Origin of the sequence: Thiobacter sp. AK1 (genome assembly GCF_039822265.1) — a bacterium.
Lineage (GTDB): Bacteria > Pseudomonadota > Gammaproteobacteria > Burkholderiales > Thiobacteraceae > Thiobacter > Thiobacter aerophilum.
Genome location: NZ_JBAJEX010000006.1, coordinates 1 through 111,340, shown reverse-complemented (window position 1 = coordinate 111,340; position 111,340 = coordinate 1). Strand labels below are relative to the sequence as shown.

The window sequence follows — 111,340 nt, the reverse complement described above, 5'->3', positions numbered from 1 at the left end:
GTTCAGGCCGCGGGCGTCGAGTTCTTTGTCAAAGTTCATGGTGAGCCTCCAGAAGGGTTTATGAAAAAATTCGCAACAACGAATATGCGTGAAACGGCTATTTATAATCCACTTGCCCGCGCCTGGCAACTCCCGCAGGGGATGCACGCAATGCCCCCGCAGCGTGCCCCCGGTCATGCGCGGCGGGCGGAACGGGTACGGGCCGGCCCGCTAAAGACGCATCAGGCCGCAGCCAAAGCCAGCCCCGCGCGCGCCCAGTTGATGATGCCGCCGGCTAGGTTGTACACCTGGTCATAGCCCTTGTTGGCCATGAAGAGGCAGGCCTGGGCGGAACGGGCACCACTGCGGCAGTAGAACACCACGGGCTTGTCTTTGGGCAACTGCTCGCCTGCCAAGGGCAGCAGGTGCAAGGGCATGAACTTCGCCCCCGGAATCGCGCCGGCGGCGAACTCCGCCTCGGTGCGCACATCCACCAAGACCACCTCGCCTTCTGCCTGCATGCGCTGCACCGTGTGCGGGTCCACTTCCTTGATGCTAGGCATTCCAAACATGAAAAACCTCCGAAGCTATATTAGGCTGCGCTAATATACAGGCATCTCATTGGATTTCAAGACACTCAGCAACGCTGCGCGCCATGGTAGAGATTGACCACATGGCGCGCCTCGGCAAAGAACAACCAACGCTCGGCCAGCACGCCCAGCAGGGCGATGAGGGCAACGACGGCACCCCCACTTACCTCGGGCCCGGCTTGCACCAGCCAGACAAACGGGATCACGAAGCCGGCCAAGAACACGAAAATGCGCAGTGCCAGCGCCCAGCGCCGCGCGATCTGGAAACCGAATTCCTGGGTGAGGAAGGTGCCGTGGGTATGGCCGGCGTCGAACAGCTTGACCTGGGCGCGGGTGAAGCCGGTGGCGGTGTGGATGGTGGATGCCGCCACGGGGCTGCCGATCCAGAAGTAATAGAGTCCCTTCAGGAAGGCCGCAGCCACCAGGAAAGCAAGCACGAGGAAGTAATAGGGCGCGCGGTCCACCTCGCCCTGATTGGCGATCAGCATGAGAATCAGCGCGCCCGTGTAATGGCCCAGCGCCAGATAGTTGGCGGGCACCAGGGGCGTGTTCCACTGGCGAATGGTCTTCAAGCACGCATAGATCATGCTGGTGGAGAAGACGGTGACCCACGCCAGCAGGGTGGCGAGCGCGCCCAGGGTCAGAAGCAGTCCTTCCAGCCCGAGATCGAGGAAGGACAGGCCCACGTAACCGAAGGCGAAGGGGAAGAAGGTCACGGCGAACACGCCTTCCCGCGACAGCCAGGAGGTGCGCCAGCGGCTGAAGGCACGCCAGGCATTCTTGGGATTGGCCAGGTGGCCTACCGATGAGAGGAGGCCCGCGATGATGAGCACGAGGGCGATAGCGCCACCGACCGAGACTTGTTGGCGCGACAGCCCGCCACCCAGTTGGAGCAGGTCGGCGAGATACAACAGGGCGAACAGGCCGAAGCCGGCACCAGAGGCGACGGTGAAAAAAATGACGCTGAATGCGGGATGCATGTGTCTCTCCGTGAGGCGTGGGGCATCAGACGCGATGGGCAAACCGATGGCTTGGGCTCGCCCGGCGCGCCTGACGCGTTAGCGTTTGACCAGTTTGTTGGCGAACGTCTTCAGCCGCTCCTTGAAGCCGGGCTGGCCCAGATTCTCGGTGGGAATCGGCGGTGCCTTGCGCGGCGGCAGGTAGTGGTTGGTGGGGTTGTAGCCCAGCTCTGGCAGGAGTTGATAGCCCTCCCGCTCGCGCACCGCGCGCGACACCGCGGAGTCCGGATCGTCGAAGTCGCCAAACATGCGCGCATGGGCGGGACAGGTGAGGACACAGGCGGGCTGGCGCTCCTCGATGGGAATGGTCTCGTCGTAGATGCGGTCCACGCATAGCGTGCACTTCTTCATGGTGCCGGATGCGCGGTCCAGCTCCCGGGCGCCGTAGGGGCAGGCCCAGGAGCAGTAGTTGCAGCCCATGCACTTGTCCTGGTCCACCAACACGATGCCGTCTTCGGCGCGCTTGTAGGAGGCGCCGGTGGGACACACCGTGACGCAGGCCGCGTCCTCGCAGTGCATGCAGGACATGGGAAAGTTGATGGTCTTGTTGTGGGGATACTCGCCCACCTCGAAATGACGGATGCGGTTGAACCACACGCCCGATGGCTCTGCGCCATAGGGTTGATAGTCCGATAATGGCCCCGTCGTCCCAGAGGCGTTCCATTGCTTGCAGGCGATGGCGCAGGCATGGCAGCCCACGCACACGTCCAGATCGATGACCAGTCCAAGTCGCATTTTCTTAAACCTCGCTCATTGCCAAAGGAGGGCGGGCAACAATCAGGAATCGCTGCGCGCCGTGTAACGCAGCACGTCTGGACGCTTGCCGTCATCCCAGGGCAAGGGCTTGACCTCGGGGAACTGGGGTTGGCTGCCCACTTCGCCCGGCTCGGCCTTGTAGATTTTCACGCGCAGATCGAACCAGGCGGCCTGGCCGGTCACGGGATCCGAGTTGGTGATGCGCCGCTCGCCGGGCTTTTCCGGCAGGAGCTCGGAGATCAGGTGGTTGAGCAGGAAGCCCTTTCTTGCCTCCGAGGCATCGGGCGCAAGACCCCAAGTACCGGCCTGCTTGCCAATGGCGTTCCAGGTCCAGACTGTGTTTTCCTCGCAGCCTTCCATGGTCTTGATCTGGCAACGGATGCGGCCATTGTGGGATTCCACCCACACCCAGTCGTAGTCCTTGAGCCCCAGCTCCGCGGCCTTCTTCGCGTTCATGTGCAGATAGTTCTGAGCCATGATCTGGCGCAGCCAGGCATTCTGGGAATCCCAAGAGTGATACATGAACATGGGGCGCTGAGTGAGCGCGTAGAAGGGATATTCCTCGGCATTGACGCGCTGCTGTTCCAGGGGCTGATACCACAGGGGCAGCGGGTCGAAATACTTCGTGAGGCGCTCCCGGTCGGCCGGATTGGTGGGTTGCGGACCGTCATACAGCCCCATACCGGCAAGCCGGAATTTCTGCAGCGGCTCGGAATAGATCTGCATGATGATGGGCTCGACCTTGCCGACGAAACCTGCTTCCGCCGCCACTTCTAGATACGCCTTATTGGCGAAGCGATTGTATTTCTGACTGTCGGGCCAATGGTGGGCGAAGAAGGACTGGTTCTCGATGTACTTCTCCCACTGGTTGGGATTGGGCTCGCCCTTGAGGGACTTGCTACCGTCCTTGCCACGCCAGCCAGCAAGGAAGCCCACGCCAGGACTGCGTTCGAAATTGACGATGAAGTCCTTGTAGTCCTTGAATTTGCGGGTGCCGTCCTTGTTGGTGAAGGCAGGGAATTTCAGGCGAGACGCGAGCTCCACCAGCACCTCCTGCCAGGGGCGCACGTCCCGGTCCGGCGTGACTACGGGATGACGAATGGCATCCGCGGCCGCATCCGGCTCGGAGATGGGACGGTCCAGCAGGGAAATGCAGTCGTGACGCTCCAGGTAGGTGGTGTCCGGCAGCACCAGGTCGGCGAAGTTCACCATCTCAGAGTGGAAGGCATCGACCACCACCAGGAAGGGGATCTTGTATTGTCCGTACTCTTCCGGATCCTCCTGCACCAGCATCTCCTGGATGCTCTTGGTGTTCATGGTGGAGTTCCACGCCATGTTGGCCATGAACAGGATCAGTGTGTCGATGGCGTAAGGATCGTGGTTGGTGGCGTTGGTGATCACCATGTGCATGAGACCATGGGAGGCCAGCGGCGACTCCCAGGAATAGGCCTTGTCGATGCGCACCGGATGGCCTTCCGGGTCGATCACCAGATCCTCGGGACGGGTGGGGAAGCCCAGGGGCGGCCGCGCCAGGGGCGTGTTGGGCGCATGGATGATGTCCAGGTTGTTCTCCGGCAGCTGGTGCGGCGGAATGGGCTTGGGATAGGGCGCGCGCGCGCGGAAGTTGCCGGGACCGTCGAGCGCGCCCAGCAGGATCTGGATCAGATGGATAGCGCGGCAGGCGTGGAAGCCATTGGAGTGCGCGGATATGCCGCGCATGGCATACATGGCCACGGGTCGTCCCACCACCTTGTCGTGGCTGCGGCCCCAGACGTCGGTCCACTGGATGGGAAGCTCGATCTGCTCCTTGAAAGCGACATGGGCCATTTCCAGCGCCAGACGCTCGATTTGCTCCGCAGGCACGCCGCATTCATGCGCCACGTTCTGCGGCGCATAGCGCTCGTCCAGGTAGCGTTCGGCCACCAGCGTCATGACCGTCTTCACCGGCCGACCATCCGGTGCCACGAACTCGCCGAACAGCGCAGGCGCAATGTCCGCCTCCAGTGCGGAGACGAAGGCCTGTTTTTCCAGATCCCACACCAGGGGATGGCCCGCCTCGTCGCGCAGGAACAACCCATCCCCTTTCTGTCCCGGCGTTTGCACCACGAGCCACGGCGCGTTGGTATAGCGCACCAGGAATTCCCAGTCGAACAGCTCCCGCGAGAGCAACACATGCACGATGGACAGTGCAAGCAAGCCATCCATGCCGGGTCGAATGGGCACCCACTCGTCGGCGATGGCGGAATAGCCGGTGCGCACCGGGTTGACCGACACGAACTTGCCGCCGTGGCGTTTGAGTTTCTCCAGCCCGATCTTGATGGGGTTGGAGGAATGGTCCTCCGCCACGCCCCACAGGATGAAGTACTTGGCGTAATCCCAGTCTGGCGCGCCGAACTCCCAGAAAGAAAAACCGATGGTGTACAAGCCCGCCGCCGCCATGTTCACGGAACAGAAGCCGCCATGAGCCGCCCAGTTGGGCGTGCCGAACTGCTGCGCCCAGAGGCCCGTCAGAGCCTGCATCTGGTCGCGACCGGTGAAGAAGGCAAGCTTGGAGGGATCGGTGGAGCGGATCAGATCGAGCCGATCGGTGAGCAGGTCCAGGGCCTGTTCCCACTCGATCTCCACGAACTCGCCCGCGCCGCGGGGCGCGCCGGGCTTGCGCATGAGCGGCTTCTTCAGCTTGGCCGGGGAATACTGCTTCATGATCCCGGCGTTGCCCTTGGCACACAGCACACCCTGGTTGGTGGGATGGTTGCGGTTGCCCTGGATGAAGCGAACCTTGCCGTCTTCCAGGGTCACCTTGATGCCACACCGGCAGGCACACATGTAGCAGGTCGTGTATTTGACTTGTTGCCGTTCGTGGTTTTCGGTCTTGATCACTGCACTCATGAATCCGTCCTCGTCGATGGCAAGACGCGACGCCCATCAAAGCGGCGCACCGTTTCGCCCGTACTGCCCTTAAGCGTCACAGACTGGCCGACTGGCCACCCCATTCCTTCTTCATTTTGCACGCCCCCGCTCCCTGGATTGCGGAGCGTCTATGGCGCGCGGTATGACGGATGGCGTAGCCATCTGCACCCGGACGCCAGGGGCGCAACGTGCGCCGCGATCAGGCTAACCTCGCCCAAACCCGCGGGACTGCGTCGCATCGACGCAACCCTCCATACCATAGCCCATGCAGCGGAAGGTCTGACCTTAAGCAGCACGGCCTAAGCGGCTTTTGAAAAGGCACAGCGCCCGGGTCAATGGCGCGATGGCCACGGGGGACGCAAGCAGCCGCGCCGCCCATGCGCAAAGGCGCGGACTCTACATAAGAATCCCCTAATTTAGCAATACAGAAATTTTGATTGCACAGATAAGTGCTTCTGATACGGGACTTTCTTGTCTGGTTTGTGGATTTTTAGGGGCAGCTCGGACAACCTTCGCCCCGACGGGGCCAAAAATCAAGGTTTGCTCTGCAGCGCCTGGGACGGGCCTGGGGATGCAAGGGCGGGCATGGAGCCGGCGCCGGCGAAAATCTGGGATAATGGGCGCTTCGCCGGCATAGCTCAGCTGGTAGAGCAGCTGATTTGTAATCAGAAGGTCGTGGGTTCGAATCCTACTGTCGGCACCCCATCGCACAGGTCCTGGCATGGGACTTGCACGTAGGCGGCCACCCAAACCGCACGGTGACCGGGGCGGTCCGATCTATTCAAGCGAGAAAGGCTACGGATTCGAGATCCCCAGCCCGCCAGGCGACTGGGTGGTACGCGACGCCGCCGTGGGCCTCCACCACGATTCGGGCGCATGGGAAATTGGGCTTCAGCGCGCGCCGGCCACATCCAGCCGGACGCCCACGCTACGCCACTCCTCTTCTTCCTTGTGCAGCAGCATCTCGGTCAAGGGGTTGTCCGCCAGCCACTGTCTATCGACCCGCAGGCGAAAGCCCCGCGCCCGCCACTCGAGCGCCAACGCGGGTAGCGGCAGGTCACTGCGGCTCCGGTTGAACAGCACCGCCAGCCGCAGCACGCCGATCAACAGCCAATCCTCGGGCGCGCTCACCATGGGCGCGACCTTGGCCAAGCTGCCCCGATGCGCGCGCGCAAGCAAAGCGAGACGTTCCTGCTCCTTACGCGAGAAGCCGGGCATGTCGGCATTGGCCAGGATATAGGCGGAGTGCCGGTGATAGCCTGAGTGGGCGATGGAAATGCCGATCTCGTGTAGGCGCGCCGCCCATTCCAGGTATTTGGCCGCCTCGGGTTCCAGGTGGAAGCACGCCGCCACCCCCGCCAGCAGGCGTTCGGCTGTACTTGCCACGCGCTCCGCCTGGTGCCGGTCCACGTGATAGCGGCGGAGGAATTCCTCCACTGTGAGCTCGCGAGCGTCGTGATGATGGAAGCGCCCCAGCATGTCGTAGAGAATGCCCTCGCGCAAGGCGCCGCTTGCCGCCTCCATGCGCGCAATGCCCAGCTCGCGGAACACCGCCGCAAGGATGGCGAAGCCGCCGGCGATCACGGCGACGCGGTCGGCGGAAAGACCGCGTAGCTTGAGCTTTTTCACCTCACGCGCCTCGATCAGCATGGCGCGGATGGCATCCAGCGCCTCGGCGGTGATGGCGCCGTCGGTGAGACCATTTTCGCGGCAGATGTCGGCTAGCGCGCGCACGGTGCCCGAAGAGCCCACCGCCTGCTGCCAGTGAGCGGCGCCGAAATCCGCGGCAATGGCCTGCACTTCCGCGCGGGCGGCAAGCTCCGCTGCCTTCATCGCCGCTTTGCTCAAGCGACCGTCGGCAAAAAAGCGACGACTGAAGCTCACGCAGCCCATGTACAGGCTTTCCATCTGCTTCGGCTCATATCCTTCGCCGATGATGCACTCGGTGGAGCCCCCGCCGATGTCCACCACCAGCCGCACAGCACTCGAAGGCGGCAAGCTGTGGGAAACCCCGAGATAGATGAGACGCGCCTCTTCCTTTCCCGCCACCACCTCGATGGGGAAACCCAGGGCTTGTTCAGCAGCGGATAGGAAAGCCTTGGCGTTCTTGGCGACCCGGAAGGTGTTTGTGCCCACCGCGCGGACGGCTTCTGGTGAAAGCCCACGCAGGCGTTCGTTGAAACGCTTGAGACAGGCCAGTGCCCGCGCCTGGGCGGCCTCGTCCAGGGTCTTGTCCTCGCGCAGGCCCGCGGCCAGACGCACGGTTTCCTTCAGCGTGTCGAGGGGATAGATCTGGTCACCGAGGACACGCGCGATCTCCAGACGAAAGCTATTGGAGCCGAGATCGACGGCAGCGATGACAGTGTGTTGGCTCACGGTAAGGCGACCCGTGTTAGCCCGGATTGTGCATTATTGAGCACTACGTAAGTAGGTGACACCTTTGTGTCGTCCCCGCGCAAGCGCTGACCCAGGACAATGGCCAAGAATACTTTGGATGCCCGCTTTCGCGGAAATGACAGTTTGCTTACGCAGCCTGGCAACGACTTTCGTAAAGCCCAATAGGACAGAGGCCCGCGCGCCGCCCATCATCGAGGCAGTTTGCGCGCGACGTTCGCAGGCCAAGTCGAACACCTGGCGGAGAATTCGAGCCCGTGCCGGGCCGCAAACGGCCCTCCAACCCCGCGCCCGCCCGGGTGGCCGGCCAAAAAGCGGTGGTGAATGTCCGTTGCGATGCGGTTCATTGGGGAGCCGCCAATCCAATGCTGGGTAATCCAGGATTATTCCAGCACCTCGCGTTCCATCTCTTCCACGCTGGTGTGGCGCACGTCCTTGCCCTTGACCATGTACACCACGTATTCCGACATGTTCTTGGCGTGATCGCCGATGCGTTCGATGGCCTTGGCCGCGAACAGGATATCGATGAACATGCTGATGGTGCGCGGGTCTTCCATCATGTATGTGATGAGATGGCGCAGCTCGCTGCGGAACTGCTCGTCCACCTGCATGTCCTGGCGGGCGATCTGGGTGGCGGCGGTGGGATCCAGCCGGGCGAAGGCATCCAGTGCGCGGCGCAGCATGTCCACCACCAACTCGCTCATGAATTTGATTTGGGAAAAGCGCGGCTGGGCAATGCGGTCGGACTCGTAGACGAGCTTGGTCATGCGCGCGATCTTCGCGGCCTCGTCGCCGATGCGCTCCAGATCGGTGATGGTCTTGATGATCATCATCAGCATGCGCAGATCGCCGGCAGTGGGCTGGCGGCGGGCGATGATGTGGCTCACATCCTCGTCCAGCGAGACTTCCATCGCGTTGACGCGGTGATCATTCTGGATCACCGCCTGAGCCAGCTCCAGATCGCCATTGATCAGCCCGTCCACCGCGTGGATGATCTGTTCCTCCACCAGGCCGCCCATCTGAAGCACGCGCGAACGCACCGACTCCAGCTCGGCATCGAATTGTTTGGAAGTATGTTCAGCCATGGTTCATCTCCCGGACCAACAGGTCATCCTACGGTGGAATTGTGAAAAATTCGCGAAAGCTCAGCGCTTGAGGGCAGTCACACCCTGCGGCGTGCCGATCAGCGCCAGATCCGCGGGCCGCCGCGCGAACAGACCATTGGTCACCACGCCCACGATCTGGTTCAACGTGCTTTCCAGCTCCACCGGGTTCATGATGGTGAGGTTGTGCACATCGAGGATCACATTGCCGTTGTCGGTGACGAAGCCCTCGCGCAGCTTGGGCTGCCCCCCCAGCTTGACCAGCTCGCGCGCCACGTAGCTACGCGCCATGGGAATCACCTCGATGGGCAGAGGAAACTTGCCTAGCACGTCCACCAGCTTGGTGTGATCGGCAATGCAGATGAACTTGTCACTGGCGGCCGCCACGATCTTTTCCCGCGTCAGCGCCCCGCCGCCGCCCTTGATCATGGTGAGGTGCTCGGTGATCTCATCGGCTCCGTCCACGTAGAGGGGCAGCTGACCCGCCTGGTTGAGGTCGATCACGCGAATACCGCGCGCCATGAGTCGCTGGGCGGTGGCCTCGGAGCTCGCCACCGCGGCGTCGATCTTGTGCTTGATCTTGGCCAGCTCATCGATGAAATAGTTGGCGGTGGAGCCAGTGCCCACGCCAATCAACCCCGGCTCGACGAAGTTCACCGCTTCTCTTGCCACCGCCTGCTTGAGTTCGTCCTGCGTCATGCTGTGCTTCCCAGATCACCAGTAAAGCGCACAAGCATAGCGCTGGGGCATAATTTTCTCAATTATCGAGCGCGACAGCCGGACGCCGGGAAACGGCAATGACTGTGGCGACATGGGGCTGGATTTCCGCTTGCGCGAAAATGACGGTGATTGCTGCGACCGGTGGTTTGAGCGCTATTGAAGCGCGGCTAAAGCCGCTCCCACGAAACCACCCCAGGGCTGTGGGAGGCGTTTTTGGCAGCGAGCTTGGGACACAACTTGTTACCTATTGAGGATTACGTCAATGCGTGACGCCTTTGTGTCGTCCCCGCGCAAGCGGGGACCCAGGAACATGGCGAGGCATACCCTGGATTCCCGCTTGCGCGGGAATGACGTTTGACTTACGCAGCCTGTCAACGACTTACGTAACGCTCGATAGTTCCCCAACTCTCAGTAAAATGCCGTTTTCCACACGGTTTCCCTTGCATGACCGCGACTTCTGATTACCTGCGCAGAATCCTGACCAGCCGCGTCTATGACGTCGCTATCGAAAGCCCGCTCGAGCTCGCACCCGGCTTGTCGCGCCGTACCGGCAACCGCCTTCTGCTCAAGCGCGAGGACATGCAAAGCGTGTTCTCCTTCAAGCTGCGGGGTGCCTACAACAAGATGGCGCACCTGCCAGCGGGCGCCTTGAAGCGGGGCGTGATCTGCGCCTCGGCCGGCAACCACGCGCAGGGCGTGGCTCTGGCCGCGCAGCGGCTGGCCTGCCACGCCACCATCGTCATGCCCGCCACCACACCCCAGATCAAGGTGCAGGCAGTGATGAACCGCGGTGCCAAGGTGGTGCTGCACGGCGACTCTTATGACGAGGCAAGCGCGCACGCGCGGCGTCTGGAAAAGGAGCACCGGCTCACCTTCGTCCACCCCTACGACGATCCGGACGTGATCGCGGGGCAGGGCACCATCGGCATGGAAATCCTGCGCCAGCACGCCGAACCCATCCACGCGATTTTCGTGCCCGTGGGCGGCGGTGGCCTGATCGCCGGGGTCGCGGCCTACGTCAAGGCCCTACGCCCGGAGATCCGCATCATCGGCGTGGAGCCCGTGGACGCGGATGCCATGTACCGCTCCCTCAAGGCAGGCCGGCGGGTGGAGCTAGCGCAGGTAGGCTTGTTCGCCGACGGCGTGGCGGTGAAGCAAGTGGGCGAAGAGACCTTCCGCCTGTGCCAAGCGTTGGTGGACGAAATCGTGCTGTGCGACACGGACGCCATCTGCGCCGCCATCAAGGACGTGTTCGAGGATACCCGTTCCATTCTCGAGCCAGCCGGCGCGCTGGCCATCGCCGGCGCCAAGGCCTATGCCGCCCGCCATCGGCTCAAGGACAAGACCCTGATCGCCATCGCCAGCGGCGCCAACATGAACTTCGATCGGCTCCGGCACGTGGCGGAGCGGGCGGAATTGGGCGAGCAGCGGGAAGGCATCCTGGCCGTCACCATCCCCGAGACGCCCGGCAGCTTCAAGCGCTTCTGTGCCCTGCTCGGGCCGCGCAACATCACCGAGTTCAATTACCGCTACGCCGATCCGCACGAGGCCCACGTGTTCGTCGGCGTCCAAGTGCAAGACCGGCGCGAGGTGGCAGACATCATCGGCCAGCTCAAGGCGGCCGGACTCAAGGCGCTCGATCTCACGGACAACGAGATGGCCAAACTACACGTGCGCCACCTGGTGGGCGGGCACGCACCCCAGGCCCGAGACGAGCGCCTGTTCCGTTTCGAATTTCCGGAGCGACCCGGCGCGCTGATGAAATTCCTGGACAGCATGTCCCATGGCTGGAACATCAGCCTGTTTCATTACCGGAATCACGGCACGGATTACGGGCGGGTGCTGGTGGGCATCCAGGTGCCCGATGCCGACCAGACGGCGTTCGAAAACTTTCTTGCGCGGCTGGGCTATCCCTATTGGGATGAGTCACACAACCCCGCCTATCGCTTGTTCCTGGGCTAGGCGCGCGCGGCTCGCCGCACTGGACGTTCCCACACCGTCTTCACATTCACGAACTCGCGGATGCCGTGGTAGGACAACTCCCGGCCGAAGCCGGAGGCCTTCACCCCGCCAAAGGGTAGCCGGGGATCGGACTTGACCATGCCGTTGATGAACACGGAGCCCGCCGCAAGGCGCGGCACCAGTTGCTCGGCACGGGCGAGATCGCGCGTCCAGAGGGAAGCGCCCAGACCAAAGCGCGTGTCGTTGGCGATGCCAATGGCGTCCTCCTCGCTTGCCGCGCGAATGACGATCGCCACCGGCCCGAACAGTTCCTCGTGATAGGCACGGCAGCGGGGCGTGACCTCATCCAGGATGGAAGGCGCGTAATACACCCCTTCACGCTCCAGGGGATGACAGCCGATACGAGCGCGAGCACCCTGGGCGATGGAGTCGGTGACCTGGCGATGCAAAGTCTCGCGCAAATCCAAGCGGGCCATGGGGCCGATCTGCGTCCCTTCTGCCATGGGATCGCCCACCACCAACGCCTCCACCCGTGCCTGGAAGCGGGCGAGAAACTCTTCCGCGATCTCCGGCACCAGGATGAAACGCTTGGCGGCGATGCAGGATTGGCCGCAGTTGAGGAAGCGCGAGGCGACCGCCTGCTCCACGGTGAAGTCCAGATCGGCATCGGCGAGCACGATGAAGGCATCGGAGCCGCCCAACTCCAACACGCATTTCTTCAGGTGCTGACCGGCGGCCGCCGCAACGCGCCGCCCCGCCTCCTCCGACCCAGTCAGGGTGACCGCCTGCACGTGGTGGCTGGCAATGGCATCGGCCACGTCGCCTGCTTCGATCAGCAGGGTGGTGAACACGCCCTCGGGCAGGCCGCTTTCACGCCAGATGTCCTGCAGCGCGAGGGCACACTGGGGGACATTGGAGGCGTGCTTGAGCACCACGCCATTGCCTGCCATGAGGGCCGGCGCGGCGGCACGGAATACCTGCCAGAAGGGAAAATTCCACGGCATCACCGCCAGCACCACGCCCAGGGGCGCATAGGCCACGAAGCTCTTGCCGGCATCCGTCTCCACCGGTTCGTCCTGTAGGAATAGCCCGCCATGCTGGGCATAGTACTCGCAGGCGGTAGCGCATTTCTCCACCTCGGCGCGTGCTTCACGCAGGAGCTTTCCCATCTCACGGGTGATGAGCTCGGCATAGCGGTCCCGGTTCAGGCGCAGGTGGATCGCCGCCTGGCGCAGCACTGCCGCGCGTTCGGCGAAGCTCTGGCGCGCCCATTCCTTCTGCGCCGCCGCGGCACGCTCGAGGGTATCGGCCAGGCGGTGGGTATCCCAGCTCGGGTAACTGGCGAGCACCTGGTTGGACGCGGGGTTAAGACTCACGTAGGGCATGGTGTATGATCCCCGTTCAATCGGTCGCAGGCCTTCGACCGTTGGTTTTTCCGGTCTTTCCTCCATGACGCGCGACTCCACGTGCCACGGCGTTCTCACTATAGCAACTCGAAAGGCGGCATGGTTCATGCATAGTACAGGTCGGAAGAGGCACTGCGTTCTGGCGTTGCTTTTCATGCTCCTGCTGCCGCCAGCGGCACGGGCCGCGCCCGAAGACGACATCCTCGCCGCGCGCGATGCCTATACCGCGCGCAACGCGACCCGGCTCGCCCAGGCCGCGCAACGGCTGGAAGGCCACCCCCTCGCCGCGCTCGCCCGTTATTGGCAGCTCGCGCTGGAACTGGACAAGGCCTCCGCCAGTGACGTGCGCGCATTTTTTGCAGCCTATCCGGATTCCTTCCTTGCTGACCGTCTGCGTGGCGAATGGCTCAAGTTGTTGGGCGCGCGTCAGGATTGGGCGCTGTTCTCCGCCGAATATCCCCTGCTCGTAACCGAAGACCGGACGATCACCTGTTATGCCCTGCAGGCACGGCTTGCCCTGCTGCCTGGCGATTTGAGCCCCCTTAACGAGGCCAAACGCCTGTGGTTTACCGGTGCCCCTTTGCCCGCAAGCTGCGAGCCCCTGTTCGAGCGTCTGGCGCAGGAAGCTCGTCTGACCGTGGACGACGTGTTCGCGCGCTTGCGGCTCGCACTCGAGGCTGGCAACGTCAGCGTGGCGCGCCACATCACGCGCTATCTGCCGGAACGTTACCAGCCGGGGCTCAAGGCCCTGGAATCGATCGCGGACAACCCCCAGCGCTTTCTCGATCGCGGCGGATTCACCCTGGCCGACCGTTCAAAGCGGGAAATGGTCATGTTCGCCGTCCAGCGCATCGCGCGCAGTGATCCCCAACAGGGTGCCGCGCGCTGGGAGCGGCTGGAAGAGCGCTTCTCCCCCGAGGAGCGCGCCTATTGTTGGGGACAGATCGCCACCCAGGGCGCGCGGCGACACGACCCTTCGAGCCTGGCGTGGTTTGCGCGCGCGCAGGGATCGCCCCTGACGGACGCGCAGCTTGCCTGGGAGGTGCGCGCAGCCTTGCGCGCAGGGCAGTGGCAAACCGTGCTCACCGCCATCGAGGCCATGAGTGCGGAAGAGGCACGGCAAGCCGGCTGGCGCTATTGGAAGGCGCGTGCTCTCAAGGCGCTGGGGAAACCCGTGGCAGCCAATGAAATCCTGGTGCCTCTATCGCGGGAGCATTCCTACTACGGCCAGCTTGCGCTGGAAGAGCTAGGAATCGTGATGGCTCCGCCTGCTACCAACTACAAGGCCAGCGAAGAGGAAATCCGCGCCATCGCCACGCGCCCTGGCATCGAGCGTGCGCTTGCCTTCTACCGGGCCGGACTACGCAGCGAAGGGACGCGGGAATGGCAATGGAACATTCGTGGCATGGACGACCGGCAGTTGCTCGCCGCCGCCGAACTCGCCCGCCGCAACGATCTAATCGACCGCGCCATCGCCGCCGCCGAGCGCACCGAGAAGCTTTACGACTTCGAGCTGCGTTTCCCCACGCCCCACCGGGACGTGATGCAAAGCTACACGCGCAAGCTGGGATTGGACGACGCCTGGGTTTACGGGTTGATCCGCCAGGAAAGCCGCTTCGTGCAGGTGGCGAAATCCGCCGTCGGCGCCTCGGGGCTCATGCAGCTCATGCCCGCCACCGCCAAATGGGTTGCCAAGCGCTTGGGCCTCGACCGCTTCCACCTTGGCCTGGTCAACGAATTGGAAACCAATCTCAGTCTCGGCACCTACTATCTGCGCCACGTCTATGACCGCCTCGACGGCAGTCCCGTGCTGGCCACTGCCGCCTACAACGCGGGTCCCGGCCGCGCGCGACGCTGGCAAGCGGTGCGACCGCTGGAAGGGGCGGTGTACGTGGAATCCATCCCCTTCAACGAAACCCGCGACTACGTGAAGAAAGTCATGTCCAACGCCGCCTATTATGCTGCCCGTCTCGGCGAGCGCCTCACCTCCCTGCGTGAGCGGCTGGGCGTCGTGCCGGGCAAAGGCGACCGCACCGAAGCCGATTTCGCCAAGGAGCCGTAGGCTGGCATCCAGGACACCGGCAAACGCCTCCCACAAGCGCTTGCTGCTCTGTGGGAGGCGCTTTTAGCGGCAACCTCTGGCGCGGGCAGGGAATCGGGCGGCCTCTGAATGGGGCGCCCGCAGAACCCTTCATGGCCGGCTGCGTAAGCGGCCCAGGCTTTGCTCCGCGAAGGCGCGCAAGTCCGGGCTCAAGCCTGGCAAGCTGCGGGCGCGCTCGAACGCCTGGATGGCCTGCTCGGCGCGACCTTCGGCTTCCAGGGAGAGGGCTAGCCCCAACCACCACTGCGCCCGCTGAGGGTCCCCTTGCAGGGCCGCCTGGAAGCGGGCGATGGCCTCGGCGTGGCGATCGAGCCGCTGCAGGAGTGCGGCCTCAAAAGCGGCATATTGGGCATTGCCGACCGCTTCGGGCGCATAGCGGTCCAGGGTGGCAAGCGCGGCGGACGCGCCCGCGCGCTCAAGCTGCAGCCGCGCCAGGGCCATGGCCAGGGCCGCGGCGGTCTCGCCCTTCGCCAGCGTGGGTTCGGCAAGCCCCGCCTTGAGCAAGGCTTCTGCCTCGTCCAAGCGCCTTGCGTTCACCCATTGCGCCAGCAGGGCCTGGCGCGCGCCGAGATGACGCGGATCGAGGCGTAGCGCCTCCTTAAGCAAGGCCTCCGCTTGCTCGCCCCGACCGCTGGCAAGCTGCGCCAGCGCCTCACGATAGTGCTGATCGGCGCGCTGGGCTGGCGAGATCTGCTTGACGACGCCGGCATCACGTGGTTGCGCTGGCGCCGCGGGGCTGGCCGCAAGCCCCGTTGGCGAGGGTGTACGCAGCGCGGGCGTGGCCTGCTTGCCCACTGCGCTCGGTTGGTCTTGGGCGGCCGCGGCGAGGGTCTGGCGCGGGAGGGACTGCTCGGCCAAGGCGTGGCTGGCCTCTGGCGCAGGCGACGGGGTCGCTGCGGCTGCGGCAGACGCCGTCCGGGCAGGCGCGGGTAACGGCTTTTCGACTGCGGCGGGCGCGGGTAACGGCTTTTCGACTGCGGCGGGCGCGGGCACGACGGCGGCGCGGGGTGGTTGGGCGCGACCCCATTCACGCCACGCAAACCCTCCCCCAAGCGCGAGCAGAACGACGAGGACGCCCGTCACAACTAACCAACGCAACCGGTTGGGCGCGGGGGGTGGCGCTGGGCGCACCGTGCCCGGCAGCGCGCCAGTCTGCTCATGGCGCGCATCCAATTCCTGGAGCATGCGGTTGATCACACTCATCGCAGTGCCACCCATGCCCCTGCCAGCAAGCCCAGTCCCAGCCCTGCCGCCACGGACCACAGCCATCCGGGCTCAACGCGCACGGGCCGCGCCGCTGGCGTATCCCGCGCGGCAAGCACCACGTGACGGGCCTCTACCCGCCTGCGACCCTCGCCGAATACCAGCATCAGGGCCTTGTGGGCCAGCACATTGATCAAGCGCGGCGTGCCGCCGCTGGCACGATGCAAAAGCGCCAGCGCCCGTCGGCTGAACAGGGGCGCGCCGCCATAGCCCGCCACCGACAACCGATGCGCCACGTAGTATTCGGTCTCCTGCCGGGACAGGGGCGCGAGCCGATAGGCGAAGGTAATGCGGCTTTTGAGCTGGCGCAGGTGGTGCGCGGACAAACGTTCGTCCAGCTCGGGCTGGCCAAACAACACCACCTGGATGAGCTTGCGTTTCTCCGTTTCCAGGTTGGACAGGAGGCGCAGCGCCTCCAGGGATTCTGCGGGCATGGCCTGCACCTCGTCCAAGCAGAGCACCACTTTCTTGCCGCCCCGTGCGTAATCCAGCAGGGCACGGGTGATGGCCTTCAAGGCCTGATGCTGATCGGCCTGCTGCGGCAGGGGCAAGCCCAATTCCTCGGCCAGGGCGAACAACAGGGTGCGCGGTTCCAGATAAGGGTTGGGCAGATAGGCGCTCACATAGCCTGAGTCGAGACTGGCGAGAAACTTGCGGCACAAATGGGTTTTGCCCGTGCCCACCTCACCGGTGATCGCGATGAAGCCCTCGCCGTTTTGCACCGCCACCAGCAAGGTATTGAGGGCTTCTTGGAAGCTGCGGGAGGCAAAGGAAAAGGCGGTATCGGGCGTGATGCCGAAGGGTGCTTCGCGCAATCCAAAATAGTGCTTATACATGACTCGAACGCGGCAGGGGTCGCGCGCGGCGGCTCATTGCGTCATGCGCTGGATGTTGCGCCGGCTCTCGAGGATGTCCTCGGCCCAGCTCTCGCCACCCTTCACCACGGTGGCCTTGAGCAGGATTACCAGCTCCGACTTCTCTTGCCTGCGGTTGCGGTTCTTGAACAATTCCCCCAGCACGGGCACCTCGCCCACCCCCGGCACTTGCACCCGTCCGTCCTCGGAGGAAGACTTCATCAACCCGCCAATGGCCACCACCTGGCCATCGCGGGTGCGGATGATGCTGTCGGTCTCGCTCACCGTGCTGGAAGCGAGCGGAAGCTTGAGTTGACCCGCCGTGCCCAGGTTGATCTCCTTTTCGTTGGTGGTGACCTTGCTCACCGCCGGGTGGATGTGGAGCGTGATGTTTTCCTCGTCGTCGATCTGGGGCGTGACATCGAGCACGATGCCGGAGAAGAAGGGCTGCAGGGTGACATTGGGCGTTGTGGGGGTGGAGGCGGCTGTGCCCGTGGTGATCGTGGTGCTCACGTTGGTGACGAAAAAGTCGTCGGTGCCCACCTTGAGCACGGCCTTTTGGTTGTTGAGGGTGGCGATGCGGGGACTGGAGAGCACGTGGACGGCGCCCTGGGTTTGCAAAAACTGCATGAGGGCGGCAAAGCTGCCGGTCTGAAAGGCGATGCCAAACAGTCCGGCGGCGCTGCGGCCGGTCGCTTGCAAGCCGACGCCCAGCGTGTTGCCCAGGGTCGCCGCAGTAACGCCCGCCGGAGGCACCGGCGAGCCCGGTGGAATCGGCAGATTGCCCGCGTCGGCACCCACCGAGAAGCGGTGGCGCCCGAGGCTATCGAAGGCCGCCCAGTTGATGCCAGACTGGAATTCGTCATTGAGCCTCACTTCGATGATCTTGGCCTCCAGGATCACCTGGCGGTCCACCGCGCCCTGGGTCGCGCGCAAATACTGCTCCACCGCGCGCAACTCGTTGGGCAGCGCACGCACCACGATCACGCCCGACTGAGGGCTCACCACCACGCTGCGGCCGCCTTCGCTACCTACGATGGCCCTCACTGCACTGGTGAGCTCCGTCCAGAAGTTGGTGTCGGATTGGGTGGACACACGCGTGCTTTGGATGGTTTCCGTGGTGGCGCCGGGTTGGGTGACTGGCGCGCCCACCACCCCCGGGCTGGCACCCCGCGGCGCATCGCTCACCGAGCCGGATACCACGCGCAGATCGGAAGTGCCCTTGCGCGTCGCCGTCAAATAGTTCACCTGGAAGACGCGCGTTTGCATGGTGAGGGGCTGCACGAAGATGCGATTTCCCTCGATGCGGTAGTCATAGCCGTAGAGCTCGCGGATGGCGTCCAACGCTTCCTTGACGGTCACATCCTTGAGATTGACGGAGATGCTGCCGCTCACCTCAGGATGCACCAGCATGCTGTAGCGTGTGCCATGCACGATGCCCATGAACACCTGATTGGCCGGGGCATTGTTGACCACCAGATCGAAGCGCGGCTCCGCGCTCGTAGGCGGTGGCACCTCGAGCTTCAAGGGCGGGATCAGCGCCTCGGTCACCTGGGTTGGGGTCGCCGGCTTGGCCGCGGACTGGGCGCCTTGTGCAAGCGCCGCGTCGATCTGCTCCAGGGTCGTGGGTTTGCGCTCCGGTAGCGTGGCACAGCCGACCAAGAGCAAGGAAACCAGGCCGTAGAGGATTTTCTTCATGGTTGCGCCTTCCTCGATGCCGGAGCATCGCTTTTCTTTCGTGCAACGGGCGCAGCTTTACCTGCGACCGGCCGCTTGTCCACCTCTGCGAACAACTTGAGCACCTCCGTACCCTCGGGTCCTTTGAGCACCACTTCTCCTTCCGTAATGCGCACCACCCGCTGCTCGCCTAGGCGGCTGCCCACCGTGACCTCCCGACCGTCCACCAGGGCGCTCGCGCGACCCGGCGCGAGTCGGATCATTTGCACGCGCGGGTTAAACGCCGTGGGCAGGCTGCCTGCTGGCGCGCCTTCTGGCGCGAGTGCCGGGCGCGTGGGGTCGGGCAGATCCGCAGCGCCGGCGGGCACAGCCACGAGCATGAGCCAGACCATCAGACGGAAAGCCATGGTTTCTCCGGACTGAGGGTGTACAAGGTGAGAACGAGCCGGGAGACGGGATAGGTCTGAACGGTGAGCTTGGCGCCACCCCAAAGCAGGCGCCAAGAAGATGCCTCGATCGCCTCGGTGTAGGCCAGCAGATCGGCGTAGCGCCCTTCCACCGTGAGCTCAATGCCGTGGCGATAAACGATTGCCGGCTGCCTGGCTTCGGCGCCGCTGACCACCTTGCCGTCAGCCGCCACACCCTGCGCCGGCAGGCTCTTCAAGGCGACCAGCCGCACGCCCGGGTGACGCGTGAGCAACTCACGCAACAGGTCCGCCATCCGGTCGGCGCTCACCAACCCTTGCTGCAAGCCAGCCAGGCGGTCATCGGTCTGCGCCAGGTTCGCCCGCAGAGCCTGGACGCGCGCGCGTAGCGGCGCATCCGGGTCGGCCGATAGGCTTTGGGCGAGCGCCTGCGCTTGCACACGCGCCGCATCCAAGCGCGTTTGATGTGTTTGCAAAGCTTCGAGAAGGGCTTTGCGCCGCGCCGTCAAGGGATCCAGGACAAGCTGGGTGACCGTCATCACCAGGGCGAATGCCGCGGCAAGGAAGATGAGCAAACGCTCCCGCAGCGTCATGCCATCGATCCGTTCGGCCAGACGTTCCCAGCTCTGTTTCATGGTTGCTCCTTGGGCGGGGTGGTGCGCAGCACAAACTCTACGTAGGGAGGATCGGTCTGATCGTCCCCTTTGGGTCGCGTGATCACCAAGCTTGCGAATTCGCGTCCGCGCAGCACCTCTTCCCGTCCCAGCCGGCGTAGATAGTCCGGCACCGCCTCCGGGCGCAGGGCACGTCCAACCAAGGCCAAGTCGCGACCAGTCAGTTCCACGGCGGTAAGCCACAGCCCTTCTTGGTGCTGGCGGGCCATGGCACGAAGAAAGCTGGCCAACCCCACGGTCTCCCCAAGGGCACCCTTTTCCAACAGGGCCGCCAGCGTCTGACGGCGCTCGAGTTCGCCCTCGAGCCGTTTGATTTCATCCGCAAGTTGGTCGCTGGATCGACGCGCCGTCAACGCCTTTTTCGCTTGGGCAAGACGCAGCTCCTCCGCTTGCAGGCGCTTTTCGCTGCGCTCCACCTCCGCCTTAAGCGCATTCACTTGCCAAAAGGCGAAAGTCGTGACCCCCATCAGACCCAAGGCGATGACGCCAAGCGCCTGTAGCATGGTGCGTGCAGAAAAAAGCTTCTTCTGCTTGAGGAAGATGGGGTTGAATAGGTTGATCTGCTGGCTCATAAGGCAGTGACCTCATGCCGCAGACTGCCTCCGAGGGGCAAAAAGAACCGCGTCTGGGCTTCAAGCCCAGCCAGCTCAGGAACCCGCGAAAAATCCAGGATCTCGCCAAGATCGAGGACACTCACCGGCAGATAGAGATTCCCCGCCAGGTGCTCACGCAGGGCCTGCGCGACAGGATTGGGCGCCAGCCACAGGTGCGCCACGGCGACGAAACCAAACTGACGCTCCACGTAATCCAGGGAGCGTTGCACCTCCAGGGTAATGCGCTCGAAATGGGCCTCGCGCACGCCGCCGTTGGCCAAGTCATCAAGCGTCACCTCCAGGTGGCGGGCGAGATAGAGCTCGCCTTCGTGGCTCACCGTGAAAAGCCCGCCCTCGTTGCTAAAGGCGAGCATGGCCACGCCTCGCCCCGGTTGCGCGACGAGACTGGCGAGGTTGCGGCTGGCCATCTCCGGGATGTCGATCACCGACAGGGGGATACCCGCTTGCTGGCACCGGGTGATGTAGCCGGCGATCACCTCGTTGCGTGCGGCCACCACGTACAGGGATTGCGCACGCGTTCCGCCGCTCGGCCCTGGCGGAATCGTGAGGATGTCCAAGGTCGCATCGTCGATGTGATAGTCGAGCATGTCCTTCACCCGCCAGCGCACCGCAACCTTCAACTCCTCCGGCGGCACGCCAGGGGCTTCGACGACCATCATCTGGTATTGGTCGAGACCCAGCAACACACTGACCCGATACTCGGCAAGCCGCATCTCCCGCGCCAAGCGCGCCAGCGCGGCCACGTCGTCCCGTGGCGCAGGCAGGCTGCCACATACCGTCACCAAGGGCTTGGCGCCATTGCGCGGCTCGCAGTGGGCGAGCAGCACCTCGTCGCCACTGAACGCGAGGGTCATCCAGCCTGACCGGTTCTTTTTACCCCACGGAAACGCCACGCCCGCCCGATCCTTTGAAATGACTCGAAATTAACGAAATAAGTGATTGTTGTCAAACTGATTTTGTCGGCCTGGATCCCGCCTCCCCAGGCCACGCGATGGGAAGGTCGATCCTGCCCCCGCGCCATTGGTGCGCATGCGGGTGGGCGCGGCGCTCACCGCGATTGCCGGCGCGACCCCCAGGGCAGATGGCCCATCTGGGTTCAATACCGCTCCCGCCAGTAAATCATGTTTTGACCGCCGCGATAGATGCCGAAAGTGGCGCGCGCCTGAGGGTCCAGCGGACCCGCGCCGGCCCAGGGAAATTCCAGCCAGGTGGGGACATCCAAGGTCACGGTCACGGCGCCGCTGTTGCCAACGCCCGGCGCGGAAAGATCGATGCTGCCTTGTCCGTTGGCGAAATTGACCGCCGTCACGGTTGTCTCACCGGGGTTCAGGTTGCGCAACCAGTTGGAAAAACTCACCTGGCTTGGGGTAAAGCTTGAGCAGTTGTCGTCTGTGTTGGCGCGAAACACCGTGCCGTCGAACCATTCCGCATTCATCGGCACCTTAAGCGGCAACCGTTCCGAACCGTGCGCGTTGCTAAGGCGCAGGCGGCCATAACGGAAGGCGTTGCCAGAATCGAAGGCGATGCCGCTGCCGCCGCCATTGAAGATCGCCGGCGCGGTGGTGGTAATGATGCCCTGCCCCGTGCCGTTCTCGCTCGCATCCTGGACGCTTACGCTGAGGGTGATGTTGGCGTTGAAGGGCGCAGGCCAAGGCGCGCTCGGCGGCCGCGTGTAGGCCAGCGTGTCGCTGGAATTCACACTGATGGTGCCAGTGCCATCGTTGTTGGAGGCCACGGTGGGCGCGCCCAGGACCGTCGTGAGCGCGGGCGTGGCCGGAATCGAGATGTAGGTCTGGCTCACGCTGCTGGCCGTGAGTTTCCACAACGAGCCGGCGTAATTCATCGTGGTCTGCCCAGCGGCATTTTTCGCATAAACAGTTGCAACGGGCACCGTCGAGTAGCCAAAGGGTTGGCCGATGTATGTGAAGCTGCGTGGCGAGCACGCCGTGGTGCCGAAGGTCTTGAAGACGGGAACGTTGGCGGCTGATAGCTCGAAATGATCCGGCACGAACCGCCCCACTGTTTGGCTCGCGCTGGGAATGGTGCGCTCGGCCGCGGTGGAACCGTCGGCTGCATCCACCGCGGCAAAGGTCGCATCCGCAAGTTGCGCCGAGATCACCCCCACCTCGGAATAGGTGGCGGTGTTGGAAACCACCGTGCCGCCACTCGCAGTCCAAGTGCCTGGACTCACGGTACCGGCGCTACAGCCCGTGGGCAACGCGCAGCTCACCGCCACCACGCTGGGTGCGCCGTCGTAGTTTGCAGTCACATTGCCCGCCGCGTTCTTCGCCGTGGCCGTCAGGGTAAAGGGCTGGCCGGCCTTGTGCACCACGCCGCCGTTGGCAAGGCCATTGTTCAGGACGCGTGTCGTGCCTGCCGTCTGCCAGTCGCTATCTGTGGCGGACCAGACGAGTGTGGCCGGCCGGATGGCGAAGTTGTCGGTGGAGCAACCCACCACTGTGGGCGTGCCCGTGGCGGGGTAACTCACGCGCACGCGCACGTCTTTCCAGGCATTGTTTTCCTGGAAGCTCACCGTCTTGCGGCCCTGGTCGGCTGCTGCGAACACCGGGTTGGGACTGAGCGTCTGGATCGTCGTCCAGGTGTTGCGGCAGCCGTTGGCATCGAGCGCACCGCTGTTGTTGCTGGCGTTAAGCAGCTCCACTTTCACCGCCCCGACGAAGCCCGTTTCGATTGCCGTCTTGGTGGCGTTCAGCGCGATGAGGTCGAGATTGAAGGGTTGACCTGCGATTTTGGTCTTGATGAAGCCGGTGATGCTGCCTAGCGCCGTGGTCGTGTCGTAGGCGTTGAAGCCGCCGGGCGTGACGACCCTGGTAGAGGGTGTGCCCAGGGTGGCGGCGACGACACTCCATTCCACGTCATCGATGTGATACCAGGAACGATACTCAAAATAGCTCCGTGCCATGATTTCCAGCGTGATGGTTTGGCCCGCATAGGCGGCAAGCGGAGCGGTGACGGTGAACCACGGTTCACTTCCCCGCGCGAGCGTCATACCGGCGTGGTGAATCCCTCGTGTGTCGGTGTCCCAACCGTTGTATTGACCCCAACCAGAGCGCGCATTGCTCGCCTGGTTCAATCCCTTGTTGGGGCTGAATGGATAGCTGGTGTAATTGTTTGCACCGGGGCCCACCAAGGTCGTGGTGGTCGAACCGATCAGGCGAACGCGCAGGTAGTCGAAATCGCTCGCGCCGTTGTCCGACGCATCCCAGCCCTCCACACGATAGCGAAACACCAGGTTGCCTGGGTTGGTGGCCGGCACAGCGATGCTTCGTGTCAGCGTAACGGCCTGACCCACAAAGCCATTGGGTTCATTGTTCGTACGCGCGCCGAGCAGGTAGGAGTAAAAGCCGGTGTAGGGCGTGCCGTCTGTGAGTTTGGGGGGCGTACCGTTGCCAACGGTGGCTCCATCGGTAGTGACGGACACTATGTCGGGCGGGCGCACCTGCGCATCAAAGAGAGGGTTCGCTTTGGTTGCGCTCCACCCGGGCGGGCTTTGCGTTCCCGTTCCGCCCACTTCGAAATTGCCATTGATAGGTGGCTGCGGGTTGGCAGGTTTGGGCCCGCTCGCAAGAACATCGAAATACAAATAGTAGGTCGTCGGACCGGCGTCCTGCAGAATGAAACGCAGCTCGCCCCGGCTGTTGCCAGGAGGATCCGACGCACCCCCATATACCATATCGGTCCATTCCTGCGTCGCCGCAAGCGTAGTGTCATCCGCGCGGACCACGCGCCAGGAAGCGGGATCGAACGTCCCCACCGCCCCGACAGCGGTGAGCAAAGCTGCGAAGTCAACATCCACTTTCACGGTGCTGTTCACCGAAGCGCCGGCGGGCACGTTGATGGGAACACGGTAAGCCCACCCCGTGTTCCACCACGCAAACACTGGCTGCGACACCGTGAGGGCCGTTAACGCGCACGCGACGATCACTAGCCACCGCTTGGTCAACATGCCCCACCCCCCGCCGCCGTGCACACCGCTACCTGCGCCGACACTTCCCGCTTGACGAAGTAGAGCGTGCCCGGCGTGCCCGCGGTGGCGGTGCTCAGAATGTCGTACACCCGCACCGTGTTGCCCGCCTCGTCGTAGGCGGTGGAAGTGCAGGTGATCGTGGTCGTGAAATCGGCCAGGTCGCCGGTGAAGTTGAGGGTGTCGGTATGACTGCCACTCGTGCAACCGTAACCAGCCGTGTTCTTTGCAGCCTGATACGCGGCCCACTCCACGCCGGACCGCGCCGCGGCAAGCGCCCGCACGCCTTGCAAATCCAGCGTCACCGCCGCATGCTGGGTGGTGGACAAGCTGACCATGAAAGCGCCCAGGGCGGCGAGCACCACCACCAGAAAAATCGCCGCCACCGTGGAGAAGCCCTGCTGTCTCATGGTTCGTTGTCCACGTGCACGGTGTGATAGAGCGTGACGTTTTCCCCGCCATCGCTCAAAGTGAGCGACAGTTCCAGCACGCCGGAGCGTTCGGTCACGCCCTCGAGATAGCGGAAGCTGCACCCCGTCACCAAAGTGGCGAGGCGGGCGGCCTGAACGCCAGCAAGGCTGGGCAGGCTGGCGGCATTGGGCTGTGTGGCCTGGATGGCATAGCCCCAATAGCGCCAAAGCGTGCCGCTGGTGAGATCACAGGCGTAGCTCACCGGTCCTTCCACCACCTGGAAGCGGCTGGCGGGAGAGGCCAGGGGAAACTGCTTGGCGGCAATGCTGACGTGACTTTGCGCGCCCGGCGGGCCGGTATAGGCGCTCAACGTGTCGCCGACGTAGGCGTTTGCGCCGGGGATGTTGGGTCCCAGGTTGTACACCGCGATGCGGTCTCCATTCTGGAAGGTAATCGGCGGGCCGAGGATGTCGAAGCCGGTGTCGAGCGTGCTGATGTCCAGTGGGTCACCCGTACCATCGCTTCGCGGTTGGGCACGGTAGCGGGCGCCGGTGCGGGTGAGCAGAAATTCCACCGTGCGGTCCCCATCCGTCACGCGCAGGGTGTTGGGGAGCGCAAGCCGCACATCGCGCGCCATGCGGCGCAGGGCGGTGTCGGCGATGTCCGATAGTTGCGCCCGGCGCGCCGTGTCGAAATAGCCTTCCACCGGCTTGCGCAGGAAGACCGCCACCATGGCGGCAATGATGCCGGTGATGACGATCACCACGATCATCTCTATGAGCGTAAAGCCGCGCGCGCGGTTCATGGCTTCAAGACCCGGTATCCATGCGGAAGCCGGAGAGGGTAATGGTTTCGCCGCCGGGTGCGGTAACCGTGACCGTCACCCGCTTGGCTGCCGCCGCCGGCACGCCGCCCACAGCCTGGTTGGCCACCGTGACCGAGACGCCATAGCCAGACAGCGCAGGAATCGGCGTGCCGGTGAGGTCGTAGATGCCGGTCGTGGTGTAGCCAGCGTAGTCCGAGACATCGTCGAACAACGCCCGGTTGGCAGGCGTGGCTGCACCGGTAAAGCCGCCCGGCGGATTGGAAAAGTCCTTGAGGAGGATTTCCTCCAGCATACCCTCGGCGATGGCGATGGCCTGCTTGCGCACCATGGGGTCGGCGCTCTTCGCCGTGGTGAGATTCATCACCGAAAGCACCCCCGCCACCGCCACGCCCACGATGACCATGAACACGATGAGCTCCACCAAAGAGAGTCCCCGTTCAAAAGTGCGCATAGCCCGTCTCGGCCTCCACCGTCAGCGTCCGGTTGACGCCCCCGCCGCTCACGTTGTAGCTCGCCCCGCTGGACGGACGTCCAAGGGCATCGAAACTGAGCGCCGCCGGGCCACTCACACTCACGCCGGTGGGAATCACGCGCGTGAGCGCCCCGCCCGCGGGGCTGGGCGCGGGTTGGCTACAGGCCACATCCCAACACACTCGCACCTGCCCGCCGCCGGTCAGCACATGAATCGTTCCATGCTGGGCCACGGCCAGTTTCTGGGCGAAGCGCACGGTCTGGGCAAGCTCGTCGGAAAAGCCGCGGGCATCGAACGTAGCGCGGTCGAAAAAACGGGGCGCCACCACCACGGCCAGGATGCCGAGGATGACAATGACGACCACGAGTTCCACCAGGGTGAAGCCACGCATGGCCAGGGCCCTCGAGCAAAAACGGGGCGAGGCTTGCGCCCGCCCCGCTCCAGCGTGGATAAGGCGATCAGCAGCCGGTGGTGACCACCGTGATCGTCGGCGAACCGCCGGCAACGTTGGGGGAGATGTAGCTGACCCGGCAGTTCGCGGGCGTGGCGGCGCCATTGACCTGGACATTGAGGGTGGAGCCCCCTGCCGCACCGCCACCCGTATAGGTGAGCTGATCCGCCCCATCATCCAACTGCGCCGCCACCAGGATGCCGCGGTTCCCCGCTGCCGGGATCGGGTTGTTGTCGCCGGTCGTGGCCACGGGATAGCCGTTGATCAAGTCGATCACCTGGCCTTCCATGGTCACCGTCGCCGTCCCGCTGGTCGAAGTGTTGGTCACCAGCGCCTGGGCGTGGGCGAGCGCCGCCGCGGAGCGGATCGCCCCGTAGATGCCCTGTGCCTTGGCCACGCGCGCCTGCTGCTGGGCGTTGATGTAGCGCGGCAGGGCGGTGGCGGCCAGGATGCCCAGGATGGCGATGACCACGATGAGTTCGATGAGGGTGAAACCGCGCTGCATGGGGCGCATGATGGGCCTCCTCAAGCTTTAGTTGGTGCAGGGCACGTAGGCGGTTGCGGTCTTGCCGCCCTTGCTGGTGATCTGGCAGTCGATGGTTTTACCGGCGGCACAGACCGCGTCCGTGCCGGCAGCGATTTTGTACTGGTCGGTTGTCGTGGGCGACGCCGTGACGAGGGTGACACTGCCGGAGAGCAAGGTCCCCTGGCCCGCGAGGACACTGTTGGCGGTACCCGCGCAAGCATCAGTGCCATCGGTGATGTTGACACCGGTGCCGCCCGCCTTGACCTTGCCGTAGTTGATGGCGCCAGCCGAAGAGATCGCCCCGGCCACGCCCTTGACCGCGGCCTGCTCGGCTTCGCCCGAAAAGTCGACGAACTTGGGCAGGGCAGTCGCCGCCAAAATCCCCAGAATGACGATCACCACCACCAATTCGATGAGGGTGAAACCGGTTTGCGCCTTGTGCATGATGCGTTCTCCTTCGTTGGTGATTGACGTAACAGCTTCAAAGCAAATTTGATGCCACGATAGCCGCGGTCGCGCGCTGGGGTGGGCCGCTGCTCGCCGAAGATCAGCCGCCGAACCAGCGGTAAGGGGCGACCCTCAGGCGGGCAGAGGGCACGGACGTTACTACGGCTTCGCCTGGCATTTCTTGAGGTCGTTCTACCTCGACGCGCGCCCGAATGCGCTTCTCGCCCGCGGCGTCCGGCTGAAAATGCTCGCCCCGGTCCAGGACATAGACGACCTCCCGCCGCCCCCTGTCGAAATACCAACAGGCTCGACAGTTGGGCTGCGTTTCGGACTCAAACTCGCCCCGATAACCCGGCAGGGGCTCTTCCAGCCAGCGGGCGGGATTGGCGCCATCTAGAGCGGCAATTTCTGCCGTCCGATTGGCGGCAAAAAGTCCGGCCACCTGCAGCCGCACCGCTGCTTTCAGCATCTGCAGGTTTTGTTCCACCATCGCCTTTTCTGCCTGCTCCCGTAGGTAGAGGAGCCGGTCGATGGCCGCAAGCCCCAACAGGGCGACGATGCACACGACCATTACCAGCTCCAGCAGGGTAAATCCCCGACCACCCGTCATTGACATCTTCCCCGGCAATCCCGGCTCGAGCCGTTCGAACAAGTTGCTTGCCGTTTTGAGGCAGGCGCTTTGGCGGCAAGCGGCCGGGGTCACATCGACTTGCCCAGCGCTGCTCGCCCCAGGTCCCAGATGGGGAGGAACACCCCCAAGGCGAGGATGAGCACGAGAACGCCCATCCCCACGATCAGGATCGGCTCGATCTGGGCAGAGAGGTTTTTCACTTCGTATTCCACCTCGCGGTCGTACATGTCGGCGATTTCCTGCATGAGCTCGTCCACCGCGCCGGTTTCTTCGCCCACGGCGATCATCTGCAGCACCACGGGCGTAAACACGCCGCTCGCCACCGCAGTGCGCAGAATCGTCTCGCCGCGTTCCACACCGTCGCGCATCTGCTCGATGCGCGCAGCGATGTAATCGTTGTCCACCACCTTGGCCACCACGGACAAGCCCTGCACGATGGGTACGCCGCTTCTCACTGCGAGTGCAAGGGAGCGGGCAAATCGGGCCAAGGTGGCCTTGCGCACGATGGATCCCACCACTGGCAACCCAAGCTTCATCCGATCCCACTGGTAGCGGCCCCGCGGCGTCTGAATCCAAAGCCGCACCCCCGTGGTGGCGAATAGCAATAGCGCAAGCTGCAACGGCCAGGTGGCCACCATGAAATTGGAGAAGCCGATCAAAAGCCGCGTGACATAGGGCAGTTGAGCGCCAAATCCGGCATACACCTTGGCGAAAGCGGGGATGACCAACAGATTGATGATGACGATGGCCAGGCCCATAGCGATCAGCACGAAGGCAGGGTAGCGCAGCGCAGCCTTGATCTGCTCCCGCGTGCGGCGCTCGAAATCGAGATGGTGGAACAGCCGCAGGAAGATTTCGTCCAGCCGCCCCGTCATCTCCCCCACGCGCACCATGGCCACGTAAAACGGCGAGAAGATGCCTTCGCGCCGCATGGCCACGGAAAGCTCTCGGCCCGAATCCAAGCTCTGGCGCAAGTTACGCAGCACCTGGGCGAAGCTGCGGTTGGAGGTGGATTCCTGAAGCCCCGCGAGCGCGCGCAGGATGGGCACCCCCGCTTTGAGCAGGGTGTGCATCTGGCGGGAAAACAGCAGCACATCCAGCGGCCCGATTCGCGGTTCCGAAAGCCGCTTGAGCCATTCTGGCCTGGGCTTCGCCGCGGTCGGCGGCGCCGGTCGAATCTCGATGGGCGTGACGCTGATGGTGATGAGTTGGTCGGCCACGGCGGCGGCGCTGGCGGCGTCCAGCGTGCCTTCCACCAGCTCCCCGCGGGGGTTTCGACCTTTGTAGGCAAAAAGCGCCATAAACCGTTCGTCTTCCGTCTCAGTCGCCAGTCATTGCGGCTAAAGGCCCTCCCACAGCCCAGTCCCATAGCTCGCTTCCTAGGGCTTTGGGGGCCAGAGGCTCATGCCATGGATTATTCTAGGCCTCGCAGACGACCCAGGACCCAAACAACCCCGGTGCCCCCCCACGGCTGTCTCGCCGTTGGCGGCGCAAGGCCGGCGCCGTGGGAAATCAATCGAGCCCGATTATCCCCCTCAATTGTCTTCGAGCGCGCTGGTCACGCGCATGGCCTCGGCGACGCTGGTGCGGCCCGCGACAGCCAAATCCACCGCGGCCCGACGCAAGGTACGACCCGCCAGCTGTTGCCGCGCAAGGCGCACGAACGCTTGGGTATCCTGACGGTTCAGCGCCTCCACCAAGGGGGCCGTCATTTCCAGCATTTCGTACACGCCCACGCGGCCGCGGTAGCCGGTGCCGTTGCAATGGCTGCAGCCACGCCCCTGCACCCAAGGTCGCTGCGCCGCCTCGGGGCCCAACTCCAGTTCCAGCCAGGCAAGCTCGTGGGGTAGCGGCATGTAGGCGGCCATACAGCTGTCGCACACCAGCCGCAGCAGCCGCTGGGCAAGCACGGCGTGCACGGACATGGCCACCATGTATGGGGGCACGCCCATATCCAGCAGGCGGATGGGGGTCGAGACAGCATCATTGGTATGCAGGGTGGAAAGCACCATGTGCCCGGTCATGGCCGCACGCATGCCCATCTGCGCCGTTTCCTGATCGCGCATCTCGCCCACCAGCACGATGTCCGGATCCTGGCGCAGGACGGTGCGCAGCACGCGGGAGAAGGTAAGATCGATCTTCTCGTTGACCTGCACCTGGTTGATGCCGGGCAGCCGATACTCCACCGGGTCTTCCACGGTGATGATCTTGCGCTCCACGGCGTTTAGTTCGGCGAGCACCGAATAGAGCGTGGTCGTCTTGCCGGAACCGGTGGGACCCGTCACCAGCACCATGCCCTGAGCGCGGTGGAAGATTTCCCGGAAGCGTCCCAGCATCGTCGCCGGAAAGCCCAGTTGCTCAAGAGGGGGCGCGCCTTCGTCCTGGTTGAGTAGGCGCATCACCACGGACTCCCCATACTGGGTGGGGAGCGTGGAGATACGCACGTCCACCGTGCGGTTCTTCACCCGCACGTGGAAACGGCCGTCCTGGGGCAGCCGTTTTTCCGCGATGTCCAAACCCGACATGAGCTTGAGGCGCAACGCCAGCGCGGTGGCAATCTTCGGGTCCACCTCGGTTTGCAAATGCAACACGCCGTCGATGCGGAAACGGATACGCAGCGTCTTCTCCTGGGGCTCGATGTGGATGTCTGAGGCGCGCACCTGGGTGGCGTCTTCGAACACCGTCTGCAGCAGGCGCACGATGGGCGCGTCCTCCAGACTGGGCGTGGCGCCCAACAGGCCGAAGTCCACGGCGGTATCACCCAGCGCCACCTCCAGTTCATGGGCCAAGTCGGTGATTTCATCGGTGCGCCGGTAGAGGCGATCGATGGCCTCCATGAGCTGGCCTTCGTTGACCACGGCCAGGCTCAGATCCCGCTTGAGGATGCGCGCGATCTCGTCATAGGCGAACAGGTCTGTGGGATCGGCCATGCCCACCAGGGCGGTGTTGTCCTTCACTTCCATGACGATGGCGCGGAAGCGCCGCGCCTGGGTCTCCGGCAGCAGCCGCACCACCTCGGGCCGCAGTTGGTAAAACTTGAGATTGATGTAGGGAATGTTGAGCTGACGGGCGAGTGCCTCGGAAATCTGCTCCTCGGTGACGAAGCCTTGCTCGACGAAAATTCGCCCCAGCTTACGCCCGGTACGCTTCTGCTCTTCCAACGCCAGGGCCAACTGCTCTTGGGAGATGAGCTTCTGGTTGACCAGGATCTCCCCCAGGCGGACTTTCTCAGGTCTGGCCACGGCGCCCCCGACGGCAGTTCATGTCATACCTCATATTTATTGAGCATATCGTTGATTCGGCTACACTAACTGTTTTTAGTGGCAGGCGCAAGGCAATGTTTCACCTGGTCCTCTTCCAGCCGGAGATCCCACCCAATACGGGCAATATCATCCGCCTGTGCGCCAATAGCGGCACCACCTTGCACCTGGTTGAGCCCCTGGGCTTCCGGCTAGACGACAAACAGCTGCGGCGTGCTGGGCTCGATTATCACGAGTTCGCCCGCCTCCTCGTGCACCCGGACTGGCGCCACTGCCAGGAAGCGCTGGCGGGCAGCCGCCTGTTTGCCCTTTCCACCCGCGGCAGACGGCGCTACGACCAGGTGGACTACCGACCGGGAGACGTCTTCGTCCTGGGTCCAGAAACCCGCGGCCTACCGGAGGACGTGCTATTGGGTTTTCCAACTGAGCGGCGCCTGCGTCTGCCCATGCTGCCCCACTCCCGCAGTCTCAACCTCGCCAACGCTGCCGCCATCGTCGTCTATGAGGCCTGGCGCCAGAACGGGTTTGCCGGCGCCGCCGATTGAGATCGCCCGAGTACGCCACCGCCTTGGCATGGCCCGTCGCCGGCGCACCGGTGATTCCCCTCTGGGGATAGAGCATCCCAGTCGCTTCCGCAAAAAGGGAAATCCACTTCCCCTTCCCGCGCAGCCACCGCTTCCTTGATCCCGGCCCCGCACGCCCGCACCGCCCGATGGCATAAGCCCCTGGCTCGGTTAACCCAGTGGGAGAGGTTTGAGCGCGCTTCTGGCAGCGGCCCGTGAGAGCAATCGTGGCAGCGGCTTGTGGGAGGGGCTTTAGCCGCGATGGCTGACATGGTGGTGGCCAGATCGCGGCTCGAGCGCCCCCAGGAGCGCGCCCCTTGACGGCCGGCGGCGCGTCTTTCATAATGCGAATCACTCGCATTTGCATTGACAGGCCATGACGACCGAAATCCCCACAGCCGCCCCGAAAGACTCCCGCTACCTGGTCCTGGATCGGCAGCGTCCCATCCCCAGCGAACGGTTGTTCCGCCAGGAAAACGAGGTGCGCATCCTGCATCAGGGCCAGGAATACCGCCTGCGCATCACCCGCGCCGGCAAGCTGATTTTGACGAAGTAATCACTGACTTAGCCAGCCAGTTCCGGCGTCCGTGGGACGCCTGAGCCAGCCAGCCAGACTTTTTGACTGCTCAGAAAGGAACTGCCATGTCACTGACCCGCCACCACCTTACTGGCCTGTTGCTGGCCGCCGCCGTGAGTCTGCCCGCCCAAGCAGACGAGAACCTGCTCGGCTACACCATGGGTGCCGAAACCTTGCCCCAGGGTGCGGCCGAGGCCTACCTCTGGCTCACCGACCACCGTGGGAAGCGCCAGGGACACTACGAGGCCCAGTATGTGCGCCTCGAATATGAATACGGCCTCACCGACACTTTGTCCGGCTCGGTCTATCTCAATGGCTACCGCCACGATTACAGCGGCAACCCCGTACCTGGGCAGATCGACGGCGAGTTGAAACAGGCGCGTTGGAGCGGCGCCTCCGCCGAGGTGAAGAAAATGCTCGCCTCGCCCTACAAGGCCGGGCTGGGCGTCGCCCTTTACGGCGAGGTGACCTACGACAGCATCGACTCCGTCACCGGAGAGAAGGTGGATGCCTGGGAGCTGGAAGGGAAGCTCATCTTCCAGAAGCCTTTCCTGGATGACCAGTTGCAATGGGTCACCAATCTGGAGCTGGAGGCCGAAACCAACCGGGCACGGGCGGGCGGCGAGCGAGAGAATGCCATCGCGCCACGCCTGCGCACGGGGGTGTCCTACCGCTTTGCGCCCAACTGGTTCGTGGGTTTCGAGGGTTGGGCCGACGTGGAATATCGCAAGACACCGGGCGGCCCCTGGGGCCGCGACCACTGGGACATGTTCGCTGGGCCCAGCTTGCACTATGGCGCGAAACAATGGTGGGCAACGCTCACCTACGTCCGACAGCTCGCCGGCTCCGACGAGCAGGACATGCACACGGGGTTGCATCTGGCGGATCACGAGAAACAGGAAATCCGCCTCAAACTCGGTTACAACTTCTGAGGCTCACCATGCGTCATGATCTGCTTTGGCTGTCCGTCCCCGCCCTCGCCGCGGCCGCGCTGCCCGCCCACGCGGTGCAATATCTCACGCTGGAACAGGCGCAGCACGCGTTGTTTCCCGAGGCAAGCGGCTTCCGGGACGCCAAGCTGCTGCTGAGCGCCGAGCAGCGGGAGGCCATCGAGAAGGCGTCCAAGGTGCGCGTGCGCAGCCCCGAGCTCCATGCCTGGCGGGCGGAAGCCGGCGGCAAGCTCGCCGGCTGGCTGCTGGTGGACGAGGTGTATGGCAAGCACGAGTTCATCACCTATGCCCTCGCCCTCGATGCCACGGGCGCTGTGCGCGGCATCGAGATCATGGACTACCGCGAAACCCACGGCGCCCAGGTCCGCAACGCTGCCTGGCGCGCGCAGTTCATCGGCAAACGTGCCGGGGCGCCGCTGGAACTGGATAAGGACATACAGAACATCAGCGGCGCCACCCTGTCCTGCAAGCACATGGCGGAAGGGGTGCGGCGTCTGCTGGCCACCTACGAGGTGGCGTTGAAATGAGCGCAGGGATACGCCGCGCCCAGCCCTGGCTGGGCACCCTGGTGGACATCGCCGCGTCAGGCGAGTCGGTCGCGCAGGCGGTGAACCAGGCCTTCGAGGCCGTGGCCATGGTGCACCGTCTGATGAGCTATCACGATCCGGACTCCGATGTCTCACGCATCAACCGGGAAGCGGCCCTCGCGCCGGTGACGGTCCACCCCTGGACCTGGCAGGTGCTGGCGGCAGCACGGGAATTCTCGGCGCAAAGCGGCGGACTGTTCGACATCACGGTCGCACCCCTTTTGGCGCGGCTGGGATATCTGCCGCGGCATGCCGACTTTCCCCGCGCCTCCGGCCAAGGGGACTGGCGACATGTGGAATTACTCTCGGCACATCGGGTGCGGCTCGCCCGGCGCGTGCGCATCGACCTGGGCGGCATCGCCAAAGGCTTCGCGGTGGACCGGGCGCTGGATGTGCTACGGGAACACGGGGTAAGTAGTGCGCGCGTGAATGCCGGTGGCGACCTGCGCCTATTCGGACCCAATTGGCAGCCGCTGAACGTGCGCCATCCCGCGGCGCCCACACGACTTCTGCATGTGACGGACTTGCGTGCGGGTGCCGCCGCCACCTCCGCAGGCTATTTCGCCGCGCAACGCGTGCATGGCCGGTGTGTCACGCCCCACATCCATCCCCTACGCCGGCAGGCCCTGGCCCCCGGTTCCAGTGTCACCGTGCTGGCACCCGATTGCATCACTGCCGACGCCCTCACCAAGATCGTGCTCGCCGACCGCGAGGCCGCGCGCAGGCTGTTGCCCCGCTTTGAGGCGCGTGCCCTCTTGCTGGAGCGAGACGACCACAGCGGCGCCTGGCAGCTATACGAACTCGGTTGTCAAGAGGCCTGCCGTGTCTAGCGTACCCCTCCCCATCCGCCTTCCCCGCAATCACCGCCGTGCGCTAAACCTGGTCTTCTTTGGCGTCTGGCTATCGGGTGGGCTATGGTTATTGTTTCACCATTTCCTGGCCGTCCCGAGCCCGTTCGGACCCACCCCGCATCCGCTGGAAAAGTGGTGGCTGCGCCTGCATGGGGGCTTCGCCTTCGCCACACTCGTGGTCATGGGATCGGTGCTACCGGTGCACGCGCGTGGGGCGTGGCAGCGGCAGCGCAACCGCATCACGGGATTGATGATGCAGGCTTGGCTTGTTTGGCTCGCGGCAACCGGCTATGCCCTCTATTACTTCAGCAGCGAAGCGAATGAAGCGTGGTTACCGCTTCTACACTGGATCGCCGGCCTGGCTCTCCCCCTTATGCTCACCCTGCACGTGAAGCGGGGACGCGCGCGGGCGGCTGCCCGCGTGGCAAATGCCGCGCCGCCGGCATCCGCGCGTGCTGCTGCCGAAACGCCCTGACTCATCGCAACCGCTCAAGCGGGCGCAGGCAAGCTTGAGCGCGGCCCGAGCGCTCGCCGAGCGCTTGCCAGGCGAGCAGCTAGATGCGCGTGCAACACACTGCGCGGCCTTCGGCTTGGGCGCGTCACTCCCGCACGACTTCGCCACGGAAGCCGATGGCCACGGCCAGGCCGGCGAGCACAAGCCCCAGCAGGATCATGATCGGCCCAAGGCCGGTGCCCAGGATCTGACCGGCCCACGCCTGGTTGAACACCGTCACCAGGTAGAGCATGCCGGAATGCAGCAGCGTGCCTAGGATGAACAGCCAGCCGATCACCTGCTTCATCCATGCCCGCTTGCAGGAAACGAACATCAGCACGACACCCACCACGATGTTGAGCAAGGCTTCCAGGTTGCCGTGCACATGGGGACCGGAGCGCACCGCGTCGATGGGCGCACGCGCGTTGATTTCACGATTGATGGCAAGCACCGCATCGGTGGTGAGGTGCCCCAGCTTATCGGCGGTGATGGGGGCAAGCGTCTCGGGATCGTCATAGTTGGCGCCCGCCACCTCGGCCAGTTTGCCGGTGGTCGCGACCCGACCTTCCTGGGCTTGCTGGGCGGTGGGGTGCAGCTTGAGCAGCATATAAGGGCCCAGCGCGGCAGATAGGGCAAGGAAGAAAAAGCCAAAGGCGATGTTGAGTCTGCTCATGACGGTCTCCTCTCGTGGTTGAATCAGGGCTCGAAAGTCACGTGATACACCACCCGCGCCTTCACCGCTCGGCCCTGGCGCATGGCGGGTTTGAAGCGGGCATCCCGCAGCCAGGCAATCACCGCTTCCTCGAAGCCCTGGCCCGGGGGCCGGGCCTCGACGATGCTCACCTCGTCCGCGCGGCCATGCTCGTTTAGCAACATGAGCACGATCACCTCGCCGCGCACGTTGTGGCTGGCAGCTTCCTCAGGATAGACGGGCCTGGTGTCGCTGAGAAGTACCGGATGCTCGTCCACCTGGCGCGCCGGGTAATAGGTGGGATCGGGCGGCAGGGGCAAATCAACCGTGTTACGACCTGCAGCAGCCTCGGGCATGCCAGGACGTGGGAGCGCGCCGTCTTGGTCCGCGGCGGCGGGCGACGCGCTGGTTTCCGCCGCTTTACGCGCAGCGGCGGGTGGTGCTTCCGCTGGCGACGCCAACGGCTGCGCCGCCTGGGCCTCACTGCCTGCGTCACGGATCGGGGGCGCATCCATGCCGGGTGCGGCGCGGGTGTCTGGCTTGAAAGGCGGCTTTACCTGGTCCAGATGCACTTCCAACCGTTGGGTCGCCGCGCCTAGGCGCTCGACCTGACCCACGCGCACCCCCAGAAGCAGCGCCGCATGGAGCAGGGCAGACAGCCCGAGCGCCACAGCCAAGGGCAGATCACGCACTCGCCGCGCAGGTGGGTTCGCCAGAGTCATGGCTTCCGTTCGCAAGTCCTACAAGCAGGAACCCAGGCTGATGTGCCGCTGGCGACAGCGGTATTCTGGATTCCGGCTCGCGCTTCGCTCGGCGGGAATGACGACTGCGGCGCCAGCAATCGCGGCGAACGCCGCGCCCACAAGCCGCCACACAAGCCCTTCTCACAGGTCTGCTGCCACCTGGGCGGACCGCCTCAGCCGCGGCTGCGCGCCACCATGTCGATGAGCGCTGACCTGCCGTAATGCTTGGTGCCTTCGGCGATGAAGTCTTCGTGTTCCCGCAAATGCAGGATGTCCATGTCGGCGAAGGCTTCGCGCAGCAGGGCCTCGGTGTACATGTTTTCGGCCGCGGACGGGCCACCGGTCTTGTAGGTGAGTTGCTTGGGTGTATAGCCCTGGAGGATGAGGTGGCCGCCGACCTTGAGGGCATCCTTGATGCGCTGGAACAAAACGGCCCGCTCCCGCGGGGGCGCGAACTGGATGAAAATCGCGGCGACGATGTCGAAGGCCTCGCGCGGCCAGTCCCACTCCAGCACGTCGGCCACGTGAAATTCCACCTGCACGCCACGCTCTCTAGCGAGGCTACGGGCCTTTTCTACCGCGACTGGGGAAAAGTCCACCGACACCACCTGCAAGCCCTGCTGGGCGAGCCACACGCCATTGCGCCCTTCGCCGTCGGCCACCGCAAGGGCCCGCTGGCCGGGCTTAAGCAATGCCTTCTGGGAAGCGAGAAAGGCATTGGGCTCGGTGCCGAAGATGTAATGGGGCTCGGCATAGTGCCCGTCCCACATTTCCCGACTCATTTGCCGCTGCCTCCTTTCGCCGCCTTCCCCTCGTTTAGCAGCGCCTCGATCTTGTCCCGCGGGATGGCCCCCGGCACCAAACGTCCGCTCTCGAAGATGAGCGCGGGCGTGCCCTCGATGTTGAGCTCCTGGGCAAGCTGCGCGGTGCGCGCCACCGGGTTGGGACAGTCGCCCTTGTTGTCGGGCAGCTTGCCGTGATTCATGACGGCCAGCCACGCCTGCGCCCGATCCGGGGCACACCAAACCTTGCGTGCCTTGAGCCCTGCTTCTGGATGCAGCTGGTCCAAGGGTAAGAGGAAGATGTAGAGGGTGACATCATCGATCTTGGCGAGCTCCGCTTCCAAGCGGCGGCAGTAGGGGCAGTCGGGATCCTCGAACACGGCGAGCTTGCGGCTGCCCGTGCCTTTGACAATGGTGATGGCATCATCGAAGGGCAAGCTGGCGAAATCCACGCGCAGCAGGGCGTCGCGGCGCTCGGCGGTGAGGTTGCGCTTGCTGCGGCTATCGATGATGTTGCCCAGGATCACGTGATCCACATTCTCGTCCACGTAGAACACTTGCTGACCCGCGGTGACTTCATAAAGCCCTTTGACCGGCGCCTTTTTCACGCTGGAAACGACAATGTCTGGAAAACGGCTGGCCAGTTCCTTGCGCACGCTGTTTTCGTCGGCGCAGGCCGCGCTGGAGACGGCGAGCGCCAAGAGGAGCAAACGGGAAAAAAGTCTCGAGATCATGGATACCTTTCGTTGTGGCGGATGAATGAAAAAAGCGCTTGGCCAGAACCCCTAGCCGGCCCCGCCCAGGGCATGCCGCACCAAAAGCTGCTTGATGGGTCCCAGCCGGCCGGTCAAGGACAGGCCCAGATTGCGCAGGACGCCGAGCAGGGGATTGGGATGGCCGAATAGCGCCTTGAGCCCATCTGTCACCGCCTGCATCGCAATCACGTCCTCTTTGCGCGCCCGCTCGTAGCGGCGCAAAAGCAAGAAATCGCCGCAATCGCGCGCGCCGTGTGAAGCCAGCACCTGCGCCAGGCACTGGGCATCGCCGAAGCCCAGGTTTACGCCCTGCCCGGCGAGGGGATGCACCTGGTGCGCGGCATCGCCGATGAGAGTCACCCGCGATGCGCTGATGCGGTCCACCTGGATGAGATGCAAAGGGAAGCCCACGGCCGGCGTGATCACTTCGAGGCGCCCCAGCACACCCGCCCCCGCCTGCTCCACCCGCGCCGCCAGTTCGTCCGGGGGGAGGCCAAGTAGGGCCTCGCCATGCTGCGTGGGTGTGGACCAGACCATGGAGATTCGGTTCCCCGGCAAGGGTAGCCAGGCCAGGATGCCATCCTCGCGGAACCACTGGCGGGCGATGCCGCCATGGGGGCGCGCGCAGGCAAAATTCGCCACCACGCCGAGCTGATGATAGTCCTTGTCGCGAAAAGGCAGTTGCGCCAGGGCACGTATCCGGGAGCGCGCGCCGTCCGCGCCCACCACCAGCCGGGCGCTGAGTTCGCGCCCGTCCTGTAGGAAAAGCCGTGCTTCCTTTGGCGCGAGCGTAAGCCCCGTCACCTGCGCCGGGCACAGACGTGCCACGCGGCCGCCTTGGGCCAACGCATCCCACAGCGCATGTTGCAGGTGACCGCTCTCCACGATCCACGCGAGTTGGGCCACGCCGGCCTCGTAGGCGGAAAACCTAAGCTCGCTAATGCCATCGTCGCCCCGAATGTGCATGGCGCTCACGGGCGCAAGCCGCGTGGGAGCAAGCCTTGACCAGACGCCCAGCTCAGCGAGGAAGGCAGCGCTGCCGGGGCTGATGGCGTAGATGCGGCTGTCCCAATCGGCATCGACGCGGCCGTTGGTTGGCGCCGGTTCCCCCCCTTCCACCAGGGCCACGGCAAGTCCCGCCCGATCGAGGGCGAGCGCGCAGCTCGCGCCCGTGAGCCCCCCGCCCACCACAACGACATCGAAAGGTGAATCCATACTAGCCCCGCGCGCCGAAGATCATGCGCCGCACCACGAAGTCCTTGGCGGGTGGCACGATGTCGAGCAGCGACAGCGCGGCGGCACGCACCTCGCGCAGCACCGGCACATCGTTGGAGAAGCCGCGCACCAGCCAGTCCGTGAAGAACATTGCGCCGCCCGTGTCCAATCGCCGGCCCCGCGCGTAGGCTTTGAGCATGGCATCTCCACCCAGAGCCGGACGCGGTGTGGCGAGGATGCGCCCAGCGAGCTCGAAGGCATCGCGCAAGCCCAGGTTGAAGCCCTGCCCAGCCACCGGATGCAAGGTCTGGGCGGCATTACCCACCAGCACGGTGCGCGCAAGCACGCGCGGTTCGCTACGACGCAGGCCAAGGGGGAAAGCCGCGCGCGGACTGGCCCAGAGGAAACGTCCCTGCCGGTCACCGAAGTGGGCGTTAAGCCGCGCCAGGAAGGTCGGATCGTCCCAGCTCAGGATGGTTTGCGCCGTCTCCGGGGAAGCGGTCCACACCAGGGCAAAGCGGTCGCGATAGGGCAGAAGCGCCGCGGGACCATCGGGGGTAAAGCGCTCATAGGCCAGTCCGTCATGGGGACGCTCCGAACGCACCTGCCCCACCACCGCCCACTGGCCGTAGTCACGCCGGATCTGGCGCACCCCAGGCAAGGTCCCCACCAAGCGTCCACCATCGGCCAACACCATGAGCCGCGCCGTTTCCATCCGTTCGCCTACCTCGCCGCGCCAGACGACGCGTGGCGTAACGGCGTGCGGCTCGACCCTTTCCACCTCGGCGCCCGTGAGATAGCTAAGCTGCGCTTCCCGCAGCGCCCCATCGAACGCGGCGAGAAGCGCCGCGTAGTCGATCACGTAACCCAGGGCAGGCAGTCCCGCCTCGCGCGCCGTGAGCAAGGTGCGCCCGAAGCTTGCACGCTGGGAGACATGGATGCGGGTGATGGGGGTGGGATCCGGCAGCCGAGGCCAGATGCCGATCTGCTCCAGGATCAGCCGGCTGCCATGGGAGAGTGCCAGCGTGCGCGCATCCGCCAGCGAGCCCAAATCCCGCCGCGCCTCCAGCACCGTGATGGAAAGCGGCGCAGCGGGGTCCATGCCACGGGCGAGCGCCAGCGCCAGCGTCGCGCCCACCGGGCCCCCACCCACGATCAAAATGTCGCCATCGGGTCGCACGATGAATGTCCCGTGTTCCTTGCTTGGTCAACACGAAGCGCACAGGGTACACGCAGACGCCCCAAACACCCAAGTCCACCCCTGCCAAAACGCCTGTTCGGGCTGCACCGTTCCTGTCTCGTTCCCACGCAAACGGAATTCCAGACCACTTGACCTTGGCCAAGGCGGCGTGCTGAGCGCCAGCCTGCGCTTGGCTTGGCCGCAATGACCGACCCTAAGCGCCGCCCACAAGCCTGGCTGAGAACACCCTGGGGGCCTTTGGGCCCAAACGGGACCGGCATCCTCGCTGTCACAAGGCGCCTTGGGCGGTCTCTGCGAAGCTTTATGCCTCCCGACTCGCCATGCACGCCTCGATCTCGGCCACGGTCTTGGGGGTGGCCGCGGTGAGGACTTCGCATGCCCCGTCCGTCACGCATACGTCGTCCTCGATGCGGATGCCGATGTTCCACAAGGCTTGCGGCACGCCTTCGCCTGGACGAATGTAAAGCCCCGGCTCCACCGTCAGCACCATGCCGGGCTCGAGCCGGCGCCAGGTGCCACCGCGCTTGTAGTCGCCGGCATCGTGCACGTCCAGGCCCAGCCAGTGGCCCGTCTTGTGCATGTAGAAGCGCTTGTACGCTAAAGACTCGATCACGCCCTCCACGCTACCCGTGACAAGCCCGAGATCGAGCATGCCCTGGACCAGCACGCGCACGGCCGCCTCGTGGGGTTCGTTCCAGTGACGGCCCACGCGTACCTGCTCCATCGCCGCCTGCTGCGCCGCGAGCACGATTTCGTAGCAGTCCTTCTGCACGGCGCTGAATCGGCCATTGACTGGAAAGGTGCGCGTGATGTCAGAGGCGTAGCCATCGAGCTCGCAGCCTGCGTCGATGAGCAGCAGATCGCCATCGCGAAGCGGCGCATCGTTGCGCACGTAGTGCAGCACGCAGGCATTGGCGCCGCCCGCCACGATGGGCATATAGGCAGGGGCCTGCGCACCCTGGCGCCGAAATTCGTGCAAAAGCTCGGCCTCGATTTCGTACTCGTAGCGGCCCGGCGCGGTGACGCGCATGGCACGCCGATGCGCCGCACCGGATATAGTCGCGGCCCGGCGCATGATGGCAAGCTCATAGGCATCCTTGATGAGACGCATCTCGTCCAGCAGCGCGCGCACATCGCGAATGCCTGCCGGCGCGGTGACGCCGTTGCGCGCCTGCGCCCGCACGCTATTGAGCCAGCCCACCACGCGCGTATCCCAACTGGGATCCGCCCCCAGGTCGAAGAATAGATCCGGCTGGTCGGCGAGAAGCTTGGGCATCATCTCGTCCAACCGGGTAATGGAATAGGCTTCGTCCATGCCAAAGGCCTCGCGCGCGGCCTCGGGGCCGTAACGAAAGCCGTCCCAGATTTCCCGTTCCTCGTCCTTGTCGCGACAGAACAGAATGCTCTTGACGCCGCCGTTGACCACCAGCACCAGCACCGCTTCCGGTTCCGGAAAACCCGTCAGGTAGTGGAAATAGCTGTCGAAACGGTAAGGGTAGGTGGTGTCGCGATTGCGCAGCCGCTCCGGGGCGGTGGGGATGACGGCCACGCCCGCCCCCATCTGGGCGGCAAGCTTCAGGCGACGATCTCGATAAGGGTTCATCACTTAAACTCCAGGAAAACGGGATGCCCAACACGCGCGCCTCGCCAAGCCTGGCGCTGCCCTTCTGCCACAGTCGCCGGCTTCAATCAGGGCCCCCTTTGTGACACAGACGCAGCGCGCGGTCGAGGGCCGCGAGCCGGTCCGGGGTGCCCACGTCCACCCAGCGGGCACGCAAGTGCTCGCCACGCACGCCACCCCCCGCAATCCACGCCCTGATGAGCGGCCCCAGGGCGGCCCGGGTGCCCGGCAGAATGTGACCGAAGCGTTCCGGGCGATAGACGCCGATGCCGGCATAGGTGAGCCGCGCCCCCTCCAGCCGACAAAAGCCTTCCACCAGGGCGAAGTCGCCTTGGGCATGATGGGGGGGATTGTCGGTGAGCACCAGGTGAGCCACGTAAGCGGGGTCCTCAGCCATGGCCGCGGCGACGGCGCGCGCCCGCGCAAAGTCGTAATAGGTATGGATGTCACCGTTCACCACCAGGAAAGGTCCGTCTCCCAGCAGGGGCAGCGCCTTGGCGATCCCGCCGGCCGTCTCCAGGGGCTCGCCCTCGGCGGAATAGCGGATGGTCACGCCCCAGCGCCGTCCATCGCCCAGTGCCGCTTCGATTCGTTCGCCCAAGTGGGCGTGGTTAATCACCAACTCGGTGAAACCGGCCCGCGCCAGATTCTCGATATGCCAGACGATGAGGGGCTTGCCCCCCACCGCCAGCAACGGCTTGGGGGTGTGGTCCGTGAGCGGCCGCATGCGCTCGCCCCGCCCGGCGGCAAGAATCATGGCCTTCATTGGGCGCTTCTCGGTGCTTGTCCGAATGCGATGATCGCGGCTAAAGCCGCTGCCACAAGCCCCTGCAACACGCCGCTAAGAGCCACGCTCAAGCCGCCTGCAGGGTCAGAAGGTGTAGCCGACCTGAGGCTGGCTGCCGTGGAGTTCGTCCAGCAGCTGGAGTAAGGGGCCAAGCTCGCCGTAGCGCTCGCAGGTGCGGCGCAAGTAGTTGAGCACCAGCGGCACGCTCTCGAGGTAAGCCTCTTTGCCATCCCGATGCCACAGGCGTGCGAAGATGCCCAGCACCTTGAGGTGGCGTTGCACGCCCATCCATTCGAAATCCCGATAGAACTCGCCAAAATCGGTGGCCACCGGCAATCCTTCTCGACGGGCGCGTTCCCAGTAGCGGATCACCCAGTCGAGGATTTGTTCCTCGTCCCAGGCGATGTAAGCATCCTTGTAAAGCGACACCAAATCGTAAGTGATGGGCCCGTACACCGCGTCCTGAAAGTCCAGGATGCCCGGATTGGGGTCACACACCATCAGGTTACGTGAGTGGTAGTCGCGGTGCACGTACACCCGCGGCTGGGCCAGCACCCGCCGCAGGATGAGCTGGAAGCTCGCCTCCAGGACGGATTGCTGCTGGGGACTCAGGGTCACACCCAGTTGGCGGGGGACGTACCACTCGGAGAACAAGCGCATCTCTCGCAAAAGCAGCGCTTCGTCATAGTCCGGTAGTTCCCCGGGGCGGCTGGCGAGCTGGATTTTGATGAGCGCCTCGTTGGCGTCGCGGTAGAGGGCGTCGGCCGTGGCTTCCTCGAGCCGGTCCAGGTAGGTGTCCTGACCCAGATCGGTGAGCAGCAAAAAACCCAGCTCTCGGTTCTCGGCGAGGATCTTGGGCACGTTCACCCCCGCCTCGGCAAACAGCGCCGCGACGTGGATGAACGGTCCCAGCTCCTCGTGCTGGGGCGGCGCGTCCATGACGATGTAGGTCTGCCCGTCCAGATCGATGCGGTAATAGCGTCGAAAGCTCGCATCCGAGGAGGCGGGCAGGATGAGAAAATGTTCCCCGGCGAACACCTGGGATAGCCACCAATCGAGATCGAGCAAGCGTTCCAATTGCGTTTCCAATTGAAAAAACTGAGCTTTTGTGCGATTTTAGCACCTTATTCCGACCACCCTCCGATAATGCCTCCACTCCCGTCGCGGCCTGCCGTCTGTGTCTTGTTTTGTCTGGCGGCACCCCTGGCCCATGGGGCCACAGAGCTTCCTCCGCTCAAGGTGGATCCACGCCTACTCGGTCTACCCGCGCTGCCCGGAGCGTCCGCCGAGCAGCAAGCGCCGCGCCCTGGCGAGCCGGTTTCGGCGCCGACACGCCCAAGCGCGCCGGTTGCCCCACCCGTCACACCGTCAGACCAAGCCCCCGGCCGTCAAACCCCTGTGCCCGCAGCCCCCTCGAGCGAAAGCGGTGCCGTTTTGGCGCCGCCGAGTGAGCCGCTGCCGCTGGCGTTGACCCCGGAACTGCCTCGGGCGCGACCGCCGGCCGAGGGCCCCACGCCAGTGTTCGTGCGGGCCAGGGAGATCCGCGGCCATCAAGATCGGGAGGTGGAAGCAGAAGGCGACGTGGAGGTGCGCAAGCTGGGCATCACGGTGAACGCCGATCGCATGACCTACGACCTGCCCAGCGACACGGTGTCGGCGCGGGGCAACGTGCGGGTGCAAACCGACAACGCGCTGGCGCGAGGCCCCGAGCTCAGCCTCCATCTGGAAACCCAGACTGGTCACATGACGGCGCCCCGCTACATGCTCGCCCAGGAACACGCGCGGGGCGAAGCGGCTAAAGCCGAGTTCCTGGGCGAGGATCGCATGCGTCTGACGGACGCGAGCTACACCACCTGCGGCCCGGGTCAGGATGATTGGTTCATTCGCGCCGGTGAGCTCTACATCGATCGCAGCGCCAACGAGGGCGTGGCACGCCACGCGCGTGTGGAATTCATGGACGTGCCACTACTTTACACGCCATGGATCAGCTTCCCCTTGAGCCGCGCGCGCAAGTCGGGGCTGCTTGCCCCCAGCTTCGGCACCACTGGCAACAGCGGCGCGGAACTCACCCTGCCCTATTACTGGAACATCGCTCCCAATTACGATGCAACCCTCACGCCTCGCTTCATGCAGAAGCGTGGCTTGCAGCTCGGCGGCGAGTTCCGCTACCTCATGCCTGGCTACGGGGGAACCCTGCAGGCGGAATATCTCGCCCACGACCGGGTCACGGACACCAACCGTAGCCGCCTCTCTGTCCAGCACCAGCAACAGTTCGGCAATGGTCTGGCGGGTGCGCTCAACCTGCAGCGGGTGTCTGACGACAACTATTTCCGTGACCTCTCCACCCTGGTGGCCCAGACCTCCCAGAACTTGCTGCCGCGGGAAGGGCTGCTCACCTATGGTGTCGGCGGGCTCAGTGTGCTTGCGCGGGTGCAACGCTTTCAGGTGCTGCAGGATCCGTTGGCCCCCATCATCGCCCCCTACAACCGGCAACCCCAGGTGAACGTGGCTTACAGCAAGCTGGATTTCCTCGGTACCGATCTGCGCTTCACGGGTGAATACGCGGATTTCCGTAGCACCGGTCTGGTGAGCGGAAGGCGCTTCGTGATCTATCCCAGCGTAAGCCTACCCCTTGCCGCAAGCTGGGGCTATTTCACGCCCAAGGCCGGGGTGCATTACACGCGCTACAGCCTGGATCAAACCACCCTTGCCTTCCCCGATGCCACCGGTACGGTCCGGCCCTATGCCAGCGATGCGACGCGCACCCTGCCCATCTTAAGCCTGGACACGGGGCTCGTGTTGGAACGACAGGCGGGCTTATTCGGGCAAGACATGCTCCAGACCCTGGAGCCGCGGCTGTATTACCTCTACGTGCCTTACAAAGATCAAAGCCGGCTACCGAGCTTCGATTCCGCCGAAGCCGACTTCAATTTCGCCCAGATCTTTTCCGAAAACCGCTTCAGCGGCCAGGATCGGGTAAGCGACGCCAACCAGCTGACCGTGGCCCTCACCTCGCGCTGGCTGGAGCCGATCACCGGGCAAGAGCGGTTGCGCGCCATGTTGGGCCAGCGGCTGTCCTTCCGCATGCCGCAGGTGACGCTGATCAACGCCGCTCCCAAGGACCGGCGCTCGGATTTCCTGGCCAGTCTTGGTGGGCTCATCGCGCCGGGCTGGAGTCTGGACAGCGCCTGGGAGTACAACCCCAATCTGCGGCACACCCAGCGCTACAATCTGGCGCTACGCTACGCGCCGCAGCCGGGCCAGGTGGCCAACTTCACCTACCGTTTCAACCGCAACGACCTGCGCCAGTTGGATGCTTCCGCCCAGTGGCCCCTGGCCGCGCAGTGGCACGGCGTGGCGCGCTGGAACTATTCCCTACAGGATCGGCGTCTGCTGGAAGGCATCGCCGGCGTGGAATACAACAAAGGCTGCTGGGCGGTGCGTCTGGTGGCCCATCGTTTCACCACCGCCACCCAGCACACCACCAACGCCTTGTTCGTGCAGTTGGAGTTGGCCGGTGCCAGCAGCCTGGGCTCCAACCCCCTGTCGCTGCTGCGCCAGAGCATCGCCGGCTTCACGCCCAGTGAGCCGCAGCTTGGCACCTACAACCTGGAAGACTACTGACCCATGCCTGCCCGCACTTTCCGGCTGTTCCTCCTGTTCGCCCTGCTCGTGGCCGGCACGGCCGCCGCCCAGACCCGTGCCCCGGTGCAGCCGGTGGACCGCATCGTCGCGGTGGTCAACAACGAGGCCATCACCCAGCAGGAACTCAATGAGCGAGTGCGTTTGGCCCTGCGCCAGATGAAGGCGCAGAACGTGCCGGCCCCCCCGCTGCCAGTGCTGGAGAAGCAACTTCTGGAACGCATGATCACCGAGCGGGTGCAACTGCAGTTTGCGCGCCAGACCGGCATCCGAGTCGATGACGTGCAGCTCGACCGCGCGCTACTGCGGATTGCCGCCGCCAACAACATGAGCATCGACCAATTCCGCCAGGCGGTGGAGCAGGATGGAGTGCCCTTCGCAAAATTCCGCGAGGAGATCCGCAACGAGATCATTCTCTCGCGCCTGCGCGAACGGGAAGCGGAAAACCGCGTCACGGTGAGTGATGCCGAAGTGGAACAGTTCTTCGCGAGCCCCCAAGGCCAGCAAAAGGGCGAGACCGAATACCACCTCGCCCACATCCTCATTCGTGTGCCGGAACAGGCCGGTCCCGAGATCATTAACGCGCGCCGCGCGCGCGCGGAGCAGGCCCTGGCGGAGATCCGCAAGGGCACGCCGTTCGCCCAAGTGGCGGCGAGCTATTCCGACGCCCCGGACGCGCTCAATGGCGGCGACCTGGGCTGGCGTCCCGCGAGCCGGCTGCCAGAGCTGTTCCTGCCCGTGCTGAATGCCTTGAAGCCGGGTGAGGTGAGCGAGGTCATCCGCAGTCCCGCCGGCTTTCACATACTCAAATTGAACGACAAGCGCGGCAAAGACACGCCGCTGGTGGTGGAGCAGACTCACGCCCGCCACATCCTGATCCGGGTCAACGAGCTCACCTCGGAGGCGGATGCCAAGCGGCGGCTGCTGGCCCTTAAGGAACGCATCGAGAACGGCGCCGATTTCGGCGAACTGGCGCGCCTCAATTCCGAGGATGCTTCCGCCGCCAAGGGAGGCGATCTGGGCTGGCTATCCCCCGGTGACACCGTGCCGGAATTCGAGCGCGCCATGAACGCCCTCCCCGTGGGTGGGCTGAGCGACCCGGTGCAAACGCCCTTTGGCTGGCATCTCATCCAGGTGCTGGAGCGGCGCCACCAAGATGTCACCGACGAGCGGCGTAAGCTTCAGGCGCGGCTACAAATCCGCGAGCGCAAGGCAGACGAGGCCTATCAGGAATTCGTGCGCCAGCTGCGCGACCAGGCCTACGTGGAATATCGGCTGGAAGAGCGGTAAGGCTTCATGCACCCCCTCGTCCTCACCAGTGGCGAACCCGCCGGCATTGGTCCGGACCTGTGTGTCAAACTGGCGCAAGAGAGCCGAAGTCAGCCCATCGTGGTGTTGGGCGATCGAACCCTGCTTAAGGCGCGGGCGCAGCAGTTGGGCGTTCCCCTCGCGCTAGAAGACTACGTCCCAGGTAAACCGGTAGCCACCGCGCCCGGGCGGCTGTCGGTGCTGCATCTCCCCTTGGCCGCACCGGTGGTGCCGGGCCAGCTCGATGCCGCCAATGCACCTTACGTGTTGGCGCTAATGGACCGCGCTCTCGCCGGCTGCCTGGCCGGGGAGTTCGCCGGCCTGGTCACCGCGCCCGTGCACAAGGGCGTGATCAACGATGCTGGCATCCGCTTCCAGGGCCACACCGAGTATCTCCAGGAAAAGAGCCGCGCCCCCCACGTGGTGATGATGCTCGCCGGTGGTGGCATGCGCGTAGCACTCGCCACCACCCATCATCCGCTGCGCGCAGTCCCCGATCTCATCACGCGCGACAGCCTCACCGCCACCCTGCGCATACTCGCCCATGACCTTAAGCGTTACTTCACCGACGGCCCGCCCCGCATCCTGGTGGCTGGGCTCAACCCCCACGCGGGCGAATCCGGGCATCTCGGCCGCGAGGAGATGGAGGTCATCATCCCCGTGCTAGAGGCATTGCGCACCGAAGGGCTGCACCTCACCGGGCCGTTGCCCGCCGACACGCTGTTCCGTCGTCCCTTGCTCGCCAGCCACGACTGCGTGCTGGCCATGTATCACGACCAGGGGCTACCGGTGCTCAAATACGCGAGCTTCGGCGCTGGCGTGAATGTCACCCTGGGGCTGCCCTGCGTGCGCACCTCGGTGGACCACGGCACCGCCCTCGACCTCGCCGGCACGGGTGCGATCGACGTCGGCAGCCTGCGTGTGGCCATCGATACCGCGGCGGCCATGGCGCTGCATGCGCGCTAGCCGATCGGGCCACCCCATGCAGCACACGCCGCGCAAGCGCTTCGGCCAGAATTTCCTGCACGATCCCCACTTCGTGCGGCGCTGCCTGGAAGCCATCGCGCCCCGGCCCGAGGACACCCTGGTGGAAATCGGGCCCGGCCTGGGAGCCCTCACCGCGCCCCTCCTGGAAAAGGTTCACCACCTGCACGTGGTGGAAATCGACCGCGATCTGGCCGCCGACCTGCGCCGGCGTTTCCCCGCGGAACGCCTCACCGTGCACGAGGGGGACGCCCTGCGGTTCGACTTCGCCAGCCTAGGCCCAGACCTACGCGTGGTGGGCAACCTGCCCTACAACATCTCCACGCCGCTTTTGTTCCATCTCGCCGCCTTTGGCGACACCCTGCGCGACCTACACGTCATGCTGCAGAAAGAAGTGGTAGCGCGCATGGCGGCCACGCCTTCCAGCCCCGCCTACGGCCGACTGTCGGTGATGCTGCAATACCGTTTCGCCGTGAAGCCCCTGTTCGACGTGCCGGGCGGAGCCTTCCGTCCGCCGCCCAAGGTCACTTCCAGTTTCGTACGCCTTGCGCCCCTGCGCCCCCTGCCCCATCCGGCGCGGAACGAGCGAATTTTTGCTACTATGGTTGCTTCCGCTTTTTCCACCCGGCGAAAGACCTTGCGCAACGCCCTGCGGTCTCATCTGGAAGCGGCCGATTTCGCGGCTCTGTCCATTCCGCCCACACTGCGTGCGGAAAACCTGTCGGTCGCCGATTTCGTGCGCCTCGCCGACTACGTGGCCAGCCGCCATGGCTATACCTGAGCGCCCGCGCAGCCTGCGTACCGCGCTCACACCGACCCGGGAGCTTGCGGCCCTGCGCCGGCATCTGGATACGCTCTCCAAGATCGCCCTGCTGCTTCTCGAAAGCGGCGACGAACAAACCTGGGTAGAAGTGTTGCGCCTGCTGGTGGAGACCACCGAGGCCTCCCACTGCTGCCTGTTCCTGGACACCTCCGCGCCGGACGGCAGTCCTGCCGCGCGCCTGGCGGCCACCTGGTCGGCGGCCGAGACGAGCTGGCTCGCCAACTTCGGCGGTTTCCGCGTGCTGTTCTACGACCGGGTGCCCAACTTGAGCGACCGCTTGCGCGTGGGCATGGTGTTCTCCGCCACGGCGGCCGAATTCGCCGAGGAAGAACGGGCGCTGTTTTCCCCCGCCGGCATCGGCAGCGTGCTGTGCATTCCCCTGTTGGTGAAGGGCGAGATGATCGGTTTTCTCGGCCTGTTTGCCGTGGCGCCGGAACGCCACTGGGAAGCCACCGATGTGGAAGTGTTGTGCACGGTGGCCAACGAGCTGTCCCTGGCCCTGGTGCGGCGCCAGACGGAGAGCGCCCTCAAGGCCAGCGAGGCGCGCCTGAAGGCGTTGGTGGGCGTGACCGAGGACGTGGTGGTGGAATACGACGGCGCCCAGACGGTGCACCAGATCTGGACCGAGAATCCTCTGGTGCGCGCCCTGCTGCCGGCCCGGCCCACCGGCGGCTTGCTCAGCGATGTGCTGCCAGAGGAGATGGCCAGCGCCTTGGTGGCGGTGGCACGCGACGTGCTGCGAGGAGTAAACCGCCATGCCGAGTTTACCTTGCACACGGCGGCGGGGCCGCGTCTATTCCTGGGCCGCATGCAGCGCCTGCCGGGCGAGGAGGGCGATACACCCCACATCGTCGCCCTGCTGCGCGACGTCACCGATCTGCGCGAGGAAGAAGCGCGGCGCAAGATCATGGTAGACACCCTGAACCTGTTGGACGAGGCCATCATCGACCTGGACCCGGCTGGCAACCTGCAGGCCGCGAGCGCCGCCTGGCACCGCCTGTGTGGCCCCATGGGCGCGGCAGAACACTCGCTGGGGTCGCTTTTGCAATACATCCAGGCCGACGATCACCAGCAGGTGCTCGCCACGCTCGACGCCCTAGTGAGCGGCGAAAAGAAGCTCGCCACCTTGCGCTTCCGCATGCTGCGTCCCGGCAGCGAGCAACTCTGGGTGGAATGCCGTCTGCTCGCAGTGCCCGGGCCGGAGGGCAGGGTCGTTAGTCTGCGCGGCATCCTGCGCGACGTCACTGCCATGTATCTGCAGGAACGGCGCATCCGCCAGCTCGCCCTGCACGATGCCCTCACCCAGCTGCCCAACCGCATCCTGTTCGAGGAACATCTGCAGCAGGGTATCGCACGCGCCAGCCGCAATGGCAGCAAGCTCGCCTTGGGGTTCATCGACCTGGACCATTTCAAGCACATCAACGACACCCTGGGCCATAAGGCCGGCGACACCGTTCTGCTCACCCTGAGCCGGCGCTTAGCGGCAGTGTTGCGTGAATCCGACGTGCTGTCCCGCTGGGGAGGCGACGAATTCGTGGTCCTGCTGGGAGACTCCAGCGACGAGGAAGATTTTCGCCAGGTGGCACGCCGGCTGTGCGAGGCCGCGCGCCAGCCCATCGACATCGAAGGCATCCAGACCCGCCTCACCCTCTCCGTCGGTTTCGCGGTTTATCCCGATGACGCGGAAGACGCCGAAACCCTCACCAGTCTCGCCGACCACACCATGTTCCACGCCAAGAACATGGGCCGCAACAACGTGCAGTTCTTCCGCGAAATCCAGGGCACGGTGCTCGATCGGGAAAACGTGCTGCTGCAGACACGGCTGGCGCAGGCCATCCAGGAACGCCAACTGCAAATCTTCTACCAACCCGTGGTGGACGCATCCACTGGTCGCATTCTCTCCCTCGAGGCACTCGCCCGCTGGCACGACGACCACGACGGCTGGGTGCCGCCGGATGTGTTCATCCCCATGGCCGAACATCTCGGCCTCATCCATGAACTGGGTGAGCAGGTGTTCGAACATGCCCTGGATCGCTTGCGCGTCTGGCGCCAGGCAGGCCATGAAGTCAAAGTCGCGGTCAACCTCTCACGCGCCCAGCTTTTCGCGCCCAATTTCGTGGAACGCCTCACCGGCATGATTGCCGACCAGGGACTGTCTCCTACGGACATCATTCTCGAAATCACGGAGAGCGTCGCGCTGCTCGACGTCTCCTACGAATCGCGCCGGCTGCAGGAACTCGCCGACAGCGGCTTCGAGCTGGCCATCGACGATTTCGGCACCGGCTATTCAGGCCTGGCCCAGCTGCACCAGATGCCGGTGCGCCGCCTCAAGGTGGACGCCTCCTTCACCACACGCCTGCACACCGAAGACGGTCAACGCATCGTCCAAGCCATCGTGCAAATGGCCCAGGCGCTGCGCCTGGAAACCGTCGTGGAAGGGGTGGAGAATGCAGAGGATGCGCGCTACCTCATGCAACTGGGCGTGCGCCAGATGCAGGGCCAGTTATTCGGCGATCCCATGCCGGCCGGGGTGTGCGACATGCTGCTCGCCCGCCAGGCCGCCCAGCGCAGCTAGCCCCGGTACTCTTTTATTGAGCGTTACGTGAGTAGTTGACAGGCTGCGTAAGTCAAACGTCATTCCCGCGAAAGCGGGAATCCAGGGTATTCCTCGCCATGTTCCTGGCTCCCCACTTGCGCGGGGACGACACAAAGGTGTCACCGACTTACGTAATGCTCAATAAGAGCGCGTGTGCCTGATCGGGTCTGCGCCTGCCCAGCGCGGCGCATGGCCATCGCGCTGGCGCCGGCAAGCCCCATCAAAGGTGCGATCCCTCTCAGGATCGCAGGCAAGCCAGCCGTCGTGGCGTTGCCACAGCGATGAACCCCGAGCATGGCGGCCTCACGCCACATTCGGGGCCTAATGCAGCTTCACCCGCGGCTTGTTGGGAGCGTTGATAAAAGTGGCGAGCGTGGACAGCACCACCCGGAACGCCCCGTGTAGGGCGATCTGATGCTTCTTGTACAGCGACCAGTAGACGAAGCGCGCGATCATGCCTTCGATCATCAAGCCGCCACGGGCGAGCCCACCCATGAGGTTGCCCACCGTGGTATAGCGACCCAGCGCCACCAGGGAACCATAGTCGCGATAGACATATTCGGGCAGGGGCTTGCCCTGCAGACGCCGGGACAGGGATTTGGCCAGCAACATGGCCTGCTGGTGCGCCGCCTGGGCACGGGGCGGCACCGGCTGATTGGAGCCGGGCTGGGGGCAGGACGCGCAATCGCCCATGGCAAAGATGTTGGGGTCGCGCGTGGTTTGCAGCGTGGGCAGTACCTTGAGCTGGTGGAGATGATTGACCTCCAGCCCATCCAGATTGGCGAGGAAGTCCGGTGCCTTGATGCCCGCCGCCCACACCACGGTGCGTGCGGGAATGAACAAACCGCTGGCGGTGCGCACCCCTTCCGCACTGACCTCCACCACACGTTCGCCCGTGAAGATGTGGATCTTGAGCTCGCGCAGCTCCTTGTCGGCGGCAGCGGACAGCCGCTCCGGCAGCCCCGGCAGAATACGGTGCGCCGCCTCGATGATGACAATGCGCACGTTTTTCTCGGGCTCGATCTTGTCCAGCCCGTAGGCATACAGCTCACGCGTGGTTTCGTGTAGCTCCGCGGCAAGCTCCACACCGGTGGCGCCGCCGCCGATGATGGCCACCGTGAGCTGCCCCGGTTCGATGGGGCCAGGCTGGGTGTGCGCGCGCAGGCAGGTGTTGATGAGATGCTTATGGAACCGCGCCGCCTGCTCGGTGGTATCCAGCATCCGGCAATGCTCGCGCGCGCCAGGCGTACCGAAGGTATGCGTGACGCTGCCCACCGCGATCACCAAGGTGTCGTAACGGAAGGTACGGCGCGGCACGATTTCATTGCCCGCGTCGTCATGGGTAGGCGCGACATAGATTTCCCGTTTTGCGCGATCGAGCCCCTCCATGCGCCCGAGCCGGAAGCGGAAGTGGTGCCACTTGGCCTGGGCCAGGTATTCCAGCTCGTCGTCGTGGGAGTTGAGACTGCCCGCCGCCACCTCATGGAGCAGCGGCTTCCACAGATGGGTGCGCGCCTGGTCGATCAAGGTGATGGCGGCCTTGCCGCGCCGGCCCAGGGTGTCGCCCAGGCGCGTGGCAAGCTCAAGCCCACCCGCGCCGCCACCGACGATCACGATGTGGTGTAACGACTCGCGGGTGAGGTCGATGACGCGACTCATGGCTGGCACGACGCAAGGGGTGCCATTCTACCGCGGATCGCCCCATGTGCGGGCCAAGTCGTGGACGGCCACGCATGCTTCCTGTTGCAACCGACGAAAGTGGGTGACAGGCCGCGCATTGGACCGTCATTGCCGCGAAAGCGGGAATGCGCAATAGCGCATGGTCATGTTCCTGGATCCCCCGCGTTCGCGGGGGCGAGGCAAAGATGTGGCGCACTTCCGTGATGCTCGATCATCAGCGCCGCCGGTAGGCAGGGGCGCGACTGGCCACCGCGGCTGGCCGCTCATCCTTGTGGCGGAAGCTGATGCGCGCCTTGGTGAGGTCATAAGGCGACATCTCCACGGTGACTTTGTCTCCTTCGAGGATGCGGATGCGGAACTTGCGCATCTTGCCCGAGGCGTAGGCCACCACTTCGACGCCGTTTTCCAACAGCACGCGGAAGCGGGTATCCGGCAGCACCTCGGTGACGCTGCCCTCCAGTTCGATCAATTCCTCTTTTGCCATGTTCTGCTCCTGCCCGAAAATCCTGCGCCGGGCGACTTGTCGCACAAAAACGAAAAAGCCCGGTGAACCGGGCTTTTTCTCGGTCAGTCAGCCGCCGCTCAGAGGGGACGGATGTTGGACGCCTGTTTGCCCTTCGGGCCTTCGGTCACGTCAAAGGTGACCTTCTGATTTTCGGACAAGGTCTTGAAGCCGCTGCCCTGGATGGCGGAGAAGTGGGCGAACAGATCGTCGCCACCACCGTCCGGGGTGATGAAACCGAAACCTTTAGCGTCGTTGAACCATTTCACAGTACCAGTTGCCATGTCTAGATTTTCCTATAGCGAATTGAAAATGGGCGGGTGCCCGGTTGACGAGAATCAAGACGGAACAGCTGACGAACTGGAGTACCGGATACAAAAATGAGGCACAGCGCAACGGGCCAACACACTGCTTGAACATCTCGCTGGCGGCAGTATGGGGGCAGCGGCGGTGGGATGCAAGCTTTATTTGCAAAAAGTTTTCCAACGGGGAAGGGTCCCGCCGTTATGAGGCCGTCGCGGCATGCATCCCGCGTCCTGCCGCGCCTGGCTTTTCCCAACACGCCTATCTGCCTCAGACTAAGGAACCTTAGGGCCAATCGCAACGATCCAGGACAGCGGGGAAAAACACGAAGGATGTGAGCGCTTGCGGGCTCTGCTCGCAGTCCCCCGCAAAAGGCAGGCACACTTTGCGGCCAACGAGCGCCTCGAGCCGTTCCAGTTGATCGGCCAAAGAGTTGACGGGCACCTCGCATACGCACCTATCCAGGGCATCGAATGGCAGCTCTGCCATGGGCAGCTCCGGGATTCCTGACAGGACGAGAACCCCGGGCAACAAGCATGCCCATAGCCAAAGGCCCGTCACCACAGGGGAGTGCCCATGATGCCCAACAGATGCTGCATCTCGGTGACACGCTGCGCGCAGCTTACGCACTAGCAATGGGAACGGAACGCCCGCGCAACATGGCCGGATGCCCGGCGGCTCACCGATCCCGCAACTGGCTGAACAGGTAGGCACGTTCCCTCTGACCCGCGTGGCACTGGAAACAGGCGGTATCGGCCTGAGCACCCACGACACGCTCACGGCTATCGCCCCCGAAAGCTTCGAAGCCCCAGCCACCGGTGGCGGCATAGCGTTTGGCGTCGCGTCGCATCACGCCGATGACCTTGCGCGCCCCTTCGACGATGGCGTGGTTTTCACTCTTCGCGTCCAGCAGGTCGAACACAATGACCGCGCCATCGGCAAAGCGACCGCTCCGGTAGCCCTGCAGGGCCTTGTCATTGGCATAGATGTGATGGATGCCACCAAAACTGTCGTAAAGCGGATGCCCAGCTTCGATCACCATGCTCTTGACGTGATGCCAGTGCCGATAACCCTCAGGATAGGGGACGGGATCGGCCGCACGCACCGGCGACGCGCTAAGCAGTACAATCGCAAACAGGATCGTCTTCCTCATGATGTACCTCCTTGAGTTCCGGTTGCAGACCGTTCTGCACTTCGAGCATAGGAAGCATCTCGGCGCAAAAAAAAGCGGTTACCATGGAGTAAGGCAGTCACTTTTCGGTGCATCTTCGCCATGGAACAGGAAAAACTTTTTTCCGGCACCGGCGTGGCACGCATGATGGAGGAAGTGCTGGGCTGCAAATGGTCGCTCGCTGTGCTGGACAGCGTGCGCCGGGGTGTCTGCCGTCCCGGTGCCATCGAGCGGGCCATCGGTGGCATCAGCACCAAGGTGCTCAACGAGCGTCTGCGCAAACTGGTGCGCTATGGCGTGCTGGAAAAGTTGAGCTACCCGGAAATCCCGCCGCGGGTGGAATATCGTCTCACCGGCTTCGGACAACGCTTCGTATCCATCCTGGAGCAGATCGAGGCGCTGGAGCGGGCGCGCGGGCGGTCGTGACGCGGGCAGGCGCCTGCCCGTACCGGGCACGCTTGCAGGTGGGCTTTCATTCCCACGCAAGCGCCAGTCCGGGTCCGCCGTCCGCAAGCCAGCGCCGGCTGGTGGATGTGGGCTTTTGCCTCGCTCACTGGGGATCACGGCGGGCTCATCCCGTGACTCAGGATATTTCGTGGCCATGCGTGAGGGTCTGTGCTTCCGCGGTGACCCTGGAAAACGTGTCACGGACCAAGGTCATTCTCGATAGGAGCTTTGTCATGCGCCAGATCTCGTTCATCGCCCTGTTCGGCTTTCTTTTCTCCGCGGCCGCGTGGGCCGCCAACCCGGTGGTGGAAATGAAGACGACTCTGGGCACCATCGCCCTCGAACTCTATCCAGACAAGGCGCCGAAGACAGTCGAGAACTTTCTGCGCTATGTGAAGCGGGGCCACTACGATGGGACCATTTTCCACAGGGTCATCGACGGCTTCATGATCCAGGGGGGCGGTTTCGACGCCCGGTTTCGTGAGAAGCCCACCGAAGCGCCGATTTCCAACGAGGCCGACAACGGCCTACGCAACGAGCGCTACACCATCGCCATGGCGCGCACCATGGAGCCCCACTCGGCGACGGCGCAGTTCTTCATCAACGTGCGAGACAACGACTTTCTCAACCATACCGCGCCCACCCTGCGCGGCTGGGGCTACGCGGTGTTCGGCCGGGTCGTGCGTGGAGAAGAGGTCGTGGACCGCATCACGAAGCGACCTACCGGCCCCGGCGGGCCCTTTGCAAGCGATGTGCCGCGCCAGCCGGTGGTGATCGAGAATATGCGCCAGGTGCAGTGAAACATGCTCGGTAGCGGTTTCACCTGGTCTTCCATCCTGGCGCTCCTTGCCGAGCACCGGCGCGGGCTTGCGCTCGCCCACGCTGTGGCCATCCTGGCGGCGCTCGCCAGCGTGCCCATTCCGCTTCTCATGCCCCTCATGGTGGACGAGGTGCTGCTGGGCAAGCCCGGTCCCATGTTGGCCCTGATCGACCGCGTCACGCCGACAATCTGGCACGGACCGGTGTTCTACATCCTCACCGCACTCGTTCTCACCCTCCTGTTGCGCCTGACCGCACTGGTGCTTAGCGTCTGGCAGGCACGCCAGTTCGTGCTCATCGCTAAGGACGTGGTATACCACCTGCGGGAGCAACTGTTGCTACGCCTGTCGCGCATCGCGCTCTCGGAATACGAAACCCTGGGCAGCGGCACCGTGGCGTCCCATCTGGTGAAGGATCTGGACGCGGTCGATAACTTCATCGGCGCCTCCATCTCCAAGTTCGTGGTGGCCGTGCTTTCCATTCTGGGCACGGCAGCGGTGCTGCTGTGGATGCACTGGAAACTGGCGCTGTTCATCCTCTTGCTCAACCCAGCGGTGATCTATTTCACGATGGTGCTGGGCAAGCGGGTGAAGGAGCTCAAGAAGAAAGAGAACCGGGCGTTCGAGGTATTCCAGCAGTCGCTCACCGAAACCTTGGACGCCATCCATCAGATCCGGGCGATGAACCGCGAACGTCATTACATCGCCCAGGTAATCGACCGCGCGCGGGGCATCCGCACCCATACCGCCGCCTTTTCTTGGAAGTCGGATGCAGCGGGCCGGCTGTCCTTTCTGGTGTTCCTGTTCGGCTTCGACGTGTTCCGCGCCCTGGCCATGCTGATGGTGCTGTATTCGGGCCTGTCCATCGGCCAGATGATGGCGGTGTTCGGCTATCTCTGGTTCATGATGGGGCCGGTGCAGGAGGTGCTAGGCATCCAGTACGCCTACTACGGTGCCAAGGCGGCGCTGTCACGGGTGAACAAGCTGTTGCGCCTCAAGGAGGAACCCGTCTATCCACACCTAAAAAATCCCTTTCTGGGCAAGCACACCGTGGGCGTGGAGGTGGAACAGGTGTATTTCAGCTATGGCGACATCCCCGTGCTCAACGGTGTTTCCCTGCGCATCGCGCCCGGGGAGAAGGTGGCACTGGTGGGCGCTTCCGGGGGTGGCAAGTCCACCCTGGTGCAGGTGATCCTGGGCCTTTATACGCCCCAGTCCGGCGAGGTGAAGTTCGATGGTGTGCCGGTGACCGAGATCGGCTTGGACGTGGTCCGCTCCCACGTGGGCACGGTGCTGCAGCATCCCGCACTGTTCAACGAGACGGTACGCATGAATCTCGCTCTCGGCCGCGAACTGCCGGACGCGCAGCTATGGCGTGCGCTGGAAATCGCCCAGCTCGCCGACACCGTGCGCGCCATGCCGAAAGGACTGGACACCCTCGTCGGCCGGCAGGGCGTACGTCTGTCGGGCGGCCAACGCCAGCGGCTAGCCATCGCGCGGCTGGTGCTGTCCGATCCCCAGGTGGTGATCCTGGACGAAGCGACCTCGGCCCTGGACGCCGAAACCGAAGCGCGCCTACATGCGGCGCTGGCCGATTTCCTACGTGGGCGTACCACGCTCATCATCGCCCATCGCCTGTCCGCGGTGAAACAGGCCGACCGCGCTCTGGTGTTCGAGAATGGTCAAATCATCGAGGAGGGCTGCCACGAGGAACTCATCCGCCGCGATGGCCTCTACGCCCGGCTGTACGGAGCGCTGCAGCATTGATTGCCCAACTCGCCCTCATCGCTGGTGCCTGGCTCGCCTACGGGGCGCTGCATTCCGTCCTCGCCAGCCACGCATGCAAGCAATGGGTGGGCAGACACTGGCCCCGGCTGCTTTCCGCCTATCGGTTGCTTTTCAATCTGGTGGCCGTGATCGCGCTTGCCCCACCCTTGTGGCTTACGGGGCGCTTCGATGGCCCCGTGCTGTGGCAGGTGCCAACCTGGATTGCGTGGCCGGCGCTGGTCGTCGCCGGCGTCGGCTTCGCCTGGAGCATGCGCTGGTATGACGGCGCCACCTTTCTTGGCCTGCCCCAGTGGCGCCGCCGCATCGGGCCGGACGACGCGCGCGAGGCCTTCACCATTTCACCCTTGCACCGCTACGTGCGCCATCCCTGGTACGCCATGGGGCTGATCTTACTCTGGACACGGAACATGAACGCGGCCTGGCTCACCACCGCCGTGGTCATTACGCTCTACCTGCTCATCGGCAGCCGGCTGGAAGAAAACAAGCTCATGGCCCTCTACGGCGAAGCCTACCGGCGCTACCGGGCGCGCGTGCCGGCCCTCATCCCCTGGCCGGGACGAAGCCTGACCCAGAGGGACGCGCAAGCCCTGGAAGCCCTGGCGCGCAGCGCCGCATCCTGAATGCGTCGGCACGGCCCGCGATGCAGTTCGTCGCCGCATAAGCGCGGGCATCGCTGGGCGAACGCGCCCTGCGCGCAAGCCCATCAACCCACCTTGTGCACCCGGTTCGCCTGTAGGCCTTGGTCCGCGGTCTCCACCAGGAAAGTCACCTCGTCACCCACCTTGAGGTGCTCGAATTCCGGGTGCACAACATTGAAGCGATGGAAGTAGAGTTCCTCGCCGCTCGCGCTTTCGATGAAGCCGTAGCCCTCTTCCGGGAACAGGCGGGCAATGCGGCCGCGTTTTTCCACCTCGTGCGCCTTGACCTCGCCCCGCTGCTTGCGCGCGAAATCCTCCAGCTTGCGCCGCGCCGCATCGAAGGCATCCCGGATGGCCACGTAGATGTCTTCCGCCTTGTCGCGATTGATGACGATCTCGCCACCAGGAACGGTGATATCCAGGCGGACGTTGTAGAGCTTGCCCTGGTGATGGTGGCGTTGGATGGTGCCCACCACGGCGCGCAGCGCCATGATGCGATCGTAGAAGCGGTCGAGTTTCTGCGCCTTTTCCCGGATCGCAGTTTCGACAGCGTCGGAATGGGGAATGTCACGGAAGGTGACTTGCAGGGGCAGTTGCATGGTGGCTCCCTCGTCGATTCGGGTCGAAATGGTTTTTCCCGAGTTTACCATCCACCCCGTGGGAACTGCGACACGGCCGCATGGTCTTTTCCGGGCCTATGCCCGCGAAACGGAAAAATCCGCCGCCAACGTCCACCGCAGGGCCTGCGCAAGCCGTGAGATCGACTCCGTCTGCCGACACCTTTCCTGCGTGTATCCGGAGGTGTGCGGCAACCTGAACACCGACCACGCCCGGCTCATGTGCCGCGACCGCAAGGCGCGCTGCCAGCTGGGAAGTAAGGTGCTCATCAGCTCCGGCATCCGCTACGATCTGGCGGTACGCTCGCCCGCGCACATCGGCCGACTGGCGCGATACGCGCCCGGCGAACGCGGGCACGATTGATCCCGCGTATCCTGGCCCCGCGCTGGTCGGATGGATGTCATATGCAGTGCCGTTCATTGGGCACACGCCGGTCTAGTGGATAATCTGGGATAATGCTCCGTCGCGCCCACACCGCCTGATGCGTAGCGACATGCGCCCGGTGTTGCGCGATCCCTAGGACGGTCGACCCATGCAGATTCCTTCCCGCATCCAGTCGCAACTACCCCGCCTGGTGGCCCTGCGCCACGAGCTGCACGCTCATCCGGAACTCGCCTTTGAGGAGCACCGAACCTCCGATCTGGTGGCGCGCGTGCTGGACACGGCCGGTATCGAGGTACACCGGGGGCTCGCAGGCACCGGCGTGGTGGGCGTCCTGCGGGCAGGCAACTCGCCCCGTGCCATCGGCCTGCGTGCCGACATGGACGCCCTGCCCATCGAAGAGGAAAACACCTTCGCCCACCGCTCGCGCCACCCGGGCCGCATGCATGCCTGCGGCCACGACGGCCATACCGCCATGCTGCTGGCAGCCGCGGAACACCTAGCCGCCACGCGCGCGTTCGAGGGCACGGTGTATTTCATTTTCCAGCCGGCGGAGGAAGGCGAAGGCGGTGCCCGCGCCATGATCGAGGATGGTCTGTTCACGCGCTTTCCCATGGATGCCGTGTTCGGGCTGCACAACTGGCCCGGGCTGCCCGTGGGTCAGTTCGCGGTGCACATGGGGCCCGTGATGGCGGGCGCCGACCAGTTCGACATCACGCTGCGCGGCCACGGTGCCCATGCCGCCATGCCCCAGCAGGCACGCGATCCGGTGCTGGCCGGCGCGGCCCTGGTGCAGGCCCTGCAGGCCTTGATCAGCCGTGAGTGCGATCCACTGGATGCGGCGGTGCTATCGGTCACCCGCTTCCACGCCGGCGAGGCCTACAACGTGATTCCGGCACAAGCCGTGCTGGGTGGAACGGTACGCACCCTGCGTGCCGAGGTGCAGGCAAGACTGGAAGCGGCTATCGAGCGGGTGGCCAGCGGCATCGCCCAGGCCCATGGCATGCAGGCCCAGGTGGACTACCGGCGCGGTTATCCGGCGACCATCAACAGTCGGCGCGAGGCGGCTTTCTGCCAGGAGGTGGCGGCGCAGGTGGTGGGACAGGCGCAGGTGCAAACCGATCTGCCGCCGTCCATGGGCGCGGAGGATTTCGCCTACATGCTGCAGGAAAAACCGGGCTGTTATGTCTGGCTGGGCAATGGCCCAGGGGAGGGTGGCTGCACCCTGCACAACCCCCGCTACGACTTCAACGATGCCGCGCTGCCCATTGGCGCGGCGTATTGGGTGCGCCTCGTGGAGCGCTGGTTGGCCGGCTGACACATGGCGCACGCGCCACGCCGTTGCTATGCTTCTCCCCGTCATACACCCGGAAAAGGAGGAGGACCATGGAATTGCAGGGTTCGCTGCAAATGACCGCGGGCAGCATCACCCTGGACGGCTATCTGCTGCTGCTTTTCGCCATCATGCTGTGCACCGGTTTTATGGGCGGTGTGGCCAATTATTTCCTGAGTGAACGGGTACCAGGCTTCGCGCTGAAGGATTTGCTGCGTCACATCGTGCTAGGCGTGGTGGCGGCGCTCACGGTGCCCCTTTTCCTCAACATGATTTCCAGCGATCTTCTGGCCATGGCAAGGACGCGACCCATCGACCTGTTCGTGTTCGCGGGCTTCTGTCTCATCTTCGTGCTCGCCTCGCGCCGTCTGGTGGACACGCTCGCGCCCAGGTTGCGGCCGCCGCTGGGTTGACTGGGAGCGCCCCATGGAGACCCCATCCGCCGCCCTGTTCGATCCCTACATGATGACGGTATTGATCATCATGGTGAGCGCCGGCATCCTGGCGGGACTGGCCAACTTCTTCCTGGCCGAAGGTGCGAGTAACCGGGAGCTGGCGAAATACGTGGTGCTGGGCGTCGTCGCCGCCCTCACCGTGCCCCTGTTCCTCAACATGACCTCCAGCAACCTGCTGGAATTCGGCCGTACCCGGCCGCTGGCGGTATTCGTGTTCGCCGGCTTCTGTCTGCTCTACGTCCTGTTGTCGCGGCGCGTGTTCGAGGCGGTTGCCAACCGCCTGCTGGCGCGCGCCGGCCGGACCGCCGTCGAACGGGCGAGCGTGTCCCTCGCCAGCGTAGAGGATTTCTTCCGCGCTGGTTTCACCGCCTCTGACGTGGAAATCCTTCGGGCGGTGGCCCAGGGCGGTTCCATCTATGACAACCTGAGCGAGCGGATGGCCAACCCACCCGCCAAAGATTTCGTCAACGAGCGGCTGGCGCGTCTGCGCCAGTCGGGCCTGGTGGAGCTTAGCACCGACGAGCAGAATCTGGTGCATCTGTGCCTGTCGCCCCGCGGCGCGCAGCTACTGGCGGAAGTCAGCGCGGGCGGCCACGCCTGAAGGCGAGCAAAAGGAGGTTTCATGGATGAGCAGGATTTACGTAACGATCTGGAACGCCACCTGTACGCCGCCCAGACCGGGCAGACTGACAGCGAAGTGTTCATGAAGCAGCTAGTGGACGCGCAGGTGTTCATGCCGGTGAAGGATGACAGCGCCCCCGGCGGCATCCAGCGCTCCACCCGTGCCCAGCCGCTGGTGGTACGGGATGAGGCGGCGGGCGTATCGGTGCTCGTATTGTTCACCAGCCCCGAGCGCGCCAAACCCTTCCTGCAGCATTACCCGGAATTCCGTGGTGGCATCCTCACGGAATTTCGCTGGGTGCTGGAGCGGATGGAACCCGGCTTCGGCATCGTCCTCAATCCTGGAGACGAGCTGGGGCTAGACCTGGAACCGGAATTGGTAGCGCAATTGCTGCACAGCCTGCGCAACGTCCACTGACATGAACAAGCCGTAATGGGTGGCAGGGAAGGCCCTGGCTAGAATTTCCTGAATTTCATGCCAAGAAAGGAACACGTCATGTCCAGCCGTTTTCTCCGCATCACCAGCCGCATTGCCCTTGCCCTCATGCTGGCAGTCACCCTGCCCCTAGAGACCGCCCAGGCCGGCATGGTGGGCACAGAACAACTCGCGCGCGCAAACGGCGAACGCGAGCGCGTCCTTTCGCTTTTGGAGCGTGCCGACGTGCGCGCCGGCCTGGAAGCACGCGGCGTGGATGTTGCCGAGGCGAAGAAGCGTGTGGCCGCCCTCACCGACGAGGAAGTGGCCCAGATTGCCGGCAAGCTGGACGAAGTCCCCGCTGGCGGCGACGTGCTGGGCGTGATCGTGTTCATCTTCCTGGTGCTGCTGGTCACCGACATCCTGGGCTTCACCAAGGTGTTCCCCTTCACCCGCCCCCTGCGCTGATCTTGCGCGCAATCGGCCGCTTCCTCCATCGGGCCCGCCTCTGCGCGGGCCTGATGCTTTTGGTGTGGCTCGCAGGCTGTGCCGGCACGCCTGAACTTTCCCGTCTGCGGGCCAGCCCGGGCGCGCTGCCGCCCCGGGTGGAGCTGGAAGCCGTGCCCTTTTTTCCCCAGGACACCCACCAGTGCGGGCCGGCATCCCTGGCCATGGCGCTCGCCGCGGCGGGGCATCCAGTCACCCCGGATGCCCTCGCGCCGCGGCTATATGTACCGGAACGTCAGGGTAGTCTGCAGGTGGAGATGCTCGCTGCCACCCGTCGCGAGGGACTCCTTGCCTACCCGCTCGCGCCTTCCCTCAGCGATGCGCTCACCGAGGTCGCGGCCGGCACGCCGGTAATCGTTTTGCAGAATCTGGGCTTGTCCGCGCTGCCCCTGTGGCACTACGCGGTGGTGGTGGGCTACGACCTCGATCGCGAGGAAATCATCCTGCGCTCGGGACTTTCGCGCCGCGAGGTCATGCCGCTTACCACCTTCGAGCACACCTGGGCTCGCAGCGGCTACTGGGCCATGCTGGCCCTGCCGCCCAGTCGGCTGCCGGCCACGGCGCGCGAGGACGCCTATGTCGAGGCCGCTGTGGCGCTGGAACGGATAGGTAAGACGCGCGCGGCGCATGCGGCCTACGCGACTGCCCTGTCACGCTGGCCGCGCAATCGGCTGGCGCGCATGGGCCTGGGGAACACCGCCGCCCTGCTGGGCGACTGGAAGGAGGCCGAAACAGCCTTCCGCCAAGCCACCGCGGATCATCCCCAGGACTGGGCAGCCTATAACAACCTGGCCTGGGCGCTGGCGCAACAAAAGCGGTGGCAGGAAGCCATCGAAGCCGCGGAACGTGCCATCACCCTGGCCAAGGACGCGGCGGAGCCGCGCCGCACACTGGAAGAAATCAGAAGCAAGATCAAAGAGACGAAAAACCAGTCGCGCCTTTCCCGTTGAGGGGGCGCCGCCAAGGGTGACGCACCCGCGCATCGGGCGGCGCCGATCGGACTCACAACCCGGGCAGCATGCCCTTCATGCCCCGCAGCATCTTGCCAAGGCCGCCCTTGCTCAGGGACTTCATCATCTTTTGCATGTCCTCGAACTGCTTGAGCAAACGGTTCACATCCTGCACCTGCACGCCGGCACCGGCGGCGATCCGCCGTTTGCGCGAAGCCTTGAGGATGGCGGGGTTGGCGCGCTCCTCGGGCGTCATGGAATTGATGATACCCTCGATGCGACGCAACAGGCGGTCGTCCAGGCTATGACCCTGGGCCGCCTGGGCCAGATTGCCCGGCAGCTTGTCGAGCAAGGCGGCAAGCCCGCCCATCTTCTGCATCTGCTGCAATTGGGCACGAAAGTCCTCGAGGTCGAAGCCCTTGCCGACCTTGAGCTTCTTGGCGATCTTCGCGGCTTGCGCCTGATCCACCTGGCGACGCGCCTCCTCGATCAGGGACAAGACGTCTCCCATGCCGAGCACGCGCGAGGCCATGCGTTCCGGATGGAAAGGCTCCAGTCCGGTGGGCTTCTCCGACACGCCCACGAACTTGATGGGCTTGCCGGTCACGGCGCGCACAGACAGGGCTGCGCCGCCACGTGCATCTCCGTCGAGCTTGGTGAGCACCACGCCGGTGAGGGGTAGGGCCTCGTTGAAGGCGCGCGCCACGTTGACCGCATCCTGGCCCTGCATGGCATCCACCACGAACAGGGTTTCGATGGGTTTGAGCGCCTCGTGAAGGGCGCGGATCTCGTCCATCATCTCCTGGTCGATGGCAAGCCGACCGGCGGTATCCACGATCGCCACATCGTAGTAGCGGGTACGCGCGAAATCGAGTGCAGCGCGAGCGATCTCCACGGGACGGACAGCTTCAGGCGCCTCGTAGAAATCCACCTGCAACTGACGGGCGAGCTGGCGCAGTTGCTCGATGGCCGCCGGCCGGTACACGTCACAGCTTGCGAGCAGGACTTTCTTTTTCTGCTCCTTGAGCAGGCGCGCCAGCTTCGCACTGGTCGTGGTCTTGCCCGAGCCCTGTAGGCCCGCCATGAGAATCACCGCCGGCGGCGTCGTGGCCAGATCGAGGTCGGCGACCTGGTTGCCCATCAGCCGCGTCAATTCCTCATGCACCACCTGGATCAGCGCCTGCCCCGGGGTGAGGGAACCGATCACCTCACGCCCCAAGGCACGCGCCTTGACATGGGCGATGAAGTCCTTGACCACGGGCAAGGCCACATCCGCTTCCAGGAGCGCCATGCGCACTTCGCGCAGGGCCTCGGCGATGTTGTCCTCGGTCAGACGTGCCTGACCGCGCAGATTCTTGATGATGCCAGACAGCCGGCTAGTGAGGGTATCGAGCATGGGCTGGAGTCGGTTGGAGCGGCCGCGTGCTGGGCTATAATCGCTGCCTCACCGCCATTTTACACCCGATGCCCCTGCCCGTTTTGTCCATCCTCACCGCACTGCTTTACGGCGGCCTCGCCTGGTACTGCCGTCATCGGGCGGCGCAGCCCGAGAACAGCGCCCGACCGGGGCTATCGCTTCTATTGGTGCTGCCCTTGGCGCTGCACGGCGGACTGCTTTACGTTTCCATCTTCACCGAACAGGGGATGAACATGGGTGTGGGCAATGCGCTGTCGGCCATCACGTGGGTGACGCTGCTGCTCTATGCCGCCACCAGCGTGCGCTATCACCTGCAGGCACTCCACCCCGTGGTGCTGCCGGTCGCCGCTGGCGGCGCCCTCATGCCCTTGCTGCTACGCGACGAACACGTGCTGCCCTACGGTGGCTTGGCCCTGTTCCAGGCCCATTTCGCGGCGGCTTTCCTTGCCTACGCGCTGTTCACCATCGCGGCGCTGCACGGCCTAGTCATGGCCCTGGCGGAAAAACGCCTACATGCGCGCGAGCCCTCGGCGCTGTCCGGCCTGCCACCACTGATGACCATGGAGCGGCTGTTGTTCAGAATCATCGGCGCCGGTTTCGTGCTGCTAACCGTGACGCTCGCCAGCGGCATGCTGTTTTCCGAGGAATTGTTCGGCAAGCCCCTTTCCTTCGCCTATTTCACCCAGCACAAGACGGTATTCGCACTTTTGTCCTGGCTCATCTACGGCGCGTTGCTCCTGGGCCGGCGCATCTATGGCTGGCGTGGCCGCACCGCCCTGATCTGGAGCCTGGCAGGCTTCACCGCCTTGCTGCTCGCCTACGTGGGCAGCAAGGCAGTCCTGGAAGTGCTGCTCCACCGCGGCTAGCGCTTTCTGCCCGCCACGGCTTACGGTAAACTTGCCGCCCTTTCCCCGCGGTTTTTCCATGTACGCCTTCTATTTCGAGGATGGCCACTTTCGCGTTGGCACCATCCTCGCCGACAACGGTAGTTCGTTGCAGGTCGAAGCCCAGCACGGCAAGCGCGCCAAGGTGAAGGCCGCCGACGTGCTGTTTAAGTTTCAGGAACCCGGGCTCACCGGTTTCATGGAAGCGGCGCAAAAGTTTGCCGAGGAGATGGACCTCGAGTTCCTGTGGGAGGCGGCAGGCAGCGAGGAATTCGACTATCAGACGCTGGCGCGGGATTATTTCGGACACGAGCCCACGCCCATGGAACGCGCCGCCATCCTGCTGCGCCTACATGGCGCGCCCATGTATTTCTATCGCAAGGGGCGGGGCCGCTACAAACCCGCGCCACCCGATGCCCTCAAGGCCGCGCTGGCGGCCGAGGCGCGCAAGCGACAACAAGCCGCCCAGCTTGCGCGCTGGGTGGAAGCGTTGACCGCCTTCCGCCTGCCCGAAGAATTCGCGCATGATCTTCCGCGCCTGATTTACACCCCGGACAAGAATGCCTTGGAAACCAAGGCGCTGGAGCAGGCCGCAGCAGCCACCCACCTCTCCGTGCTGCACTTGCTGGAAAAATGCGGCGCCATCCCTTCCAGTCGCGACTACCACCTGAACCGCTTCCTGCGCGAGTGGTTTCCACAAGGGCGCGACTTTCCGCCGCTGCCCCCCGTGCCGGTGCCCGACGAGTTGCCGCTCGCAAGCGTGGCGGCCTTCAGCATCGACGACGAGACCACCACCGAAATCGACGATGCCCTTTCCCTGGAGAAGCTCTCGGACGGACGGGTGCGGGTGGGCATCCACATCGCCTGCCCCGCCCTGGGCGTCCTACCAGGCTCGGCGCTAGACAGCATTGCCCGCACGCGCCTGTCTACCGTCTACATGCCGGGCGATAAGATCACCATGCTGCCCGACCAGGCCGTGGCTGCCTATACGCTCCAGGAAGGCGCCGCATGCCCGGCGCTCTCCACCTATTTCACGGTCACGCCGGACTACACCATCACCGATGTCGCCATGCGGGTGGAGCGGGTAAGCATTGCGGCCAACCTGCGCCACGAGCTTCTGGAACCTCTGTTCAATCTGGGCACCATCGGCCAGCAGGCGGATTACCGCTACCGCGAGGAACTGGAATGGCTGTGGCACTTCGCCGAACACCTGGAGGAAAAGCGTGGCGTCAAGGACACGAAACGCAGCCTGGTGCCGGAATACACTTTCCGGGTCGAAGGCGAGACGGTGCGCATCCTGCACCGGGAACGCGGCACGCCCGTCGACAAGGTGGTGGCGGAGATGATGATCCTGGTCAACAGCCACGCCGGCCGCCTCGCCGCAGAAGCCGGCATCCCCGCCCTCTACCGCGCCCAGACCAATGGCAAGACGCGCATGACCAGCGAACCTCTGCCGCACCAGGGGTTGGGCGTGTCCCACTACACCTGGGTGAGCTCACCGCTGCGCCGCTACGTGGATCTCGTCAATCAACGCCAACTGCTCGCCCATCTACGGGGCGAGACACCGCCCTACCAGGCGCGCGACGAGGCGCTGCAATCGGTGCTGCGCGATTTCGAAGCCGCTTACGAAGCCTACAACGAATTCCAGCGCAACATGGAGCGTTACTGGACGCTGCGCTATCTTCTGCAGGAAGGCATTGGCGATGCGAGCGCCACCGTCATCCGCGAAAATCTGGTGCGCTTCGACACGCTGCCTTTGGTGACCAAGGTCGCAGCGCTACCGGAACTCGCGCCCGGCACACGGGTCAGGGTGGGCATTCGCAGCGTCGATCTCCTCACCTTGGAAGTGGCATGTTGCTTCCTGGAAGTGCTGCTTGGGCCATAGAGAGGGACAGCTGGCGCGCTACAATGCGGCCCGGGTTCCCGCCCGAAGACAGGTGCCTTTTGTGAACTTGCGTGAATCCCAGCGCCTTGCCTAGACTGTTCACCCGCCTTGCCGCCAAGGTGGCGTCACTGCCACCCATCGCCGTGGCCATGGGTGCTTCGGCGCTCTTGCACGGCATCGTGCTCAGCATCCACTTCGTGCCCCCGCCGCCCAAACCGGAGCAGGCGCGCCATGCGCTGGAGGTGGTGTTGGTCAATGCCAAATCGACGACCCGCCCCAGCAAACCCCAGGCCCTGGCCCAGGCCAATCTCGACGGCGGCGGCAACACGGAGCAGAAACTGCGCGCGAGCTCGCCCCTGCCTGCCCTGGGCACACATGATCCCCAGCCGGAACTCAGGCAACGGGCGCAGCGGGTAGAAGAGCTGGAACAAGAAGCGGCGCGGCTTATGGCGCAGGTGCGTGCCACCACGCCGCGGCCTGCCCCCGCGCCCACCCCCGCGCCGGTGGCCCCGACAGTTCCTGTGCAGGGTAGCGACCTCATCAGCCAAAGCCTGGAACTGGCGCGGCTGCAAGCCCAGATCGAGAAGGACTACCAACAATACCAGGCGCGCCCCAAGCGCCGCTTCGTGGGTGCGCGCACCGAGGAATACCGTTTCGCGCAGTACGTGGAGGACTGGCGTCTGAAAGTGGAGCGGATCGGCAACCTCAACTACCCGGAAGAGGCGCGGCGCAAAAAGATCTATGGCAGCCTACTGCTCACCGTGCACATTCGCAGCGACGGCAGCGTGGAAAAAATCGACGTGGACCGTTCCTCCGGCTCGCCCATCCTGGACGAGGCGGCGGTGCGCATCGTCAAGCTCGCGGCGCCCTTCGCGCCTTTTCCGGAAAACATTCGCAAGGACACGGACATCCTCGCCATCACCCGTACCTGGACCTTCACCCGTGAGGATCAGCTGACGAGTCAGTGAGACGGAAGCGGATCGGGATCTCCACCCACGCGGCGATCGGCGCCTCCCCTCGCCGCGCCGGCAAGAAGCGCCAACGCTTGACCGCGGCGAGCGCCGCCTCGTCCAGCAGCGCATGGCCGCTGCTTTGCGCGACCACCAGCTCGCCGCAGCGGCCGTCCGGCAGAATCTCCGCGCGCAACACCACCTGTCCTTCGAGCCCGAGCCGGCGCGCCGCCAGCGGATACGGCGGCCGCGGATTGGCAAGATAGGCGGCACGCAGATCCGGCGGCGTCACCACCGGCTCGACGGCCGCGACTTCTTGCGCAGCAGCTGGGCCACCGGGCAACGATGTCGGTGCTGGCCGCGATGCTATCCCGGCGGGAAAGGGGGCGGATGATGCCGCAGGCTCCACGGCCGCGGGCGCGACAGCCGCTCGCGCGATCCGTGGAACCGCCGCCCTGGCAGGCACCGACGTCTTCGCGGCGGCGACTGGCGTGCGCGCTGCGGCCGGCGGCGCCACCGGCACATCCGCGCGCAGACGCACCTGGAGCATCACCGGCAGGGTGCTTCGCACTGCGCCCAAGGCAGGTGCCAGGGGCGGCAGCCAGGCCAGAAGCAGCCCGTGGAGCAGCAGCGAGCAGGCAATGGCCCAGGCCACCGTGGGCGAGCGCCGCGCCGGCAGTACCCCAAGGTCGTCAAGGGTGGCCATCGTGCAGCACCCCCAACACCGATTTCAGCCAGGCCGCCAAACGTTGCGGGTCGATCGGGCCGCTGATCCCCTCCACCCGCCCGCCCGGGCCGTACAGATAGCTGCGCGGCAGTTCGCCGTGCCAGCGGGGATCCACCTCGAAGCGCAGGCGTTCGCTGAAGGGATCGGCGAAGATCCAGCGTTCCGCCCACGCGGGCGCGTACTGGTCGAGCACGGCCTGCACGTCTTCCGCCGCCCCCGGGGGATCGGTGGAAACCAGCACGATGGTAAGTTGCGGATGCGCCCTGGCCAGGCGTGCAAGCTGCGCAAGCTCCGCGCGGCAGGGTGCGCAGTCCACCGACCAGAAGCTCAGGAGGAAGGGGCGCCCGCCCTGAGCCGCCTCGATGGCGGCAAGGCTGCCGGAGACGAAAGGGCGCAGCGGCATCTGTGCCTGGGCGGTGAGAGCCACGCAGCAGAGAAAGGCGAAGGCGAGCGCGCGCCTCATGGCGTGTCGTCGGGAACCAGTGGAATCACGCGATGACCTTCGAGCTGCGTGCTCCAGGACAGATACACCCGATGGCCTGCGCTCACCAGCAGGGGGTGGTCGGAGGCACCGCTACTTGCCGCAACACTGCGGGGCGCGCTCCAGCTGCGGCCGCCGTCGTCGGAATGCATGGCCCGCACAAGGGCTTGGCGGCCATCGAATTCCTTCCAGGCGAGCCACACGCGGCCAGCCGCCACCGCCAGGGCGGGATGCGCGGCCTGTTGCGCGTAATCGCCGAAGGCAAGCGGCGTGCCCATCCCACCGTCGGCATCCATGCGCGCATAGAACAACCCGTGGCGCGTGGGCGCGTCGTTGAACCAGGCGAGATGGCGGGTGCCGTCCGGTGCCACGGCGAGGGCGGGCCCATGATGGGGACAGGCGTCCACCTCCCAGCGATCGAAGGACACGCGCACCGGTTTGGTCCGGCCATCGAGGCGCAGCAAGGCGTGGTCACGCTCGTTGCGCCCGAACACGTGGCGCCAGAGCACCAGGGGTATGCCATCGGCGTCCAGCGCACTCACCACCCGGCAGCACTCGCAGCTGTGGGCGGCGAGCCGCTCGTTGCGCCCGAAGCTTGCGCCGCCGTCTTCGGACACCGCGTGATAGAGCGCCGCGCCGGTGTAGGGCTCGCCCTGGGCCTGGGCCGCGGCGGCGTCGCGCTTGTCCAGCCAGAACAGATGGACGCGGCCGCGGCCGTCCACCAGCAGGCTGTCGAAGCGGTGGCTGATCACCTCGCGGTCATCGTTGACGGTGATGGGTTCGGCAAAGGTCCTGCCCCCATCCACGGAGTGGGCAAAGCGCACGTGGCCGGTGTAGGGCTTGCTGAGTGCTTGCGTCCACGACACATAGATGCGGCTGCCCACCACCGCGAGCTTGGGCCGGTTCTCGCCGTCCGCGACGATGGCCTCGGGAACGGCATTCACCGCCACGGGCACGCCAAAGCTGCGTCCACCGTCATCGGAGCGGCTCACCCACACCCGGCCCTCCCACACCTGGGCACGCCACAGACGCCCCGTGGCATCGGCTGCCACGGACACCGCCAGCCCGGTGCGCGCCGCCTGATGGGCCTCGTGGGCCCGCGCCGGCTGCGCCAGCGACGCAGCAAACACGAGCAGGAACAGAAGGCGCCTCACCATTTCGCCTCGATGCCGGCGTAGAGGGTGCGCGGCAGACCCGGCGCGAACACATCCACGCCGGAAGATACGGAGGCGCTCTCCGCATAACGCGTGTCCAGCAGGTTCTGCACGCTGCCGTAGAGCGCCAGGGTCTTGTTCAAGGCCCAGTTGGCGCGCAGGTTGAACAGATCGTGGCCCTCGTATTGGCGGGTGTTGGCCTGATCCATCCAGTAGCGGCCAAGCTTCACCCATTCCAGCTGCACCCGCTGCCCCGCGGCGGGCGACCAGGAAAGGCGCAGGTTGCCGATCACCCGGGGCGCGCTTTCCATGTCCTTGCCGCTAAAGTCCGCGGTGCCCGGGATCACCCACTGCTCATAGCTGTGCTTGGCGTAGGAAAGCGCTGCGTCCAAGCGCCAGGCCTTGCTCATCGGCGCCCCCAGCCCGAGCTCCACGCCCCGGTGCAGGGTCTTGCCGGCGTTGACCACCTGGGTGGCGCTGGTCACCGGGTCCTTGTAGCTCAGGATGTCGTCGCGTTTCTCCAGGCGGTAGATGGAAACCTCGTAGTCCAGGCTCGCCGCCTTGCCGCGCAGACCAAGCTCGTACTGGTCCGCCTTCACCGGCTTGAGGCCCAGGGCGGAGGCGGCGGCGAGCTGGGCGCGCGCCTCGTTGGTCTGGGCCGAGGGCCGGAACAGCTGGCCCTCGGAGGGCGCACGGAAGGCGTGGTTGTAGGAGGCGAACACATGGGTGTCATGGTCGAGCGCGAAGGTCACCCCCAGCTTGGGACTGAGGTGGTGGAAGCGCACCGTGGTATCCCCGCTCTGGCCGTAGTAACGCGTAACCGGCGCGCCGCCGTTCTCCCTGGTGCTGGCGGCGATTGCGCCGGCGGCGAAGTGATTGTCGAAGCGATAGCGCAGATCGTCGTAGCGCAGCCCCGCGGACAGGCGCAGGCGTTTGGTGGGCGAGAGCTCGCCGTGCACGTAGGGCGAGGCGCCGATGAAGGTGACGTCGTAGTCATAGACCCGGGTGCCCACGGAATAGGCGGTGTAGAGCTTGGATACGCCGCTGCCGGTGGTGGTGAGGGTGGCCAGACGGTTTTCCTCGCGGCGGCCAGGGCTTGCATCCAGATCAACCCCCGCGATCAGGCGCGCACGCAGGGGCGCGAAGTCGCGCCGCCATTTGCCCATGAGGCCGAAGGAACGGTTGGCGGTGGTATAGACCGTGGGATCGTAGGACAGCGACCAGTTGGCGAGCAGCTCCATGCTGTCGTCGCGCAAATAGGGCGTGAGGGAAACCAGGGTATCGCCCGTCTCCCGCTCCCAGGCGCTGGACAGGCGCAGCGCGCTCACCTTCCGGTAGGAGATGGGGGTGTAGTTCTTGGTGGGGGCGTTTTCGTAATCGGCGCGGACGAGGGCGGAGCTGCCCGCGGTGTCTTGGTCGATGCGGGAGCCGGTAAGCACCGTCTTGATCACGGCATCCGTCCCCAAGGCCCGGTCCCAGCGCAGGGTGGCACTCTGCCGGTCGTAACCCGTGTGGTCGCGCCAGCCGTCGGTGGTGGTGAGGTTGAGATCGGCGCGCAGGCCGTTCTCACCCCAGGTGTTGCCGCCGCTGGCCAACAGCCGCTTCCAGCCGTATTCGCCCACCTCGGCGCTGACTTCCAGCTGGGGCGTGGGGGGTGCCGGACGGGTGAGGACGTTCACCACGCCGCCGATGGCATCCGAGCCATAGAGGGCGGTGCCGGGACCGCGCGTGACCTCGATGCCGCCGGCCTGGGGCAGGTTGATCTCATAGAGGGCGTTGTGGTTGAAGAAGCCGGTGGAACGGGTGGGGATGCCGTCTTCCAGATAGAGATAGACCGGATTGGTGGTGAGGGGCTGGCGGATCGCGGTCATGTGGCCTTCGCCGCCGGTGACGTTGACCCACACCCCCGGCGCCTGGCCCATGACCTGGGCGGGATGGCTGGGCTTGTCGGCGCGCAGCGTTTCACCCGATATGACTTTTACGCTGGCGGGCGTCTCGGCCAGCAAACGGGGTTCGCGGGTGCCGGTGACGGTGATTTCCTCGAGTGTGTCGGCGGCGAAGGCATTGACGGGAAGCAGGAAGCAAAGCAGAAGGTGGCGAGTGGGCATGGCGCCTCTTTTCGGTTCACACGGCTTTTGTGTTTTTTCAGGGCGCCCATGCTACCCACCCGCGATAGCACCCGGAATGCGACACGTTGTCGCAGCCAAAGCGCGCAAAGAGGATAAGCATATCCCATTGAATGATCTCGATATTTCTGTATAATCAGCAAATTCTGATTTTCTGAAAAACTTTGAGAAAGGCATTCCATGCATCTCGGCACCACCCTCACCCAATTCCTGATCGAGGAACAGCGCCGCGTCCAGGGCGCCACCGGCGACTTCACCGGTCTGTTGAACGACGTGGTCACCGCCATCAAGATGATTTCCAACGGCGTCAACCACGGGGGTCTCCTGGGCGTGCTGGGGGCGGCGGGCTCGGAGAACGTCCAGGGCGAAGAGCAGAAGAAGATGGACGTGATCTCCAACGAAATCTTCCTCAAGCGCAATGAATGGGCCGGGCATCTCGCCGCCATGGCCTCCGAGGAGATGGACGAGCCCTACCAGATTCCCCCGGGCAATCCGCGCGGGAAGTATCTGCTGCTGTTCGATCCCCTGGACGGTTCCTCCAATATGGACGTGAACGTCTCCGTGGGTTCCATCTTTTCCATCCTGCGCTGCCCCGGCGACAAAAACGTGGACGGTCCCACCCCGGTGGAAGCCTTCCTGCAGCCCGGCGTGAAGCAGGTGTGCGCCGGCTATGCCATCTATGGCCCGTCCACCATGCTGGTGCTCACCACCGGCCACGGCGTGAACGGCTTCACCCTGGACCCCAACGTGGGTGAATTCGTGCTCACCCACGAGAACATGCGCATTCCCGAAGACACCAAGGAATTCGCCATCAACATGTCCAACTACCGCTTCTGGGAAGCGCCGGTGCGCCGCTACGTGGACGAGTGCATCCAGGGCAAGGAAGGCCCGCGCGGCAAGGACTTCAACATGCGTTGGGTGGCCTCCATGGTGGCGGAAGTGCACCGCATCCTCACCCGCGGCGGCGTGTTCATGTACCCCATGGACAGCAAGCTGAAGGAAAAAGGCGGCAAGCTGCGCCTGATGTACGAGGCCAATCCCATGAGCTTCATCGTCGAGCAGGCGGGCGGCGCCTCCAGCACCGGCCACAGCCGCATCCTGGAGATTCAGCCCACCCACATCCACCAGCGCGTGCCCGTGATCCTGGGCTCGAAGAACGAAGTGGAACGCATCGTCGCCTACCACAAGGAAGCGGCGGAAAAAGCGGCGTAGCCACCCGGCGTGAGCCCACGACGACGCCCCGGCCTCCGGGGCGTTTTTCATTTCGGCTACCCGCTGGGCCTGCCTGGGGCGCGCCGGCAGCACAGAAGGCGCGTCCATGGCCTATAAACAAATTTTTCCATGGAGGCAGCTATGCAGGCGCTGATCATCACGGCTGAAGGGTTCGAAGACAGCGAGTTGTTCGATCCCAAGGAAGCGTTGGAGAAGGCGGGCGTCACGGTGCACGTTGCCACGCCCGAGAAGGGCCATCAGTTTCACGGCAAGCATGGCAGGCGTCTCATTGCCGATCTCACCCTGCGCGAAGTGAATCCCGACGACTACGACCTGCTCGTCATTCCCGGCGGCAAGGCGCCGGAAGCCCTGCGCCACGACGAGCAGGCCATACGCATCGTCAAGCGCTTCTTCACGGCCGGCAAACCCGTGGCAGCCATCTGCCATGGCCCCTTGCTGCTAGTCGATGCGCGTGTCGTGGAAGGCCGGCGCATGACCGGCTACCCGGGCATCCAACGGGAACTGGCCGATAATGGGGCGCAAGTGCAAGACGCACCAGTCGTGGTGGACGGCAACCTGGTCACCTCGCGCGTGCCGGGCGACCTGCCGGAATTCATTCGCGCCACACTTGCCCTCATTGGACGCGCGCCGAGCTGAACCAAGCCAGTGCCCGCGCCCGCGCTGCGGCGTGGTCCACGATGGGCGCTGGATAATCGCGCCCGATCCTGAAGCCGCACGCTTCCTGCTCGATGGGGCGCATCTGCCAGGGCGCATGTATGGCCGCATCGGGCACGCGCGCAAGTTCAGGCACCCAGCGACGGATATAGCTGCCGTCCGGATCGTATTTCTCCGACTGGGCGACCGGATTGAAGATGCGGAAATACGGTTGCGCGTCGCAGCCGGTGGAGGCCGCCCACTGCCAGTTGCCATTGTTGGAAGCGAGCTCGTAATCCAATAGCCAGCGGGCGAAGTGGCGCTCGCCGCGCCGCCAGTCCACCAGCAGATCCTTGGTGAGGAATGAGGCTACGATCATGCGCACCCGGTTGTGCATGAAGCCCGTGGCGGTCAGTTGCCGCATCCCCGCATCGACGATGGGATAGCCCGTGCGCCCCACGCACCAGGCGGCGAACACGTCGTCCCCGCCGGGCCAGCGCAGGTCGTCGAATTCGGGCCGGAAGGCGTGGTCCACCACCCGCGGATGAAAATGCAAGATCATCTGGAAGAACTCGCGCCATATGAGCTCCCCGAGCCAAATCCGGGCGCCATCCCCCTGGGTATGGTAGGCATGGCGTACCAGCGCGCGCACGGAAATCGTGCCGTGGCGCAGGTGCACCGAAAGGTGCGAGGTGGCATCGAGATCGGGGCGGTCCCGCAACAGGTGGTAGTCGGATAATCGTTCCTGGAATGCAGCCCAGGTGCGTTTTGCGCCACCCATGCCGGGCGCGACCCCTCGTTGCAATAAATCGGTGGAGGAAAAGCCCAGGGCCTCCAGTGTGGGTAGCGTGCGTTTCCCAGGGGGAGCCAGGCGGTGCGTTCGCTCCGCCACCGGATGGGGCGCAAGCCGCGCCTCGTCGAGGCCCTTGAGCCAGGCATTCTTGTATGGCGTGAAGACGCGATAGGGCTGCCCGGCCGCCGACACCACTTCTTCCGGAGCAAAGATCAGCTGGTCGGTGAACAAGTGGAAGGCAATGCTCGCCTCGCGCAGGCGGTGCGCCACGCATTCATCGCGCGCCACTGCCTCGGGCTCATAGTCGCGGTTGGCATACACGGCATCACAGCCAAGCTCACGGGCAAGCCGCGGAATGACTGCCCGTGCCCGCCCCACCTCCACCCTGAGCCCACCGCCCAGGGCAGCCAGCGCCGCGTCGAGCTCACGCACCGAGTGCCAGATGAACTCCACCCGTCGGTCGCTGCGGTCCGGCAGGGCGTCGAGGATGTCGGTATCGAACACGAACGCGCAATAGACCGCGCGCGCCTCGTGCAGGGCGCGGGAGAGCGCCGCGTGGTCGTGGTCGCGCAGGTCGCGGCGGAACCACACCAGGACACGGTCGTAGCGCAGGGTCATGGTGGTATCGTAGAGGCTGTACGCGCCAGACGGCCATGATCCGCGACCCGCACGCCCTGTCCCAGCACATCGCCCGCCATTGGCAGGAAGAAATCATCGCGCGCTTTGCGGACTAGATTGCGATTCCTGCCCTCTCCCCTGCCTTCGATCCCGACTGGGTAAGCCACTCATGGCCATGCTGGGGCGCGCCTATCGGCAGGCGCAGTTCCCCATCACCGGCGTGCTGGGGCCTGGCGCCAATGCCCAGGGCCCCAACGAATTCCTGCATCTGGCCCACGCGCAGAAACTCACCGCCTGCGTGGCGGAGGTCGTGGCCGCCCTCCGGGCCGCGGACTGACGCGTCTACCGCGTCACAGCGAGTTGTGGGTGCCGTCGCAGAAGGGCAGGTTATCGCTCATGCGGCAGCCGCACAGCCAGACCGTACCCGTTTCCTTGGCAGTGAAAGACATGGGTTGAACACCCGTGCCCTCGTGGGAGCCATCGCACCAGGGCTGGTTCTTGCTCTTGCCGCAGGCGCAGTACCAATACTCCTGCCCGGCCTCGACCTGGACTTCGTAAGGGGCGTTCTGGTTGGACATATCGTCTCCTCGCATGCACAGTATCGGCGCCGCGGCGCCACAAGATGGGCGATTCTCCCACAAACCGGACACACGAAAAACCACGGCGCGCCCGTGAATTCCCCCGTTGCTTCTTTCGCCCTGTGCGATAATCCGCCCATGGACCGGGTCAACCTCACCCATCATTTCCTGATCGCCATGCCAGCCATGGCCGATCCCTACTTCGCCCGCTCCGTCACCTATGTGTGTAACCACAGCGAGCACGGGGCGCTAGGTATCATCATCAACCGGCCTCTGGACCTCACGCTGGGTACCCTGCTCGACCAGCTGGAGATCAAACTGGAAGTGCCGGAACTCGCCCGCCGCGCCATTCATTTCGGCGGCCCAGTGCAAACCGAACGCGGCTTTGTGCTGCACCGACCACAAGGCTCCTGGCAGTCCACCCTGGCGGTGCGGGAAGACATCGCCCTCACGACCTCCCGGGACGTGCTGGAGGCCCTGGCCCAAGGGCGCGGCCCGGAGCAGTTTTTCATCACCCTGGGCTATGCCGGCTGGGCGGCGGGACAGCTGGAACATGAGCTTGCCCAGAATGCCTGGCTCACCGTGCCAGCCACGCTGGACATCCTGTTCGAGCTGCCGGTGGAAGCGCGCTTCGATGCCGCCATGGGCCTGATGGGCCTCAACGCCGCCAACCTCTCGGAAGACGCCGGTCATGCCTGAGTCCCCGCAACGCGGCACGGTGCTTGCCTTCGACTTTGGCAGCAAGCGCATCGGCGTGGCCGTGGGGGAGCTGGAACTTAGGCTTGCCCATCCTTTGGCCACCCTGCCGGGCGAGCCGCGCGAGGCGCGCTTTTTGGCGATCGGCGAGCTGGTACGGGAATGGCAGCCAGTGCTGTTCGTGGTGGGACTGCCGCGCCACTTGGACGGCAGCGAGCACGCATTCGCCGGCCGCTGCCGACGCTTCGCCCGCCAGCTCGAGGGCCGCTTCGGCATCCCCGCGGTGCTGGTGGACGAACGCTTGAGCTCCCGCGCGGCGCAGGAAGACTTGATCGACAGTGGCATCAAGCGCGGGCGCAGCCGCGCGGTGCTGGACCAGGCCGCGGCGCGCCACATCCTGCAGAGGTTCTTCGATGAGCCCAAGCCCCGTGCTGCCTGAGGTGGATCCCCTGATCCGCAAGCTGGCGGAAGAGATCGCTGGTCACTTGACGGACCGCAGCGCCCTGGTGGGCATTCACACCGGCGGTGCCTGGGTGGCGCAGAAGCTTTATGCCCTGCTGGGCCCGGAGATTCCCCTGGGTACCCTGGACATCGCTTTCTATCGGGACGATTTCAGTCGCATGGGCCTGCATCCCCAGGTGCGACCCTCCCAAATCGACTTTCCCGTGGAGGGTGCCCACATCATCCTGGTGGACGACGTGCTCTACACCGGGCGCACGGTGCGCGCGGCGATGAACGAGCTGTTCGACTTCGGTCGGCCCGCCGCCATCGAGTTGGCGGTGCTCATCGACCGCGGTGGGCGCGAGCTACCCATTGCAGCGCAATACGTGGGCGCGGTGATTCCCCTGCCGCCGCACCAGCACATCCAACTCAACCGCGATCCCCAGGGACGTTTGAGCCTGAGCCTGCTCGACAAGCGACACTGACAAAACTTTCCATGGCGCCGAATCCCCAACTCGACGACAACGGCAAGCTTTGCCACCTGCTCACCATCGAAGGCTTAAACGCCGCCCTCATCCATTCCATTCTCGATACCGCCGAATCCTTCGTCGGCGTCAATGAACGCGAAGTAAAGAAGGTTCCCCTGCTGCGGGGCAAGGCCATCTTCAACCTGTTTTTCGAGCCCTCCACGCGCACCCGCACCACCTTCGAGATCGCCGCCAAGCGACTCAGCGCCGACGTGGTCAACCTCAACATCGGCGCCTCCAGCCAGAGCAAAGGCGAGACCCTGCTGGACACGGTGGACAACCTCGCCGCCATGGGCGCAGACATGTTCATCGTGCGCCATTCGGAATCCGGTGCCGCCCACTTCATCGCGCGCCATGTGGCACCCCATATCCGCGTCATCAATGCCGGCGATGGCCGGCACGCCCATCCCACCCAAGGGTTGCTGGACGTGTTCACCATCCGCCGCTACAAAAAGGATTTCAGCCGGCTTGCCATCGCCATCGTCGGCGACATCATGCATTCGCGCGTCGCCCGTTCCGAGATCCATGCCCTCACCGCACTGGGCGTGCCCGACCTGCGAGTGGTGGGCCCGCGCACCCTGCTGCCCCAGGGCGTGGAGGAGCTGGGCGTGCGCGTCTATCACGACATGGAGCAAGGCCTGAAAGACGTGGACGTGGTAATGATGCTGCGCCTGCAGAACGAACGCATGCGCGGGCCGCTCCTGCCCAGCGCCGGCGAATACTTCAAGCATTACGGACTTACGCCGGCCAAGCTGAAGCGGGCCAAACCCGACGCCATCGTCATGCACCCGGGCCCCTTGAACCGGGGCGTGGAAATCGATTCCGCGGTGGCCGACGGCCCTCAGGCGGTGATCCTGCCCCAGGTCACTTACGGCATCGCCGTGCGCATGGCGGTGATGACGCTCTTGGCGGGGAGCAGCACATGAAGATCCACATCAAGAACGCGCGCATCATCGACCCGGCAAGCGGGTTGGACAAGGTCGAGGACATCGCTATCGCCGCTGGCCGCATCTTGGCCCTGGGCGCGACGCCGCCGGACTTTAACGCCAACCGCGTGATCGACGCCACCGGCCTGGTCGCCTGCCCCGGCCTGGTGGACCTTTCCGCGCGCCTGCGCGAGCCAGGCTTCGAGTACAAGGCCACCCTGGAATCAGAGCTCCTGGCGGCGGTTGCCGGCGGCGTGACCACGCTGGTCTGTCCGCCGGACACCGATCCGCCCTTGGACGAGCCAGGCCTGGTGGAGATGCTCAAGTATCGCGCCCGCAGCCTGAACCTCGCCCGCGTCTATCCCCTGGGCGCGCTCACCCAGAAGCTCGCTGGGGAACGTCTGGCGGAAATGGCAGTGCTGCGTGATGCCGGCTGCATCGCCTTCTCCCAGGCAGATGCGCCGCTTTCGGACACCCAGGTGCTGCTGCGCGCCCTGGAATATGCCGCCACCTTCGACATCCCAGTCTGGCTGCGCCCCCAGGATGCCCATCTTTCCCGCGACGGGGTGGCCCACGACGGCGCGGTCGCCACGCGCCTGGGGCTGCGCGCCATTCCCGCCTGTGCCGAGACGGTGGCGCTGGCCACCATCCTGCTTTTGGTACGCGCCACTGGGGCGCGTGTGCATCTGTGCCGTCTGTCCAGCCGGGAAGCCGTGGACATGGTGCGCCGCGCCCGTCACGACGGCCTGCCGGTGACCTGTGATGTGTCCATCAACCACCTGCACCTGTGCGACGAGGACATCGGCTGGTTCGACGCCAATTGCCGCCTGGTGCCTCCCCTGCGTAGCCCCCAAGATCGCGCGGCCCTGCGCGCCGGGCTCGGCGATGGCACCATCGACGCCCTCTGCTCCGATCACACGCCAGTGGATGACGATGCCAAGCAACGCCCCTTCGGCGAAGCCGAGCCGGGTGCCACCGGTTTGGAACTGCTGCTGCCGCTCACCCTGCGCTGGGCGCAGGAGACCGGCTTGCCCCTGAAGGATGCCCTGGCACGGGTGACCAGCCTGCCGGCGCGCATTCTCGGGGTGGACCATGGCCGGCTCGCGCCTGGGCTGCCCGCCGACCTCTGCCTGTTCGATCCCGCGGGCAAGACGCCGGTGGACGCCCGCCTGCTCAGGAGTCAAGGGCGCAATACCCCTTTCCTCGGCCAGAGCCTGCCAGGACGCGTGCGCCTGACCCTGGTGGAAGGCCACGTGGTGTTCGAACAGCCGGCCCGTACCTGACGCGGCCTGCCCTGCCTTCGCCCGGCGGAAGCCTTGACAGCCTGGCAGGGGCTTTCGACAATCGTGGCCACCCCTTTTCCCTGGTCCTGAACCCTTGGACGACATCCCCTTAAGCGCGCTGCTCATCACGTTGGCAGTGCTGCTCGCCCTGTCGGCTTTATTCTCCCTGTCCGAGACCGCCATGATGTCCCTCAACCGCTACCGGTTGCGGCATCTGGTCAAGGAGGGCCATCGTGGCGCGCGCCTGGCCAGCGAGCTTCTGGCGCGCACCGACCAGCTTCTGGGGGTGGTCCTTTTGGGCAACAACCTGGTCAATGCCGCCTCTGCCTCCCTAGTGACGGTGATCGTGGTGCGCTTGCTCGGTTCCAGCGAGCTGGCGGTGACCATCGCCACCCTGGTGGTCACCTTCCTGATTTTGGTCTTCGCCGAAGTGACGCCCAAGGTCGTGGCCGCGGCCTACCCGGAACGTGTGGCCTTTCCCGCCGCCTACGTGCTGCGCCCCCTTTCCACCCTGCTCTATCCCGCCGTCTGGGTGGTCAACCTATTCGTGCGCGGGCTGCTCGCGCTCCTGCGCCTCAAACCCCACGCGGCTCAAACCGACGAGCTCAGTCTTTCCGAGCTCCGCACTTTGGTGCTAGAGGCGAGCGGTTACATCCCCCGCGCCCACCAGACCATCCTGCTCAACCTATTCGATCTGGAACGCATCAGCGTCGAGGACGTCATGACCCCGCGGGGACGCATCGAGGCCATCGATCTGGATAGCGCGGACGAGGAACTCTGGGCGCAGCTCACCACCGCCCACCATAGTCTGCTGCCGGTCTATCAGGGCGAGCTCAACAACGTGGTCGGCATGGCGCATGTGCGCCAGGTCTTGCATCAGGCCCAGTCCGGGCCGGTAGGGCGGGAAGCACTCAAGAAAATCCTGCGCGAGCCGTATTTCATCCCGATGGGCACGCCGCTTTTCACCCAGTTACAGAATTTTCAGCAAAGCCGGCGCAAGGTGGGCCTGGTGGTGGACGAATACGGGGAACTGCAGGGCCTGCTCACGGTGGAGGACATCCTGGAGGAAATCGTCGGTGAATTCACCAGTCAGGCGCCCACCCGCGGTGTGGCCTTCCAGCGGGAGCCAGACGGCAGCTGGCTGGTGGACGGTGCGACCGCCCTACGCGACCTCAATCGCAAGCTGCACACCCACTTCCCCCTGGATGGACCGCGCACCTTGAACGGCCTGATCCTGGAACATTTCCAGGACATCCCGGAAGCGGGCACGAGCCTGAAAATCGCAGGCCACCCGCTGGAAATCGTCCAGACCCAGGACCGGGTGGTGAAGGTGGTGCGCATCCATCCCACCGCGGATGGCGGAGAGACCGAACAATCGTCTTTACAAACAGAATGATCGTGGGCAGTATTTAACGACTTTATGAAGTTGTCTTAAGGACGGTACCGACACGTCATGGCTGCTGCATCCCTCTCTACCGCCCTGTCGGGCCTCGCCCGCACCCTGGTTCAGCACGGGCGGCTCAACGAGGCCGATGCCGAAGCGATCCAGGCTCAGGCCAATGCTTCTGGCGAGCCCTTCGTCAGCGCGCTGGTTAAGACCCGCAAGCTCACGGCCGCGGATGTGGCGGAATTCGCCTCCCAGACCTTCGGCTACCCCCTGCTCGACCTGGACGCCCTGGACGTGGACCATGTGCCGCGCGACCTTTTGCCTGCCAAACTGATGCAAGAGCGGCGCGCCCTGGGGCTATACAAGCGGGGCACCCGCATCTTCGTGGCCATGTCCGACCCCACCAACCTGCAGGCCCTGGACGACATCAAGTTCCAGACCGGCATGATCGTCGATCCCGTTGTGGTGGAGGACGACAAGCTCGCGCGGCTGCTGGACAAGGTCACGGGCAGCACGATGGAGGAGCTCAATGAGCTGGTGGGTGAAGACGTGGACGCGAGCCTGCTTGAAGAAGCCGGCACACCCGCAGAAACCAAGGACGAGGCGAGCACCGACATCGACGACGCACCAGTCGTGAAATTCATCCAGAAGATCTTGCTGGATGCCATCAATTCCGGTGTATCCGACATCCACTTCGAGCCCTTCGAGAAGTTCTATCGCATTCGTTACCGCCTCGACGGTGTGCTCTACGAAGTGACGCGGCCGCCGCTGGCCATCAAGGACAAGATTGCCTCCCGGATCAAGGTGATCTCCAAGCTGGACATTTCCGAAAAACGCGTCCCCCAGGACGGCCGCATGAAGCTGGTGCTGTCCAAGAACCGGGCCATCGATTTCCGGGTGAGCACCCTGCCCACGCTCTACGGCGAAAAAATCGTGATGCGGATCCTGGATCCCACCAGCGCTACCCTCGGCATCGATGCCCTGGGCTACGAGCCGGAGCAACGGGATGCGCTGCTCGCCGCCATCCAGCGACCCTATGGTATGGTGCTGGTGACCGGCCCCACCGGTAGCGGCAAGACCGTGTCCCTCTACACCTGCCTCAACATCCTGAACCAGCCTGGGGTGAACATCTCCACTGCGGAGGATCCGGCGGAGATCAATCTGCCCGGCATCAACCAGGTGAACGTCAACGAGAAAGCAGGGCTGACTTTCGCTGCGGCTCTGCGCGCCTTCCTACGCCAGGACCCGGATGTGATCATGGTGGGTGAGATTCGCGACTTGGAAACCGCGGACATCGCCATCAAGGCGGCGCAGACGGGCCACATGGTGCTCTCGACACTGCACACCAACGACGCCCCCACCACCCTCACCCGGCTGGCGAACATGGGCGTGGCACCGTTTAACATCGCCTCCTCGGTGATCCTGATCACCGCCCAGCGTCTCGCGCGCCGGCTTTGCCCCCACTGCAAACAGCCAGCCGATATCCCACCCGAGGCATTGCTACGCGCAGGCTTCAAGGAGGAAGACCTGGACGGCAGTTGGCAGCCCTATCGCCACGTGGGTTGCGAACACTGCAAGGGCACCGGCTACAAAGGCCGGGTGGGCATCTATCAGGTCATGCCCATCTCCGAGGAAATCAGCCGCATCATCATGAAGAACGGAACTTCTCACGACATCGCCGACCAGGCCCGGCGCGAGGGTGTCAAGGATCTGCGCCAATCCGGTCTGCTCAAGGTCAAGGCGGGCATTACTTCCCTCGAGGAAGTGGAAGCCGTCACCAACGAATAGGGGTGTGAATCATGGCCGTCGCACGCAAGGCCGCAGTCAAAGAATTCACCTACGTCTGGGAAGGGGTGGACAAGAAAGGCAAGAAGCTCAAGGGTGACATGCGCGCACCCGGGCCCCAGTTCGTGAGTGCCCAGCTGCGCCGTCAAGGCATCAACCCCACCAAGGTGAAGAAACAATCCACCTTCGGCCGCAGCCGCAAGATCACGGAAAAAGACATCACCATGTTCACGCGGCAGCTTGCCACCATGATGAAATCCGGCGTGCCGCTGCTGCAAGCCTTCGACATCGTGGCCAGGGGGCATGCCAACCCGGCGGTACAAAAGCTGCTCGGCGACATCCGCAATGACATCGCCGCCGGCTCCAGTCTGGCGCAGGCCTTCGCCAAGCACCCCCTCTACTTCGACCAGCTCTACTGCAATCTGATCAACGCCGCGGAGCAGGCGGGTATCCTGGACGCGATCCTCGACCGGCTGGCCACCTACAAAGAAAAAATGCTGGCCATCAAGGGCAAGATCAAATCCGCCCTGTTCTATCCCGTCGCGGTGATCGTGGTGGCCTTCATCATCACCGCGGTGATCATGATCTACGTGATTCCCGCCTTCAAGGATCTGTTCCAGAGCTTCGGCGCCGATCTGCCCGCCCCGACACTGGTCGTAATCGCCATTTCCGACTTCTTCGTGAACTACTGGTGGGCCATCTTCGGCGGCATCTTCGGCGGCGTCTGGGCCTTCTTTTATGCCTGGAAACGCTCCACGAAGATGCAGGACTTCATGGACCGGCTATTCCTCAAGCTCCCCATCTTCGGCCCTCTGATCGAGAAGGCCGCCATCGCCCGCTGGGCGCGCACCTTGTCCACCATGTTCGCCGCAGGCGTGCCCCTGGTGGATGCCCTGGAATCCGTGGCCGGCGCGGCCGGCAACCGCGTCTTCTACCTCGGCACCAAGCGCATCCAAAGCGAGGTGGCCACCGGTACCAGCCTGGCCGTGGCCATGCAAAACAGCGAGCTGTTCCCCAACATGGTGATCCAGATGACCCAAATCGGCGAGGAATCCGGCTCTCTCGATTCCATGCTGGGCAAGGTGGCCGACTACTACGAGCGCGAGGTGGACGAGGCGGTGGAGGCCCTTTCGAGCCTGATGGAACCCGTCATCATGGTGGTGCTGGGCGTGCTCATCGGCGGCATGGTGATCGCCATGTATCTGCCCATCTTCAAGATGGGTCAGGCGGTCTAACTCTGGCGGGTCACCGGTGCATCCACGGCTTCCGTGCGCGCCGCGCGCCAAGGGCGGCGCATGAGTCTGGCTGAGTTCTACAGCCATACACCTTGGGCCTTCGCCGCCACCTGCGGCGTGCTGGGACTGGCGGTGGGCAGCTTTCTCAACGTGGTGATCCATCGCCTGCCGCGCATGATGGAGCGGGCATGGCGCCGCCAATGCGCCGAATTGGAAGGGCGCACGCTCAACGAAGGCGAACGCTACGATCTGCTCCTGCCCCCGTCCACCTGCCCCCATTGCGGGCATCGCCTCGGCGTGTTGGAAAACATCCCCCTGCTGAGCTATCTCTGGTTACGCGGCCGCTGCCGCGCCTGCGCTACGCCCATCGGCCTACGCTATCCCCTGGTAGAGGCCCTCACCGCTTTCATCAGTGCCTACACCGCCTGGCATTTCGGCCTTAGCGGCCAGGCGGCGGCCGCCCTGCTGCTGGTCTGGGCCCTGATTGCCCTCACCTTCATCGATCTCGACACCCAGCTCCTGCCGGACGATCTCACCCTGCCGCTGCTCTGGGTGGGCCTGCTAATCAACCTGTTCGGGGTGTTCACCGATCTTTCCTCCAGCGTGATCGGCGCAATAGCGGGCTACCTGTCCCTCTGGTCCATCTACTGGCTGTTCAAGCTGGTGACGGGCAAGGAAGGCATGGGCTATGGGGATTTCAAGCTACTGGCGGCCCTGGGTGCTTGGCTCGGCTGGCAGATGCTGCCCGCCATCGTATTGCTCGCCTCGCTGGTGGGGGCGGCGGTAGGCATCGCCCTCATCGTGTTTGCCCGCCATGACCGCCGCGTGCCCATTCCCTTTGGTCCCTACCTTGCGGCGGGCGGGCTGGTGGCCCTGTTCTGGGGCAAGTCTGCCGTTCACCTCTACCTCGGCCAGATCTGATGGCCTTCGTCATTGGCCTGACCGGCGGCATCGGCAGTGGCAAGAGCACGGTGGCGGAATATTTTCGTCGGCTAGGTGCCACCATCATCGACACGGACGAGATCGCCCATGCCCTCACTCGTCCCGGCACCCCCGGCCATGACACCATCGTCGCTACCTTTGGCCCCGCAGTGAGGGATGCCAGCGGGCAACTCGACCGCGCCGCACTGCGCCGCCTGGTGTTTGCCGACCCCGCGGCACGTGCGCAGCTAGAGGCGATCCTCCATCCCCTGATCCGCCAGGAAGTGGAGCGGGCCTTGGCCGCGGCAAAAGGGCCCTACGTGGTCCTGGTGGTGCCCCTGTTGGTGGAAGCAAGCGGCTGGCGTGAGCGGGTGCAGCGAGTCCTGGTGGTGGATTGTAGCGAAGCGGAACAAGTGCGCCGTACCATGGCGCGCAGCGGTTTGTCCCGCGAGGAGGTGATGGCCATCATGGCGGCCCAGGCCAGCCGCGAAGCGCGCTTGGCGGCCGCCGACGACGTGCTCGTGAACGAGGGTGATTTTGCCCACCTTGAAGAATCGGTACGGGCGCTTGATGCCCGCTACCGTGCCCTGGCCGCCAGCGGCTGAACCGGCCCGGTTTGTATTTTCGGAGCTTCTGTTCCAGAATACCCCCTTTCCGGCCGGGCCTTGTCGTGATCGTCTACGAATATCCTCTGAACGAACGCATCCGGACCCTGATGCGGCTTGAGGATTTGTTCGCCCGCTTCGAGCATTTTGCCGCTCGGGACGAGGCCCTGGACCATCACGCCGCCATGCTGGCCCTGTTCGAGACCCTGGAAGTGGCACGGGGCGATCTCAAGTCCGATCTCATCCAGGAACTGGAACGCCAGAAGGCCACCCTCGAGCCCCTCCGCAACAATCCGGGTGTCAAGCAGGACACGCTCGACGAAGTGCTGCGCAAGATGACGCGTACCGTCTCCGAGCTGCAGGCCCTACCGGGCAAGCTTGGGCAACATCTGCGCGACAACGAATGGGTGATGAGCATCAAGCAGCGCGCCTGCATTCCCGGCGGCGTTTGCGAATTCGATCTGCCCTCCTACCACTACTGGCTGAATCTGGATGCCAAGGTGCGGCGCAGCGACCTCTACGGCTGGCTTGCCCCCTTCGCCCCCCTGCGTAACGCCATCGACATCGTGCTGCAGATCCTGCGCGATAGCGGCGAGCCGGTGCAGAAGACTGCTGTGCAGGGGGCCTATCAGCAGATGCTCTCGGGCCGCGTGGCACAAATGCTGCGCGTGACCCTGCTCGCCGATCTACCCTGCTTCCCGGAGATCAGCGCCAACAAGTACGCCATCAACATCCGATTCACCGCCCTCGGCGGCACCGAGCGCCCCAAGGCCTGCGATGTGGACGTGCCCTTCGAGCTCACCCTCTGTTCCCTGTGATGACACTGCGCCTGGTCCCCTGCCCGGTTTGTGGCAAACCCTCACCCTTCGACCCCCGCAACCCCTTCCGGCCCTTCTGCAGCGAGCGCTGCAAGCTCATCGATCTGGGACAGTGGGCCAACGAAAGCTACCGCATCCCAGGCCCAAGTCTCCCAGAACCGCCGGCCCAGCCCTACCGCGGCGACGAAGACTAACGATCATGGCCATGGCTCACCCCGGTGACGATTACGCGGGCAATCGCAGCCAAAGCCGCTGCCCCAAATCGCTCCCGCGGGTCTTCCCGGTGAGGTGCTTATGCCATTGGTCACTGCCGGCGCCCAACGCAACTCAAAATCCAGTAAGCGACGGGGCCATGAAGACGGAAGGCCGTCATTGGCGCCTGTGTGGGAACTGACACCCTGCAGGCAGCCTATTGAGCATTAGGTAAGTAGGTGACACCTTTGTGTCGTCCCCGCGAAAGCGGGGACCCAGGAACATGGCGAGGAATACCCTGGATTCCCGCTTTCGCGGGAATGACGTTTGACTTACGCAGCCTGTCAACGACTTACGTAACGCTCAATAGAAGCGACTTTTGTCACGCCCGATAGGGCGCCCCAGGCCACATTTCGCGGCGCTTCACGGAAACTAGCGAGTCTGGAAGGCGAAGCCCTGACGCCGGCCGTCCACGCTCACCCACAGCACCCAGTCGCGTCGCCCGCTCACGCACACGGGCAGGGTCACGCGCGCGCTGAAGCGTCCTGCTCCCGTCGGCTGCAGGCGGTAGCGGTTCAATCCCATGTCCATGCCCACCATCACGAACTCGGCCACCACCTCGCGCGCGCCCGCCGCCTGCACCGTGAGGGTAAAGGGGCTGAGGGCGGAAGGCGCAGCATCCGTGCGTATACTCACGCCCATCCCGTGGCAGCCCTGATTCAGCTCGCCGCAGACCACAGTGGGAGCCGGCGGCTCGCTGCAGGCCGCAAGCCACAATAACACGCCGAGATGCGCCGCCTTTACCATGCCCGCCGCAACATGGCAATGCCATGCGCCCCGTGTTGCCACGCGCGTTCCAGGTGCTCCGGACGCATGCCGCCGATGGCATAGACCGGCAGGGGATAGTCGCGAACGAGCTCGGCAAAGCCTTCCCAGCCGAGGGTGGTGGCATTCGGGTGGCTCAAGGTCGGTAACACCGGCCCGAGCACCACGTAGTCCAATCCCAGCCGGGCAGCGTGATCCAGTTCCTCGCGACTGTGGCAAGAAGCGCCACACCAGGGCAGATCCGGTCGTTGGCGTAACGCCATCAGCTGCGCGCTGTTGAGATGCACGCCATCGGCCTCGAGCTTCGCTGCGGTGGCAGGATCGGCGTTGATGATCAGCCGTGCCCCGTGGCGGTGTACCGACGCGACCACCTGACGCGCCAGCAGCGCAAACTGGGCCGGAGTCAGGTCTTTCTCCCGCAGTTGGATGAGGCGCAAGCCCGAGGCCAAGGCCGTCTCGAGGCGCACGAGGAAATCGGCCACGCCCAATTCCGCGACGTTACTTAAACCCATCACCGCGGGCAGCGAAAGCGCGCGCAGGATGGGGCCGTTGGCGGGCAAAAGCGGTGCCACCCCGCAATCTTCCGCCCGCGCCCAGGCAAGTGTTTGGCCCTCGCGCGGCGTGGGCTCGCCTACCCAGGCGGTGACGCGATAGAAGTGCAGGCGCACAGTGGCATGGGCATAGGTGAAGACCCGGGTGAGCCAAGGATAAGCCTGTTGCACGCAGATACCCAGTTCCTCGGCGAGCTCCCGCACCAGCGCCTGCTCGGGACGCTCCCCCGGCTCGATCTTGCCACCGGGGAATTCCCACCAGCCGGCATAGGCCCGCCCCGGCGGGCGCTGCGCCAACAGAAAGCGGCCGTCCGGCGCGAGCAGCACGGCGGCCGCCACGGGTACGATGGACGAGTTCACGCCGCTTGCCGCCCCACCCAGTCGCGCGCGAATTGCCAGGCCACGCGGCCGCTGCGCGAGCCACGCGCCAAGGCCCAGTTGAGGGCCGCACGGTGCAGGCTGGCGCGGTTTGCGGGCAGGCGACCCAGCATCCTCACCCAATGTTCGACGATCTCGAGGTAGGCGTCCTGATCGAAGGGATAGAAAGACAGCCAGATGCCGAAGCGCTCGGACAGGGAGACCTTTTCCTCCACTGCCTCGGCCGGATGCACCTCGCCGCCCACATGCCGCGTGAGCGCGTTCTCTTCCAGGTATTCCGGCATCAGGTGACGCCTGTTGGAAGTGGCATAGACCAGCAAGTTGTCACTACTGGAAGCGATGGAGCCATCTAGGATGGCCTTGAGGGTCTGGTAGCCCGGCTCGTCCGCGGCGAAGGCAAGATCATCGCAGAAAAGGATGAAACGCTCGGGGCGAGCGTAAATCAGATCCACGATGTCCGGCAGATCGGCGAGATGGGTCTTGTCGATCTCGATCAGGCGCAAGCCGCGCTTGGCATATTGATGTAGCACCGCCTTGACCAGCGAGCTCTTGCCGGTGCCACGCGCGCCCGTCAGCAACACATTATTGGCAGGGCGGCCTTCCACGAACTGACGGGTGTTGCGGTCGATGATCTTTTTCTGTTCGTCGATGCCCTTGAGATCAGCCAGACGAATGCGATGGGGATGGGTCACGGCTTCGAGCCAGCCCCCTGCGGCAGACGTGCGCCAGCGGAAGGCAATGGCCGCATCCCACGCCGGTGCCCGCGGCGCGGCGGGCAGCAAGCCTTCCAGCCGATAAAGCAGGCTCTCGGCACGGGCGATCAGACGCGACAATTCCTCCATCAGCTGCGGTACTCCGCGTTGATGCGCACATAGTCGTAGGAGAAATCGCAGGTCCACACGGTGGCGCAAGCATCGCCCCGTTCCAGTTCCACCCGCACCAGGATCTCTGGCGCCTGCATCACCGCCGCACCCTGTTCCTCGCGATAACCCGCAGCGCGTCCTCCCTGTTCCGCCACCAGTACGTCGCCCAGATAAAGCCGCAGGCGGTTCACGTCCAAGTCTTCGATGCCGGCATAACCGATGGCGGCGAGGATGCGCCCCAAATTGGGGTCGGACGCGAAAAAGGCCGTCTTCACCAGCGGCGAGCGGGCGATGGCATAGGCCACCTGGCGACATTCGGCGCGACTCTTGCCGCCATTGACCTGGATGGTCATGAACTTGGTGGCGCCCTCGCCGTCGCGCACGATGGCTTGGGCCAGCCAGCGCGCCAGTTGCGTGACCGCCTCGCGCAGGGCGGCGAAGGCCGCGCTTGCCGTGTCCGTGATCTCCGGATTGCCGGCGCGACCGGTGGCGATGCAGATGAAGGAATCGTTGGTGGAAGTATCCCCATCCACCGTGATGCAGTTGAAGGATTCATCCGCCGCAAAGCGCGTGAGGGCCTCCAGTGCGGCCTGGCCGATTGCTGCATCGGTGGCGATGAAACCCAGCATGGTGGCCATGTTGGGATGGATCATGCCGGAACCCTTGGCCATGCCGGTGAGGGTGATGGTGTGGCCGTCGATGGTCACGGTGGCGGAACGCGCCTTGGGCACGATGTCAGTAGTCATGATGGCCTGCGCCGCTTTGTCCCACCGATCCGGCGCGAGATCCGCCACGGCCGCCGGCAGTCCCGCCAGCAGCCGGTCCATGGGCAGGGGCTCGAGGATCACGCCGGTGGAGAATGGCAAAACCGCTTGCTCGTCACACTTTAGCAGGCGCGCGACTTCCGCGCAGGCGCGGCGGGCATCCGCTAGCCCTTGGCTGCCGGTACCGGCATTGGCGTTGCCGGTGTTGATGACCAGGGCCCGAATGGCATGCCCCTGCGCCAGCCGCTCGCGACACACGGTCACCGGCGCGGCACAGAAGCGGTTTTGAGTGAATACCCCGGCGACACGGCTGCCCGGGTCGAGGGCGATGACGGTCAAATCGGGGCGCCCTGGTTTCTTGATGCCGGCCGCGGTGATTCCAAGGCGCGCACCAGCGATGGCTCGCAATCGTTCGGGGGGGGTGGGCGTGAGATTGACGGGCATGGCGGCTTCCTTTCGGGAAGCCGCCATTTTATCCGAAGCGATGTCTCAGGCTCGCGTGTCGATGTTCTGGCCGAGATGCGGCGGATTGCTGGCAGCCACCGGCTGGGGCTTTGGCACCGCGTCGATCAAAGCCAGTGCCGTGGCTGCCTCGGCTTCCAGCGCCTTCTTCAGCACCCGCACCTGACGTTCCTGGTCCAGAGGCTGGGCGATGGCGCCACCGACGATGGAAGAGGAGATTTCCATGATGCGCTCCGCAAGCAGTTCACGCCCGTATTATCGACGCATCCCTGCGCTGGCTGAAGGGTGCGGCCCCACGCCGAACGTAGCCCAGCCCCGTACCCCTGACCGGCCTGCTGCTACACTGCAAGCATGCCCATCCACAACGCCGACATCGCCGCCATCTTCGAGGAGATCGCCGATCTCCTGGAAATCCAGGATGCCAACCCTTTCCGCGTGCGCGCCTATCGCAATGCCGCGCGCACCATAGGCGAATACGGGCGGGAAGTGGCAGGGCTTTTGGCAAACGGCGAGAAACTGCCCAAGCTTCCCGGCATCGGCGCCGACCTGGCCGCCAAAATCGAGGAAATCGCCACCACAGGCCGCTGCCGCTTCCTGGAGCAATTGCGCAGCCAGTTGCCGCCCACCATCACCCAACTTCTGCACATCCCAGGCCTGGGGCCCAAGCGCGTGAAAATGCTCTACGACAGCCTACAGGTGCAAACCCTGGATCAGCTCGCGCGCGCCGCGCAAGCCGGCCGCATCCGCGAATTGCCGGGGTTCGGGGAAAAAACCGAGCGTGCCATCCTGGAAGCCATCCGCGCTCACGCCTCCCAAGAGCGCCGCTATTCCATTGCCCTGGCCACGCAGTACGCGGAGGCCCTGATCGCCCATCTGCGCCGCGCACCCGGTGTGAAGCAGGCGGTGGTGGCCGGCAGCTACCGGCGCGCAAAAGAGACGGTCGGCGATCTCGACATCCTGGTGACTGCACGGCAGGGGCGGCCAGTGATGGAGCATCTGATGACCTACGACGAGATCGCCGATGTGCTCTCCCATGGCGACACCCGTTCCAGCGTGGTGTTGCGCAGCGGCATCCAGGTGGACGTGCGCGTGCTGCCACCGGAGAGCTACGGCGCGGCGCTACATTATTTCACCGGCTCCAAGCCCCACAACATCGCCATCCGCAAGCTGGGCCAGGAACGGGGCTTGAAGATCAACGAATACGGCGTGTTCCGCGGCGATGAGCGCATCGCTGGCGAGACCGAAGAATCCGTCTTCGCCGCCGTGGGCCTGCCCTGGATTCCGCCGGAACTACGGGAAGACCGGGGCGAAATCGAAGCCGCGCGGGCCGGTCGTCTGCCCAAGCTGGTGGAACTGAAGGACCTGCGTGGCGATCTGCACGTGCACAGCAAGGCCTCCGACGGCCGTCATGGCCTGCGCGAACTAGCGGAGGAAGCGCGTCGACGCGGGTTTCAGTATCTCGCCATTACCGACCATTCACCGCGCCTGGCCGTCACCCATGGGCTGGATGCAAAGAGGCTTTCACGCCAGATGGACGAGATCGATCGACTCAACGAGGAACTCGAGGACATCCGCCTGCTCAAGGGCATCGAGGTGGATATCTTGGAAGACGGCTCCCTGGATCTGCCAGACGACGTTCTGGGTCGATTGGATCTGGTCGTGGCGGCCGTGCATAGCCATTTCAATCTGCCGCGGGAGCAGCAGACCACGCGCATCCTGCGCGCCATGGATCATCCCCACTTTACGCTGCTCGCCCATCCCAGCGGCCGCGAGATCGGCGGTCGCCCGCCCATGGACGTGGACATGGAACGCATCATCCGCCACGCGCGCGAGCGTGGCTGTTATCTGGAGCTCAATGCCCAGCCGGAACGGCTCGATCTCACCGATCTCTATTGCCAGATGGCCAAGGCCGAAGGCGTGCTGGTGGCCATCGATTCCGATGCCCACACCCTGCTCGACTTCGACCATCTACGCTTCGGCATCGGCCAGGCACGCCGTGGCTGGCTGACGGCGAAGGACGTGCTCAACACCCGCACCATCAACACGCTCTTGCCTTTGCTGAAACGAACCATGTGAGTCTGCCCATCACGCAATCAGCCACAGGGTCACACCCAGCCAGCAGGCGAAGGTGAACAGGATATGGGCATCGAACAACAGGTCGGAAGCGGGATCCTCTCCGCGGCTTTCGTGGTGCATCATGTAGATGTAGCGAAAGATCCCATATAGGACGAAAGGCACGGTGTAGATAAGATTGGTGGTGCCGTGGCGGGCAACGGTGTCGGCACTCACCGTATAGAGACTGTAGCTCATCACCACGCCCGCGGCCGCCACGGAGAGCATGTGATCCAGAAGCTCCGGCCCGTAGTGGGCGAGCACCTTGCGCTGCACGGCAGCCGCGCCTGCCGCAGCGCTCCATTCCGCGCGCCGCTTTGCGAAACCCAAAAACAGGGTCAGGAACAGCCCTGTGAGGAGTAACCACTGGGAAGGTGCGATGTCCACCCCCACCGTGCCCGCCAGGATGCGCAGCATGAAACCGGCGGCGATGAGGAACACGTCCAGGATCACCACCTGCTTGAGACCCGCGGAGTAGGCGAGATTGATGAGCGCATAGGCCGCGATGAGCCGGAGCACGGTCGCCGAGACCCAGGCGGCGATCGCTGCCGCCGCGCCGGTGAGCAGCAACGCCAAAACCAACGCGGCAGGCACGCCGACGGCACCACTGGCGAGGGGTCGATGCCGCTTCACGGGATGGCGGCGATCCGCCTCGCGATCGGCCAGATCGTTGATTACATAGATGGCGCTGGCCATGAAGCTGAAGGCCAGCGCCGCTGCCACCACGCGCATTACCAATCCCGTATCGCCCCAGGCGTGGGAGAACAAAAGCCCGGCAAAGACGAACAGGTTCTTCACCCATTGGCGGGGACGCATCAAGCGAATCAGGGCAGACAGCGCCATCCCATTCACCTGTGTGCGGCCCGGCAGGCTTCTTTCGGGAAGTACTTTTCGCAGAAATAGCAACCACCCATGGGTAGGAAGCGCGGCACGGCGTAGTACTTCTCCTTGATCGGACGCAACACCTGCTCACGGTAGCGGGGATAATCGAACCCCTCACCCAGCACAAGATAAAAACGCGCCCCCTCCACACTGAAATTCTGGAAACTCACGCGCCGGAAGTAGGGGCCGAACTTGTCGAACTCTGGTTCCTTCTTGAGCAAGATGAGGATGTTCTTGCCATCGAGGGCGCGGAAATCGGTGACGATGTCGTCATGGCGGGCATGGCTGGAAGCCTCGCCAAACACGATGAAGGGGCGCTTGGCGTGGTAGGCGATGATCGCGGAAGCGGAATAGCCATCGGTGGCGAACACATAGCGGTCCTCATAGGGGGCGAGCTCTGCCAGAATGGTCTGCGGGCGCAGCATGAACACCATGCCGTCGTATTTGCTCCAACGCTCAAACGCCTGGAGGGGCAGCAGGGCAAAGACCAGAATGGCCAGCAAATGCAGCCCGGTCAATACCATCATGAATTTCAGCGCACGGCGCAGGGCGCTGGCTTCCAGCACCAGGGCGGCGAAAATGAAAAAGAAGGGGTAGAAGGACAGTACCCAGTGCAGGCCGATCAACTTCACGAAGGAAAGCAACCCGAACACGCCGAAGGGCACGGCGGTACAAAGCCCAAAATAGCGCGCCTTCGCGGAAGTGAAGTGCTTGCGCGCACGCCACAGGGCAATCAGCAGCGGCGGCGTGAAAAGATAGATCAAGAGCGCAAGGTAGATGAGCGGGCGCTCGATAGCAAATCCCGCGTCACCATGCCGGTTGAACACGTTGAACATGATGTTCGCCCAGCAATGGCCGTAATTCCAATAAACATTGAGGGCGATGAACGGCATCGCCGCTAGCAACAGCAACAGGAAGCGGCGATGGCGGGAAGCGTCATGGGGCCCGAGCAGCCAATGGACGAGATAGGCCAGCGTGAGCAGTGCCGCAAAATATTTGGACAACCAGGCAAGCCCGAGGAAGATGCCCGCCCAGAAATAATCGGCGGGCCTTTTGCTTTGTTCCCCGCGCCACAGCAGCGCCGCGGAGAGAAAACTCCAAACGATGAGGCCGCTGTCGGTGGTGATGATGACATTGAGCAGGCTGGTGGGTGCGACCAGGTAGAGGAGGGCCGCCAGATACGCCTTCTCCCGGTTCACGTCGCGCAACAGGTGGAAGATGCCATAACCCACCAGCAAAGAAGCCAGCACCGCCGGCAGTCGCAGCACCCACCCTGCCTCCGAGAAGGGCAGCATGAGGGCCAGCAGCCATCCCACCATGGGCGGATGGTCGTAATAGCCGAGCGCAGGTTCGCGGCCCCAGATCAGAAAATAGGCCTCATCCCCGGACATGGGCGCCACCGCCGCGAGCACCAGCTTGAGCAGGAGGCCAAGCCCGAGAACCCAATGGAATGCGCGTGCCAGACGCAGATCAGCTCCGCTCATTGATTCCTCCCTCGAAGCGTAGCAAGCGGAAGCGTTCACGCTTCTCCCCGGGCCGGCCGCCTTCCCACAACCTCACCCAACCCGGGCCAGGTCGCGTCTCCGGCGTGCGCGGGTTCCATTGCAACAGGAACAGATCACATTCCATGCCCTCGAAATCCTCCACCCTGCGCACCCGCAAGCCAGCGTAGTAATAAAGCAATGCGCGGTGGGCATCGGACAAGCCAGCGCCCGCGATGCACGTATAGTGCGCCGGCAAATGCGCCTTCAGGTCCAGGAACGGTCGCGCATAGCTGCGCCCATGGTCGAGCCAGGGCAGCCACAGGGTGGCGAGTAATCCCCAGAACAGGGTGATGCCCGCCGCCCAGTTCACCGCCGCGCGCCGACCCGAACGGAAGGAACGACGCAGGGGCAGCAGCCAAAAAAAGGTGAGCAATAGCGCCACCAGGAAGGGTGTCCAGGAAAAGCGGGGCACGTAGCCCGGAACCAGCTCAAGAAGATGGCTGGCGAAGCGCGCCGGCACCCCGGTCATGAGGGCCAACCACGCCACCCAGAGAAACAGCGCCGCCGCACCGAAACCCATGATGCCAAACCAACCCAGGGCGTTGGCCGCGCCACGGCGCAGGGTATCGATGCCGGCAGCCGCCAGCAGAGCAAGCGGCAGCAGTAAGGGGAGCGCCAGGGTGTCGCTGCGCTGGGGCATGCCCGACAGCACGCCCAACACCACGCCGAAAAACACCAGGGGTAACTGGTAGCGGGGTTCCACCAGCAGCTTGCGCCGGTAGCCCAAGAGAGTCCAGACGGCCAAAGGCAAGGCCGGCCAGGCGAACCATGTCAGCAGTTCCGCGTAGTAGGCAAGCTGCCCCGGGAAATGGCCAAAGGAAAACTCGATGAGGCCGCGGCCGCTTTCCTGCCAGAACCGATGCAGCCATTCCGGTGCCCGTCGGGCAATAAGCGCCGGCCAGATGGCCAGCCAGGGCAGGCTGGCGAAACCCGCCAGGACAAGCCCGCGGCCGTAGGTTCGGCTGCGCCACTGGGGGAAGAATGGCAGCAACAAAGCGGTCAAGCCCAGCACCACCACCGGGGTGGGTCCGCTCGCCAAGAAGGCCATACCCAGCCCCTGCCCTAGCAGCACGCCACCCGACAGCCGCCCCTGGGCGAGCAGGGCAAACCCCGCCAGCGCCAGCGCATAGCCCGCGAGTACCGCCGTGTCGGGCTGCATTTCGTGACCATTGGTGATTAGGCCCACACAGCCCAGCAGCACCACCACCGTGGGGCGTCCCAGGCCCGGCCCCATGAGCAGCCGCCCGGCATAACCCAGAGCCAGGAAGCTTGCCGCAACGAACAGGCCGCTGGCGAGGCGTGCCGCATCGTGCAGGGGCAGCCAACCGGCCAGCAGGCGAGCGAGAAGCGCCGCCACCCAGTAATAGAAGGGGCCGTGCTCGAAGGTGGTCTCGCCGGCGATCGCAGGCACCAGCCAGTCGCCACTTATCAGCATGTGATGCACGACCCCGAAGGTCACGGCGTCGCGGGGCTTCCAGGGATCGTGTCCGACCAGGCCGGGCAGCAGCCAGGCGCAGGTCAAAAGCAGCAGCAGGATCAGCTTGCTGGCTTCCGACTGCTCGGCCCGACCCGTGGCCGAAACAGGCGTGCCCGTCTGCCTCATGTCAGCCTTCGCAAGGCGCCGCAGCGGCCACCGCCGGCGGCACGCGCTCGATGAGACGGGGATCGAAGGGCTTGGGCAGAATGTAGTCGCGACCGAAGGAGAGGGCGGTCAGGCCATAGGCCGCCAGCACCTCGGGCGGCACGGGCTCCTGTGCCAATTCCGCCAGAGCATGCACCGCGGCGATGAGCATGGGAGGGGTGATGCGCTTGGCGCGCGCGTCGAGGGCGCCCCGGAAAATGAAGGGAAACCCCAGCACGTTGTTCACCTGGTTGGGATAGTCGGAGCGGCCGGTGGCCATCACCAGGTCGTCGCGCACGGCATGGGCCGCCTCGGGCCGGATCTCGGGGTCGGGATTGGCCAAAGCGAAGACCACCGGCCGCGGTGCCATCGAGCGCACCATCTCGGGCGTCACCAGATTGGGGCCGGATACGCCCACGAACACATCGGCGCCCACCATGGCCTCGGCCAGGGTGCGTCTGTCGGTCTCACGCGCGAAGGGCTGCTTGTAGGGATTGAGATCGGTGCGGCCGCTGTGGATCACGCCTTTGCTGTCCACGAGGAGGATGTTCTCGGCACGCGCGCCCATGCTAAGCAGCAGGTTCATGGAGGCCAGCCCCGCCGCGCCCGCCCCGAGACAGACGATGCGCGCGGACTCTAGGACCTTGCCCTGAACCTTGAGGGCATTGATCAGACCGGCGCAGATGATCACGGCGGTGCCGTGCTGGTCGTCATGGAACACTGGAATGTCAAGGCGCTCGGTCAGGGCCTTTTCAATCTCAAAACAATGGGGCGCGGCAATATCCTCAAGATTGATACCACCGAAGGTGGGGGCGATCGCCGCCACGGTCTCGATGAAATGCTGCGGCGACGAGGCCGCAACCTCGATGTCATAGACGTCGATGTCGGCGAAACGCTTGAACAGCACGGCCTTGCCCTCCATCACCGGCTTGGAGGCAAGCGGCCCCAGGTTGCCCAGGCCCAGGATGGCGCTGCCATCGGAGATCACCGCCACCAGATTTCCCTTGTTGGTATAGCGATAGGCGGCGTTCGGATCGCGGGCGATTTCCCGCACCGGCTCGGCGACACCGGGGCTGTAGGCAAGGGTGAGATCGGCTGCCGTGGCGCAGGGCTTGGTGGCGGTGACCGCCAGTTTCCCGGGACGGGGAAACTCGTGGTAGGCCAGCGCGGCCTGGCGCTGCTCGGAACGGGACGGGGGCTCGCTCATGGAAGCTTCCTGGGGTGAAAGGCGAAAGCCGCCATTTTAACGATATCGCCGTGGGATCGAATACGCGCACGCACTGCGTAGCGCTAGGCGGGAATGTCTGGGATGAGCAGCATGTTCAGCCGCACGATTTCGTCCTTCAGCCAGAGCTTGCGCTTCTTCAGCCGGCGCAGGCGCAGCTCGTCCGGAAAGGGCATGGCGGCAAGGGCGGTCACCACCGCATCCAGATCACGATGTTCCAGCGTGAGTTCGGCGATGCGCCGGCGGATGGCTTCGGCTTCTTCTTCGGTCATGGCGGCTTCGGCTCATTATGCGCCGCCGCCCCCGTGCGTCAACCCTGTCCGGCGTAGAATCGACGTAGCATGCGTCCTCTGTTCCATCCGCAACTGGTGAACGACCCCTTCGGCGACCCGGCCCTCTATGTGGACTGTCTGTTTGAGGGCCGCGCCTTGTTGTTCGACCTCGGTGATTTGCGCGCCCTGCCACCCCGTAAGTTGCTGCGCATCAGTCACGTATTCGTGTCCCATGCCCACATGGACCACTTCATGGGCTTTGACTGGTTGCTGCGCGTCTGCCTCGGCCGCGACCGCGCCATGCACCTGTTCGGCCCGCCCGGTTTCCTCGATCAAGTCGAGCACAAGCTCGCCGCCTACACCTGGAACTTGGTACACAACTACGAAACCGACTTCACCCTCCACGTTACGGAAATCGAGCCCGGCCGTGGCGCGCGGCGTGCCTGCTTCCGCTGCCGGAACGCCTTCCGGCGGGAAGAAGAAGCCAGCTTTCCCGCGACGGATGTGCTGGTGGCAAAGCCCCTGTTCCGCGTACGCTCGACTCTGCTCGACCACCGCACGCCTTGCCTCGCCTTCGCCTTGGAGGAGCAAGCCCATGTCAACGTCTGGAAAAACCGGCTCAAGGAAACGGGGCTAGCACCGGGCCCTTGGCTGCGGCTGGCGAAGCAGGCCATGCTTGAGGCCAAGCCAGACGACACGCCAATCGAGGCCCTCACCCAGGAGGGGAAAAAGCGCATGGTGACCCTGGGCATGCTGCGCGGTGACGTGGTGCACAGGGGGCCGGGCCAAAAAATCGTGTACGTCACCGACGCGGTCTATCACGAGGAAAACGCCCGGCGCATCATCGCGCTCGCGCAAGGTGCCGACCTTCTCTTTATCGAAACCCCCTTCCTCGACGAGTTGGCAGAGCGCGCCCGGAAAAGATGTCACCTCACCGCCTGGCAGGCGGGCACCCTCGCCCGCGCCGCGGGCGTAAACCAGGTCGTGTCCTTCCACTACTCGCCCATTTATCGGGGCCAGGAAGCGCGCCTGCGCGAGGAGCTCGCCGCCGCCTTTCGAGGCGAGACGACCCTGGCCGCCACGGCGAAGTCCGGGGGCCTGCTACCTCCTCTGCCCTGAGCCGGCCGAAACAAGCCCAGGCGAGGGGCAATCCCGCTTTGTGAGCACCGGACATTTGCACGAGCGCTTGCCCCCATGCCCACTGGGCGGCAGGCGAACGAAACGCGGTATGGCGGGTCACATGGGCAGTTGCCCGAGGGGCTTTCGCCGCGGCTTTATCCCCTGCTGGAAATGTGGAACAATCGGGTCAAGAGCTAAATGAGGATTTGGAAATGATCGACCGTGACGGGTACCGCCCGAACGTCGGCATTATCCTGGCCAATGCCAAAGACGAGGTCTTCTGGGGCAAGCGCATCCGGGAGCATTCCTGGCAGTTCCCGCAAGGGGGCATCAAGCGCGGTGAGACGCCGGAGCAGGCCATGTATCGCGAGCTCTACGAAGAAGTGGGGCTTAGGCCCGAGCACGTGCGCATCCTGGGGCGGACCCGCAATTGGCTGCGCTACGACGTGCCGAGCCAATGGGTGCGGCGGGAGTGGCGCAGCACCTACAAGGGCCAGAAACAGATCTGGTTCCTGCTGCGCCTGATCGGGCGCGACTGCGATGTCTGTCTGCGCGCCAGCGACCATCCAGAGTTTGATGCCTGGCGATGGCACGCGTACTGGGTGCCTCTGGAAAGTGTGATCGAGTTCAAGCGCGAGGTGTACCGCCTGGCGCTCACGGAGCTGGAGCCCTACCTGCAGCGGGACAAACCGCGCACGCGGCGGAATTTCTCCGGCGCCGCCAAGGCAGGCGCCTGAAGCTACAGCCACACCGATCATCGTCTATGCTGAGAACGTGTGCCGTTTCCCCTCGGGGGAGAAAGGAGCGCCCGTGCTCAGTGAGTTCCATCCCCTCCCCCGGCACCGGCTCGACGCCGGCGCCGGGCTGGTCCGTCCCGACCGCCATGCCTATCAGCAGCCCCGTCTCACCGATCCCGCCCTGGTGGTGATGACCGACCTGCGGGTCGTGCCACCCGCCACCGTCGGCCCCGCGGTACCCCTCGACCAGGCCCACCAGCAGATGATGCGGCGCGGCGTGCGGCTGTTGTTCGTGGTGGACGGCGACGAGCGTCTGCTTGGGCTCATCACCGCCAGCGACATCCTGGGCGAGAAACCCCTGCAGTACATCGAGCAGCGCGGCGGGACCCGGCGCGACATTCCCGTGCACGACATCATGACGCCCCACGACGCCCTGGAGGCCCTCACCCTGGCGGACGTGCTGGCGGCGCGGGTAGGCGACATCGTGGCCACCCTTCAGGCTTGCGGCCGCCAGCATGCGCTGGTGGTCGAGCAGGAGGAGCGCAGCAGTTGGCAGCAAGTGCGCGGCCTGTTCTCCTCCACCCAAATCGCCCGCCAGCTGGGGATGGAAATTCCCCTGGCGCGCAAGGCGCAGACCTTCGCCGAGCTGGAAGCGGAACTGGGGAAGTAAGATGGCAGCGCTACGGCAGGCGCCCACCCTCGAAGCCGGCGAGCCTTTGTGGAAGCGAGTCCCCACCCGGGACGAGGCGGGTCGCCCGCTGGCAGATTTCATGATGCTCATCCCCGGTCTGCGCGATCGGCCGCAGGCCGGCATCCTGGCCGTGGTGGTGCAAGTACGGCGCGCCCTGGCGGAGAGCCGGGAGGTGGTGTTCGCTCACCTGGACCTGCGCCTGAATCTCCTCTGGGTGTCGGTTAGGGCGCGGCCTGGCATCACCCTACAAGTGGCCGCGCGGATCCGAGAGCGGGTCCCCGAGGCCCGCCTGATCGGCCAAAAACGCTTCTATTGACAATGTGTTGCGTCGAAGAAACGGGCCAGCTCCGAGCTGGGGGTGGTTTTTTGTTCCGGCGTTGACTTCGCGCGACGCCGGGACTATACTGCGTTCACAGTTTAGACTTAGTCTAACTGCTGAATGATGTTCATTTCTTGATCAAGGAGAGCAACATGCCTAGCCTGAAAGGTTCCAAGACCTTCGAAAACCTGAAATACGCCTTTGCCGGCGAATCCCAGGCCAACCGCCGCTACCTCTATTTCGCGGCCAAGGCCGACGTGGAAGGCTACAACGACGTGGCGGCCGTGTTCCGCTCCACCGCGGAGGGCGAGACCGGCCATGCCCATGGCCACCTGGAATACATGGAAGCCGTGGGTGATCCCGCCACCGGTCTGCCCATCGGCTCCACCGCCGACAACCTGAAGGCCGCCATCGCGGGCGAGACCCACGAGTACACCGACATGTACCCGGGCATGGCCAAGACCGCCCGCGAGGAAGGCTTCGACGAAATCGCCGACTGGTTTGAAACCCTGGCGAAGGCCGAGCGTTCCCACGCCAACCGCTTCCAGAAAGCCCTGGACACGCTGGGTTCCTGAAGCCACGTGGCAGGCAGCCCCGCACGGGGCTGTCAACAGAAGGGCCCGCAACGGCGGGCCCTTCTGTTGACCCCTTAGACCAAACGAGACCCATCATGACCGTACGTGAAGGCAGCCTGGAAGCCCCGACCCGCCATCCCATCGACTGGAAGAATCCGGATTTTTACGACGAAGACAAACTCTACCAGGAGTTGGAACGCGTCTATGACATCTGCCACGGCTGCCGCCGCTGCGTCAGCCTGTGCACGGCCTTCCCCACCCTGTTCGACCTGGTGGACGAATCGCCCAGCATGGAGGTGGACGGCGTGAAGAAGGAAGATTACTGGAAGGTGGTGGACCAGTGTTATCTGTGCGACCTCTGTTTCATGACCAAATGTCCCTACGTGCCCCCCCACGAGTGGAACGTGGACTTCCCCCACCTCATGCTGCGCGCCAAGGCCATCAAGTTCAAGAAAGGCGAAGTGAAGTTCCGGGACAAGCTGCTCTCTTCCACCGATGCCATGGGCAAGCTCGCCACTATTCCCGTGGTGGTACAGACGGTGAATGCCCTCAACCGCAATCCCAGCGCGCGCAAGGTGATGGACCAGATGCTCGGCATCCACCAGGAACGCGTCTTGCCCGAGTACGCTGCAACCAAATTCCGGTCTAGTGCACGACCGCGCGATGATTTCCCGGTGCGCGATGGCAGCCGCACGCCCGGCAAGGTGGCCATCTACGCCACCTGCTACGTAAATTACAACGAGCCCGGCATCGGCCACGATCTGATCAAGATCCTGGAGCACAACGAGATCCCCACCCGACTGGTGGAGAAGGAAGCCTGCTGCGGCATGCCCAAGCTGGAGCTAGGCGATCTCGAGGCCGTGGCGCGGCTTGCACAAACCAACATCCCCCAACTGGCGAAACTTGCCCGCGAAGGTTACGCCATCCTCACCGCCGTGCCCTCCTGCACGCTCATGTACAAGCAGGAATTGCCGCTCATGTTCCCGGATGATCCAGACGTCAAGGCGGTGCAGCAAGCCATGTTCGATCCCTTTGAATACCTGGTGCTGCGCCGCCTCGACGGACTACTCAAGACCGATTTCAAGAAGCCGCTGGGCAAGGTCGCCTACCACATTCCCTGCCACCTGCGCGTGCAGAATATGGGGCAAAAGACCCGCGAAATGCTGCAACTGGTGCCAGACACGCAGATCCACGTGGTGGAGCGCTGCTCCGGCCACGATGGCACGTGGGGCGTGAAGAGCGAATTCTTTGCCAACTCCATGAAGATCGGTAGGCCGGTGTTCCGCGCCATGGCCGAGCCAGGGCCCGACTACGTCTCTTCCGACTGCGCCATCGCCGGCCGCCACATCATGCAGGGCATGGGCGCGGGCACCCAGGCGCAAAAGGCTCACCCCCTCACCCTGATCCGCATCGCCTACGGACTCTGAACCACGCGAAGGAGCACACCATGCCGCAACTGACCCGTTCCGATCTGCTTTCCCTGGAGGCCTACGCGAAGGCGCGACCGCAGATCCGCGCCAAGGTGATGGCACACAAGAAGAACCGCACCGTGCACTTGGGCGACCACATGACGCTGATTTTCGAGGACGCCCTCACCATCAGCTACCAGGTGCAGGAAATGCTGCGCGCCGAGCGCATCTTCGAAGAAGAAGGCATCCAGGACGAGCTCGATGCCTACAATCCCTTGATCCCGGACGGCACCAACTGGAAGGTGACCCAGATGATCGAATATCCGGATCTGGAGGAGCGACGCATCATGCTGGAGCGCCTCAAGGGCATCGAGGACCAGACCTGGGTGCGCATCGCCGGCTTCGACAAGGTGTATGCCATCGCCGACGAAGACCTGGAGCGGGAGAACGAGGAAAAGACCTCCTCCGTTCACTTCCTGCGTTTCGAGCTCACCCCGGAGATGATCGCCGCAGTGAAGCGCGGTGCCGCCATCGGGGTCGGCGTGGACCATCCCGAGTACACCGCAACCTTTGAACCGCTACCGCCAGCCATCCGCGCCTCGCTGGCAAACGATTTGGCATGAGCACCTAGCCGGCGCTTTTCTCTATACTGTCCGCGAAATTTTGCGGAAATGCCCGGGAAGGAGTCAGCGCATGCTGCAAAGCCAGATGATCAAGCTGGTGGAGTCGCGCCTGCGGCGCCACAACCTGCCGGTGGCCCTGGAGCTGTGGAACGGCCAGGCCTTCAAGCTCGTCGACGAGCCGGCGGTGAAGGTGAGGATCAATCGCCCCAACGCCCTGCTGCATCTTGCCAATCCCAGCCTGGGCAAGCTCGCCAAGAGCTACGTGGAACGGGACATCGACCTCACAGGGACCACCCGCGACATCATCCGCCTGGGCGAGTCCCTGTGCGACGGGGTGGTATGCGGGGACAAGAAGGGCAGCCGTTTCCTGTCCTGGTGGCGCCACTCCAAGCCCGCCGACCGCAAAAACATCAGCTACCACTACGACGTCTCCAATGATTTCTATGGTCTGTGGCTGGACGCGCGCCGGGTCTATTCCTGCGCCTATTTCCGCACGCCCGACGACACCCTGGACGTTGCGCAAGAGCAGAAACTGGAACATATCTGTCGCAAACTCCATCTCAAGCCCGGTGAACGCTTTCTCGACATTGGCTGTGGCTGGGGCGGTCTCATTCTGTGGGCCGCGGAACGCCATGGAGTGCGCGCCGCCGGGATCACCCTCAGCCAGAACCAGTACGAATACGTGCGCCAACAAATCCGTGCCCGCGGCCTGGACGGGCAGGTAGAGGTCCATCTCATGGACTACCGCGACGTGCCCGAGACAGAGCCCTTCGACAAGATCGCCTCGGTGGGCATGTTCGAGCATGTGGGCCGCGCCAATCTGGGCAAGTATTTCGCCAAGATCCAGCGCCTCCTCAAGCCCGGGGGACTCGTGATGAACCATGGCATCACTGCCGCCAGCCGCGCCAGCGGCGGCCTGGGAAGCGGCATCAGCGAATTCATCGACGAGTACGTGTTCCCCGGCGGCGAGCTGGTACACGTGTCGGAAGTGATCGACAGCCTATCGGCTCAGGGGCTGGAATGCTGGGACGCGGAATGCTTGCGTCCCCATTACGCGCGCACCCTCTGGCACTGGGTGGAACGACTGGAAGCCCACGCCGCCGAGGCCAAACGCTTGGTGGGCGAGGAAAAATTCCGCATCTGGCAGATCTACATGGCAGGCTCCGCCCACGCCTTCGAGCGCGGCTGGATGTCGCTATTCCAGATCCTGGCCGGCAAACCCCTGGCCGACGGGCGGCTCCCCTATCCCCTGACCCGCGAACACGTGTATGCCTAGCGCCGCTACGGACTCACAAAAAAAGTAGCCGATAGGCCACGCGATCGGACCGTATTCCTGGGAAACGGGGCATTGGAAAGGCAAAGCCTACGGGAGCGGCTTGAGCCGCGGCGGCTGGGCGGCAAGTTAAAATAAGCCATGCGTTCGATCCTGCTTAGCTTCTGCCTTGCCTGTCTGCTGCTCGCGCCCACTGCACACGCCGCTTGGGGTGAGTTCGAGTACGATTTCGACAACGAAAAGCCCTGGGTGGAACTTGAGGCCCAGTTGCCGCCCTATCCCCGCCTGGAAGCGGCACTCCCCTTCTTCGTCTCGGCTGCCACCGACAACCGGTTTTTCATCGACCCCCAATCCATCTCCGTGGGAGAGGATGGCGTGGTGCGCTACGCGTTGATCGTTATCTCTCCTTCCGGGGCCACCAACATCACCTTCGAGGGCATGCGCTGCGGTGCGCATGAATTCAAGATCTACGCCTTCGGTCGCGGCGGCCAGTGGGCGCGCAACCGCTATGCCCAATGGAAACCCATCGAATACAAGGACCGCAATCGCCAGCATCACATGCTCTACGACGACTTCTTCTGTCCGGGCGGCATCATCGCCAAGGACGCGCCGGAAATCGTGTTCGCCCTGAAGCGAGGTATCCATCCACGCGCGGAGCAGCCATGACGGCAGTCGGCGAACAGACCCTGCGGGTGAGCGAGATCTTTCACTCCCTGCAGGGCGAATCGACTCGGGCAGGGTTGCCCACGGTATTCATTCGCCTCACCGGCTGCCCCTTGCGCTGCGGCTATTGCGATACGAGCTATGCGTTCAGCGGCGGCGAAACCTTGAGCATCGGGCGCATCCTCGCGCGCACCGCAACCTATGGCACGCGCTATGTGTGCGTGACGGGCGGTGAGCCCCTCGCCCAGAAAAATACGCTCGATTTGCTCACCGCTCTGTCCGATGCGGGCTATCGCGTTTCCCTGGAAACTAGCGGTGCGCTGGACATCGCGCCAGTAGATGCGCGCGTCGTTCGCATCGTCGACATCAAGACCCCGGGCTCGGGCGAGGTGGAGAAAAACCGCTGGGACAACCTCGCTCACCTGCGCGATACGGACGAAGTGAAGTTCGTCCTGTGCGACGAAGCGGATTACCGCTGGGCAGTGGATAGGCTCGAGGCGCACGACCTCGCGCGACGCTGCACGGTCCTCTTCTCACCGGTTTGGGAGCGCCTGGCACCGCGCCTGCTGGCCGAGTGGATCCTGCGCGATCGCCTGCCGGTCCGTTTCCAGCTCCAGCTACACAAGATTCTCTGGGGGAGCGAGCCGGGACGATGAGGAACCAGCCATGACCCATCGCGATGCCATCGTGCTGCTGTCGGGAGGGCTGGACTCTGCCACCACCTTGGCCATCGCGAGCGCGGAAGGCTTTCGCTGTCATTGTCTCTCCCTCGACTATGGCCAGCGGCACCGCGCGGAGTTGGATGCAGCCGCGCGCGTCGCGCGCGCATTGGGCGCGGCGGAGCAACGCGTGGTGACGCTTGACCTTTCCGTGTTCGGCGGCTCGGCGCTGACCGACACGCGGCTTGCGGTACCCACACAGGCGAGCCCGCCCGGGGAGATTCCCATCACCTACGTGCCGGCGCGCAATACCATCATGCTCGCCCTCGCCCTGGCCTGGGCGGAAGTGCTGGGCGCCCAGGACATCTTCATCGGCGCCAACGCCGTGGACTATTCCGGCTATCCCGACTGCCGCCCTGAATACATCGCGGCCTTCGAACGCATGGCCAACCTCGCCACACGAGCCGCGGTGGAAGGCCATCCCACACGCATCCATGCGCCTCTGATCGCCCTCACCAAGGCCGACATCATTCGCCGCGGGGTAAGCCTGGGCGTCGATTTTTCCCTCACTGTGTCCTGCTACCAGGCCGACGATGAAGGCCGCGCCTGTGGCCTGTGTGATGCCTGCCGGCTGCGGCGCAAGGGGTTCCAGGATGCCGGCGTAGCGGACCCCACGCGTTACCGCTAAGGCCTGGCGGGCGCTGGTACGTCCATACCAACTATCGAATTTGATTGGAGAAATCCGCAGCCACGCGCCTTGTCGCGGGCGTGCTCGCTCCGTAAAATCCCAACACCCGTCGGCTTCCTGCCGGCGCCGGCACAACTTCCAGCGAGGACACGATCATGGTTTTCGATAGTTTCGGACAGGCCCAGTCCGTCTTTCTGTGGGCGGGGTTTGCCATCGCCCTGGTCATGGGCGCGGTGGTAAACAAGACCAACTTCTGCACCATGGGTGCAGTCTCCGATTGGGTCAACATGGGGGATACGGGACGCCTGCGCGCCTGGGTGTTTGCTCTAGCAGTGGCCATGCTGGGTGTCGCGGTGCTGGAATACCTGGGGCTTGCCAAGCCGGATCTCGCCTTCCCGCCCTATCGCTCCAACCAGCTCGTGTGGCTGGAAAACCTGCTCGGAGGGCTCATGTTCGGTGTGGGCATGACGCTCGCCTCCGGCTGCGGCAACAAGACCTTGATCCGCATCGGGGGCGGCAATCTCAAATCTGTGCTGGTGTTCGCTGTGATCGCCGTGATCGCCTACTTTATGGTCAATCCCTTCCCGGGGAGCGACAAAACCCTGTTCACCGTGCTCTTCTATGACTGGATCCGCCCGGCGGCGGTGATGCTGCCCACCAAGCAAGACTTGGGCGCCCTCGTCGGAGGGGACAAGCCGGCATTGGCGCGCCTGGTGCTGGGCGTGGTGATCGCCCTGGTGCTGATGGGCTTCGCTCTCAAGTCGGAAGATTTCCGCAAGAACTTCGACAACGTGCTGGGCGGGCTGGTGGTGGGGCTGGCCGTCCTCGCCGCTTGGTATGTGACCAGCAATGTCATGGTCCGCGCGGAAGGCGAAACCTACAGCCTGCAGAACTTCGTCGCCGAGCAGTGGGATCTCCTTGCCGCGCCCACCGACGTGAAGCCGGCCCAGTCAGCGGCGCTCTCACCCCAGTCCTATACCTTCATCAACCCCATCGGTCAAACCTTGGGCTACGCCATGGGGGGGTTCAACAAGGCCCTGCTCACCTTCGGCGTCATGTCCGTGTTCGGAGTGATTCTCGGTTCCTTCCTGTGGGCGCTGATCTCGCGCAGCTTCAAGATTGAGTGGTTCGCTTCCGTGCGAGATTTCGTCAACCACCTGGTGGGCGGCATTCTGATGGGCTTCGGTGGTGTGCTGGCCATGGGCTGCACCATCGGCCAGGCAGTGACCGGTGTCTCCACCCTCGCGGTGGGCTCCATCATCACCTTCATCGCCATCGTCCTGGGCAGCGCCATCACGATGAAGATCCAGTACTACAAGATGGTGTATGAAGCGGAAGCCACTTTCCTCAAGGCCTTCGTCACCGCGCTGGTGGATCTCAAGCTCCTACCCGCGGCCCTTCGCAAACTCGAAGCCGTGTAAGCCCGCGCTGCACGCAAGGCCCGCTACCCGCGGGCCTTGCGTGTTGTCAACAAATAGAACTGTCCGGTCTTAAAGCACGTAAACTGTCCGCTTTTCCCCTGTGGGAAGGTGTCCCAC

The 111,340-nt window shown here is 64.5% G+C and carries 113 protein-coding genes and 1 tRNA gene (1 of these 114 cut by a window edge); 56 read left to right on the top strand and 58 right to left on the bottom strand.

Features of this window, described 5'->3' with window-relative positions:
• The 5 genes from V6E02_RS08860 to V6E02_RS08840 form a co-directional block, all read right to left on the bottom strand.
• Positions 1-39, bottom strand: partial view of a sulfurtransferase TusA family protein gene (locus V6E02_RS08860; protein WP_347308430.1) — the start only. It extends 189 nt beyond the left edge of the window; 39 of the gene's 228 nt are visible here — the first part of the coding sequence; its start codon is at positions 37-39; its stop codon lies off the left edge, out of view.
• A 182-nt stretch (positions 40-221) separates the two neighbouring features.
• Entirely contained in the window at positions 222-551 is a 330-nt protein-coding gene (locus tag V6E02_RS08855) for a rhodanese-like domain-containing protein (protein ID WP_347308429.1), read from the bottom strand.
• A 65-nt stretch (positions 552-616) separates the two neighbouring features.
• On the bottom strand, positions 617-1,549 hold the full coding sequence (locus V6E02_RS08850) for a dimethyl sulfoxide reductase anchor subunit family protein (protein WP_347308428.1): 933 nt from the start codon (positions 1,547-1,549) through the stop codon (positions 617-619).
• Between the two features lie 78 nt (positions 1,550-1,627).
• Positions 1,628-2,323, bottom strand: a complete 696-nt coding sequence (locus V6E02_RS08845) for a 4Fe-4S dicluster domain-containing protein (RefSeq protein ID WP_347308427.1) — start codon at positions 2,321-2,323, stop codon at positions 1,628-1,630.
• A gap of 42 nt (positions 2,324-2,365) precedes the next feature.
• Positions 2,366-5,233: a molybdopterin oxidoreductase family protein gene (locus tag V6E02_RS08840; protein ID WP_347308426.1), complete on the bottom strand. Its 2,868-nt coding sequence runs from the start codon at positions 5,231-5,233 to the stop codon at positions 2,366-2,368.
• 648 nt (positions 5,234-5,881) lie between these two features.
• Here V6E02_RS08840 and V6E02_RS08835 point away from each other — a divergent pair.
• A tRNA-Thr gene (locus V6E02_RS08835) sits at positions 5,882-5,954 on the top strand.
• 191 nt (positions 5,955-6,145) lie between these two features.
• On the opposite strand, the gene ppx is transcribed toward V6E02_RS08835, so the two are convergent.
• From ppx to rpiA, 3 genes are all read right to left on the bottom strand, one after another.
• A complete protein-coding gene (ppx, locus tag V6E02_RS08830) occupies positions 6,146-7,630 on the bottom strand; it encodes an exopolyphosphatase (RefSeq protein ID WP_347308425.1) in 1,485 nt (494 codons plus the stop codon).
• Positions 7,631-8,031: 401 nt separating this feature from the next.
• Positions 8,032-8,733: a phosphate signaling complex protein PhoU gene (gene phoU, locus V6E02_RS08825; protein WP_347308424.1), complete on the bottom strand. Its 702-nt coding sequence runs from the start codon at positions 8,731-8,733 to the stop codon at positions 8,032-8,034.
• A gap of 60 nt (positions 8,734-8,793) precedes the next feature.
• A complete protein-coding gene (gene rpiA / locus V6E02_RS08820; RefSeq protein WP_347308423.1) occupies positions 8,794-9,450 on the bottom strand; it encodes a ribose-5-phosphate isomerase RpiA in 657 nt (218 codons plus the stop codon).
• 465 nt (positions 9,451-9,915) lie between these two features.
• Here rpiA and ilvA point away from each other — a divergent pair, with 465 nt between their 5' ends.
• Complete coding sequence (gene ilvA / locus V6E02_RS08815; protein WP_347308422.1) at positions 9,916-11,433, top strand: threonine ammonia-lyase, biosynthetic; 1,518 nt, start codon at positions 9,916-9,918, stop codon at positions 11,431-11,433.
• Here the strand turns inward: ilvA and V6E02_RS08810 are convergent.
• Positions 11,430-12,818: an NAD-dependent succinate-semialdehyde dehydrogenase gene (locus tag V6E02_RS08810; RefSeq protein ID WP_347308421.1), complete on the bottom strand. Its 1,389-nt coding sequence runs from the start codon at positions 12,816-12,818 to the stop codon at positions 11,430-11,432. The two genes, ilvA and V6E02_RS08810, sit on opposite strands and share 4 nt — an antisense overlap.
• A gap of 175 nt (positions 12,819-12,993) precedes the next feature.
• On the opposite strand from V6E02_RS08810, the gene V6E02_RS08805 reads away from it, so the two are divergent.
• A complete protein-coding gene (locus V6E02_RS08805; protein WP_347308420.1) occupies positions 12,994-14,901 on the top strand; it encodes a transglycosylase SLT domain-containing protein in 1,908 nt (635 codons plus the stop codon).
• Positions 14,902-15,030: 129 nt separating this feature from the next.
• On the opposite strand, the gene V6E02_RS08800 is transcribed toward V6E02_RS08805, so the two are convergent.
• The 17 genes from V6E02_RS08800 to V6E02_RS08720 form a co-directional block, all read right to left on the bottom strand.
• On the bottom strand, positions 15,031-16,143 hold the full coding sequence (locus V6E02_RS08800) for a tetratricopeptide repeat protein (protein ID WP_347308419.1): 1,113 nt from the start codon (positions 16,141-16,143) through the stop codon (positions 15,031-15,033).
• Positions 16,140-17,039 (bottom strand): ExeA family protein, encoded by a 900-nt coding sequence (locus V6E02_RS08795; protein WP_347308418.1) that lies wholly within the window; start codon positions 17,037-17,039, stop codon positions 16,140-16,142. Before V6E02_RS08795 ends, V6E02_RS08800 begins: the two co-directional genes overlap by 4 nt.
• Positions 17,040-17,072: 33 nt before the next feature.
• A complete protein-coding gene (gene mshL, locus V6E02_RS08790; RefSeq protein ID WP_347308417.1) occupies positions 17,073-18,755 on the bottom strand; it encodes a pilus (MSHA type) biogenesis protein MshL in 1,683 nt (560 codons plus the stop codon).
• Complete coding sequence (locus V6E02_RS08785) at positions 18,752-19,141, bottom strand: hypothetical protein (RefSeq protein ID WP_347308416.1); 390 nt, start codon at positions 19,139-19,141, stop codon at positions 18,752-18,754. The genes mshL and V6E02_RS08785 overlap by 4 nt, the downstream gene beginning before the upstream one ends.
• Positions 19,126-19,794 (bottom strand): hypothetical protein, encoded by a 669-nt coding sequence (locus V6E02_RS08780; RefSeq protein ID WP_347308415.1) that lies wholly within the window; start codon positions 19,792-19,794, stop codon positions 19,126-19,128. The genes V6E02_RS08785 and V6E02_RS08780 overlap by 16 nt, the downstream gene beginning before the upstream one ends.
• Positions 19,791-20,405, bottom strand: coding sequence for a PilN domain-containing protein (locus V6E02_RS08775; protein WP_347308414.1), 615 nt, complete (start codon positions 20,403-20,405; stop codon positions 19,791-19,793). The genes V6E02_RS08780 and V6E02_RS08775 overlap by 4 nt, the downstream gene beginning before the upstream one ends.
• Positions 20,402-21,301, bottom strand: a complete 900-nt coding sequence (locus V6E02_RS08770) for an agglutinin biogenesis protein MshI (RefSeq protein ID WP_347308413.1) — start codon at positions 21,299-21,301, stop codon at positions 20,402-20,404. Before V6E02_RS08770 ends, V6E02_RS08775 begins: the two co-directional genes overlap by 4 nt.
• 242 nt (positions 21,302-21,543) lie before the next feature.
• The gene (locus tag V6E02_RS08765) at positions 21,544-24,414 is read right to left on the bottom strand and encodes a DUF6701 domain-containing protein (RefSeq protein ID WP_347308412.1); all 2,871 of its coding nucleotides are present in this window, start codon (positions 24,412-24,414) and stop codon (positions 21,544-21,546) included.
• Positions 24,408-24,842, bottom strand: coding sequence for a hypothetical protein (locus V6E02_RS08760; protein WP_347308411.1), 435 nt, complete (start codon positions 24,840-24,842; stop codon positions 24,408-24,410). Before V6E02_RS08760 ends, V6E02_RS08765 begins: the two co-directional genes overlap by 7 nt.
• Complete coding sequence (locus V6E02_RS08755) at positions 24,839-25,648, bottom strand: prepilin-type N-terminal cleavage/methylation domain-containing protein (protein WP_347308410.1); 810 nt, start codon at positions 25,646-25,648, stop codon at positions 24,839-24,841. The genes V6E02_RS08760 and V6E02_RS08755 overlap by 4 nt, the downstream gene beginning before the upstream one ends.
• 4 nt (positions 25,649-25,652) lie before the next feature.
• Positions 25,653-26,120, bottom strand: coding sequence for a prepilin-type cleavage/methylation domain-containing protein (locus tag V6E02_RS08750; RefSeq protein WP_347308409.1), 468 nt, complete (start codon positions 26,118-26,120; stop codon positions 25,653-25,655).
• The gene (locus V6E02_RS08745; protein ID WP_347308408.1) at positions 26,107-26,532 is read right to left on the bottom strand and encodes a prepilin-type N-terminal cleavage/methylation domain-containing protein; all 426 of its coding nucleotides are present in this window, start codon (positions 26,530-26,532) and stop codon (positions 26,107-26,109) included. The genes V6E02_RS08750 and V6E02_RS08745 overlap by 14 nt, the downstream gene beginning before the upstream one ends.
• A 67-nt stretch (positions 26,533-26,599) precedes the next feature.
• Entirely contained in the window at positions 26,600-27,106 is a 507-nt protein-coding gene (locus V6E02_RS08740; protein ID WP_347308407.1) for a type II secretion system protein, read from the bottom strand.
• An 18-nt stretch (positions 27,107-27,124) separates the two neighbouring features.
• Positions 27,125-27,562, bottom strand: a complete 438-nt coding sequence (locus V6E02_RS08735) for a prepilin-type N-terminal cleavage/methylation domain-containing protein (RefSeq protein WP_347308406.1) — start codon at positions 27,560-27,562, stop codon at positions 27,125-27,127.
• A 103-nt stretch (positions 27,563-27,665) separates the two neighbouring features.
• Positions 27,666-28,175 carry a type II secretion system protein gene (locus V6E02_RS08730; RefSeq protein ID WP_347308405.1) on the bottom strand — a complete coding sequence of 170 codons (510 nt, stop codon included), beginning with the start codon at positions 28,173-28,175 and terminating at the stop codon, positions 27,666-27,668.
• Between the two features lie 89 nt (positions 28,176-28,264).
• Entirely contained in the window at positions 28,265-29,497 is a 1,233-nt protein-coding gene (locus V6E02_RS08725) for a type II secretion system F family protein (RefSeq protein WP_347308404.1), read from the bottom strand.
• 234 nt (positions 29,498-29,731) lie between these two features.
• On the bottom strand, positions 29,732-31,438 hold the full coding sequence (locus tag V6E02_RS08720; protein WP_347308403.1) for a GspE/PulE family protein: 1,707 nt from the start codon (positions 31,436-31,438) through the stop codon (positions 29,732-29,734).
• A gap of 95 nt (positions 31,439-31,533) precedes the next feature.
• Between V6E02_RS08720 and trmL the strand changes: the two genes are divergently transcribed.
• The 6 genes from trmL to V6E02_RS08690 all read left to right on the top strand — a co-directional run bounded on the left by trmL (position 31,534) and on the right by V6E02_RS08690 (position 35,459).
• Positions 31,534-32,001: a tRNA (uridine(34)/cytosine(34)/5-carboxymethylaminomethyluridine(34)-2'-O)-methyltransferase TrmL gene (trmL, locus tag V6E02_RS08715; protein WP_347308402.1), complete on the top strand. Its 468-nt coding sequence runs from the start codon at positions 31,534-31,536 to the stop codon at positions 31,999-32,001.
• Between the two features lie 394 nt (positions 32,002-32,395).
• On the top strand, positions 32,396-32,575 hold the full coding sequence (hemP, locus tag V6E02_RS08710; RefSeq protein WP_347308401.1) for a hemin uptake protein HemP: 180 nt from the start codon (positions 32,396-32,398) through the stop codon (positions 32,573-32,575).
• Between the two features lie 86 nt (positions 32,576-32,661).
• Positions 32,662-33,528, top strand: a complete 867-nt coding sequence (locus tag V6E02_RS08705; protein WP_347308400.1) for a DUF6662 family protein — start codon at positions 32,662-32,664, stop codon at positions 33,526-33,528.
• Between the two features lie 8 nt (positions 33,529-33,536).
• Positions 33,537-34,073 carry an FMN-binding protein gene (locus V6E02_RS08700; RefSeq protein ID WP_347308399.1) on the top strand — a complete coding sequence of 179 codons (537 nt, stop codon included), beginning with the start codon at positions 33,537-33,539 and terminating at the stop codon, positions 34,071-34,073.
• A complete protein-coding gene (locus V6E02_RS08695) occupies positions 34,070-34,963 on the top strand; it encodes an FAD:protein FMN transferase (protein ID WP_347308398.1) in 894 nt (297 codons plus the stop codon). Before V6E02_RS08700 ends, V6E02_RS08695 begins: the two co-directional genes overlap by 4 nt.
• Positions 34,956-35,459, top strand: coding sequence for a hypothetical protein (locus tag V6E02_RS08690; RefSeq protein WP_347308397.1), 504 nt, complete (start codon positions 34,956-34,958; stop codon positions 35,457-35,459). The genes V6E02_RS08695 and V6E02_RS08690 overlap by 8 nt, the downstream gene beginning before the upstream one ends.
• A gap of 124 nt (positions 35,460-35,583) precedes the next feature.
• Here V6E02_RS08690 and V6E02_RS08685 read toward each other — a convergent pair whose 3' ends face one another.
• From V6E02_RS08685 to V6E02_RS08645, 9 genes are all read right to left on the bottom strand, one after another.
• Positions 35,584-36,150, bottom strand: coding sequence for a hypothetical protein (locus V6E02_RS08685; RefSeq protein WP_347308396.1), 567 nt, complete (start codon positions 36,148-36,150; stop codon positions 35,584-35,586).
• A gap of 23 nt (positions 36,151-36,173) precedes the next feature.
• Complete coding sequence (locus V6E02_RS08680; protein ID WP_347308395.1) at positions 36,174-36,890, bottom strand: energy transducer TonB; 717 nt, start codon at positions 36,888-36,890, stop codon at positions 36,174-36,176.
• A 194-nt stretch (positions 36,891-37,084) separates the two neighbouring features.
• Positions 37,085-37,693 carry an SAM-dependent methyltransferase gene (locus V6E02_RS08675; RefSeq protein WP_347308394.1) on the bottom strand — a complete coding sequence of 203 codons (609 nt, stop codon included), beginning with the start codon at positions 37,691-37,693 and terminating at the stop codon, positions 37,085-37,087.
• Positions 37,690-38,427: a DsbC family protein gene (locus V6E02_RS08670; RefSeq protein ID WP_347308393.1), complete on the bottom strand. Its 738-nt coding sequence runs from the start codon at positions 38,425-38,427 to the stop codon at positions 37,690-37,692. The genes V6E02_RS08675 and V6E02_RS08670 overlap by 4 nt, the downstream gene beginning before the upstream one ends.
• Before the next feature lie 51 nt (positions 38,428-38,478).
• A complete protein-coding gene (locus V6E02_RS08665; RefSeq protein WP_347308392.1) occupies positions 38,479-39,663 on the bottom strand; it encodes a UbiH/UbiF family hydroxylase in 1,185 nt (394 codons plus the stop codon).
• Between the two features lies 1 nt (position 39,664).
• Positions 39,665-40,843: an FAD-dependent monooxygenase gene (locus V6E02_RS08660; protein WP_347308391.1), complete on the bottom strand. Its 1,179-nt coding sequence runs from the start codon at positions 40,841-40,843 to the stop codon at positions 39,665-39,667.
• A 322-nt stretch (positions 40,844-41,165) separates the two neighbouring features.
• The gene (locus tag V6E02_RS08655) at positions 41,166-42,467 is read right to left on the bottom strand and encodes an aminopeptidase P N-terminal domain-containing protein (RefSeq protein WP_347308390.1); all 1,302 of its coding nucleotides are present in this window, start codon (positions 42,465-42,467) and stop codon (positions 41,166-41,168) included.
• Between the two features lie 82 nt (positions 42,468-42,549).
• On the bottom strand, positions 42,550-43,251 hold the full coding sequence (murU, locus tag V6E02_RS08650) for an N-acetylmuramate alpha-1-phosphate uridylyltransferase MurU (RefSeq protein WP_347308389.1): 702 nt from the start codon (positions 43,249-43,251) through the stop codon (positions 42,550-42,552).
• 105 nt (positions 43,252-43,356) lie between these two features.
• A complete protein-coding gene (locus tag V6E02_RS08645; RefSeq protein WP_347308484.1) occupies positions 43,357-44,340 on the bottom strand; it encodes an aminoglycoside phosphotransferase family protein in 984 nt (327 codons plus the stop codon).
• Between the two features lie 330 nt (positions 44,341-44,670).
• On the opposite strand from V6E02_RS08645, the gene V6E02_RS08640 reads away from it, so the two are divergent.
• Genes V6E02_RS08640 through V6E02_RS08620 form a run of 5 tightly spaced genes read left to right on the top strand, consistent with a single transcriptional unit; the run spans position 44,671 to position 52,604 of the window.
• The gene (locus tag V6E02_RS08640) at positions 44,671-46,896 is read left to right on the top strand and encodes an LPS-assembly protein LptD (protein WP_347308388.1); all 2,226 of its coding nucleotides are present in this window, start codon (positions 44,671-44,673) and stop codon (positions 46,894-46,896) included.
• Positions 46,897-46,899: 3 nt separating this feature from the next.
• Entirely contained in the window at positions 46,900-48,204 is a 1,305-nt protein-coding gene (locus V6E02_RS08635) for a peptidylprolyl isomerase (RefSeq protein ID WP_347308387.1), read from the top strand.
• A gap of 6 nt (positions 48,205-48,210) precedes the next feature.
• The gene (gene pdxA, locus V6E02_RS08630) at positions 48,211-49,188 is read left to right on the top strand and encodes a 4-hydroxythreonine-4-phosphate dehydrogenase PdxA (RefSeq protein ID WP_347308386.1); all 978 of its coding nucleotides are present in this window, start codon (positions 48,211-48,213) and stop codon (positions 49,186-49,188) included.
• Positions 49,178-49,987 carry a 16S rRNA (adenine(1518)-N(6)/adenine(1519)-N(6))-dimethyltransferase RsmA gene (rsmA, locus tag V6E02_RS08625; protein WP_430626791.1) on the top strand — a complete coding sequence of 270 codons (810 nt, stop codon included), beginning with the start codon at positions 49,178-49,180 and terminating at the stop codon, positions 49,985-49,987. The genes pdxA and rsmA overlap by 11 nt, the downstream gene beginning before the upstream one ends.
• Positions 49,974-52,604, top strand: a complete 2,631-nt coding sequence (locus V6E02_RS08620; RefSeq protein ID WP_347308384.1) for a sensor domain-containing phosphodiesterase — start codon at positions 49,974-49,976, stop codon at positions 52,602-52,604. Before rsmA ends, V6E02_RS08620 begins: the two co-directional genes overlap by 14 nt.
• A 342-nt stretch (positions 52,605-52,946) precedes the next feature.
• Here the strand turns inward: V6E02_RS08620 and V6E02_RS08615 are convergent, their stop codons facing one another.
• The 5 genes from V6E02_RS08615 to V6E02_RS08595 form a co-directional block, all read right to left on the bottom strand.
• Entirely contained in the window at positions 52,947-54,284 is a 1,338-nt protein-coding gene (locus V6E02_RS08615; protein ID WP_347308383.1) for an NAD(P)/FAD-dependent oxidoreductase, read from the bottom strand.
• Between the two features lie 235 nt (positions 54,285-54,519).
• Positions 54,520-54,789 (bottom strand): translation initiation factor IF-1, encoded by a 270-nt coding sequence (infA, locus tag V6E02_RS08610; protein WP_347308382.1) that lies wholly within the window; start codon positions 54,787-54,789, stop codon positions 54,520-54,522.
• Between the two features lie 98 nt (positions 54,790-54,887).
• Positions 54,888-55,091, bottom strand: coding sequence for a cold-shock protein (locus V6E02_RS08605; RefSeq protein ID WP_347308381.1), 204 nt, complete (start codon positions 55,089-55,091; stop codon positions 54,888-54,890).
• Positions 55,092-55,395: 304 nt separating this feature from the next.
• Positions 55,396-55,599: a hypothetical protein gene (locus V6E02_RS08600; RefSeq protein ID WP_347308380.1), complete on the bottom strand. Its 204-nt coding sequence runs from the start codon at positions 55,597-55,599 to the stop codon at positions 55,396-55,398.
• Positions 55,600-55,789: 190 nt separating this feature from the next.
• A complete protein-coding gene (locus V6E02_RS08595) occupies positions 55,790-56,263 on the bottom strand; it encodes a cytochrome P460 family protein (protein WP_347308379.1) in 474 nt (157 codons plus the stop codon).
• A gap of 120 nt (positions 56,264-56,383) precedes the next feature.
• Here V6E02_RS08595 and V6E02_RS08590 point away from each other — a divergent pair, with 120 nt between their 5' ends.
• The 4 genes from V6E02_RS08590 to V6E02_RS08575 all read left to right on the top strand — a co-directional run bounded on the left by V6E02_RS08590 (position 56,384) and on the right by V6E02_RS08575 (position 59,954).
• Positions 56,384-56,707: a winged helix-turn-helix transcriptional regulator gene (locus V6E02_RS08590; RefSeq protein WP_347308378.1), complete on the top strand. Its 324-nt coding sequence runs from the start codon at positions 56,384-56,386 to the stop codon at positions 56,705-56,707.
• A 323-nt stretch (positions 56,708-57,030) separates the two neighbouring features.
• Positions 57,031-57,528, top strand: coding sequence for a peptidylprolyl isomerase (locus V6E02_RS08585; RefSeq protein WP_347308483.1), 498 nt, complete (start codon positions 57,031-57,033; stop codon positions 57,526-57,528).
• Positions 57,529-57,531: 3 nt separating this feature from the next.
• On the top strand, positions 57,532-59,313 hold the full coding sequence (locus V6E02_RS08580) for an ABC transporter ATP-binding protein (protein WP_347308377.1): 1,782 nt from the start codon (positions 57,532-57,534) through the stop codon (positions 59,311-59,313).
• Positions 59,310-59,954, top strand: a complete 645-nt coding sequence (locus V6E02_RS08575) for a methyltransferase family protein (RefSeq protein WP_347308376.1) — start codon at positions 59,310-59,312, stop codon at positions 59,952-59,954. The genes V6E02_RS08580 and V6E02_RS08575 overlap by 4 nt, the downstream gene beginning before the upstream one ends.
• An 83-nt stretch (positions 59,955-60,037) precedes the next feature.
• On the opposite strand, the gene V6E02_RS08570 is transcribed toward V6E02_RS08575, so the two are convergent.
• Positions 60,038-60,571, bottom strand: coding sequence for an HPF/RaiA family ribosome-associated protein (locus tag V6E02_RS08570; protein WP_347308375.1), 534 nt, complete (start codon positions 60,569-60,571; stop codon positions 60,038-60,040).
• Between V6E02_RS08570 and V6E02_RS08565 the strand changes: the two genes are divergently transcribed.
• The 7 genes from V6E02_RS08565 (at position 60,570) to V6E02_RS08535 (ending at position 65,252) form a co-directional block, all read left to right on the top strand.
• Positions 60,570-60,953 (top strand): hypothetical protein, encoded by a 384-nt coding sequence (locus V6E02_RS08565; protein ID WP_347308374.1) that lies wholly within the window; start codon positions 60,570-60,572, stop codon positions 60,951-60,953. The two genes, V6E02_RS08570 and V6E02_RS08565, sit on opposite strands and share 2 nt — an antisense overlap.
• A gap of 169 nt (positions 60,954-61,122) precedes the next feature.
• On the top strand, positions 61,123-62,289 hold the full coding sequence (locus V6E02_RS08560) for a M20 aminoacylase family protein (protein ID WP_347308373.1): 1,167 nt from the start codon (positions 61,123-61,125) through the stop codon (positions 62,287-62,289).
• A gap of 68 nt (positions 62,290-62,357) precedes the next feature.
• Positions 62,358-62,717, top strand: coding sequence for a YEATS-associated helix-containing protein (locus V6E02_RS08555; protein WP_347308372.1), 360 nt, complete (start codon positions 62,358-62,360; stop codon positions 62,715-62,717).
• A 13-nt stretch (positions 62,718-62,730) separates the two neighbouring features.
• Positions 62,731-63,360, top strand: a complete 630-nt coding sequence (locus V6E02_RS08550) for a YEATS-associated helix-containing protein (RefSeq protein ID WP_347308371.1) — start codon at positions 62,731-62,733, stop codon at positions 63,358-63,360.
• Positions 63,361-63,381: 21 nt separating this feature from the next.
• Positions 63,382-63,798 carry an SseB family protein gene (locus V6E02_RS08545; RefSeq protein ID WP_347308370.1) on the top strand — a complete coding sequence of 139 codons (417 nt, stop codon included), beginning with the start codon at positions 63,382-63,384 and terminating at the stop codon, positions 63,796-63,798.
• A gap of 78 nt (positions 63,799-63,876) precedes the next feature.
• Positions 63,877-64,263, top strand: coding sequence for a PA2779 family protein (locus V6E02_RS08540; RefSeq protein ID WP_347308369.1), 387 nt, complete (start codon positions 63,877-63,879; stop codon positions 64,261-64,263).
• Between the two features lie 53 nt (positions 64,264-64,316).
• The gene (locus V6E02_RS08535; RefSeq protein WP_347308368.1) at positions 64,317-65,252 is read left to right on the top strand and encodes a PA2778 family cysteine peptidase; all 936 of its coding nucleotides are present in this window, start codon (positions 64,317-64,319) and stop codon (positions 65,250-65,252) included.
• A 52-nt stretch (positions 65,253-65,304) separates the two neighbouring features.
• On the opposite strand, the gene ffh is transcribed toward V6E02_RS08535, so the two are convergent.
• Complete coding sequence (gene ffh, locus V6E02_RS08530) at positions 65,305-66,648, bottom strand: signal recognition particle protein (protein WP_347308367.1); 1,344 nt, start codon at positions 66,646-66,648, stop codon at positions 65,305-65,307.
• Between the two features lie 68 nt (positions 66,649-66,716).
• On the opposite strand from ffh, the gene V6E02_RS08525 reads away from it, so the two are divergent.
• The 3 genes from V6E02_RS08525 to V6E02_RS08515 all read left to right on the top strand — a co-directional run bounded on the left by V6E02_RS08525 (position 66,717) and on the right by V6E02_RS08515 (position 70,406).
• A complete protein-coding gene (locus V6E02_RS08525) occupies positions 66,717-67,535 on the top strand; it encodes a cytochrome C assembly family protein (protein WP_347308482.1) in 819 nt (272 codons plus the stop codon).
• A 58-nt stretch (positions 67,536-67,593) separates the two neighbouring features.
• Positions 67,594-69,438, top strand: coding sequence for an RNB domain-containing ribonuclease (locus tag V6E02_RS08520; protein WP_347308366.1), 1,845 nt, complete (start codon positions 67,594-67,596; stop codon positions 69,436-69,438).
• An 86-nt stretch (positions 69,439-69,524) separates the two neighbouring features.
• Entirely contained in the window at positions 69,525-70,406 is an 882-nt protein-coding gene (locus V6E02_RS08515) for an energy transducer TonB (protein ID WP_347308365.1), read from the top strand.
• Here the strand turns inward: V6E02_RS08515 and V6E02_RS08510 are convergent.
• The 4 genes from V6E02_RS08510 to V6E02_RS08495 are packed head-to-tail and all read right to left on the bottom strand — an operon-like array spanning position 70,375 to position 74,858.
• A complete protein-coding gene (locus V6E02_RS08510) occupies positions 70,375-71,094 on the bottom strand; it encodes an energy transducer TonB (RefSeq protein ID WP_347308364.1) in 720 nt (239 codons plus the stop codon). The genes V6E02_RS08515 and V6E02_RS08510 overlap by 32 nt on opposite strands.
• Positions 71,081-71,578, bottom strand: coding sequence for a TlpA family protein disulfide reductase (locus V6E02_RS08505; RefSeq protein WP_347308363.1), 498 nt, complete (start codon positions 71,576-71,578; stop codon positions 71,081-71,083). Before V6E02_RS08505 ends, V6E02_RS08510 begins: the two co-directional genes overlap by 14 nt.
• On the bottom strand, positions 71,575-72,753 hold the full coding sequence (locus V6E02_RS08500) for a sialidase family protein (RefSeq protein WP_347308362.1): 1,179 nt from the start codon (positions 72,751-72,753) through the stop codon (positions 71,575-71,577). Before V6E02_RS08500 ends, V6E02_RS08505 begins: the two co-directional genes overlap by 4 nt.
• The gene (locus V6E02_RS08495) at positions 72,747-74,858 is read right to left on the bottom strand and encodes a TonB-dependent receptor (protein WP_347308361.1); all 2,112 of its coding nucleotides are present in this window, start codon (positions 74,856-74,858) and stop codon (positions 72,747-72,749) included. Before V6E02_RS08495 ends, V6E02_RS08500 begins: the two co-directional genes overlap by 7 nt.
• Positions 74,859-75,056: 198 nt before the next feature.
• On the opposite strand from V6E02_RS08495, the gene V6E02_RS08490 reads away from it, so the two are divergent.
• Both V6E02_RS08490 and V6E02_RS08485 read left to right on the top strand, forming a co-directional pair.
• Entirely contained in the window at positions 75,057-76,088 is a 1,032-nt protein-coding gene (locus tag V6E02_RS08490; protein WP_347308360.1) for a class 1 fructose-bisphosphatase, read from the top strand.
• A gap of 141 nt (positions 76,089-76,229) precedes the next feature.
• A complete protein-coding gene (locus tag V6E02_RS08485) occupies positions 76,230-76,745 on the top strand; it encodes a type 1 glutamine amidotransferase domain-containing protein (protein ID WP_347308359.1) in 516 nt (171 codons plus the stop codon).
• Here V6E02_RS08485 and V6E02_RS08480 read toward each other — a convergent pair.
• Positions 76,723-78,153: a cryptochrome/photolyase family protein gene (locus V6E02_RS08480; RefSeq protein WP_347308358.1), complete on the bottom strand. Its 1,431-nt coding sequence runs from the start codon at positions 78,151-78,153 to the stop codon at positions 76,723-76,725. The genes V6E02_RS08485 and V6E02_RS08480 overlap by 23 nt on opposite strands.
• 169 nt (positions 78,154-78,322) lie before the next feature.
• On the opposite strand from V6E02_RS08480, the gene V6E02_RS08475 reads away from it, so the two are divergent.
• Positions 78,323-78,490, top strand: coding sequence for a hypothetical protein (locus V6E02_RS08475; protein ID WP_347308357.1), 168 nt, complete (start codon positions 78,323-78,325; stop codon positions 78,488-78,490).
• Between the two features lie 13 nt (positions 78,491-78,503).
• On the opposite strand, the gene V6E02_RS08470 is transcribed toward V6E02_RS08475, so the two are convergent.
• Positions 78,504-78,731, bottom strand: coding sequence for a CDGSH iron-sulfur domain-containing protein (locus V6E02_RS08470; RefSeq protein WP_347308356.1), 228 nt, complete (start codon positions 78,729-78,731; stop codon positions 78,504-78,506).
• 138 nt (positions 78,732-78,869) lie between these two features.
• Between V6E02_RS08470 and V6E02_RS08465 the strand changes: the two genes are divergently transcribed.
• The 12 genes from V6E02_RS08465 (at position 78,870) to V6E02_RS08410 (ending at position 89,549) form a co-directional block, all read left to right on the top strand.
• Entirely contained in the window at positions 78,870-79,430 is a 561-nt protein-coding gene (locus V6E02_RS08465; RefSeq protein WP_347308481.1) for a YqgE/AlgH family protein, read from the top strand.
• Positions 79,423-79,866: a Holliday junction resolvase RuvX gene (gene ruvX, locus V6E02_RS08460; protein ID WP_347308355.1), complete on the top strand. Its 444-nt coding sequence runs from the start codon at positions 79,423-79,425 to the stop codon at positions 79,864-79,866. Before V6E02_RS08465 ends, ruvX begins: the two co-directional genes overlap by 8 nt.
• Positions 79,841-80,353, top strand: coding sequence for a bifunctional pyr operon transcriptional regulator/uracil phosphoribosyltransferase PyrR (pyrR, locus tag V6E02_RS08455; RefSeq protein WP_347308354.1), 513 nt, complete (start codon positions 79,841-79,843; stop codon positions 80,351-80,353). The genes ruvX and pyrR overlap by 26 nt, the downstream gene beginning before the upstream one ends.
• An 11-nt stretch (positions 80,354-80,364) precedes the next feature.
• Positions 80,365-81,321 carry an aspartate carbamoyltransferase catalytic subunit gene (locus tag V6E02_RS08450; RefSeq protein ID WP_347308353.1) on the top strand — a complete coding sequence of 319 codons (957 nt, stop codon included), beginning with the start codon at positions 80,365-80,367 and terminating at the stop codon, positions 81,319-81,321.
• Positions 81,318-82,604 carry a dihydroorotase gene (locus V6E02_RS08445; protein ID WP_347308352.1) on the top strand — a complete coding sequence of 429 codons (1,287 nt, stop codon included), beginning with the start codon at positions 81,318-81,320 and terminating at the stop codon, positions 82,602-82,604. Before V6E02_RS08450 ends, V6E02_RS08445 begins: the two co-directional genes overlap by 4 nt.
• A gap of 94 nt (positions 82,605-82,698) precedes the next feature.
• Positions 82,699-84,000 (top strand): HlyC/CorC family transporter, encoded by a 1,302-nt coding sequence (locus tag V6E02_RS08440; RefSeq protein ID WP_347308351.1) that lies wholly within the window; start codon positions 82,699-82,701, stop codon positions 83,998-84,000.
• A 57-nt stretch (positions 84,001-84,057) separates the two neighbouring features.
• Positions 84,058-85,779 carry a type IV-A pilus assembly ATPase PilB gene (gene pilB / locus V6E02_RS08435; protein ID WP_347308350.1) on the top strand — a complete coding sequence of 574 codons (1,722 nt, stop codon included), beginning with the start codon at positions 84,058-84,060 and terminating at the stop codon, positions 85,777-85,779.
• An 11-nt stretch (positions 85,780-85,790) separates the two neighbouring features.
• A complete protein-coding gene (locus V6E02_RS08430; protein WP_347308349.1) occupies positions 85,791-87,011 on the top strand; it encodes a type II secretion system F family protein in 1,221 nt (406 codons plus the stop codon).
• 60 nt (positions 87,012-87,071) lie between these two features.
• Entirely contained in the window at positions 87,072-87,932 is an 861-nt protein-coding gene (locus tag V6E02_RS08425) for a prepilin peptidase (protein WP_347308348.1), read from the top strand.
• On the top strand, positions 87,932-88,537 hold the full coding sequence (gene coaE / locus V6E02_RS08420) for a dephospho-CoA kinase (RefSeq protein ID WP_347308347.1): 606 nt from the start codon (positions 87,932-87,934) through the stop codon (positions 88,535-88,537). Before V6E02_RS08425 ends, coaE begins: the two co-directional genes overlap by 1 nt.
• A 65-nt stretch (positions 88,538-88,602) precedes the next feature.
• Entirely contained in the window at positions 88,603-89,355 is a 753-nt protein-coding gene (gene zapD, locus V6E02_RS08415) for a cell division protein ZapD (protein WP_347308346.1), read from the top strand.
• Positions 89,355-89,549, top strand: a complete 195-nt coding sequence (locus V6E02_RS08410; protein ID WP_347308345.1) for a DNA gyrase inhibitor YacG — start codon at positions 89,355-89,357, stop codon at positions 89,547-89,549. The genes zapD and V6E02_RS08410 overlap by 1 nt, the downstream gene beginning before the upstream one ends.
• A gap of 430 nt (positions 89,550-89,979) precedes the next feature.
• Here the strand turns inward: V6E02_RS08410 and V6E02_RS08405 are convergent, their stop codons facing one another.
• Genes V6E02_RS08405 through V6E02_RS08385 form a run of 5 tightly spaced genes read right to left on the bottom strand, consistent with a single transcriptional unit; the run spans position 89,980 to position 93,615 of the window.
• Positions 89,980-90,354: a hypothetical protein gene (locus tag V6E02_RS08405; RefSeq protein ID WP_347308344.1), complete on the bottom strand. Its 375-nt coding sequence runs from the start codon at positions 90,352-90,354 to the stop codon at positions 89,980-89,982.
• A complete protein-coding gene (locus tag V6E02_RS08400; protein ID WP_347308343.1) occupies positions 90,348-91,283 on the bottom strand; it encodes a Nudix family hydrolase in 936 nt (311 codons plus the stop codon). The genes V6E02_RS08405 and V6E02_RS08400 overlap by 7 nt, the downstream gene beginning before the upstream one ends.
• A complete protein-coding gene (locus tag V6E02_RS08395; protein WP_347308342.1) occupies positions 91,280-92,143 on the bottom strand; it encodes an ATP-binding protein in 864 nt (287 codons plus the stop codon). The genes V6E02_RS08400 and V6E02_RS08395 overlap by 4 nt, the downstream gene beginning before the upstream one ends.
• Positions 92,143-93,372, bottom strand: coding sequence for a bifunctional glutamate N-acetyltransferase/amino-acid acetyltransferase ArgJ (argJ, locus tag V6E02_RS08390; protein ID WP_347308341.1), 1,230 nt, complete (start codon positions 93,370-93,372; stop codon positions 92,143-92,145). Before argJ ends, V6E02_RS08395 begins: the two co-directional genes overlap by 1 nt.
• 45 nt (positions 93,373-93,417) lie before the next feature.
• Positions 93,418-93,615, bottom strand: a complete 198-nt coding sequence (locus V6E02_RS08385) for a putative motility protein (protein WP_347308340.1) — start codon at positions 93,613-93,615, stop codon at positions 93,418-93,420.
• Between the two features lie 126 nt (positions 93,616-93,741).
• Between V6E02_RS08385 and polX the strand changes: the two genes are divergently transcribed.
• Complete coding sequence (gene polX / locus V6E02_RS08380; protein WP_347308339.1) at positions 93,742-95,466, top strand: DNA polymerase/3'-5' exonuclease PolX; 1,725 nt, start codon at positions 93,742-93,744, stop codon at positions 95,464-95,466.
• A 9-nt stretch (positions 95,467-95,475) separates the two neighbouring features.
• Here polX and V6E02_RS08375 read toward each other — a convergent pair whose 3' ends face one another.
• From V6E02_RS08375 to V6E02_RS08355, 5 genes are all read right to left on the bottom strand, one after another.
• Positions 95,476-96,345: a decaprenyl-phosphate phosphoribosyltransferase gene (locus V6E02_RS08375; protein ID WP_347308338.1), complete on the bottom strand. Its 870-nt coding sequence runs from the start codon at positions 96,343-96,345 to the stop codon at positions 95,476-95,478.
• Between the two features lie 5 nt (positions 96,346-96,350).
• Positions 96,351-97,868 carry an ArnT family glycosyltransferase gene (locus V6E02_RS08370; RefSeq protein WP_347308337.1) on the bottom strand — a complete coding sequence of 506 codons (1,518 nt, stop codon included), beginning with the start codon at positions 97,866-97,868 and terminating at the stop codon, positions 96,351-96,353.
• Positions 97,855-99,531, bottom strand: a complete 1,677-nt coding sequence (locus V6E02_RS08365; protein ID WP_347308336.1) for an ArnT family glycosyltransferase — start codon at positions 99,529-99,531, stop codon at positions 97,855-97,857. Before V6E02_RS08365 ends, V6E02_RS08370 begins: the two co-directional genes overlap by 14 nt.
• 1 nt (position 99,532) lies before the next feature.
• A complete protein-coding gene (locus V6E02_RS08360) occupies positions 99,533-100,756 on the bottom strand; it encodes a malic enzyme-like NAD(P)-binding protein (protein ID WP_347308335.1) in 1,224 nt (407 codons plus the stop codon).
• Positions 100,757-100,839: 83 nt separating this feature from the next.
• On the bottom strand, positions 100,840-101,046 hold the full coding sequence (locus tag V6E02_RS08355; protein WP_347308334.1) for a YdcH family protein: 207 nt from the start codon (positions 101,044-101,046) through the stop codon (positions 100,840-100,842).
• Between the two features lie 69 nt (positions 101,047-101,115).
• On the opposite strand from V6E02_RS08355, the gene V6E02_RS08350 reads away from it, so the two are divergent.
• The 12 genes from V6E02_RS08350 (at position 101,116) to V6E02_RS08295 (ending at position 111,223) form a co-directional block, all read left to right on the top strand.
• Positions 101,116-102,165 (top strand): ribonuclease Z, encoded by a 1,050-nt coding sequence (locus V6E02_RS08350; protein ID WP_347308333.1) that lies wholly within the window; start codon positions 101,116-101,118, stop codon positions 102,163-102,165.
• Between the two features lie 212 nt (positions 102,166-102,377).
• A complete protein-coding gene (locus V6E02_RS08345; protein WP_430626790.1) occupies positions 102,378-102,902 on the top strand; it encodes an RNA pyrophosphohydrolase in 525 nt (174 codons plus the stop codon).
• Positions 102,903-102,975: 73 nt separating this feature from the next.
• Positions 102,976-103,572, top strand: coding sequence for a CBS domain-containing protein (locus tag V6E02_RS08340; RefSeq protein WP_347308332.1), 597 nt, complete (start codon positions 102,976-102,978; stop codon positions 103,570-103,572).
• Between the two features lies 1 nt (position 103,573).
• A complete protein-coding gene (locus tag V6E02_RS08335) occupies positions 103,574-103,909 on the top strand; it encodes a hypothetical protein (RefSeq protein WP_347308331.1) in 336 nt (111 codons plus the stop codon).
• A 155-nt stretch (positions 103,910-104,064) separates the two neighbouring features.
• On the top strand, positions 104,065-104,487 hold the full coding sequence (locus V6E02_RS08330; protein WP_347308330.1) for a rubrerythrin family protein: 423 nt from the start codon (positions 104,065-104,067) through the stop codon (positions 104,485-104,487).
• Between the two features lie 95 nt (positions 104,488-104,582).
• On the top strand, positions 104,583-105,914 hold the full coding sequence (locus tag V6E02_RS08325) for a heterodisulfide reductase-related iron-sulfur binding cluster (protein ID WP_347308329.1): 1,332 nt from the start codon (positions 104,583-104,585) through the stop codon (positions 105,912-105,914).
• A 20-nt stretch (positions 105,915-105,934) separates the two neighbouring features.
• On the top strand, positions 105,935-106,519 hold the full coding sequence (locus V6E02_RS08320) for a DUF3501 family protein (protein WP_347308328.1): 585 nt from the start codon (positions 105,935-105,937) through the stop codon (positions 106,517-106,519).
• 70 nt (positions 106,520-106,589) lie between these two features.
• Positions 106,590-107,795, top strand: a complete 1,206-nt coding sequence (locus V6E02_RS08315) for a class I SAM-dependent methyltransferase (protein ID WP_347308327.1) — start codon at positions 106,590-106,592, stop codon at positions 107,793-107,795.
• 138 nt (positions 107,796-107,933) lie between these two features.
• A complete protein-coding gene (locus V6E02_RS08310) occupies positions 107,934-108,458 on the top strand; it encodes a CNP1-like family protein (protein WP_347308326.1) in 525 nt (174 codons plus the stop codon).
• Positions 108,455-109,111 carry a 7-carboxy-7-deazaguanine synthase QueE gene (gene queE / locus V6E02_RS08305; RefSeq protein ID WP_347308325.1) on the top strand — a complete coding sequence of 219 codons (657 nt, stop codon included), beginning with the start codon at positions 108,455-108,457 and terminating at the stop codon, positions 109,109-109,111. The genes V6E02_RS08310 and queE overlap by 4 nt, the downstream gene beginning before the upstream one ends.
• Before the next feature lie 10 nt (positions 109,112-109,121).
• On the top strand, positions 109,122-109,802 hold the full coding sequence (gene queC / locus V6E02_RS08300; RefSeq protein ID WP_347308324.1) for a 7-cyano-7-deazaguanine synthase QueC: 681 nt from the start codon (positions 109,122-109,124) through the stop codon (positions 109,800-109,802).
• A 155-nt stretch (positions 109,803-109,957) separates the two neighbouring features.
• Entirely contained in the window at positions 109,958-111,223 is a 1,266-nt protein-coding gene (locus V6E02_RS08295) for a YeeE/YedE family protein (protein ID WP_347308323.1), read from the top strand.
• The last annotated feature ends 117 nt before the right edge of the window (positions 111,224-111,340 follow it).

Coding starts and splice junctions, on each gene's coding strand:
- V6E02_RS08560 (WP_347308373.1), top strand. CDS start 61,123: ATGCAGATTCCTTCCCGCATCCAGTCGCAACTACCCCGCCTGGTGGCC.
- V6E02_RS08405 (WP_347308344.1), bottom strand. CDS start 90,354: ATGGTAAAGGCGGCGCATCTCGGCGTGTTATTGTGGCTTGCGGCCTGC.
- V6E02_RS08740 (WP_347308407.1), bottom strand. CDS start 27,106: ATGCGCCCCATGCAGCGCGGTTTCACCCTCATCGAACTCATCGTGGTC.
- V6E02_RS08685 (WP_347308396.1), bottom strand. CDS start 36,150: ATGAGCAGACTCAACATCGCCTTTGGCTTTTTCTTCCTTGCCCTATCT.
- V6E02_RS08335 (WP_347308331.1), top strand. CDS start 103,574: ATGGCAGCGCTACGGCAGGCGCCCACCCTCGAAGCCGGCGAGCCTTTG.
- V6E02_RS08475 (WP_347308357.1), top strand. CDS start 78,323: ATGGCCATGCTGGGGCGCGCCTATCGGCAGGCGCAGTTCCCCATCACC.
- V6E02_RS08750 (WP_347308409.1), bottom strand. CDS start 26,120: ATGCGCACTTTTGAACGGGGACTCTCTTTGGTGGAGCTCATCGTGTTC.
- V6E02_RS08595 (WP_347308379.1), bottom strand. CDS start 56,263: ATGAGGAAGACGATCCTGTTTGCGATTGTACTGCTTAGCGCGTCGCCG.
- V6E02_RS08795 (WP_347308418.1), bottom strand. CDS start 17,039: ATGTATAAGCACTATTTTGGATTGCGCGAAGCACCCTTCGGCATCACG.
- V6E02_RS08430 (WP_347308349.1), top strand. CDS start 85,791: ATGGCCGTCGCACGCAAGGCCGCAGTCAAAGAATTCACCTACGTCTGG.
- V6E02_RS08445 (WP_347308352.1), top strand. CDS start 81,318: ATGAAGATCCACATCAAGAACGCGCGCATCATCGACCCGGCAAGCGGG.
- V6E02_RS08525 (WP_347308482.1), top strand. CDS start 66,717: ATGCCCCTGCCCGTTTTGTCCATCCTCACCGCACTGCTTTACGGCGGC.
- V6E02_RS08800 (WP_347308419.1), bottom strand. CDS start 16,143: ATGAGTGTGATCAACCGCATGCTCCAGGAATTGGATGCGCGCCATGAG.
- V6E02_RS08770 (WP_347308413.1), bottom strand. CDS start 21,301: ATGACCCTCGCGTTCAGTGGCGACGAGGTGCTGCTCGCCCACTGCGAG.
- V6E02_RS08355 (WP_347308334.1), bottom strand. CDS start 101,046: ATGACCGAAGAAGAAGCCGAAGCCATCCGCCGGCGCATCGCCGAACTC.
- V6E02_RS08775 (WP_347308414.1), bottom strand. CDS start 20,405: ATGAGCCAGCAGATCAACCTATTCAACCCCATCTTCCTCAAGCAGAAG.
- coaE (WP_347308347.1), top strand. CDS start 87,932: ATGGCCTTCGTCATTGGCCTGACCGGCGGCATCGGCAGTGGCAAGAGC.
- V6E02_RS08510 (WP_347308364.1), bottom strand. CDS start 71,094: ATGGCCACCCTTGACGACCTTGGGGTACTGCCGGCGCGGCGCTCGCCC.
- V6E02_RS08495 (WP_347308361.1), bottom strand. CDS start 74,858: ATGCCCACTCGCCACCTTCTGCTTTGCTTCCTGCTTCCCGTCAATGCC.
- V6E02_RS08320 (WP_347308328.1), top strand. CDS start 105,935: ATGCCGCAACTGACCCGTTCCGATCTGCTTTCCCTGGAGGCCTACGCG.
- V6E02_RS08325 (WP_347308329.1), top strand. CDS start 104,583: ATGACCGTACGTGAAGGCAGCCTGGAAGCCCCGACCCGCCATCCCATC.
- V6E02_RS08675 (WP_347308394.1), bottom strand. CDS start 37,693: ATGAGTCGGGAAATGTGGGACGGGCACTATGCCGAGCCCCATTACATC.
- V6E02_RS08395 (WP_347308342.1), bottom strand. CDS start 92,143: ATGGAGGAATTGTCGCGTCTGATCGCCCGTGCCGAGAGCCTGCTTTAT.
- V6E02_RS08450 (WP_347308353.1), top strand. CDS start 80,365: ATGGCGCCGAATCCCCAACTCGACGACAACGGCAAGCTTTGCCACCTG.
- polX (WP_347308339.1), top strand. CDS start 93,742: ATGCCCATCCACAACGCCGACATCGCCGCCATCTTCGAGGAGATCGCC.
- rsmA (WP_430626791.1), top strand. CDS start 49,178: ATGCGCGCTAGCCGATCGGGCCACCCCATGCAGCACACGCCGCGCAAG.
- V6E02_RS08550 (WP_347308371.1), top strand. CDS start 62,731: ATGGAGACCCCATCCGCCGCCCTGTTCGATCCCTACATGATGACGGTA.
- V6E02_RS08705 (WP_347308400.1), top strand. CDS start 32,662: ATGTCACTGACCCGCCACCACCTTACTGGCCTGTTGCTGGCCGCCGCC.
- V6E02_RS08370 (WP_347308337.1), bottom strand. CDS start 97,868: ATGAGCGGAGCTGATCTGCGTCTGGCACGCGCATTCCATTGGGTTCTC.
- V6E02_RS08590 (WP_347308378.1), top strand. CDS start 56,384: ATGGAACAGGAAAAACTTTTTTCCGGCACCGGCGTGGCACGCATGATG.
- V6E02_RS08840 (WP_347308426.1), bottom strand. CDS start 5,233: ATGAGTGCAGTGATCAAGACCGAAAACCACGAACGGCAACAAGTCAAA.
- V6E02_RS08385 (WP_347308340.1), bottom strand. CDS start 93,615: ATGGAAATCTCCTCTTCCATCGTCGGTGGCGCCATCGCCCAGCCTCTG.
- argJ (WP_347308341.1), bottom strand. CDS start 93,372: ATGCCCGTCAATCTCACGCCCACCCCCCCCGAACGATTGCGAGCCATC.
- V6E02_RS08410 (WP_347308345.1), top strand. CDS start 89,355: ATGACACTGCGCCTGGTCCCCTGCCCGGTTTGTGGCAAACCCTCACCC.
- V6E02_RS08505 (WP_347308363.1), bottom strand. CDS start 71,578: ATGAGGCGCGCGCTCGCCTTCGCCTTTCTCTGCTGCGTGGCTCTCACC.
- V6E02_RS08730 (WP_347308405.1), bottom strand. CDS start 28,175: ATGACGGGTGGTCGGGGATTTACCCTGCTGGAGCTGGTAATGGTCGTG.
- V6E02_RS08485 (WP_347308359.1), top strand. CDS start 76,230: ATGCAGGCGCTGATCATCACGGCTGAAGGGTTCGAAGACAGCGAGTTG.
- ffh (WP_347308367.1), bottom strand. CDS start 66,648: ATGCTCGATACCCTCACTAGCCGGCTGTCTGGCATCATCAAGAATCTG.
- V6E02_RS08545 (WP_347308370.1), top strand. CDS start 63,382: ATGGATGAGCAGGATTTACGTAACGATCTGGAACGCCACCTGTACGCC.
- V6E02_RS08365 (WP_347308336.1), bottom strand. CDS start 99,531: ATGAGGCAGACGGGCACGCCTGTTTCGGCCACGGGTCGGGCCGAGCAG.
- V6E02_RS08780 (WP_347308415.1), bottom strand. CDS start 19,794: ATGAAACAGAGCTGGGAACGTCTGGCCGAACGGATCGATGGCATGACG.
- V6E02_RS08350 (WP_347308333.1), top strand. CDS start 101,116: ATGCGTCCTCTGTTCCATCCGCAACTGGTGAACGACCCCTTCGGCGAC.
- hemP (WP_347308401.1), top strand. CDS start 32,396: ATGACGACCGAAATCCCCACAGCCGCCCCGAAAGACTCCCGCTACCTG.
- V6E02_RS08425 (WP_347308348.1), top strand. CDS start 87,072: ATGAGTCTGGCTGAGTTCTACAGCCATACACCTTGGGCCTTCGCCGCC.
- V6E02_RS08375 (WP_347308338.1), bottom strand. CDS start 96,345: ATGGCGCTGTCTGCCCTGATTCGCTTGATGCGTCCCCGCCAATGGGTG.
- V6E02_RS08480 (WP_347308358.1), bottom strand. CDS start 78,153: ATGACCCTGCGCTACGACCGTGTCCTGGTGTGGTTCCGCCGCGACCTG.
- V6E02_RS08500 (WP_347308362.1), bottom strand. CDS start 72,753: ATGGTGAGGCGCCTTCTGTTCCTGCTCGTGTTTGCTGCGTCGCTGGCG.
- trmL (WP_347308402.1), top strand. CDS start 31,534: ATGTTTCACCTGGTCCTCTTCCAGCCGGAGATCCCACCCAATACGGGC.
- V6E02_RS08295 (WP_347308323.1), top strand. CDS start 109,958: ATGGTTTTCGATAGTTTCGGACAGGCCCAGTCCGTCTTTCTGTGGGCG.
- V6E02_RS08725 (WP_347308404.1), bottom strand. CDS start 29,497: ATGGCGCTTTTTGCCTACAAAGGTCGAAACCCCCGCGGGGAGCTGGTG.
- V6E02_RS08330 (WP_347308330.1), top strand. CDS start 104,065: ATGCCTAGCCTGAAAGGTTCCAAGACCTTCGAAAACCTGAAATACGCC.
- V6E02_RS08700 (WP_347308399.1), top strand. CDS start 33,537: ATGCGTCATGATCTGCTTTGGCTGTCCGTCCCCGCCCTCGCCGCGGCC.
- V6E02_RS08635 (WP_347308387.1), top strand. CDS start 46,900: ATGCCTGCCCGCACTTTCCGGCTGTTCCTCCTGTTCGCCCTGCTCGTG.
- V6E02_RS08615 (WP_347308383.1), bottom strand. CDS start 54,284: ATGAGTCGCGTCATCGACCTCACCCGCGAGTCGTTACACCACATCGTG.
- V6E02_RS08855 (WP_347308429.1), bottom strand. CDS start 551: ATGTTTGGAATGCCTAGCATCAAGGAAGTGGACCCGCACACGGTGCAG.
- V6E02_RS08570 (WP_347308375.1), bottom strand. CDS start 60,571: ATGCAACTGCCCCTGCAAGTCACCTTCCGTGACATTCCCCATTCCGAC.
- V6E02_RS08600 (WP_347308380.1), bottom strand. CDS start 55,599: ATGGCAGAGCTGCCATTCGATGCCCTGGATAGGTGCGTATGCGAGGTG.
- infA (WP_347308382.1), bottom strand. CDS start 54,789: ATGGCAAAAGAGGAATTGATCGAACTGGAGGGCAGCGTCACCGAGGTG.
- V6E02_RS08785 (WP_347308416.1), bottom strand. CDS start 19,141: ATGGCTTTCCGTCTGATGGTCTGGCTCATGCTCGTGGCTGTGCCCGCC.
- V6E02_RS08540 (WP_347308369.1), top strand. CDS start 63,877: ATGTCCAGCCGTTTTCTCCGCATCACCAGCCGCATTGCCCTTGCCCTC.
- V6E02_RS08655 (WP_347308390.1), bottom strand. CDS start 42,467: ATGAACCCTTATCGAGATCGTCGCCTGAAGCTTGCCGCCCAGATGGGG.
- V6E02_RS08490 (WP_347308360.1), top strand. CDS start 75,057: ATGCATCTCGGCACCACCCTCACCCAATTCCTGATCGAGGAACAGCGC.
- V6E02_RS08805 (WP_347308420.1), top strand. CDS start 12,994: ATGCTCCTGCTGCCGCCAGCGGCACGGGCCGCGCCCGAAGACGACATC.
- V6E02_RS08850 (WP_347308428.1), bottom strand. CDS start 1,549: ATGCATCCCGCATTCAGCGTCATTTTTTTCACCGTCGCCTCTGGTGCC.
- V6E02_RS08755 (WP_347308410.1), bottom strand. CDS start 25,648: ATGAACCGCGCGCGCGGCTTTACGCTCATAGAGATGATCGTGGTGATC.
- pilB (WP_347308350.1), top strand. CDS start 84,058: ATGGCTGCTGCATCCCTCTCTACCGCCCTGTCGGGCCTCGCCCGCACC.
- V6E02_RS08360 (WP_347308335.1), bottom strand. CDS start 100,756: ATGAGCGAGCCCCCGTCCCGTTCCGAGCAGCGCCAGGCCGCGCTGGCC.
- V6E02_RS08310 (WP_347308326.1), top strand. CDS start 107,934: ATGCGTTCGATCCTGCTTAGCTTCTGCCTTGCCTGTCTGCTGCTCGCG.
- V6E02_RS08605 (WP_347308381.1), bottom strand. CDS start 55,091: ATGGCAACTGGTACTGTGAAATGGTTCAACGACGCTAAAGGTTTCGGT.
- V6E02_RS08845 (WP_347308427.1), bottom strand. CDS start 2,323: ATGCGACTTGGACTGGTCATCGATCTGGACGTGTGCGTGGGCTGCCAT.
- V6E02_RS08535 (WP_347308368.1), top strand. CDS start 64,317: ATGCTTTTGGTGTGGCTCGCAGGCTGTGCCGGCACGCCTGAACTTTCC.
- queE (WP_347308325.1), top strand. CDS start 108,455: ATGACGGCAGTCGGCGAACAGACCCTGCGGGTGAGCGAGATCTTTCAC.
- V6E02_RS08470 (WP_347308356.1), bottom strand. CDS start 78,731: ATGTCCAACCAGAACGCCCCTTACGAAGTCCAGGTCGAGGCCGGGCAG.
- V6E02_RS08620 (WP_347308384.1), top strand. CDS start 49,974: ATGGCTATACCTGAGCGCCCGCGCAGCCTGCGTACCGCGCTCACACCG.
- V6E02_RS08315 (WP_347308327.1), top strand. CDS start 106,590: ATGCTGCAAAGCCAGATGATCAAGCTGGTGGAGTCGCGCCTGCGGCGC.
- V6E02_RS08665 (WP_347308392.1), bottom strand. CDS start 39,663: ATGGATTCACCTTTCGATGTCGTTGTGGTGGGCGGGGGGCTCACGGGC.
- pyrR (WP_347308354.1), top strand. CDS start 79,841: ATGAGCCCAAGCCCCGTGCTGCCTGAGGTGGATCCCCTGATCCGCAAG.
- V6E02_RS08810 (WP_347308421.1), bottom strand. CDS start 12,818: ATGCCCTACGTGAGTCTTAACCCCGCGTCCAACCAGGTGCTCGCCAGT.
- V6E02_RS08580 (WP_347308377.1), top strand. CDS start 57,532: ATGCTCGGTAGCGGTTTCACCTGGTCTTCCATCCTGGCGCTCCTTGCC.
- queC (WP_347308324.1), top strand. CDS start 109,122: ATGACCCATCGCGATGCCATCGTGCTGCTGTCGGGAGGGCTGGACTCT.
- V6E02_RS08565 (WP_347308374.1), top strand. CDS start 60,570: ATGGTGGCTCCCTCGTCGATTCGGGTCGAAATGGTTTTTCCCGAGTTT.
- mshL (WP_347308417.1), bottom strand. CDS start 18,755: ATGAAGAAAATCCTCTACGGCCTGGTTTCCTTGCTCTTGGTCGGCTGT.
- V6E02_RS08465 (WP_347308481.1), top strand. CDS start 78,870: ATGGACCGGGTCAACCTCACCCATCATTTCCTGATCGCCATGCCAGCC.
- rpiA (WP_347308423.1), bottom strand. CDS start 9,450: ATGACGCAGGACGAACTCAAGCAGGCGGTGGCAAGAGAAGCGGTGAAC.
- murU (WP_347308389.1), bottom strand. CDS start 43,251: ATGAAGGCCATGATTCTTGCCGCCGGGCGGGGCGAGCGCATGCGGCCG.
- V6E02_RS08520 (WP_347308366.1), top strand. CDS start 67,594: ATGTACGCCTTCTATTTCGAGGATGGCCACTTTCGCGTTGGCACCATC.
- V6E02_RS08765 (WP_347308412.1), bottom strand. CDS start 24,414: ATGTTGACCAAGCGGTGGCTAGTGATCGTCGCGTGCGCGTTAACGGCC.
- V6E02_RS08760 (WP_347308411.1), bottom strand. CDS start 24,842: ATGAGACAGCAGGGCTTCTCCACGGTGGCGGCGATTTTTCTGGTGGTG.
- V6E02_RS08345 (WP_430626790.1), top strand. CDS start 102,378: ATGATCGACCGTGACGGGTACCGCCCGAACGTCGGCATTATCCTGGCC.
- V6E02_RS08555 (WP_347308372.1), top strand. CDS start 62,358: ATGGAATTGCAGGGTTCGCTGCAAATGACCGCGGGCAGCATCACCCTG.
- V6E02_RS08670 (WP_347308393.1), bottom strand. CDS start 38,427: ATGATCTCGAGACTTTTTTCCCGTTTGCTCCTCTTGGCGCTCGCCGTC.
- V6E02_RS08745 (WP_347308408.1), bottom strand. CDS start 26,532: ATGCGTGGCTTCACCCTGGTGGAACTCGTGGTCGTCATTGTCATCCTC.
- V6E02_RS08680 (WP_347308395.1), bottom strand. CDS start 36,890: ATGACTCTGGCGAACCCACCTGCGCGGCGAGTGCGTGATCTGCCCTTG.
- V6E02_RS08695 (WP_347308398.1), top strand. CDS start 34,070: ATGAGCGCAGGGATACGCCGCGCCCAGCCCTGGCTGGGCACCCTGGTG.
- ruvX (WP_347308355.1), top strand. CDS start 79,423: ATGCCTGAGTCCCCGCAACGCGGCACGGTGCTTGCCTTCGACTTTGGC.
- pdxA (WP_347308386.1), top strand. CDS start 48,211: ATGCACCCCCTCGTCCTCACCAGTGGCGAACCCGCCGGCATTGGTCCG.
- ilvA (WP_347308422.1), top strand. CDS start 9,916: ATGACCGCGACTTCTGATTACCTGCGCAGAATCCTGACCAGCCGCGTC.
- phoU (WP_347308424.1), bottom strand. CDS start 8,733: ATGGCTGAACATACTTCCAAACAATTCGATGCCGAGCTGGAGTCGGTG.
- V6E02_RS08735 (WP_347308406.1), bottom strand. CDS start 27,562: ATGCACAAGGCGCAAACCGGTTTCACCCTCATCGAATTGGTGGTGGTG.